The sequence below is a fragment of the Shouchella phoenicis genome (genome assembly GCF_047238345.1).
GTDB lineage: Bacteria > Bacillota > Bacilli > Bacillales > Bacillaceae_D > Shouchella.
The window spans coordinates 1947167-2062509 of record NZ_JBDFMQ010000001.1; the positions used below are offsets into that span (position 1 = coordinate 1947167).

127 protein-coding genes, 1 pseudogene, 4 riboswitches and 1 other annotated feature (2 of these 133 running past the window's edge) are annotated in these 115343 nt (G+C 40.2%); of the genes and pseudogenes, 17 read left to right on the forward strand and 111 right to left on the reverse strand.

The features are described from left to right. From ABC361_RS10490 to ABC361_RS10725, 48 genes are all read right to left on the reverse strand, one after another. A protein-coding gene (locus ABC361_RS10490; protein WP_413073935.1) for a prephenate dehydrogenase crosses the window boundary here: on the reverse strand, positions 1-854 show its 5' portion. The gene continues 238 nt to the left of window position 1, outside the view; 854 of the gene's 1092 nt are visible here — the first part of the coding sequence; it begins with the start codon at positions 852-854; its stop codon lies off the left edge, out of view. Positions 855-879: 25 nt separating this feature from the next. Continuing rightward, on the reverse strand, positions 880-1983 hold the full coding sequence (hisC, locus tag ABC361_RS10495; protein WP_413073936.1) for a histidinol-phosphate transaminase: 1104 nt from the start codon (positions 1981-1983) through the stop codon (positions 880-882). Positions 1984-2052: 69 nt separating this feature from the next. Beyond that, positions 2053-2862 carry a tryptophan synthase subunit alpha gene (gene trpA / locus ABC361_RS10500; protein ID WP_413073937.1) on the reverse strand — a complete coding sequence of 270 codons (810 nt, stop codon included), beginning with the start codon at positions 2860-2862 and terminating at the stop codon, positions 2053-2055. Next, positions 2859-4061, reverse strand: coding sequence for a tryptophan synthase subunit beta (trpB, locus tag ABC361_RS10505; protein WP_413073938.1), 1203 nt, complete (start codon positions 4059-4061; stop codon positions 2859-2861). The genes trpA and trpB overlap by 4 nt, the downstream gene beginning before the upstream one ends. Then, on the reverse strand, positions 4036-4689 hold the full coding sequence (locus ABC361_RS10510) for a phosphoribosylanthranilate isomerase (RefSeq protein ID WP_413073939.1): 654 nt from the start codon (positions 4687-4689) through the stop codon (positions 4036-4038). Before ABC361_RS10510 ends, trpB begins: the two co-directional genes overlap by 26 nt. Next, entirely contained in the window at positions 4686-5453 is a 768-nt protein-coding gene (gene trpC, locus ABC361_RS10515) for an indole-3-glycerol phosphate synthase TrpC (RefSeq protein ID WP_413073940.1), read from the reverse strand. Before trpC ends, ABC361_RS10510 begins: the two co-directional genes overlap by 4 nt. Beyond that, on the reverse strand, positions 5446-6471 hold the full coding sequence (gene trpD / locus ABC361_RS10520) for an anthranilate phosphoribosyltransferase (protein WP_413073941.1): 1026 nt from the start codon (positions 6469-6471) through the stop codon (positions 5446-5448). The genes trpC and trpD overlap by 8 nt, the downstream gene beginning before the upstream one ends. Continuing rightward, positions 6461-6646 carry a hypothetical protein gene (locus tag ABC361_RS10525; protein ID WP_413073942.1) on the reverse strand — a complete coding sequence of 62 codons (186 nt, stop codon included), beginning with the start codon at positions 6644-6646 and terminating at the stop codon, positions 6461-6463. The genes trpD and ABC361_RS10525 overlap by 11 nt, the downstream gene beginning before the upstream one ends. Before the next feature lie 211 nt (positions 6647-6857). Continuing rightward, positions 6858-7226, reverse strand: coding sequence for a chorismate mutase (gene aroH / locus ABC361_RS10530; RefSeq protein WP_413073943.1), 369 nt, complete (start codon positions 7224-7226; stop codon positions 6858-6860). 16 nt (positions 7227-7242) lie between these two features. Next, a complete protein-coding gene (gene aroB / locus ABC361_RS10535; protein WP_413073944.1) occupies positions 7243-8307 on the reverse strand; it encodes a 3-dehydroquinate synthase in 1065 nt (354 codons plus the stop codon). Position 8308: 1 nt separating this feature from the next. Further along, a complete protein-coding gene (gene aroC / locus ABC361_RS10540) occupies positions 8309-9481 on the reverse strand; it encodes a chorismate synthase (protein WP_413073945.1) in 1173 nt (390 codons plus the stop codon). A gap of 81 nt (positions 9482-9562) precedes the next feature. Next, a complete protein-coding gene (locus tag ABC361_RS10545) occupies positions 9563-10348 on the reverse strand; it encodes a CheR family methyltransferase (RefSeq protein WP_413073946.1) in 786 nt (261 codons plus the stop codon). A gap of 139 nt (positions 10349-10487) precedes the next feature. Further along, positions 10488-10931, reverse strand: coding sequence for a nucleoside-diphosphate kinase (gene ndk, locus ABC361_RS10550; RefSeq protein ID WP_413075754.1), 444 nt, complete (start codon positions 10929-10931; stop codon positions 10488-10490). 234 nt (positions 10932-11165) lie between these two features. Beyond that, positions 11166-12137 carry a heptaprenyl diphosphate synthase component II gene (hepT, locus tag ABC361_RS10555; RefSeq protein WP_413073947.1) on the reverse strand — a complete coding sequence of 324 codons (972 nt, stop codon included), beginning with the start codon at positions 12135-12137 and terminating at the stop codon, positions 11166-11168. A 222-nt stretch (positions 12138-12359) separates the two neighbouring features. Then, complete coding sequence (locus ABC361_RS10560; RefSeq protein ID WP_413073948.1) at positions 12360-13247, reverse strand: UbiA-like polyprenyltransferase; 888 nt, start codon at positions 13245-13247, stop codon at positions 12360-12362. Between the two features lie 20 nt (positions 13248-13267). Further along, a complete protein-coding gene (locus ABC361_RS10565; RefSeq protein WP_413073949.1) occupies positions 13268-13981 on the reverse strand; it encodes a demethylmenaquinone methyltransferase in 714 nt (237 codons plus the stop codon). Next, on the reverse strand, positions 13982-14698 hold the full coding sequence (locus tag ABC361_RS10570) for a heptaprenyl diphosphate synthase component 1 (RefSeq protein ID WP_413073950.1): 717 nt from the start codon (positions 14696-14698) through the stop codon (positions 13982-13984). It abuts the gene before it with no gap. Between the two features lie 89 nt (positions 14699-14787). After that, on the reverse strand, positions 14788-15009 hold the full coding sequence (gene mtrB, locus ABC361_RS10575; protein ID WP_413073951.1) for a trp RNA-binding attenuation protein MtrB: 222 nt from the start codon (positions 15007-15009) through the stop codon (positions 14788-14790). A gap of 15 nt (positions 15010-15024) precedes the next feature. Further along, on the reverse strand, positions 15025-15579 hold the full coding sequence (gene folE / locus ABC361_RS10580; RefSeq protein WP_413073952.1) for a GTP cyclohydrolase I FolE: 555 nt from the start codon (positions 15577-15579) through the stop codon (positions 15025-15027). A 108-nt stretch (positions 15580-15687) separates the two neighbouring features. Then, entirely contained in the window at positions 15688-17166 is a 1479-nt protein-coding gene (gene spoIVA / locus ABC361_RS10585; protein WP_413075755.1) for a stage IV sporulation protein A, read from the reverse strand. A gap of 204 nt (positions 17167-17370) precedes the next feature. Then, positions 17371-18099 carry a hypothetical protein gene (locus ABC361_RS10590; protein ID WP_413073953.1) on the reverse strand — a complete coding sequence of 243 codons (729 nt, stop codon included), beginning with the start codon at positions 18097-18099 and terminating at the stop codon, positions 17371-17373. 12 nt (positions 18100-18111) lie between these two features. Then, positions 18112-18321, reverse strand: coding sequence for a DUF2768 domain-containing protein (locus tag ABC361_RS10595; protein WP_099300870.1), 210 nt, complete (start codon positions 18319-18321; stop codon positions 18112-18114). Positions 18322-18518: 197 nt separating this feature from the next. After that, positions 18519-18785 (reverse strand): stage VI sporulation protein F, encoded by a 267-nt coding sequence (locus ABC361_RS10600; RefSeq protein ID WP_099300871.1) that lies wholly within the window; start codon positions 18783-18785, stop codon positions 18519-18521. A gap of 70 nt (positions 18786-18855) precedes the next feature. Further along, a complete protein-coding gene (locus tag ABC361_RS10605; RefSeq protein WP_413073954.1) occupies positions 18856-19884 on the reverse strand; it encodes an NAD(P)H-dependent glycerol-3-phosphate dehydrogenase in 1029 nt (342 codons plus the stop codon). A gap of 13 nt (positions 19885-19897) precedes the next feature. Beyond that, positions 19898-20515 carry a glycerol-3-phosphate 1-O-acyltransferase PlsY gene (gene plsY, locus ABC361_RS10610; RefSeq protein WP_413073955.1) on the reverse strand — a complete coding sequence of 206 codons (618 nt, stop codon included), beginning with the start codon at positions 20513-20515 and terminating at the stop codon, positions 19898-19900. Positions 20516-20537: 22 nt separating this feature from the next. Next, a complete protein-coding gene (gene der / locus ABC361_RS10615) occupies positions 20538-21851 on the reverse strand; it encodes a ribosome biogenesis GTPase Der (protein ID WP_413073956.1) in 1314 nt (437 codons plus the stop codon). 64 nt (positions 21852-21915) lie between these two features. Then, positions 21916-22536 (reverse strand): YphA family membrane protein, encoded by a 621-nt coding sequence (locus tag ABC361_RS10620; protein ID WP_413073957.1) that lies wholly within the window; start codon positions 22534-22536, stop codon positions 21916-21918. Positions 22537-22712: 176 nt separating this feature from the next. Next, positions 22713-23840 (reverse strand): 30S ribosomal protein S1, encoded by a 1128-nt coding sequence (rpsA, locus tag ABC361_RS10625; RefSeq protein WP_413073958.1) that lies wholly within the window; start codon positions 23838-23840, stop codon positions 22713-22715. Positions 23841-23909: 69 nt separating this feature from the next. Continuing rightward, positions 23910-24491 carry a lysophospholipid acyltransferase family protein gene (locus ABC361_RS10630; protein WP_413073959.1) on the reverse strand — a complete coding sequence of 194 codons (582 nt, stop codon included), beginning with the start codon at positions 24489-24491 and terminating at the stop codon, positions 23910-23912. Then, the gene (cmk, locus tag ABC361_RS10635) at positions 24491-25162 is read right to left on the reverse strand and encodes a (d)CMP kinase (protein ID WP_413073960.1); all 672 of its coding nucleotides are present in this window, start codon (positions 25160-25162) and stop codon (positions 24491-24493) included. The genes ABC361_RS10630 and cmk overlap by 1 nt, the downstream gene beginning before the upstream one ends. A 149-nt stretch (positions 25163-25311) precedes the next feature. After that, positions 25312-26658: a germination protein YpeB gene (gene ypeB / locus ABC361_RS10640; RefSeq protein ID WP_413073961.1), complete on the reverse strand. Its 1347-nt coding sequence runs from the start codon at positions 26656-26658 to the stop codon at positions 25312-25314. A gap of 19 nt (positions 26659-26677) precedes the next feature. After that, positions 26678-27514 carry a spore cortex-lytic enzyme gene (gene sleB / locus ABC361_RS10645; protein WP_413075756.1) on the reverse strand — a complete coding sequence of 279 codons (837 nt, stop codon included), beginning with the start codon at positions 27512-27514 and terminating at the stop codon, positions 26678-26680. A gap of 208 nt (positions 27515-27722) precedes the next feature. Further along, on the reverse strand, positions 27723-31172 hold the full coding sequence (metH, locus tag ABC361_RS10650) for a methionine synthase (protein ID WP_413073962.1): 3450 nt from the start codon (positions 31170-31172) through the stop codon (positions 27723-27725). Further along, a complete protein-coding gene (locus ABC361_RS10655; RefSeq protein WP_413073963.1) occupies positions 31169-33025 on the reverse strand; it encodes a bifunctional homocysteine S-methyltransferase/methylenetetrahydrofolate reductase in 1857 nt (618 codons plus the stop codon). The genes metH and ABC361_RS10655 overlap by 4 nt, the downstream gene beginning before the upstream one ends. A gap of 5 nt (positions 33026-33030) precedes the next feature. After that, entirely contained in the window at positions 33031-34143 is a 1113-nt protein-coding gene (locus tag ABC361_RS10660) for a methionine biosynthesis PLP-dependent protein (RefSeq protein ID WP_413073964.1), read from the reverse strand. Between the two features lie 81 nt (positions 34144-34224). After that, positions 34225-34324: riboswitch (SAM riboswitch) on the reverse strand. A gap of 126 nt (positions 34325-34450) precedes the next feature. Beyond that, entirely contained in the window at positions 34451-34615 is a 165-nt protein-coding gene (locus ABC361_RS10665) for a hypothetical protein (protein ID WP_413073965.1), read from the reverse strand. A gap of 14 nt (positions 34616-34629) precedes the next feature. Next, a complete protein-coding gene (gene prsW, locus ABC361_RS10670; RefSeq protein WP_413073966.1) occupies positions 34630-35298 on the reverse strand; it encodes a glutamic-type intramembrane protease PrsW in 669 nt (222 codons plus the stop codon). Positions 35299-35381: 83 nt separating this feature from the next. Further along, entirely contained in the window at positions 35382-36341 is a 960-nt protein-coding gene (locus ABC361_RS10675) for an asparaginase (RefSeq protein WP_413073967.1), read from the reverse strand. 17 nt (positions 36342-36358) lie between these two features. After that, positions 36359-37315 (reverse strand): YpdA family putative bacillithiol disulfide reductase, encoded by a 957-nt coding sequence (locus ABC361_RS10680; protein ID WP_413073968.1) that lies wholly within the window; start codon positions 37313-37315, stop codon positions 36359-36361. Positions 37316-37406: 91 nt separating this feature from the next. Next, positions 37407-38663 (reverse strand): Glu/Leu/Phe/Val family dehydrogenase, encoded by a 1257-nt coding sequence (locus ABC361_RS10685; protein ID WP_413073969.1) that lies wholly within the window; start codon positions 38661-38663, stop codon positions 37407-37409. 261 nt (positions 38664-38924) lie between these two features. Then, the gene (locus ABC361_RS10690; protein ID WP_413073970.1) at positions 38925-39557 is read right to left on the reverse strand and encodes a hypothetical protein; all 633 of its coding nucleotides are present in this window, start codon (positions 39555-39557) and stop codon (positions 38925-38927) included. Continuing rightward, a complete protein-coding gene (locus tag ABC361_RS10695) occupies positions 39554-40999 on the reverse strand; it encodes a sensor histidine kinase (RefSeq protein WP_413073971.1) in 1446 nt (481 codons plus the stop codon). Before ABC361_RS10695 ends, ABC361_RS10690 begins: the two co-directional genes overlap by 4 nt. Continuing rightward, positions 40996-41685 carry a response regulator transcription factor gene (locus tag ABC361_RS10700; RefSeq protein WP_413073972.1) on the reverse strand — a complete coding sequence of 230 codons (690 nt, stop codon included), beginning with the start codon at positions 41683-41685 and terminating at the stop codon, positions 40996-40998. Before ABC361_RS10700 ends, ABC361_RS10695 begins: the two co-directional genes overlap by 4 nt. Before the next feature lie 331 nt (positions 41686-42016). Then, the gene (locus ABC361_RS10705; protein ID WP_413073973.1) at positions 42017-42616 is read right to left on the reverse strand and encodes a genetic competence negative regulator; all 600 of its coding nucleotides are present in this window, start codon (positions 42614-42616) and stop codon (positions 42017-42019) included. Positions 42617-42717: 101 nt separating this feature from the next. After that, positions 42718-43614 (reverse strand): MerR family transcriptional regulator, encoded by an 897-nt coding sequence (locus ABC361_RS10710; RefSeq protein WP_413073974.1) that lies wholly within the window; start codon positions 43612-43614, stop codon positions 42718-42720. Between the two features lie 170 nt (positions 43615-43784). Beyond that, positions 43785-45008 carry a M20 family metallopeptidase gene (locus ABC361_RS10715; protein WP_413073975.1) on the reverse strand — a complete coding sequence of 408 codons (1224 nt, stop codon included), beginning with the start codon at positions 45006-45008 and terminating at the stop codon, positions 43785-43787. Between the two features lie 273 nt (positions 45009-45281). Next, positions 45282-46127, reverse strand: coding sequence for a helix-turn-helix domain-containing protein (locus ABC361_RS10720; protein ID WP_413073976.1), 846 nt, complete (start codon positions 46125-46127; stop codon positions 45282-45284). A 247-nt stretch (positions 46128-46374) separates the two neighbouring features. Further along, the gene (locus ABC361_RS10725; protein ID WP_413073977.1) at positions 46375-46581 is read right to left on the reverse strand and encodes a helix-turn-helix transcriptional regulator; all 207 of its coding nucleotides are present in this window, start codon (positions 46579-46581) and stop codon (positions 46375-46377) included. Positions 46582-46718: 137 nt separating this feature from the next. Between ABC361_RS10725 and ABC361_RS10730 the strand changes: the two genes are divergently transcribed. Further along, positions 46719-47036 carry a helix-turn-helix domain-containing protein gene (locus ABC361_RS10730; RefSeq protein ID WP_413073978.1) on the forward strand — a complete coding sequence of 106 codons (318 nt, stop codon included), beginning with the start codon at positions 46719-46721 and terminating at the stop codon, positions 47034-47036. Positions 47037-47041: 5 nt separating this feature from the next. On the opposite strand, the gene ABC361_RS10735 is transcribed toward ABC361_RS10730, so the two are convergent. Genes ABC361_RS10735 through ABC361_RS10750 form a run of 4 tightly spaced genes read right to left on the reverse strand, consistent with a single transcriptional unit; the run spans position 47042 to position 50244 of the window. Beyond that, the gene (locus ABC361_RS10735) at positions 47042-47452 is read right to left on the reverse strand and encodes a DUF2663 family protein (protein WP_413073979.1); all 411 of its coding nucleotides are present in this window, start codon (positions 47450-47452) and stop codon (positions 47042-47044) included. A gap of 48 nt (positions 47453-47500) precedes the next feature. After that, positions 47501-47695, reverse strand: coding sequence for a hypothetical protein (locus ABC361_RS10740; RefSeq protein ID WP_413073980.1), 195 nt, complete (start codon positions 47693-47695; stop codon positions 47501-47503). Continuing rightward, the gene (locus ABC361_RS10745; protein WP_413073981.1) at positions 47688-49208 is read right to left on the reverse strand and encodes a RecQ family ATP-dependent DNA helicase; all 1521 of its coding nucleotides are present in this window, start codon (positions 49206-49208) and stop codon (positions 47688-47690) included. The genes ABC361_RS10740 and ABC361_RS10745 overlap by 8 nt, the downstream gene beginning before the upstream one ends. Further along, a complete protein-coding gene (locus tag ABC361_RS10750; RefSeq protein WP_413073982.1) occupies positions 49195-50244 on the reverse strand; it encodes a YpbB family protein in 1050 nt (349 codons plus the stop codon). Before ABC361_RS10750 ends, ABC361_RS10745 begins: the two co-directional genes overlap by 14 nt. A gap of 116 nt (positions 50245-50360) precedes the next feature. Between ABC361_RS10750 and ABC361_RS10755 the strand changes: the two genes are divergently transcribed. Together ABC361_RS10755 and serA are read left to right on the forward strand one after the other, a co-directional pair. Next, complete coding sequence (locus ABC361_RS10755; RefSeq protein ID WP_413073983.1) at positions 50361-50615, forward strand: ferredoxin; 255 nt, start codon at positions 50361-50363, stop codon at positions 50613-50615. Between the two features lie 147 nt (positions 50616-50762). Beyond that, positions 50763-50966 (forward strand) — a binding site (T-box leader). 55 nt (positions 50967-51021) lie between these two features. Beyond that, positions 51022-52608 carry a phosphoglycerate dehydrogenase gene (gene serA / locus ABC361_RS10760; protein ID WP_413073984.1) on the forward strand — a complete coding sequence of 529 codons (1587 nt, stop codon included), beginning with the start codon at positions 51022-51024 and terminating at the stop codon, positions 52606-52608. Positions 52609-52721: 113 nt separating this feature from the next. Here serA and ABC361_RS10765 read toward each other — a convergent pair whose 3' ends face one another. The 17 genes from ABC361_RS10765 to ABC361_RS10845 form a co-directional block, all read right to left on the reverse strand. Next, positions 52722-52901 (reverse strand): hypothetical protein, encoded by a 180-nt coding sequence (locus ABC361_RS10765; RefSeq protein ID WP_413073985.1) that lies wholly within the window; start codon positions 52899-52901, stop codon positions 52722-52724. A 61-nt stretch (positions 52902-52962) separates the two neighbouring features. Beyond that, positions 52963-53508 carry a cob(I)yrinic acid a,c-diamide adenosyltransferase gene (locus ABC361_RS10770; protein ID WP_413073986.1) on the reverse strand — a complete coding sequence of 182 codons (546 nt, stop codon included), beginning with the start codon at positions 53506-53508 and terminating at the stop codon, positions 52963-52965. Continuing rightward, positions 53505-54311 (reverse strand): ABC transporter ATP-binding protein, encoded by an 807-nt coding sequence (locus ABC361_RS10775; protein ID WP_413073987.1) that lies wholly within the window; start codon positions 54309-54311, stop codon positions 53505-53507. Before ABC361_RS10775 ends, ABC361_RS10770 begins: the two co-directional genes overlap by 4 nt. Positions 54312-54314: 3 nt before the next feature. Beyond that, positions 54315-55361: a FecCD family ABC transporter permease gene (locus ABC361_RS10780; protein ID WP_413073988.1), complete on the reverse strand. Its 1047-nt coding sequence runs from the start codon at positions 55359-55361 to the stop codon at positions 54315-54317. 108 nt (positions 55362-55469) lie between these two features. After that, positions 55470-55602, reverse strand: a riboswitch (cobalamin riboswitch). 49 nt (positions 55603-55651) lie between these two features. After that, positions 55652-57427: an ATP-binding protein gene (locus tag ABC361_RS10785; RefSeq protein ID WP_413073989.1), complete on the reverse strand. Its 1776-nt coding sequence runs from the start codon at positions 57425-57427 to the stop codon at positions 55652-55654. Continuing rightward, positions 57427-58143 (reverse strand): response regulator transcription factor, encoded by a 717-nt coding sequence (locus ABC361_RS10790; protein WP_413073990.1) that lies wholly within the window; start codon positions 58141-58143, stop codon positions 57427-57429. Before ABC361_RS10790 ends, ABC361_RS10785 begins: the two co-directional genes overlap by 1 nt. A 179-nt stretch (positions 58144-58322) precedes the next feature. Then, complete coding sequence (gene ccsB / locus ABC361_RS10795) at positions 58323-59513, reverse strand: c-type cytochrome biogenesis protein CcsB (protein ID WP_413073991.1); 1191 nt, start codon at positions 59511-59513, stop codon at positions 58323-58325. Next, positions 59506-61164 (reverse strand): cytochrome c biogenesis protein ResB, encoded by a 1659-nt coding sequence (resB, locus tag ABC361_RS10800; protein WP_413073992.1) that lies wholly within the window; start codon positions 61162-61164, stop codon positions 59506-59508. Before resB ends, ccsB begins: the two co-directional genes overlap by 8 nt. A 15-nt stretch (positions 61165-61179) precedes the next feature. Further along, positions 61180-61707 (reverse strand): thiol-disulfide oxidoreductase ResA, encoded by a 528-nt coding sequence (resA, locus tag ABC361_RS10805; protein WP_375078462.1) that lies wholly within the window; start codon positions 61705-61707, stop codon positions 61180-61182. 79 nt (positions 61708-61786) lie between these two features. Further along, positions 61787-62515, reverse strand: a complete 729-nt coding sequence (locus ABC361_RS10810) for a pseudouridine synthase (RefSeq protein WP_413073993.1) — start codon at positions 62513-62515, stop codon at positions 61787-61789. A 150-nt stretch (positions 62516-62665) separates the two neighbouring features. Further along, complete coding sequence (locus tag ABC361_RS10815) at positions 62666-63199, reverse strand: spore maturation protein (RefSeq protein ID WP_413073994.1); 534 nt, start codon at positions 63197-63199, stop codon at positions 62666-62668. Then, positions 63199-63795, reverse strand: coding sequence for a nucleoside recognition domain-containing protein (locus tag ABC361_RS10820; RefSeq protein WP_413073995.1), 597 nt, complete (start codon positions 63793-63795; stop codon positions 63199-63201). The genes ABC361_RS10815 and ABC361_RS10820 overlap by 1 nt, the downstream gene beginning before the upstream one ends. After that, the gene (locus tag ABC361_RS10825; protein WP_413073996.1) at positions 63792-64937 is read right to left on the reverse strand and encodes a D-alanyl-D-alanine carboxypeptidase family protein; all 1146 of its coding nucleotides are present in this window, start codon (positions 64935-64937) and stop codon (positions 63792-63794) included. The genes ABC361_RS10820 and ABC361_RS10825 overlap by 4 nt, the downstream gene beginning before the upstream one ends. Before the next feature lie 173 nt (positions 64938-65110). Beyond that, the gene (spoVAE, locus tag ABC361_RS10830) at positions 65111-65461 is read right to left on the reverse strand and encodes a stage V sporulation protein AE (RefSeq protein WP_413073997.1); all 351 of its coding nucleotides are present in this window, start codon (positions 65459-65461) and stop codon (positions 65111-65113) included. After that, positions 65462-66478 (reverse strand): stage V sporulation protein AD, encoded by a 1017-nt coding sequence (gene spoVAD / locus ABC361_RS10835; RefSeq protein ID WP_413073998.1) that lies wholly within the window; start codon positions 66476-66478, stop codon positions 65462-65464. Then, a complete protein-coding gene (spoVAC, locus tag ABC361_RS10840) occupies positions 66478-66954 on the reverse strand; it encodes a stage V sporulation protein AC (protein WP_413073999.1) in 477 nt (158 codons plus the stop codon). Before spoVAC ends, spoVAD begins: the two co-directional genes overlap by 1 nt. 5 nt (positions 66955-66959) lie before the next feature. Beyond that, positions 66960-67388: a hypothetical protein gene (locus ABC361_RS10845; protein WP_413074000.1), complete on the reverse strand. Its 429-nt coding sequence runs from the start codon at positions 67386-67388 to the stop codon at positions 66960-66962. A 160-nt stretch (positions 67389-67548) separates the two neighbouring features. On the opposite strand from ABC361_RS10845, the gene ABC361_RS10850 reads away from it, so the two are divergent. The 4 genes from ABC361_RS10850 (at position 67549) to cls (ending at position 71870) form a co-directional block, all read left to right on the forward strand. Further along, the gene (locus ABC361_RS10850; protein ID WP_413074001.1) at positions 67549-68232 is read left to right on the forward strand and encodes a DUF421 domain-containing protein; all 684 of its coding nucleotides are present in this window, start codon (positions 67549-67551) and stop codon (positions 68230-68232) included. 124 nt (positions 68233-68356) lie between these two features. Then, on the forward strand, positions 68357-68686 hold the full coding sequence (locus ABC361_RS10855) for a phasin family protein (protein ID WP_413074002.1): 330 nt from the start codon (positions 68357-68359) through the stop codon (positions 68684-68686). Between the two features lie 25 nt (positions 68687-68711). Continuing rightward, positions 68712-70379 (forward strand): ABC1 kinase family protein, encoded by a 1668-nt coding sequence (locus ABC361_RS10860; protein ID WP_413074003.1) that lies wholly within the window; start codon positions 68712-68714, stop codon positions 70377-70379. A gap of 30 nt (positions 70380-70409) precedes the next feature. Beyond that, a complete protein-coding gene (gene cls, locus ABC361_RS10865; protein ID WP_413074004.1) occupies positions 70410-71870 on the forward strand; it encodes a cardiolipin synthase in 1461 nt (486 codons plus the stop codon). A 42-nt stretch (positions 71871-71912) separates the two neighbouring features. Here cls and ABC361_RS10870 read toward each other — a convergent pair whose 3' ends face one another. From ABC361_RS10870 to ABC361_RS10880, 3 genes are all read right to left on the reverse strand, one after another. Further along, positions 71913-72779, reverse strand: a complete 867-nt coding sequence (locus ABC361_RS10870) for a superoxide dismutase (protein WP_413074005.1) — start codon at positions 72777-72779, stop codon at positions 71913-71915. Between the two features lie 105 nt (positions 72780-72884). Next, positions 72885-73472 carry an SMC-Scp complex subunit ScpB gene (scpB, locus tag ABC361_RS10875; protein WP_413074006.1) on the reverse strand — a complete coding sequence of 196 codons (588 nt, stop codon included), beginning with the start codon at positions 73470-73472 and terminating at the stop codon, positions 72885-72887. Continuing rightward, the gene (locus ABC361_RS10880) at positions 73462-74223 is read right to left on the reverse strand and encodes a segregation/condensation protein A (RefSeq protein WP_413074007.1); all 762 of its coding nucleotides are present in this window, start codon (positions 74221-74223) and stop codon (positions 73462-73464) included. Before ABC361_RS10880 ends, scpB begins: the two co-directional genes overlap by 11 nt. 90 nt (positions 74224-74313) lie before the next feature. On the opposite strand from ABC361_RS10880, the gene ABC361_RS10885 reads away from it, so the two are divergent. Then, a complete protein-coding gene (locus tag ABC361_RS10885; protein WP_413074008.1) occupies positions 74314-74775 on the forward strand; it encodes a DUF309 domain-containing protein in 462 nt (153 codons plus the stop codon). Between the two features lie 36 nt (positions 74776-74811). Here ABC361_RS10885 and ABC361_RS10890 read toward each other — a convergent pair whose 3' ends face one another. From ABC361_RS10890 to ribE, 4 genes are all read right to left on the reverse strand, one after another. After that, entirely contained in the window at positions 74812-75609 is a 798-nt protein-coding gene (locus ABC361_RS10890; protein ID WP_413075757.1) for a formate/nitrite transporter family protein, read from the reverse strand. A gap of 150 nt (positions 75610-75759) precedes the next feature. Next, positions 75760-76230, reverse strand: coding sequence for a 6,7-dimethyl-8-ribityllumazine synthase (gene ribH, locus ABC361_RS10895; RefSeq protein ID WP_413074009.1), 471 nt, complete (start codon positions 76228-76230; stop codon positions 75760-75762). A gap of 12 nt (positions 76231-76242) precedes the next feature. Continuing rightward, on the reverse strand, positions 76243-77436 hold the full coding sequence (locus ABC361_RS10900; RefSeq protein WP_413074010.1) for a bifunctional 3,4-dihydroxy-2-butanone-4-phosphate synthase/GTP cyclohydrolase II: 1194 nt from the start codon (positions 77434-77436) through the stop codon (positions 76243-76245). A gap of 15 nt (positions 77437-77451) precedes the next feature. Then, on the reverse strand, positions 77452-78099 hold the full coding sequence (gene ribE / locus ABC361_RS10905) for a riboflavin synthase (RefSeq protein ID WP_413074011.1): 648 nt from the start codon (positions 78097-78099) through the stop codon (positions 77452-77454). A 122-nt stretch (positions 78100-78221) separates the two neighbouring features. Beyond that, positions 78222-78360: riboswitch (FMN riboswitch) on the reverse strand. 355 nt (positions 78361-78715) lie between these two features. Here ribE and ABC361_RS10910 point away from each other — a divergent pair. After that, positions 78716-79765: an enoyl-CoA hydratase/isomerase family protein gene (locus tag ABC361_RS10910; RefSeq protein ID WP_413074012.1), complete on the forward strand. Its 1050-nt coding sequence runs from the start codon at positions 78716-78718 to the stop codon at positions 79763-79765. Positions 79766-79829: 64 nt separating this feature from the next. Here ABC361_RS10910 and ABC361_RS10915 read toward each other — a convergent pair whose 3' ends face one another. From ABC361_RS10915 to ABC361_RS10925, 3 genes are all read right to left on the reverse strand, one after another. After that, positions 79830-80030, reverse strand: coding sequence for a DUF6501 family protein (locus tag ABC361_RS10915; RefSeq protein ID WP_413074013.1), 201 nt, complete (start codon positions 80028-80030; stop codon positions 79830-79832). A 68-nt stretch (positions 80031-80098) separates the two neighbouring features. After that, positions 80099-81355 carry a 2-oxoglutarate dehydrogenase complex dihydrolipoyllysine-residue succinyltransferase gene (odhB, locus tag ABC361_RS10920; protein WP_413074014.1) on the reverse strand — a complete coding sequence of 419 codons (1257 nt, stop codon included), beginning with the start codon at positions 81353-81355 and terminating at the stop codon, positions 80099-80101. Positions 81356-81369: 14 nt separating this feature from the next. Continuing rightward, positions 81370-84207 (reverse strand): 2-oxoglutarate dehydrogenase E1 component, encoded by a 2838-nt coding sequence (locus tag ABC361_RS10925; protein ID WP_413074015.1) that lies wholly within the window; start codon positions 84205-84207, stop codon positions 81370-81372. A 583-nt stretch (positions 84208-84790) separates the two neighbouring features. On the opposite strand from ABC361_RS10925, the gene ABC361_RS10930 reads away from it, so the two are divergent. Continuing rightward, entirely contained in the window at positions 84791-85024 is a 234-nt protein-coding gene (locus ABC361_RS10930) for a hypothetical protein (protein ID WP_413074016.1), read from the forward strand. Here ABC361_RS10930 and ABC361_RS10935 read toward each other — a convergent pair. Together ABC361_RS10935 and ABC361_RS10940 are read right to left on the reverse strand one after the other, a co-directional pair. Further along, on the reverse strand, positions 84999-85982 hold the full coding sequence (locus ABC361_RS10935; protein ID WP_413074017.1) for a class I SAM-dependent methyltransferase: 984 nt from the start codon (positions 85980-85982) through the stop codon (positions 84999-85001). The two genes, ABC361_RS10930 and ABC361_RS10935, sit on opposite strands and share 26 nt — an antisense overlap. A 5-nt stretch (positions 85983-85987) precedes the next feature. Next, positions 85988-87289, reverse strand: coding sequence for an FAD-dependent oxidoreductase (locus tag ABC361_RS10940; protein ID WP_413074018.1), 1302 nt, complete (start codon positions 87287-87289; stop codon positions 85988-85990). Positions 87290-87413: 124 nt separating this feature from the next. Between ABC361_RS10940 and ABC361_RS10945 the strand changes: the two genes are divergently transcribed. Next, positions 87414-88043 (forward strand): lytic transglycosylase domain-containing protein, encoded by a 630-nt coding sequence (locus ABC361_RS10945; RefSeq protein WP_413074019.1) that lies wholly within the window; start codon positions 87414-87416, stop codon positions 88041-88043. Positions 88044-88084: 41 nt separating this feature from the next. On the opposite strand, the gene ABC361_RS10950 is transcribed toward ABC361_RS10945, so the two are convergent. The 5 genes from ABC361_RS10950 to ABC361_RS10970 form a co-directional block, all read right to left on the reverse strand. Next, positions 88085-88264, reverse strand: coding sequence for a hypothetical protein (locus ABC361_RS10950; RefSeq protein ID WP_413074020.1), 180 nt, complete (start codon positions 88262-88264; stop codon positions 88085-88087). After that, positions 88248-88688 (reverse strand): SACOL1771 family peroxiredoxin, encoded by a 441-nt coding sequence (locus tag ABC361_RS10955; RefSeq protein WP_413074021.1) that lies wholly within the window; start codon positions 88686-88688, stop codon positions 88248-88250. The genes ABC361_RS10950 and ABC361_RS10955 overlap by 17 nt, the downstream gene beginning before the upstream one ends. An 82-nt stretch (positions 88689-88770) precedes the next feature. Beyond that, positions 88771-89613, reverse strand: coding sequence for a transglutaminase family protein (locus ABC361_RS10960; protein ID WP_413074022.1), 843 nt, complete (start codon positions 89611-89613; stop codon positions 88771-88773). Between the two features lie 22 nt (positions 89614-89635). Continuing rightward, entirely contained in the window at positions 89636-90547 is a 912-nt protein-coding gene (locus tag ABC361_RS10965; protein WP_413074023.1) for an alpha-E domain-containing protein, read from the reverse strand. A gap of 12 nt (positions 90548-90559) precedes the next feature. Beyond that, positions 90560-91954 (reverse strand): circularly permuted type 2 ATP-grasp protein, encoded by a 1395-nt coding sequence (locus ABC361_RS10970; RefSeq protein WP_413075758.1) that lies wholly within the window; start codon positions 91952-91954, stop codon positions 90560-90562. Between the two features lie 602 nt (positions 91955-92556). On the opposite strand from ABC361_RS10970, the gene sda reads away from it, so the two are divergent. Continuing rightward, entirely contained in the window at positions 92557-92688 is a 132-nt protein-coding gene (sda, locus tag ABC361_RS10975) for a sporulation histidine kinase inhibitor Sda (protein ID WP_413074024.1), read from the forward strand. Here sda and ABC361_RS10980 read toward each other — a convergent pair. The 5 genes from ABC361_RS10980 to queC form a co-directional block, all read right to left on the reverse strand. Beyond that, positions 92656-92793, reverse strand: coding sequence for a hypothetical protein (locus ABC361_RS10980; RefSeq protein ID WP_413075823.1), 138 nt, complete (start codon positions 92791-92793; stop codon positions 92656-92658). The genes sda and ABC361_RS10980 overlap by 33 nt on opposite strands. Before the next feature lie 344 nt (positions 92794-93137). Continuing rightward, complete coding sequence (gene queF, locus ABC361_RS10985) at positions 93138-93635, reverse strand: preQ(1) synthase (RefSeq protein ID WP_099300940.1); 498 nt, start codon at positions 93633-93635, stop codon at positions 93138-93140. A gap of 12 nt (positions 93636-93647) precedes the next feature. Beyond that, entirely contained in the window at positions 93648-94361 is a 714-nt protein-coding gene (gene queE, locus ABC361_RS10990; RefSeq protein WP_413074025.1) for a 7-carboxy-7-deazaguanine synthase QueE, read from the reverse strand. Continuing rightward, positions 94354-94779: a 6-carboxytetrahydropterin synthase QueD gene (queD, locus tag ABC361_RS10995; protein WP_413074026.1), complete on the reverse strand. Its 426-nt coding sequence runs from the start codon at positions 94777-94779 to the stop codon at positions 94354-94356. Before queD ends, queE begins: the two co-directional genes overlap by 8 nt. Next, complete coding sequence (gene queC / locus ABC361_RS11000) at positions 94776-95438, reverse strand: 7-cyano-7-deazaguanine synthase QueC (protein WP_413074027.1); 663 nt, start codon at positions 95436-95438, stop codon at positions 94776-94778. Before queC ends, queD begins: the two co-directional genes overlap by 4 nt. A gap of 45 nt (positions 95439-95483) precedes the next feature. Beyond that, positions 95484-95527: riboswitch (PreQ1 riboswitch) on the reverse strand. A gap of 113 nt (positions 95528-95640) precedes the next feature. On the opposite strand from queC, the gene ABC361_RS11005 reads away from it, so the two are divergent. After that, on the forward strand, positions 95641-96870 hold the full coding sequence (locus ABC361_RS11005; protein WP_413074028.1) for an aminopeptidase: 1230 nt from the start codon (positions 95641-95643) through the stop codon (positions 96868-96870). A 49-nt stretch (positions 96871-96919) separates the two neighbouring features. Here ABC361_RS11005 and ABC361_RS11010 read toward each other — a convergent pair whose 3' ends face one another. Continuing rightward, the gene (locus ABC361_RS11010) at positions 96920-97492 is read right to left on the reverse strand and encodes a TetR/AcrR family transcriptional regulator (RefSeq protein WP_413074029.1); all 573 of its coding nucleotides are present in this window, start codon (positions 97490-97492) and stop codon (positions 96920-96922) included. Positions 97493-97511: 19 nt separating this feature from the next. Further along, a complete protein-coding gene (locus ABC361_RS11015) occupies positions 97512-97784 on the reverse strand; it encodes an acylphosphatase (protein ID WP_413074030.1) in 273 nt (90 codons plus the stop codon). A 170-nt stretch (positions 97785-97954) separates the two neighbouring features. Between ABC361_RS11015 and ABC361_RS11020 the strand changes: the two genes are divergently transcribed. Then, a complete protein-coding gene (locus tag ABC361_RS11020) occupies positions 97955-98236 on the forward strand; it encodes a spore morphogenesis/germination protein YwcE (protein WP_413074031.1) in 282 nt (93 codons plus the stop codon). 42 nt (positions 98237-98278) lie between these two features. Here the strand turns inward: ABC361_RS11020 and qoxD are convergent, their stop codons facing one another. From qoxD to qoxA, 4 genes are read right to left on the reverse strand one after another with little or no spacing between them, the layout of a single operon-like run. Next, positions 98279-98593 carry a cytochrome aa3 quinol oxidase subunit IV gene (gene qoxD, locus ABC361_RS11025; protein ID WP_413074032.1) on the reverse strand — a complete coding sequence of 105 codons (315 nt, stop codon included), beginning with the start codon at positions 98591-98593 and terminating at the stop codon, positions 98279-98281. Next, positions 98594-99208, reverse strand: coding sequence for a cytochrome aa3 quinol oxidase subunit III (gene qoxC / locus ABC361_RS11030; protein WP_413074033.1), 615 nt, complete (start codon positions 99206-99208; stop codon positions 98594-98596). A gap of 3 nt (positions 99209-99211) precedes the next feature. Further along, entirely contained in the window at positions 99212-101161 is a 1950-nt protein-coding gene (qoxB, locus tag ABC361_RS11035; RefSeq protein WP_413075759.1) for a cytochrome aa3 quinol oxidase subunit I, read from the reverse strand. Between the two features lie 26 nt (positions 101162-101187). Continuing rightward, the gene (qoxA, locus tag ABC361_RS11040; RefSeq protein WP_413074034.1) at positions 101188-102162 is read right to left on the reverse strand and encodes a cytochrome aa3 quinol oxidase subunit II; all 975 of its coding nucleotides are present in this window, start codon (positions 102160-102162) and stop codon (positions 101188-101190) included. Between the two features lie 260 nt (positions 102163-102422). Here qoxA and ABC361_RS11045 point away from each other — a divergent pair, with 260 nt between their 5' ends. Continuing rightward, the gene (locus tag ABC361_RS11045) at positions 102423-102674 is read left to right on the forward strand and encodes a DNA alkylation repair protein (RefSeq protein WP_413074035.1); all 252 of its coding nucleotides are present in this window, start codon (positions 102423-102425) and stop codon (positions 102672-102674) included. A gap of 40 nt (positions 102675-102714) precedes the next feature. Here ABC361_RS11045 and ABC361_RS11050 read toward each other — a convergent pair whose 3' ends face one another. The 6 genes and pseudogenes from ABC361_RS11050 to ABC361_RS11075 all read right to left on the reverse strand — a co-directional run bounded on the left by ABC361_RS11050 (position 102715) and on the right by ABC361_RS11075 (position 107813). After that, positions 102715-103875 carry an alpha/beta hydrolase gene (locus ABC361_RS11050; RefSeq protein WP_413074036.1) on the reverse strand — a complete coding sequence of 387 codons (1161 nt, stop codon included), beginning with the start codon at positions 103873-103875 and terminating at the stop codon, positions 102715-102717. 32 nt (positions 103876-103907) lie between these two features. After that, the gene (msrA, locus tag ABC361_RS11055; RefSeq protein ID WP_413074037.1) at positions 103908-104435 is read right to left on the reverse strand and encodes a peptide-methionine (S)-S-oxide reductase MsrA; all 528 of its coding nucleotides are present in this window, start codon (positions 104433-104435) and stop codon (positions 103908-103910) included. Next, a pseudogene (gene uvsE / locus ABC361_RS11060) lies at positions 104436-105303 on the reverse strand (UV DNA damage repair endonuclease UvsE). Between the two features lie 24 nt (positions 105304-105327). After that, a complete protein-coding gene (locus ABC361_RS11065) occupies positions 105328-105624 on the reverse strand; it encodes a HesB/YadR/YfhF family protein (RefSeq protein WP_413074038.1) in 297 nt (98 codons plus the stop codon). 308 nt (positions 105625-105932) lie between these two features. Then, positions 105933-106808 (reverse strand): chemotaxis protein CheV, encoded by an 876-nt coding sequence (locus ABC361_RS11070; RefSeq protein ID WP_413074039.1) that lies wholly within the window; start codon positions 106806-106808, stop codon positions 105933-105935. A 51-nt stretch (positions 106809-106859) separates the two neighbouring features. After that, positions 106860-107813 (reverse strand): dipeptidase, encoded by a 954-nt coding sequence (locus ABC361_RS11075; protein ID WP_413074040.1) that lies wholly within the window; start codon positions 107811-107813, stop codon positions 106860-106862. 75 nt (positions 107814-107888) lie between these two features. Between ABC361_RS11075 and ABC361_RS11080 the strand changes: the two genes are divergently transcribed. Beyond that, positions 107889-108308 (forward strand): Hsp20/alpha crystallin family protein, encoded by a 420-nt coding sequence (locus tag ABC361_RS11080; protein WP_413074041.1) that lies wholly within the window; start codon positions 107889-107891, stop codon positions 108306-108308. Between the two features lie 14 nt (positions 108309-108322). After that, positions 108323-108628, forward strand: coding sequence for a YppG family protein (locus tag ABC361_RS11085; protein WP_413074042.1), 306 nt, complete (start codon positions 108323-108325; stop codon positions 108626-108628). A 46-nt stretch (positions 108629-108674) separates the two neighbouring features. Here the strand turns inward: ABC361_RS11085 and ABC361_RS11090 are convergent, their stop codons facing one another. The 8 genes from ABC361_RS11090 to ABC361_RS11125 form a co-directional block, all read right to left on the reverse strand. Then, the gene (locus tag ABC361_RS11090; RefSeq protein WP_413074043.1) at positions 108675-108983 is read right to left on the reverse strand and encodes an iron-sulfur cluster biosynthesis family protein; all 309 of its coding nucleotides are present in this window, start codon (positions 108981-108983) and stop codon (positions 108675-108677) included. A 13-nt stretch (positions 108984-108996) separates the two neighbouring features. After that, on the reverse strand, positions 108997-110226 hold the full coding sequence (locus ABC361_RS11095) for an EAL-associated domain-containing protein (RefSeq protein WP_413074044.1): 1230 nt from the start codon (positions 110224-110226) through the stop codon (positions 108997-108999). Between the two features lie 21 nt (positions 110227-110247). Beyond that, positions 110248-111102: an alpha/beta fold hydrolase gene (locus ABC361_RS11100; RefSeq protein WP_413074045.1), complete on the reverse strand. Its 855-nt coding sequence runs from the start codon at positions 111100-111102 to the stop codon at positions 110248-110250. A 48-nt stretch (positions 111103-111150) separates the two neighbouring features. Then, positions 111151-112068 carry a homoserine O-acetyltransferase MetA gene (gene metA / locus ABC361_RS11105; RefSeq protein ID WP_413074046.1) on the reverse strand — a complete coding sequence of 306 codons (918 nt, stop codon included), beginning with the start codon at positions 112066-112068 and terminating at the stop codon, positions 111151-111153. A 126-nt stretch (positions 112069-112194) separates the two neighbouring features. Beyond that, positions 112195-112662, reverse strand: a complete 468-nt coding sequence (locus ABC361_RS11110; RefSeq protein WP_413074047.1) for a DUF4352 domain-containing protein — start codon at positions 112660-112662, stop codon at positions 112195-112197. A gap of 102 nt (positions 112663-112764) precedes the next feature. After that, a complete protein-coding gene (nadE, locus tag ABC361_RS11115) occupies positions 112765-113592 on the reverse strand; it encodes an NAD(+) synthase (RefSeq protein ID WP_413075760.1) in 828 nt (275 codons plus the stop codon). A 314-nt stretch (positions 113593-113906) separates the two neighbouring features. Then, on the reverse strand, positions 113907-114332 hold the full coding sequence (locus ABC361_RS11120; protein WP_413074048.1) for an acyl-CoA thioesterase: 426 nt from the start codon (positions 114330-114332) through the stop codon (positions 113907-113909). Positions 114333-114489: 157 nt separating this feature from the next. After that, positions 114490-115343: the final stretch of an AAA family ATPase gene (locus ABC361_RS11125; protein ID WP_413074049.1), read on the reverse strand. It continues 1369 nt past the right edge of the window; only the last 854 of its 2223 coding nucleotides appear in the window; its start codon lies off the right edge, out of view — the gene reads right to left on this strand; its stop codon occupies positions 114490-114492.

Here is a 115343-nt window from a genome sequence, read left to right on the forward strand (position 1 = left end):
CGGGATTTTTGTGGTAGCCCTTCTCGAAACTGTCTTGCTCGAGCAAAAAAACGATAGATTTTTTCATGATCCTCATTTTCAACAAATTGGCGCACATCATTCATGTCTTGTTGCCAGTCATCAATTAAGCGAATCATTTCATTTTTATTATGTAATAAAATATCACGCCACATCACAGGACTTGCCGAAGCGATTCGTGTAATATCTTTAAATCCTCCTGCTGCAAGTGCGGTAACTTGTTCATCGTCTGCTTCCATTTTCTCTAACTGATGAACAAGACCAGCCGCCACGATGTGTGGAAAATGACTCACCACCCCAACTAGACGATCATGGCGCCGCGCGTCTAGTTCGATAAATTGAGCGTTTGTGGGCTTTAACATATTTTTCAACATAATCAATTGGTCTCTTGAAGCATTTATTGGCGTTAACAAATAAAATGCATTTTCAAATAAATGTGCTTGGGCTGCCGTTACCCCTGTTTTATGGGAACCGGCCATTGGATGGCCCCCTATAAAGCAATGATTTGGCAACAATGCGTGAGCTTTTTCTACAATCGTTTGCTTTGTTGAACCGACATCCGTAATCATTACGTTCTCTTTTAACGTAATCGTGCTTAACCGCTCAATTACTTCTGTAGTCACTCCTACCGGTGTCGCTAAAATAATGAGATCAGCCTGCTTTGCACCTTCTTCAATTGATTCCGCTTTTTGATCAATGACACCTAGCTGATGTGCCAAATTCAAATCTTGTTCAGAAATATCGAATCCAATTAGTTGAAACGATTCATCTTTCTTTAGTGCAAGCGATAAAGATCCACCAATAAGACCCATACCGACGATAAAGATGTTCTTCATGTTGTTTCCTTCCTAAGACGTTTTTCTATTTCGCTTGATTAAAAGAGGCAAAAATTTGCGGAGCCACTTCTAAAAGCGCATCGTTCTCTTCTTGACTACCTATTGAAATACGAATGCCAGTCGGATAGCCAAGTGCTTCACCAGAGCGAAGAATAAAGCCTTTTTCAAGAAATGCTTGAAATACTTTATTCCCAGGTATACCCGTTTCAATCATTAGGAAATTCGTTTCAGAAGGATAGACATAGAAACCCTGGCTTTCAAAAAAGTTTTCTAGTCGATTCATTTCAATCTTGTTTTTTTCTTTACAAGACTGAATAAATGCTTCATCTTCTAGTGCAGCAAGTGCAGCTTGATGACCAATAGAATTATTGTTGAACGGTGGACGAACAGGATCAATAGCTTGAGCAATGGCTTGACTTGTAATACCGTATCCAACCCGTAGTCCAGCTAGACCATATGCTTTTGAAAAAGTGCGCAAAACTACTAATTGCGGGTATTCTTCAAGAAGCGAGACGGTCTCTGGGAAATTTGTTGAAGTGACATATTCATAGTACGCTTCGTCTGACACAACGAGACAACCTTCGGGTACTTGTTTTAAAAATTTCCTAAAACGATTTTGATCGATTGCCACTCCATTTGGATTATTTGGATTACAGATCCAAACGATTCTTGTTTTTTCGTTAATCACTGCAAGCATTTGATCTAAATCATGGTCGCCACTATCAGTTACTGGCACTTCAATAATTTCTGCATCTTCTATTGTTGCATTCAATTTATATTGTGAGAAAGAAGGTGTTGCCATAACTGTGTTTGTATCTGCTGATAAAAAAGCTCGACATAAAAACTGGATGACTTCATCTGAGCCGTTCCCTAAAATAATCTGTTTTTCATCTACTTGGTGTTTAGTCGCTAACGCTGCTCTAAGCTCCGTTCCATATCCATCTGGGTAAATAGACGTTTCAGATGCTACACTTGCAATGCGATCTGCGACTTTTGAAGACGCTCCATAAGGGTTTTCATTCGAAGCCATTTTAATTACGCGATCTAACCCATACTCTCGTTTTACGTCTGCGATTGGTTTCCCAGGTGCATACGCAGGCAATCCTCTAATTTGTTTTTTTACGTACATATTTACACCTACTTTCGATAGTCTTACTAGTTATCCTACGAGAAAAGCAGCAGATGAGCAAGATTCTTTTTAAATGGAATGGACGTTTGTCCCACGTAATTCTTTCATATAGTCTTCAAACTCCATCAATGCTGCACTTTGTTCTTCCGGCTGTAACAAACGCTCTCCTTTTTGCTCAATCTGTTTTACAATCGCACTTCCGATGACAACTCCATCTGCATAGCGCTGAATCATTTCCACTTGCTCTCGTTTATGGATACCAAATCCGACTACACAGGGTACATGTGCATGTTGTTTTGCTGCTGCAATAAATTCATGCAAGTGTGCCGGAAGTTCATCTCGAACTCCTGTGACTCCAGTAGATGATACGCAGTATAAAAACCCACTAGCTGCAGAAGCGATTTTTTTAATTCGTTCATGAGACGTTGGCGCGATCATTGAGATAAACGAAAGATCTTTTGATTCACAAAGAGACGTCAATTCCTGTCCTTCCTCAAAAGGGAGATCTGGAACGAGAACACCATCGACTTCAAATGAAGCAGCTTCATCCACAAATCGTTGAAACCCATACTGATAAAGAGGATTGGCATACGTAAACAAAATAACTGGAATCGTCAATCCACGCTTACGGGCTTCAGGTACAATCTGTAAAATTTTTGGCAAAGTAGCCCCGCCTTTAATCGCTCGTAGAGAGGCCGCTTGAATGGTTGGACCATCTGCTAATGGATCAGAGTAAGGAACGCCTAATTCAATAACGTCAGCCCCACTCCTTTGTAAAGAAAGCATCAGCTCCATTGTAACAGCTAGTGAAGGATCACCAGCAGTAATAAAAGGAATAAACAATTGTTCTTTTTCTAATGCAGAACGTAGCCGATTCAATTGGTTTCGCCTCCCTCAAAATTTTTGTATAGCGTATGCATATCTTTATCTCCACGTCCAGAAAGACAAATTAAGATTGAACTTTTTTTACTGGCTTTACTCTCTTTAATCGCTTGCGCAACCGCATGGGCTGTTTCTAAGGCACAAATGATTCCTTCATGCTCTGCCAGCATACGAAGGGCCGCAAGCGCCTCTTCATCCGTCACGGCTTCATAGCGTACACGCTTTGAATCTGCTAAATAAGCGTGCTCTGGACCGACTCCTGGATAATCAAGGCCTGCAGAAATTGAATACGGCTCTGTAATCTGTCCTACCTCATCTTGAAGCAAATACGTTAAAGAGCCGTGAATAATTCCCTTTGTTCCTTTTGTAATTGTTGCAGCATGCTGATTCGTCTCTACGCCGTAACCTGCTGCTTCCACACCAATTAATTCAACGTCGTCATCAATAAAAGGATAAAACATGCCAATTGCATTGCTCCCGCCACCAACACAAGCAATAATTGTTTCCGGTAACGAACCGTATTCTGCTACCATCTGCTCCTTTGCTTCATCGCCAATAATGCGTTGAAAATTGCGCACCATCTTCGGATAAGGATGTGGACCTACAACAGATCCGATAATATAAAATGTATCCTCGGCATGAGTCACCCAATGACGAATGGCTTCATTCGTGGCGTCTTTTAACGTCCGACTTCCACTTACTGCTGGAATTACTTTTGCTCCTAACAATTCCATTCGAAATACATTGAGCTTTTGCCGTTCCATATCGGTTTCACCCATATAAATCAGGCATTCCATACCGAATTTTGCAGCTACAGTCGCGGTTGCAACACCATGCTGGCCAGCACCAGTTTCGGCAACTACTTTTGTTTTCCCCATCCGTTTTGCTAGAAGAGCTTGCCCGAGAGCATTATTTAATTTATGAGCCCCTGTATGCAGAAGATCCTCTCTTTTGAGGTAAACCTTTACGTCATCGCCAAGGGCTTTACTAAATTGATCCGCATAGGTAATGGGTGTTTTTCGACCAGCGAATTGTTGAAGAAGATGATCCAATTCTGCCTGGAACCGCTCATCTTCTAACGCCTCATCTAAAGCCGACTCTAACTCTTCAATCGCACTCATTAATGTTTCCGGAACATATTGCCCGCCGTATTCTCCAAATCGACCTTGTTTAGTAGGGTAAACGTCTGTTTTCATGTTGCTCCATCACCTCTTCTAGTTCTTCAATGGCGTGTTGATCTTTTTTTCCATTTCGCTCGATCCCACTCGAGAGATCTAGTCCGTGTACGTCATACTGCAACAGCGCTTGAACATTCGTATGATTAATTCCTCCCGCAATCAAAAGAGGTCTCTTGTAGGCTTTTAGTACATCTATAAAATCAGGAATTTTTTCCCATTCAAATGTTTTTCCAGTGCCTCCCCATGCGTGAGTTGTTTTTGTATCAAGCAAAAGCGCATCTACATAAGGAGCAAAAGCGTGAAGCTTTTTGTTTGTCTCTTCATCAACATGGACAGCTTTCCAAAGCTTTAAAGCAGGAAAAAGCGCTCGAATCTCTTTTACATCTTCTACTGTCTCATTTCCGTGAAGCTGCAGGATTGAAAAGACATTCGCCTCATAAAGCGCTTTTACGTCTTCTAACGTTGGATGTACAACTAACGCAACGATTTCTTGCTTGTATTCAACAGATTGAAGCCAGGAACTAACATCGCTTAGCTCGACACGCCGTTTGCTAGAAGCAAATACGAAGCCGATATACGCACAACCTGCATTTGCTACCACTTGTAGTTCTTCTTTTGAGCCAATTCCACAGTATTTTGTTTTCATCGAAATGCTTTCTCATTCGCAAACAGAGATTGTATCGCTTGTGCTTGATCGTCTGCTTTCATTAACGTTTCGCCCATTAACACGCCCTGTACCCCGAGCTCCGTTAAATAGGATAAATCTGCTCTCGTGCGAATACCGCTCTCAGAAATAACAAGCGACTGTTTTGGCAAATGCTTCAGAATGGTTTCTGTATGGGTGATGTCAGTTCGAAAGGTTTTTAAATCTCTATTATTCACTCCGATCATCTCAGGTTGTATATGGTCTAACAGCGATAAAGCTTCTTCGCTGTCATGAACTTCAACTAGACACTCCATTCCAAGGTCATAGGCTTGTTCATATAACGATTGAAGTTTTCCATTGCTTAATACTCCTGCAATTAATAAGATCGCATCTGCACCTAAGCGATATGATTCTTCTACTTGTTTTTCATCAATAATAAAATCTTTTCTTAAAACAGGTAGATGTACAAGGTCCTTCACTTGTTTGATATAGCGCTTTTCCCCTTTAAAGAAAGGAGAATCGGTTAACACGCTAATAGCTGATGCTCCAGCATTTTCATACGTTTGCGCAATTTTAGAAACATCCAAATCAGGAACGAGCAATCCTTTTGATGGAGATGCTTGCTTAATCTCGGCAATTAAGCCCAGATCAAATGAAGTAGACATCAACGCTTGTTTTAGACTTGTTCGATTCACGCTTTCACGTTCAGGCATTTGCAACGTTCGTACTTCTTCTTTTTTTGATGCGATGATTTCATCAAGCATGTTTTATCCCCCTGTTTTCATTTTGAATGGATGTTAAATAATTCAATGATTGTTTACTTAAAAGGGCTGCTTTCGTTTGATCTACTCCTGCTTGGATTGAATCAACATAATCACCAGCATATAAAGCGACACCTGCGTTAAACACGACGATATCAATCGCTTCACTTGGTGCTTCGTTAAGCAAAATTTGATTGATTAACTGTGCACTTTCATAGGGTGAATGAACCTGTAAAGCTGATAACGAACCTTGTTTCAAACCGTAGTCTTCAGGTTGTATCACATAAGATCGGGTCTCTCCCTGTTTTACATCAACGAGGTACGTCTCGCCGTGTATCGCACATTCATCAAGACCGTCGGCCCCACTCACAACAATTGAATGAGCTGTTCCTAATCGATTTAATACTTGACCGATTTGATCAGCTGTTGACCGGCTATTTACACCAAGCAACTGATGTTGCGCACCGGCAGGATTTGTTAACGGTCCAAGCAAATTAAAAATGCTTCGGAATCCTAATTCTTTTCTTGTCTTCATCACATGTTTCATCGATGGATGATAAAGGGGCGCAAACATGAAGCAAAGGGATTGTCGCCTTAACTTTTCTGCCGCTTCCGTAACTGTAGATTGAATCGTTATTCCGAGTGCTTCAAATACATCTGCACTGCCTGTCTTCGAAGATACAGAGCGATTGCCATGTTTCGTTACCGGTATATTCATTGACGCTAACACAATTGCGGTCGCAGTCGATATATTAAAAGTGGACAAGCCATCACCACCTGTTCCACACGTATCAATGGTTCGTTCCGTTTGCAGAGGGAATGGTTCTGCCATGTTCCGCATCGCACGGGCAAAGCCAACAAGCTCATCTACCGTTTCACCACGAAAGCGTAGCAATGTTATGAAACTAGCAATTTGGCTATCTGTTAATCGTCCGAGCATAATCTCAGACATTAATAATTCAGCATCATGCTCTGATAATGTCTCATGATTTAAACAACGGTTTAGCAATTCATTTATCATCGCGAGCACCTTCATTTCTATGGCAAGCATGATAAAAAACATCTTTATTTACATATGGTTTTTGTTTGGATTCATTTAAAGGTGAAGAGTGAAGTCGACTCGTTTGCAAACGAGCAATCAAAACAGACTTCTTCAATTTACGATTTGTTTTTTTTGTAGGGGAAATTACCTTCATTTATCACTCACTCCTTGTGATGTGAAAATGAAGAGCGGTTGGAGGTTGACGCTTCTCCGAAAGCATATATTCATATAGAAGGGGTTTTATTACTTCGTCTCTATTCGCTCCGCTCTACTCATTCTCAACTAGTCTCTACTCTAAACTCTACTCAACTATTCTTACTTGCACGTAGTCTAACGTAAAACAGGATCGGCGTCAACCATTTTCATTACCCGTTATTGACTAAATCTGGACGCAATACTGTCGCACCATTTAAAAAAGTATGTTGAATGTTTTCTTGCTCTTTTTCTGTTTGAGCGGTCATCATGATGCGAATACAAAGAGGCAAGCTACCCTTTACTGGGATTTCTCGTGCACACATGACGGGAACATAATCATATCCTTCTAAATTTCGTAATGCTTTTGCCGGAAAGCAATCATTGATATCTTCCGTCACCGTGATAAGCACTTGCGCAATATCGGGTGCACCGATGTCGTTCTCAGCGATCATCTTTCTTAAAAGACGTTCTGTTTCGACTTCAATTTCTTTTGCATCATTGTTTTTTACTGTTGTAGCTCCTCGAATCCCTCTAATCACAACAAATCGCCCCCCTTTAGTTTTGATCGAAAAACGTTTTAAGCTCGGTCGCGTCAATTGCCTCTATCGAAGCGTTCCCCACTGTTTCTAGCAGTACATAGTTTAACGTTCCATGACGTGCTTTTTTATCCTTCATCATTTGAGAGAGTAAATCATCTCCCTTTAACACTTCTGGTATCGCGAGGCGATAGCCGAGTGACACCAACCAATCGAGATAGACGGATGATGAAAAATCACGATCTTTTTTTTGTTCACTCACTTTTAGCGCAAAAGCCATTCCAATTGCAACAGCTTCTCCGTGTGTAAGGGCTCCATAGCCCATTTCACCTTCGATTGCGTGGCCTAGGGTATGACCAAAATTCAAGATGCCACGAATCCCCATTTCTTTCTCGTCTTGTTGAACAATGTCCGCTTTTAAAGCGACTGCTTTTCCGATCATATACTCAAGATTTTTCTCGTCTTGAATCGGTAACTGTGAAACTTCTGTTTTAAGCCATAGCAAAAAGTCTTTATCCGCTATAAACCCCATTTTTACAATTTCAGCAAAACCAGAACGCCACTCTTGATCTGGCAAGGTTTGTAAAAGATGTGGATCATATAGAACCAACTCCGGTTGATGGAACAATCCAACCATATTTTTTCCTTTTGCTAAATTAATCGCCACTTTCCCTCCAACGCTTGAATCGTGGGCAAGCAAAGTCGTTGGCACTTGGACAAAGCGAATGCCCCTCATATAAGTACCAGCAACAAACCCGGCAAGATCTCCCGTAACGCCACCCCCAAAAGCAATGATGACAGAGGATCGATCTAACCCAAACGCGTAGCAATCATTTAGTAGTTGTTCATACTGTTGAAAAGACTTAGATTGTTCTCCACTTGGCACGACTGAAACGTGCACATTCGCTGTATGAAATGTTTGTAAGAATGCCTCTAAATAGTATGAAACGACTTGTTGGTCAACAACCACAAGATAACGTGAAGCTGGAGCAATTTTTTCTATGTAATGGCCAGCCTGGTTCATTAGACCAGACTGTATCATTACTTCATAGGTTTTTTCACTCGTTTGGACAGAGATATTCATATTAAAAATCCTTTGCTTTCTCCATTTGACGGGAGATGGCTTGTTGCAGATCCTCTATTTGATCAGCTGGAAATGTATCTAGCACACTGCAAGCTACTTCCCACGCTACAACATTCTCACATACAACCGACGCTGCTGGAACTGCACAACTGTCGGATCGTTCAACCCCTGCATCAAATGCTTCTTTGCTTTCAATATCTACGCTTTTTAATGGTTTATAAAGGGTTGGTATTGGCTTCATGACACCTTTTACAATGACAGGCATACCATTGGTCATACCGCCTTCAAAGCCACCTAAGTTATTGGTACGACGTCGGTACCCTTCCTCTTGATTCCAAATAATTTCATCATGGACTTGACTACCTGGACGGTTCGCCGCTTCAAACCCTAAGCCAATTTCCACGCCTTTAAATGCATTAATGCTCATCACGGCACCTGCGATTTTGCCATCGAGCTTACGGTCATAGTGAACATGACTTCCTAACCCGATCGGAAGCCCTTCAACCACAACTTCAACGACCCCACCAATGCTGTCACCATCTTGTTTTGCTTGATCAATGGCTTCCATCATTCGAGCGCCAGCCTGTTCATCTAAACAGCGGACAGGCGATGCTTCTGAACGTTCTTGAATATCTTTAACCGAAAGATGTTCTTCAACATTTGCTTCGATCCCACCGATAATTCGAACGTGCCCTGCAACGTCAACGTTAATTGCTCGAAGTATTACTTTTGCAAGCGCACCACACGCTACCCGAACGGTTGTTTCTCGCGCCGATGAGCGCTCAAGAACATCCCTCATATCACGATGGCCATACTTAATTGCGCCATTTAAGTCGGCATGACCAGGACGGGGACGAGTTAAACGACGGCGCATTTTCTCCTCTTCTTCCTTTGAAATTGGGGCTGAGCCCATGATTTTAGTCCAGTTTTTCCAATCGTTGTTTTCAACGACAAATGTAATTGGCGCTCCAGTTGTATACCCGTGTCTGACCCCACTCAAAATTTTCACTTGGTCTTTTTCAATTTGCATGCGGCGACCTCGACCATAGCCACCTTGTCTTCGCACAAGTTCCTGATTAATATCGTCTTCCACAAGCCGTAATTGTGCAGGAACCCCTTCTATAATTGTTGTTAGCTGCGGCCCATGTGATTCTCCCGCTGTCAAAAACCTCATTCTTTCCACTCCTTCAACCATTCACTTTATCACTTTTACGCGCTAAATTATCTAGAATTATACCAACTATGAATCTATTTTTCAAACTGATTTTTTATAAAAAAAAGGAGCAACCGCTGTTAGGCCATATGTATGAGGGTGAAAAATCTGTTCTGTGCTCCCAACAAACAACAGCCCTCCCTGTCGTAACGCACTACTTAGTTTCTTAAAAATAACGTGCTTCGTTTCCTCCGTGAAATAAATGCAAACATTTCGACAGATGATGACGTCCATTTGTTGAGGGTATTCGTCATGAATGAGGTCAATGATCGAAAAAGACACCATCTTTTTAAGATCATCTGTCACGTGAAATCCATCGCTTTTTTTGCACACATACTGAGATTGAAGTTGCTGATCGAACGCAGGTGACGTTTGAAATGAGTAAACCCCTCTTTTTGCTTTCGTGACGATTGACTCGTCTAGGTCCGATGCAAACATGCGTTGATTCTCGAGTCGGAGATTGTTTGTTTTGCAAAGCATCGCCACAGTATAAGCTTCTTCTCCAGAAGAGCAAGCTGAACTCCAAACGCGCAAAGGTTGATTGTGCTGATCATAATGAGACTGTAACAATTGAACAAACATCTCCCATCGATCTGCATTACGAAAAAAAGAAGTTACATTTATCGTCATCTTTTCCTTGCATTCACGCAATAAATTCGGTCGCTCTTTTAACGCTTGTCCGAACGCAATCATATCTGGCATTTTATGCTTGACGCTTAATGATCGCAAGCGCCTTTCCATTTGTGAACGCTTATAGGCGTTGAGCTGAATCCCTGTTAGTTCTTCAAAAATCGTTGAAAACGCCAAATAGTCATCGTTAGCATGCATGACTGTACCTTCACTTTCATTTTATTTAACAGTGTAACACGAAACTCTGTTTAATCGGAATTGTTACGTAGTTATTCGTTAAGAAAACCGACAAAAAACCCTCATGGCTTTCACCATGAGGGCTGACAAAAACAATTATTTACACCCAAACGTCTGAATTTTTTTCATACGTCGATAATTCGTCTTCAGAGAAGAAAATTGACATTTCACGCTCTGAACTCTCTGTTGAATCAGAACCGTGGATAATATTCATCCCAACTTGTACAGCATAATCACCGCGGATCGAACCTGGAGCTGCTTCCGATGGGTTTGTTGCGCCAATTAGTTGACGAGAGATTTTTACAACTTGATCCCCTTCCCATACCATCGCGAAAACGGGGCCAGACGTAATAAAGCTTACAAGTTCGTTAAAGAACGGCTTTTCTCGATGTTCACCATAGTGTGTTTCTGCTGTTTCTTTGCTTAATGTGACGAGCTTTCCAGCGACTAGTTTAAATCCTTTTTGCTCAAAACGAGAAACAATCGCCCCAATTAAATTACGCTGAACTCCATCTGGTTTAATCATGATATATGTACGTTCCAACATTCCTACCCCACTTTATCTGTATTTGATATTCTTTTCACTCTCCTAGTATAGCAAAACAAGTAAGCGCTAACAATAAAAATAGCGAAAATATTCGTTTTTTCAATGATTTTAAAGCTTTTCCAAAAAATGAATCGTAGAATCGATTTTACAACTCGAATATGATGCGATTCACGTTCATTTACCTAGAAAAAAGCACTAAAGGTTTGTCTTCCTTTAGCGCGTTATTTGTTCCTAATATTTTCTGCGTCCTATATAAGCCGCAACTTGTTTTAATTGATTTTTCGCATCACAATCTGGAAACTCATTTAACAGTGCATACGCTTTATTTAAGTAGCGGTCGCTTAAATCTTGCGCATATTCGATCCCACCAGATTCTCTCACATCTTGAAGGAACGGTTCCATATCAATTGTCTTTGCTGTTTCTTTTGTTAATGCCGATCGAAGCGCTTCTTTAAACGTTTCATTTGTTTCCATCGCATAAAGTGCTGGGAGGGTTACGTTCCCTTGACGTAAATCCCCGCCTGCAGGTTTTCCAAGCTGCTCTTTCGTGCCAACAAAATCTAAGATATCATCCATAATTTGATAGGACATGCCAAGGAAATAGGCAAAATAATACATTTGCTGCTGTAGCTCTTTTTCTACGTTCGCCGCAATTGCACCAAGTTGAGAACTAACAGCAATAAGCAACGCAGTCTTTCGTTTAATTCGTCTAAAATACGTTCGAATCGTTTGGTCCCAATTATACTGATCGCGAATCTGTTCCACTTCACCAAGGCACATTTGATGCATCGCATCTGAAATAATGACATGGACTTGTTTTTCTTGAAACGCTTTCGTTGTTTCAATCGCATGTCCAAAAATGTAATCACCTGTATACATAGCGACTCGATTATCCCATCTTGCCATAACCGTTTCGTTCCCTCTGCGAAGAGATGCATTATCGATCACATCATCATGTACAAGAGAGCCCATATGAATCAGTTCAAGCGATACTGCAATATGTTTTAACTGTTCTAAATCATACGTACCAAACTTACCTGCCAAAAGGACTAGCACCGGCCTGATACGTTTTCCACCAGCTTTTAATAAGTCCGTGGAAGCTTCAGTTAAAACAGGGTGCTCAGCCGACAGCGTACGCTCTAATATGGATTCAATGTATTCAATATCTGATTGAAATTCTTTATATATATCTGCTAACTTCATGAACGCCACCCTTACGCAGCTAATAAGCCTGCTAATTTTAAATCTTATCTTACGTTCACCAATCTGGTGAATATGAGTACGGGATGTTCAATAAAGCCTTTCTTTTCTAGCGAAAATCATTGCTCCTCACACTCAAAACACGTTATTCTGTCTTCACTTCTTTTATCCATAACTTGTCTTTATTTTAACCGAAACCCTTTCGTGCTAATCACGATGAACGAATCAGCCAAAGCGTAAAAGCATCATATCAACAAATGCAAATGCAAAAAGGAGAACAGATAACGTTCCGTTCATAGGAAAAAATGCCAGTTGAACGCGCGACAAATCATCCTTTGTTACAATGGAATGCTGATAAATCATAATGATACCAGCAACAAGAACACCTATTAAATAAAACCAGCTAAGAGGCGAATTGAAAAACAATAAAACAAAAAAAAGAAAGCTTACAACATGAAATCCTCTTGCAATCACAAGCGCTTTCGCAACGCCAAATCGACTCGGTATGGAATACAACCCGTTTGCTGCATCATAGTCTGCATCTTGTGTCGCATACACGGTATCAAATCCAGCTAACCAGAAAAGAACAGCACCGAATAGTAAAAATGGCGTTAGTGAAAGCTCTCCGGTCACTGCTACCCAGCCGCCGAGAGGCGCAATGCCGATTGTAATTCCTAATACGACATGGCATAGCCAAGTAAAACGCTTTGTATAAGAATAGAATACGAGAAAAAATACGGCAATCGGTAATAAATAGACTGATAGTAAATTAAGATTAAATGCCGCTAGAAAGAGAAGCGCAAACGATGCAACGATAAAAATCCATACATCTGCTTTCGATAATAATCCAGCTGGAATCTCTCGTGTCGCAGTCCGCGGGTTATGCTTATCAATTTTCGCATCAATTACGCGGTTTAAGGACATAGCCGCACTTCTTGCTCCAATCATCGCAATCGTTACCCAAAACCATTGCCATAGCGTTGGAAACTGTCCATTCACAACGAGACTACCTAACAACATCGCAAAAAAAGCAAACGGAAGCGCAAAAATCGTATGTTCAATTTTTATCATTCGCATAAATGTTTTTGTTTTTGATCCTACTGCAGTTCCCATGATTTTGTCTTCCCCTCTTACTAGCTAGACTTCGGTTTCTCTCCTAAATGCATGGATGCGACACCACCTGTATAGCTCTTCACTTCAATTCCTGTCATGCCAGCTTCTTGAAACATCTTTGCCAGCTTCTCTCGGTCTGGAAATTGGAGTGTTGATTCATGTAACCATGCGTACTCATCATACTTCTTGACTAAAACCTTGCCAGCAAGAGGCATGACATGTTTGAAATAGAAGAAATAAAGCTGCTTAAACCCTGGAATAGTCGGTTGCGAAGTCTCTAAACAGACAACTTTTCCTCCTGGCTTTGTTACTCTAACCATTTCTTTTAATACTTGCATGTAATCTGGTACATTCCGTAAGCCAAATCCAATTGTTACATAATCAAATGTATCGTTTTCAAATGGAAGTTCCATTGCATTTCCTTGAATAAGTTCAACATTTTTTATGTTTTGCTGCTCGACTTTTTCTTTTCCTACTAGTAACATATTTTCACTAAAATCGAGTCCCACGACTTTGCCGCCATCTCCAACAGCCTCACTTAGTGAAATGGACCAATCCGCGGTTCCGCAGCAAACGTCCAGAGCCGAACTATTTTCTTTAACTGCCATTCGTGTCATCGTATCTTTGCGCCACGCTTTATGCCTTTGAAGGCTAATAACAGAATTCATCATGTCATATCTCTTGTGAATCGATTGAAAAACACGATGAACCCGTTCTTCTTTAGGGTGGTTCATTTAACGACCCTCCTCAGTCAAACGAAAAAAATCAGTCAAAAATTGGTCCAGTGTATCGTTGCGTTTAAAATTAATCGACTGCTTTAGCTTCTCTTCACAAGTTTGTTGTTTTTGTCGCAAGCGTGTCGTGTCATCAACTGATGCTTCACTTTTTAATAGCCTCGTTATTTTTTTGCTAAGAAAGTATAGATGAAGTCGTTCTACAAATGATTCCTCTTCTTCCTTCCCTAAAATTCTTAATAAGAGTAATGCATCAATCGCTGTTTTTCGGTGTAGTAATTCATCTTCCGTTAACGACTTGTCCATATAATGAGTCATTTTTAATTCATAAATATCCTGAAGTGTACTGCCAAACAGCTCTACCATATCCACTGCATTGACCCGGGCAAGGGATTGATAATAACGTGCACTATAAAAATCTCCAGCAAGCACATTTAGCTGTCTTCTCTTTTTTAACGTGTCGTTTTCATTATTATGTAAAGACACGAGGTCATGAATCATCACGCCAGCATGAACAAAGCCCCACGCCAATGAAATAGCTAGGGTTCGTTCTTGCTGCTCTACGTCACGAATCAATTGGTGCGCTAGCCAAAGCTCGTCCTGATCTGGCCTCGTATCATCAATATACTGTTGTAAATAGTCATGTCGAACAAGTTGGTCAAAATGCTGTTTCAGTTCAGTAGCATTTGAAATAACTACCGCCCCTTTTTCTCTCATACAAACTTTCCCTTCTTTCGCCTACTATACAGAATCTCTTTCCCAAGTATAGCACAGCGCTTCAATCATAAACACTATTACTCGTTAAATTAGTCTTCGTCTGTATCCATAGTTCCATGGCTCGTTTGTATAACAGCTTTCCCTCTAATTTTCACTGCTGATGTATGCTCCGTAAACTGACCAATCATAACTTCACCTTTGTCGAGTTTTTCAGAATGGTGAAAGCGTGTATCTGATCCACGAGTTAAGCCAATCACTTGTACCCCGTTGTCCTTTGCTTTAATTACAAAAAAATCATCACTTTTGCTCATACTTATCCTCCTTCTTTAAATGAGAGATAACACTTCTTGCCTTGCGACGGCATCTTCTTTAAATGTTCCTCGAACTGCCGATGTAACCGTTTTAGAGCCCGGTTTTTTAATTCCTCTCATAGACATGCACATATGCTCAGCTGATACAACGACCATGACCCCTTTTGCCCCTAACGTTTCTTCCAGCGCATCAGCAATTGTCTTTGTCATTCGTTCTTGTACTTGAGGCTGTCTTGCAATCCCGTCCAATGTCCGCGCTAACTTACTCAAACCAGTGACTTTTCCGTTATTTGGAATGTATGCAATATGTGCTTTCCCAAAAAAAGGAACCAAGTGATGTTCGCACATCGAGTAGAAAGTCATATCTTTTACAAGTACCAGCTCTTCATGATCCTCAGTAAAGACTGTTTGTAAATGAGTTTTTGGATCCTCATGTAATCCACTAAACATCTCTTCATACATTTTTGCTACTCTTCTTGGTGTGTCGAGGAGCCCTTCTCGCTCTGGATCTTCTCCAACTGCTTCTAAAATCATTTTTACTGCTGTTTGTATTTTATCTTGATCAACCATGATTGTCCCTCCATCGTCATGCTTCCCACTATTTATCTCTAGTAAAGATTAGCAAAACTATAGAGGAAAAGCAAAAAGAACTCACTCCAGTGGAGAGAGTTCTTTCATTTACAAAATAATGGCAATTAAACCGCCTGATCCTTCATTAATGATTCGCTCAAGAGTTTCTTGCAGTTTGTAGCGCGCGTTTTCAGGCATAAGCGATAACTTTGCTGAAATCCCTTCTCGAACAATTGAATTTAACGATCGTCCAAAAATGTCAGAGTTCCAAATAGAAAGCGGGTTCTCTTCAAAGTCTTGCATTAAATAACGAACCAATTCTTCACTTTGTTTCTCTGTTCCAATAATCGGGGCAAACTCAGACTCTACATCTACTTTTACCATATGAATGGATGGCGCTACCGCTCTTAATCGAACACCAAAGCGGGAGCCTTGGCGAATAATTTCAGGCTCATCCAAACTCATGTCAGTTAAAGAAGGTGCTGCAATTCCGTAGCCTGTTTGTTTGACCATTCGCAAGGCATCTGCTACTTGATCATACTCTGTTTTCGCATGAGCGAAGTCTTGCATAAGGGATAAAAGATGATCTTTGCCTCGAATTTCAACACCTACAACTTCTTTTAATACTTGATCATACAGTTCGTCTGGAGCGTACAGATCGATTTCTGCAATCCCTTGGCCCATTTCAATTCCAGCAAGTTTTGCTTGATCAATAAATTCGAGCTCTGTGAATTGGCTGACAACCCGATCCACGTCCCTAAGCCGTTTAATATCTTTCACCGTCTCACGAACTGACTCTTCATAGCTTTCACGAAGCCAGTGATCGTTTTTCAGAACCATCACCCAGCTAGGGAGATTAACGTTCACTTCATGAACAGGGAACTCAAACAAGACTTCTCTTAGCACACTGTTAATGTCATGCTCGTTCATTCCTTCAATGCTCATAGAAAGAACCGGTATATCATATTCTTCTGAAAGCGAAGACCGCAGATGTTCCGTGTCTGGATGGTGTGGCCTTACGCTGTTAACAATCATAATAAACGGTTTGCCAACTTCTTTTAGCTCTTCAACGACTCTCGCTTCTGATTCAACGTAGTCACTTCTTGGAATATCGCCAATCGTGCCATCTGTTGTGACCACAACTCCAAGCGTTGAGTGCTCTTGAATCACTTTCCTTGTCCCGATTTCAGCTGCTTCTTGAAATGGGATCGGCTCTTCATACCAAGGCGTGTGAATCATCCTCGGTCCATTCTCATCTTCATACCCTTTCGCACCAGGTACAGCATAACCAACGCAGTCCACTAAACGGATGTTCACATCCAAGCCTTCGTCAACATGTATGGACACTGCTTGATTCGGCACAAATTTCGGCTCCGTCGTCATGATTTGCTTACCTGCCGCAGACTGTGGAAGCTCATCTTGAGCTCGATTCTTATCTGCTTCGTTTTCAATGTTTGGAAGCACCACAAGTTCCATGAATTTTTTAATAAAGGTCGATTTTCCCGTGCGAACCGCTCCAACGACACCGAGATAAATGTCGCCACCTGTTCGCTCCGCGATATCTTTAAAGATATCTACTTTTTCCAACAAGATCATTCCCCTCCCGGTCAAGTAAAATATGATGCAGCCGAGTCTTATACCTCTAACCACTACCAATTCTATGACATTGTCCTATTAATATGACTGACTGCGGTGATTATTTTTCTGCATCGACTCTTGAAAGGGGAGACGATAAAGATAATGCCCCTTCCAATTCTATCTTACGACTGGAAGGGGCAAACTAGACCTACTTTATTCATTTTCATAGAATTTTGTATCGTATTGTATCCCATCATCATTGTCATACGTATAGGGAACAGAGAAAACCGGAACGAATGGCGCATCCTCGTACAAGTAGGATCGCAAGTCTGTATCTGTCTCATATGGCGTGTCCAAATCCGATTCTAGCTCCATCAGATCAACGCGGTAATCAATAATAATGTCTCCACTATTTGTGTAGAGTAGAGGCAGCCTTGTTTCATTGTAAGGACTATCAATATATGGATCCTCATCGTATCCTAAAGCACTAAAATCGAGCGCAAACAAGTTGTGATCGAGCGCTTCTTTAATCGGTGCATACGTATGTTCTCGTCGATAATCATTGATTCGTTGCGTTAATGTATTAATTTCATTCATGACACGGACATCGATCACTTTCACTTCTGGCTCTTCTTCGACATTAACCAATACATACTGATAGACACCACCATTCTCAAACGAAGAACCTGGTGCTTCTTGCATATATGTTGGAATCAGCTGCCGAAAGTCGATGACGTAGCGCTGATACAAATTCGTATCCTCGTCAAACGTATTAATTGGCAGTACGCCTGTATCTTCTTGAAATTGCTGAACTGCCGTTTGAACACTAGCCATTTGATCCGCGTAAGGAACTTGATTTTCTGCACGTTCTTGATCAGGCAGCATGCAACCGCTTAAAAAAAAGACGATACAAGCTACGCTAAGAAACGAAAACACCTTCATGCTATTACCCCTTTATCTCATAAAGTTTGACGTCGGCCCACCTAAAACGATATAAGCGACAATCAGACCAGCCACGACCATACAGATAAATGAAAACGATAAAACAATTTTAGACAAAATTCCACTTAATCGCGTTCTTGCTAAAAAAGCTGTTCCAGCGGAAACAAACATAAGAATAATTCCAGCAAACGATATGTACATATTTAACATTGCTAAGGACATTGCTACACCTCACTTATCTTTCCCATCCTATTAATTATAGCACAATCAAAACCGCCACAACAGATTAAAAAGCTAGACAGGAGTGGGGCTCTCCTCTCTAGCTTGACTAAATCCTTTTTTTCTTGCCCTGATAATAGTAGGTGTTCTATTGCAGTATATGCAGGCTTCGAAATTTTGTTTGGATGTTTGACTATTTTTTAATTTTTGTTGTTAAACATTTTTGTTAAAGACGACAAATCTGATGGCATATTATTATTCAAAATAGCAGCGACAATTTGGTCTTCTTTCTCTTTTGAAACAGGTTTGTTCGCCATTGCAGCTACACGGCTAATTAAGTCGCGTAAGGTTGCCTCATCTTTTAAATTCGATTGACTAACAGAATTCGCGAGCTTAAGTAACTCATCAGGTCGAACTTTCGTATTTTTTTGGACTTGATCGAAAAACGAATCATTTTTCTTAAACATCCAATCCCTCCTCATGCTTACGTTCCTTTTATCGTATGCAGGAGGCAGAAAAATTGTGCAAACGTGGAGTTTAATTCAAATGATACAGTTCTTCTACTTCATTTCGCTTCACTCGCCCCATTAAATCTTCTGCCGCTTTCACAGGATCAACGCCTTTAAACAAAACAGAATAAAGCGCCGCTGTTAAAGGCATATTAATGTCTTCTTTACTTGCGAGTTCGTAAGCTGCTTGCGTTGTACGTATTCCTTCTACAACCATGCCCATTTCTTCAAGGACTTGATCCATCGACATTCCTTTTCCTAACATATGTCCTGCGCGCCAATTTCGCGAATGGACGCTCGTACACGTCACAATTAAATCACCGAGACCTGTTAACCCTGAAAAAGTCAATGGTTGTGCCCCCATATGAACACCTAATCGAGCGATTTCCGTTAAGCCTCTTGTCATAATTGCCGCTTTCGTATTGTCCCCATAACCTAAGCCGTTTGTTACGCCACAAATTAACGCAATAATGTTTTTTAAAGCGCCACCAATTTCAACCCCGATTAAATCTGGATTGGTATACACTCTAAATTGTGGGTTCATAAATAAACCCTGCGCATATGCAGCAGCATCTTCTATGTGTGAAGCAACGGTTACGGTTGTTGGCTGTCGTAACGCCACTTCTTCCGCATGGCTTGGACCAGATATTACGGTAATAGAAGCAATTTTTTCTGAGTCTCCCGCTTCTTCTTCAATGACTTCCGATACCCGTTTATATGTAGAAGGTTCAATTCCTTTACTTGCGTGAATAACAGGCACAGCTTTCTCCAACACGGCTACTAATTCTTGAACCGTCTCTCGCATTGCTTTTGAAGGCACGGCAAGTAGAACCGCATCAACACCCTTTACCGCATCTTTCATTTGGAGATAAGCGCGAAGCTGTTTAGGTAGCTGAACATTACGTAAATACTTTTCATTCGTATGATATTCATTCATTTCTTCTACTTGTTCTTGCCTTCTCGCCACTAAGCGAACATCATGACCATTATCAGCAAGAACAATAGCTAGGGCTGTGCCCCAGCTTCCTGCTCCGACTACGGCAATCGTTTGTTTCAACTTGAATCACTCCTTAAGCATGCTTTCTTCCAATTTTATTTTCAGTCCCTGACATCAGACGACTCACGTTTGTACGGTGCCGCCAAAGCGACATTAGTGCTAAAATAACTGTAAACAAGCTGTATTCAATCGGATAGGTGAAACTTGGGATAAGTAAAAGAATTCCTAATACAACGGGTGTTAAAATAGCAAATAATAGAGATCCGAGTGACACATACCTCGTAATAAAAATGCTTGCAATAGCAATCACGCCAGCAAGAAGTGACGGGAGAAAAACAAGGGTTGCCAATACGCCAATCGATGTAGCAACACCTTTCCCGCCTCGAAAACCAAAATAAATTGGCCAATTATGCCCTAGGATGGCGGCTAAACCTGCCAAGACATGAACAAGCGCAACATCCGTAATGAGCATCGCAACGATAACGGGTAAGATCCCTTTTCCCACATCAAGTAAAAGGACCGAAATAGCTGGGCCCACACCGAGCACTCTCAGTGTGTTGGTGGCGCCAGCGTTTCCGCTTCCTTCTTTACGAATATCAATTTTCTTGATCTTCTTGGCAATCAAGTAGCTAAAGCTAACCGAACCAAGTAAATAACTTAAACCTACAATTAAAACCGTCGTGATAATCATGTGTTTCCCCCTCTACACATCATTAATCATTTTTTTTACGTGAAATAATATGAATCGGCGTACCTTCAAAATCAAATGTTGCGCGTAATCGATTTTCGAGAAAACGACGATATGAGAAGTGCATTAACTCAGGTTCATTAACAAAAAATACAAACGTTGGTGGCTGCACTGCTACTTGTGTCACATAGTTAATCTTGAGTCGTTTCCCTTTATCCGTTGGTGTCGGATTCATGGCCACCGCATCCATAATCATATCGTTTAACACATGTGTTGGCACACGAAGATGATGATTTTCTGACACTCTTTTCACTTCAGGTAACAATAAATGGAGACGTTGCGTTGTTTTCGCAGACAAGAAAACAATAGGTGCATACGAAAGAAACTGAAACTCTTGACGAATGTCTTCCACAAAATTCTGCATCGTCTTATGATCTTTTTCAATGGCATCCCATTTGTTTACAACAATCACAACAGCTCGACCAGCTTCATGTCCATAACCTGCAATTTTTTTATCTTGTTCAATAATGCCTTCTTCACCATTAATTACGACCAAGACCACATCGGATCGCTCAATCGCTTTTAACGAACGCATTACGCTGTACTTCTCTGTCGCTTCGTACACTTTGCCTCGTTTGCGCATGCCGGCCGTATCGATGACCACATATTCTTGCTCATCTTTCGTAAACGTAGTATCAATCGCATCTCGTGTTGTGCCTGGAATTTGGCTCACGATCACACGTTCTTCACCAAGAAGTGCATTTACAAGTGAAGATTTCCCGACATTTGGTCGTCCAATTAACGCCATTTTTATTGCGTCTTCTCCGTATGGTACTTCTAAATCCGTAGGGAAATGTTGCACAACTTCATCGAGTAGATCGCCTAACCCTAATCCGTGTGCCCCTGAAATTGGGAACGGCTCCCCGATGCCTAACGCATAAAATTCATACAATTGATCTCTCATTTCAGGATTGTCCACTTTATTGACGCCTAGAACAACAGGCTTCTTTGAACGAAACAGCATATTAACCACTTCTTGATCGGCTGCTGTAATTCCTTCTTTTGCGCTTACTAAGAAAATAATGACATGAGCCTCTTCTATTGCAATCTCTGCTTGATGACGCATTTGCATAAGCAACGGTTCGTCTCCAAGTTCAATTCCACCTGTATCAATTATATTAAATTCATGGTTTAACCATTCCGCATTATTATAAAGACGATCTCGAGTCACACCTGGCATATCTTCAACAATGGCAACTCGTTCCCCGACAATTCGGTTAAAGATCGTTGACTTTCCTACGTTTGGTCTTCCAACGATTGCAACGACTGGTTTTGTCACAATCTCACACCCTTCCTACATCGTACATCAAAAATTTTTGTCTAACTCAATTAGTTTACTAAACTCATGCATGCTTGTCTATCCTATTTACAATCGGTTTAGGACGGAAGTAACGTTGAATTGTGCGTTTTTCAACCCATTGAATGCTGTACATCATGGCAGAAACCCCGATGCTCAAAGCACATGCGAGAGCAAGTAGATCCCAAAAAACAAATGACCCGATTGATACTGGCCAGTCACTTGCTTGACGAATTTGATTCATAACCTCTCCATGAATCATCCCGATTCCAAGTACAACCGTGCGAATTGAACGTCGAATAAGCAACACAGCTAAGATGAATGAAGGCACTACTTGTACAAGAGACGGACCGACTGATAAAATAATCGGATCCATTCGAATAAACGCTTGAATGCACACGTGAACCGTTGCAATTAGCAGTGACACAAATATAGCATACGCTAATTTTTTTATCGGCAATCGACCGACTACAGCATAGAAACAAATAAGTAAAAAGAAGAGACCAAAACTAACGGTATAAGAACCAAACGTCCAATTTAACGGGGCAAAAATAAGTATAGTTAATAAGATGACACTCGTAATCGCTCGCGGAGCTGTCTTTGGCATAAAAAACGTCACAATGCCCCAGAAAATCCATCCGAGCCAGTAAAAATAAAACCCTTCCATCGTTAATCACCTCTACCATGATTATGGACGGAAATCTACTAAAATAGACGTCTATTTTCACGATCATGCAAATTGGTGAGGTAGATAGACGACCGGACCGTGTGTTAACTCTAAACAAAAGCAAAAAAACTCCATGTATGGTTCATATACATGGAGTTCTCGTTCGTTCAAATCTACTAACGATATTTTTTCAGTTGATCGCCAATCATATCTGCTAAAGAAAAACCTGAAGACTCTTCCTGGTGTTCTTTCTCATATGCCTTTGTTTGGCTGCGGGTTTCGTCCTCTTGTGCTTCTCGAATACTAAGCGAAATCCGGTTATCGACTTCGTTCACTTCAAGAATTTTCACTTTTACCGTTTCGCCTACTTCTAAAACTTCAGCAGGGTTCCCAATATGACGCGTTGAAATTTGTGAAATGTGCACAAGGCCTTCAACACCAGGTAATACCTCAACAAAAGCACCAAAGTTAACAAGTCGCTTTACTTTTCCAGATACCACTTCATTCACGTTTAATGTTGAACCAACATTTGCCCAAGGTCCTGGTAATGTTTCTTTAATAGAAAGGGAGATTCGCTCGTTATCGATATCCACTGAAAGCACTTTTACGGTTACTGTATCGCCTTCACTTAAAACATCCTGAGGGTTTTCGACTCTTTCATGGGCAATTTGTGATATGTGAACCAAGCCATCAACACCGCCAATATCTACAAATGCTCCAAATGTCGCTAAGCGTTGTACCGTTCCAGATAACGTGGAGCCAACTTCAATCGACTGTAACGTTTGCTTTTTCTTGTGTTCGACTTCGTCTTCTTGCACAGCACGTTGAGATAGAATCAGCTTATTATTGCCTTTATCTAATTCAATTACTTTTACTTGAAGTGTTTCCCCTTCATAACTTGAGAAATCTTCAACAAAGTGTCTCTCTACATGTGAAGCAGGCACAAATCCTCTTACACCTAAATCAACAACGAGTCCACCTTTTACAATTTCAGCGACTACGGCTTCAATGACTGCATCTTTTCGCTGTACGTCTTCGAGCATTAGCCAAGCTTTTTCTGCTTGAACTGCTTTTTTTGATAGAATTAACTCATCATCTTCCACTTTCGTAACTTGAAGCTCTACTTCATCATTTACCGCAATCACATCGCCAGCTTTTTCAATATGCAACGTAGCCAGTTCACTAATTGGAACAATTCCATCCACTTTAAATCCAACATCTACAAAAACTTGCTTATCTTCCACTTTTGTGACCGTACCTTTAACAAGATCTCCTACTGAAAATACATTCATTTCTTCAGCCATTATGTTCTCCTCCTTTTATCATTTACACGTAACACGTTCAACGCTTCGTCTGAATGAGAGCATCACGTATTATTGATGCGTATCTTTAAGCTGCTGGATTTCTGTCATGATTTTTTCGGTAATATCTTTCGCTGAAACACGCTCTTTTCGGTAGGCTTCCATATCAATTGGTTTTCCATAGACCAATATCACGCGCTTGCGAAATTTATACGGTCCAATAATGACGCACGGTACAACATAAGCATCGCTTTTCCCCGCAAAAAATCCAGCTCCTGCTAGTCCATTCCCGATTTCACCTGTTTTAGAACGTGTTCCTTCAGGAAATAACCCAACCATGTCGCCCTGTTTTAAAATCTTAAGCGCCGTTCGTAATGATTCACGATCACTACCTCCACGCTTTACAGGAAACGCACCTAAACCCTTTAACAATTTCCCTATACCTAGCTTATCAAACAATTCTTTTTTTGCCATGTATCGGACTTGCCTGTTAATAAAGGCACCTAAAAGAGGCGGATCAAAATTGCTAATATGATTGGAACAAAGAAGCACGCCACCTTCTTCAGGAATGTTTTCTCTTCCTCTAATCTCTACTTTAAAAAACAATCGTAGTACGAACCGACATACTGCTTGTCCAAACCGATACAGCTTCATTAAACAGAGTGCTCCTTTACAAAATCGAGAATTGCATCCGTTACTTGGTTTATATCCATTTTCGTCGTATCTAAAACACGGGCATCATCTGCTTTTTTTAATGGCGCGAATGCACGGCTTGAATCGAGCTCATCTCTTTTTTCAATATCTCGCTTAATGTCTTCTAAATCAGACTGAAGTCCTTTATTTACTTGTTCCGTATGTCGACGTTTTGCGCGCTCTTCAACAGATGCGGTTAGAAAAATTTTCACATTTGCTTTTGGCAGAACATGGGTGCCAATATCGCGTCCATCAAGCACAGCATGTTTTTCACTAGCTAGCTTTTGTTGTTTTTCCATCATATTTAAACGCACTTGCTTATAGCTTGATACAAGTGACACGTTTTGATTTACTTTATTTGAACGAATTTCTTCGGTTATGTCTTCTCCATTCCAAAAAACGGTTGTGCCAGTTGACGATGGTGAAAGTTCTAATTCACTCTCCATTAAAAGGTTGTTTAACGCCTTTTCATCGTGTAAATCAACATTTGTAGCTAGAGCAGCTTGCGTTAATGCTCGATACATCGCTCCTGTATCAATATACAAAAATCCTAGTTTCTCAGCCACTTTTTTTGCTACTGTACTTTTTCCTGCGCCTGCAGGACCATCAATTGCTACATTAAAACTCGTCATTCTCTCTTCACACACTTTCTTTTAAAACTTGTCAATTCAGGCGCCAATTTTGGCTAAAAGCGCTGCTCCTATTATCTCATACTTTCAAAAGATGGCAAGCATCGGTTCACTGAAAAAACCCTCGCATGACTAAGCGAGGGTCCCTACAATTAAACACCGTAATCAGGTTCTGTATCTTTCATTCGTTCTACTTTTTCTTCATCACCGTTTTGCGCATTAATAAAGATGCGATACGTATCGTTGTCTTTTGTTCCATAAAATTCATAAACAAGTACGTCTTCATTGATATCATTTTCAATAATCGCGATGTGATCCTCCATCACGTCAATATGAGGGTTAATCATCGCCTGCGCTTCTTCTTTTGTCACCGACGGCGATTGAATGTTCCAATTGTCTTGATGATGAATAATATGACCTCTACCTACATAAGAGACGATATCCCCATCATCTAGCGCCACTTCAATGGTAATAGAGTCTGGATAGATGCGAATTCCTTCTTCAACATAAGCAAATTCAAGAACGGCCATATTGTTGTACTGCGTACTATCAACCAGCTCCATATTCAACTTATTCGCTCGCTCAAGGAAAGCTTCTGCTTCTTTTACCGCATCATTTAAACCAATTGTTTGCTTATCAATTTTTCGACTTTGCATGAACCAAATTGGTTCTCCACCTTCAACACTCATATCCATGTTGTAGTTTGCTTTATTTTCAGGATCATCCACTACAAGTGAATAAGCTGGGTATTCGATCGCGTCACTTGCATCGTCCACTTGAACCGTTGCCCCTTTTCCTAACTGGAGAAGGTCTAGCGCTTTTTGTTTCGCATCTTCTTTTGAAATCTTTTCACGACCACTTAGCGCTTCTTTTAATTCCCCATTTAAATTGCGAATGGATGAATCTGTTGCGCCCCATTCCACTTCACTAAACCCTTGAACAGATTTATTCATTCGTTCAAAATGTCCTGCAAACGAATATTCAGCTGGTTCCTCTTCATCTCTTTCTCGCTCAGCTAACCAAGGCATATCCGCGTTCATCATCATCGCTTGTGTCTCGCGCATCGATTGTCGGATAGAAGCTGATTGATCGTACAATTGCTCAAGCGTCGCATACTCTTTATCGGTTAAAGGGTCTTCGTTTAAATCTCTAACAGAAGTACGGTACGTGAAATCTGCAATTTTGTATAGGTATTTTTCCGTGTCTTCCATATTCAGCCCTTGCACCGGCAGTTCTGCTAAGCTTTTTTCAGCCAGGCTCGTGACACGCCATACATCCGCTAAAGCTGGCGATAATTGTCTTTGACTATTCATCGCTAATGTTTTCCCTAATTCATCTTCAATTTGATCAATATGGAAACTTAAATCATGGTACGCTCGTTCGTACATGTTTTCCGCCGTTTGGGCTAATTGATCTTTTTCATTTTTTTGTTGATAGCCCCAAATACCTGTGCCAACAACTGCAACAGCAAGGGCCCCAATCATGACATTCCGAATCACTTATTCCACCTCCAACAGTTTAATAACAGAATATATGTTTCCCGATACGTTTAATTTGTGGACGTGTCCAAATCCATGCAGACGTTGCTGTATCAGGATTGAAATAATACAGTGCATTGTTCGATGGATCTTGACCGTTCAGTGCATCAAGCACAGCATTACGAGCTGATTCGTCTGCCCCTAAATTGATTTGACCGTCTGCTACAGCAGTAAATGCCCGTTCTTCATAAATCACTCCAGCCACCGTATCAGGAAATGTTGCTGAATTTAAGCGATTGACAATGACTGCTGCAACTGCAACTTGTCCTTCGTATGGTTCGCCTCGCGCTTCTCCATAAACCGCTTGTGCCATTAGCTGAATATCGTTACTTGAATAGCCTGAAGGAACATTTTGTGCTTTTTCAATAATAGGCTCTCCATCATCGCCAGATGCGTCGTCTCCAGCTGATTGAGGATCTTCTGACCCATTGTCAGACTGACCGTTTTGTGGTGCTTGACCTTTTTGATTTTCTTTAGAAGTACCGCCATAGTGCGGAACAGATCGACCTTCATTTAACGCATTGGTTACATATTGTTGATCAAAACTGGTTGTCTCAACTAGCTTTCCTTTCATCTCTTGCCCAACTAAGCCATCAATATCAATGCCATATTCGTATTGATAGTTTCGAACAGCCCAGTATGTACCCCAGCCGAACACACCATCAATGTTTCCATTGTAATAGCCTACATATTGTAGCCTTGCTTGAAGCTCAACTACATCATCTCCAGTAGCACCTTTTTGAATGACCTGTTCTGAAAATGCCTCTGCCTCAGACTCAAAAAATAAGAATGAAAGTAGTCCTACAGCAATGACCATACCGTATTTTAGAAACGTATTCTTGCGGATAAACAAGGGTTTTCCTCCTTCATGTTTGACGATTTTGATCTAGCTAACGGTAGTCTTTGTTATTCCAATTTTTTTATACAACTCAAATCTAGTGGGTTCATTTAACGGATGTAAACGGAAAACCCTCGAGCATGATTGCTCGAGGGTAGCCGCTTTTATTTGCATGAATCCAGTAGGATTACGTTACATTAAAATAACGAGCTTCAGGATGAGAAAACACTAGAGCTGTTACACTTGCTTCAGGCTCCATCATAAACTCTTCGGTTAGGTCAATTCCGATTTTTTCAGGGTGTAATAGATCAAATAATTTTTTCTGGTCTTCTAAATTGGGACAAGCTGGGTAGCCGAACGAAACACGAATGCCTTGGTATTTCGCCGCAAAACGATCATTCATCGTGAAATCAGCAGCATCAGGAAAGCCCCATCGATCGCGCATTTGTTCATGAAGACGTTCTGCTAACCCTTCTGCTGTTTCTAACGCCGCTGCTTGCACAAGATGACTTTGTAAAAACTCTCCGCTCTCCTTTGCTTTTTCAGCCAAGGCGCGTACTCCTTTTCCTGCAGTGACAGCTAAAAAGCCAACATAATCCATTTCAGAGCCAACTGGACGGACATAATCTGCTAAACATAAAAAAGGTTTTACCCGTTGACGCGGAAAAGTAAAGCGCTCAAGCTCTTTTTTTGGATTGGAAGGATCGTAAATGATTAAATCATTTCCATCTGACTGGGCTGGAAAGAATTGATACATCGCATTCGCTTGTAACGTCTTTAATTGATTGGCATCAGAGAATAATTTATCTACTTTTTCTTTTAATTCAACCGTCTTTTCATGTCCTTCGTGTAATAAACGATCAACTTTCCCTTGAACGCCTAGATGACGACCAAGCAGCATTTGCATATTCACATAAGGGTAAATATGTTCCACATTATAATTTTTGACAATATGTGGACTACAATCTGCAGGCTGTATCACATCATGGTGATGTGCAATGGTTGATTTTTCTTCTTCACTTGTTTTCTGAGCAGAGGCTGTAGGTGTCACCCGCTTTGCTAAGTGCTCTGCTTTTAGCTTGCGCTGTTCACTTAATTCTGCAGCTAACACATCTCGCTTTTCTTGACTCGTTATACGATTGGCTAACTCTAATCCATTCATCGCATCCTTGGCGTAAATAACGAGACCTTCATATTCTGGCGCAATACGCGTATCAACAAATTTCCGCGTTAAGGCTGCTCCTCCAACAAGGACAGGAATCGAAATCGCTTGTTGCTTCAAGTCTTGAGCCGTTAGCACCATTTGTTGAGCCGACTTTACTAATAGCCCTGATAAGCCAATTGCCGTTGGCTGTTCTTTTTTAATGGCATCAATTAACTCATTCGATGTCACTTTAATCCCTAAATTAACAATTTCAAATCCATTATTGCTAAGAATAATATCGACCAAGTTTTTTCCAATGTCGTGAACATCACCTTTTACTGTTGCTAGTAAGATTTTTCCTTTTCTAGATTCATGATCACTTTTCTCCATATGCGGTTCAAGAAAAGATACAGCTGCTTTCATTACTTCGGCACTTTGCAAAACTTCCGCCACAATTAATTCATTATTATTAAACAACCGACCGACCTCATCCATTCCGTCCATCAGCGGCCCATTAATAATATCAAGAGGGGAAGGATACGCTTGCAATGCAAGGGTTAAATCAACGTCTAAACGCTGTTTCGTCCCCTCGACCACATATAAAGCTAATCGTTCTGCTAGCGATAACCCTTCATACTCAATCGTTTGTTTTGAACTTTTCCCACGGTAATGAGCGGTGAAGTCAGCAAGAGTTCGGTCATCGGTTTCAAAAAGCAATTGATTCGCTAATGCTTTCTCTTCATCTGAGATACTAGCGAACCGTTCAAGTTTCTCTGTATTCACGATCGCATAATCAAGACCAGCCTGTGTACAGTGGTACAAATAAACCGAATTTAACACTTCTCTTCCTACAGGCGGCAAACCGAATGATACGTTACTCACACCTAGAATCGTTAAACACTGCGGCAACTGCTCTTTAATGAGCTTAATTCCTTCTACAGTCGCAGAAGCTGATCCTAAATATTGAGCATCGCCCGTTCCAACAGGAAAAACAAGTGGATCAAAAATAATATCATGAGCTGGAATACCGTGCTTTTCGGTTAATAACTTGAAGGAGCGCTTCGCAATTTCAAGCTTTCGTTCTGCCGTGACAGCCATTCCTGTCTCGTCAATGGTTCCTACGACAAGCGCCGCACCAAATTGTTTTACAAGAGGGAGAATCGCTTCAAACCGCTCTTCGCCATCTTCAAGATTTATTGAATTAATAATGGCTTTTCCTTGGGAATACGTAAGTGCTTCTTTAATGACGTTTTCGTCAGTAGAATCAATCATGAGCGGCACCTTTACTTTATTTGTTACATGAGATAGAAAAGCAGCCATATCATCTGCCTCCTCACGATCGGGATCCGCTAAGCAAATATCCACAACATGTGCGCCTTTTTTTACTTGTGCACGTGCAATTTCCGATGCTTCTTCGTATTTCCCTTCTTCTATTAACCGTTTAAATTTCCGCGAACCAATAACATTTGTTCGCTCACCAACAAAAAGGGGACGCATCGAATCATCATAAATGAGTGCTTCTAAGCCTGAAACAGCGTGTTGATGCCTGGTGTTTTCTGTTCGTGGTGGATAGTTTTGCACCATGTCTTTTAGTGCACGAATGTGGGCAGGCGTTGTGCCACAACAACCACCCACTACGTTAAGCCACCCTTTTTCTGCGAAACCTTCAAGCTTTTTGGCTAACGACTGCGGCGTCTCGTGGTAGCGTCCGTCTTCATCCGGCAAACCAGCATTCGGGTAGCAGCTAACATAACTTTCCGCCAGCTCTGATAGCGAGCGAATGTGATCTCGCATGAATTCTGGTCCTGTTGCACAATTTAACCCAACGACAAGTGGCTGAAGGTGTTCAACAGATAAGGAAAATGCTTCCACCGTTTGTCCAGCTAAAGTTGTTCCCATCGGTTCAATTGTTCCTGAAATAAAAAGAGGCAACGTGACGTTTGTTTTTTGATACGCTTGCTGAATACCGATGGAAGCAGCCTTAACATTACGCATATCCTGGCTTGTTTCTAAAAGCAACAGGTCAACACCACCGTCAATTAAGCCAATAGCTTGTTCCTCGTAGGTAGCAATTAATTCATTAAACGTTGTTCCCCCTGTGACAGAAAGGGATTTTGTTGTTGGCCCCATAGCGCCTGCCACAAAACGAGGTTCTAAAACGGTGTGCCATTTACTCGCTTCTTCTACTGCTAATTCAGCGGCTTTGCGGCTAATTTTATAAGCAAGGTGACCAAGGTCATAGTCATCCAACACAATGCTAGATGAGCCAAACGTATTCGTACAAATAATATCCGCGCCTGCTTCTAAATACGCTTGATGAATACCGGAAATAACGTGGGGAGCTGTAAGGTTTAAATACTCGTTGCACCCATCATAAGCAGCGCCACCGAAATGCGCCTCTTCCAAATCCGCGTCTTGAATCATCGTGCCCATTGCACCATCTAAAACGACAATTTTATTCTTAAGCTGTTCAACAATCTGATTATGTCTCATTGTAACTCCCTTTCTTTATGCAACGGTGCGGTTGTCTGTTTACGTAGGTATGTGGCCAGTTCAACGGTTAAGTGATAACGCAAAAATGGCGTAATTAAATAAATTCCATTAAAATAAGTTGCAGCCTCTCGTGCTAACGATTTTGCAATCGCAAGTCCTTCTTGCTCCGCTTTAGCAACGTCTTCTCCAGCTCGCGCCATTCGTGCTCTCGTCTCATCAGAAAGCGAAATACCAGGCACTTCATTATGAAGAAACTCTGCATTCCTACTACTCGTTAACGGCATAATGCCAACAAAGATGGGCACGTTTAAATGCTTCGTCGCCTCATAGATCTGTTTAAACTGGCTCTCATCAAAAATCGGCTGAGTGAGAAAATAGTCAGCTCCAGCTTCAATCTTTTTTTCTAATCGTTTCACAGCTTTATCAAGATGTTTCACGTTCGGATTAAACGCTGCAGCTGTTGTAAACGTTGTTTTTTTCCCTAAAGTTTTACCAGAAAATGAAATCCCTTCGTTCATCTGTTTAATGAGCGGTAACAATTTTGTTGACGATACATCGTACACAGAGGTCGCTCCAGGAAAATCACCAATTTTACTTGGATCGCCTGTAATGAGCAACAAATCAGATAAGCCAGCTAAATCAAGTCCCATTAAATGGGATTGTAAGCCAATTAAATTACGGTCCCGACACGTTAAATGGACAAGGCTTTGAAGACCCACTTCTTCTTTCACAATCATCGCCAACGTTTGATTATCGACTCTTGGACTTGCTAATGAATTATCCGCTAATGTTAATGCGTCAATCCCGGCAGCTTTTAACGCTTTTGCCCCTTCTATAAATTTGTCAATATTTAATTTTTTAGGCGGGTCAAGCTCTACAATAATGGTTTGTTTTTGCTCCACGACATCTTTAATTGACTGTTTTGTCTCAGACGGCGGCACCAATTCTGTTTGCTTTGCATGTTTTCGAATGTTTCGCGTAACAGGCGACCGACCACTTGCCGCCTGTTTGATCGCTTCGATGTGAGCTGGCGTCGTGCCGCAGCAACCGCCTATCACATGCACTCCTTCATTGATAAATCGTTCTGACATTGATGTAAAATAGTCCGTATTCGATGCATAGACAAAGCGTCCATCTCGATAGCCTGGTAAACTCGCATTCGGGTAACACGCTAATGGTATATCATACGGTAGTTCAAGTTCTTCAATGGATCGTAGCATATGATAAGGACCCATGCGGCAATTCAACCCTGTTACATCCGCTCCTGCTTCATACAGCTCTGTTAAAGCTTGACTGAGAGGAATACCTCCTTTTAACACACTAATGTCACCAAGTGATACGTTTGCAATGATCGGCAAATCCGTTTTTTTGCGTGTTGCGATAACCAATTCTTTTATTTCAAAAAAATCATAAAACGTTTCGAACAATAAGCCATCTACATCCGCTTTTAAAAGCACATCTACCTGCTGATTCAGGGATTCTACACAGTCATTTCGATCCATTTGTTCAAATTGAAACCCTTGAATCCCACCTACTGTTCCAACGACAAACGCTTGCTTTTTCTCACTTGTCTGCACCGCTTGTTTGGCAAGCTTAACCGCTGCTTCATTAATGGCTTTCATGTCTTCTTGTAGTCCATAACGTGCTAACTTATGGGCATTTGCTGCATACGTATTCGTTTGAATTACAGTTGCTCCTGCGTTCAAATACGCTTGATGAATGGAAACGACTTCGTTTGGTTTAGAAAGATTTAATTCTTCAAAACATAAGTCATAGCCCGCCTCATATAAAACCGTTCCCATTGCGCCATCAGCAACAACCACAGAAGACGTAACAGTTTCTCTCAAGTTCATGGATCTCACCTCCCTTGATTCGTTGCTTGTTCAAATGCTTGTTTTAAATCAGAGATTAAATCTTCGCAATGTTCAATTCCTACTGACAGCCGTAGTAACGTCTGATCGATGCCTTTTTCGATTCGAAGTGCTTCAGGAATATCGGCGTGGGTTTGCGTAGCTGGATACGTCATTAAACTCTCCACTCCGCCTAAGCTTTCTGCAAAAGAAATAAGCTGAAGTGCTTTGAGTATGGGATTAATATAAGATTCATCTGTCACACGAAATGACAACATTCCACCTTTTCCCGGATATAAAACGTCACGCACGAGGGACTCTTCCTCTAACATCGAAACGATTCGTTTTGCATTAATTTCATGTTGCTTCATTCGTAGTGCCAATGTTTTCATGCCTCTCATTAATAACCATGAGTCAAACGCACCGAGTATGAAGCCTGCTCCATTGTGAAAGTAGCCTAATTGTTCGCTTAATTCCGCCGATTTCGCGACAACAAGCCCAGCCACAACGTCATTATGTCCACCTAAATATTTTGTCGCTGAATGGATGACGATATCTGCCCCGTCTACTAACGGTTTTTGCAGCAACGGTGTTAAAAACGTGTTGTCAACGATCAGGAGTACATCTGCTTTTTGAGCGATAATGGCCAATTCCTGTATCGAGGCTTCTTTCATTAATGGATTTGTAGGTGTTTCCACAAAAATGGCCTTTGTTTCGGCTTTCAACTTATCTTTAACAGCATTTAAGTCCGCCATATCTACATAGTCAAAGTGAAGCCCCCACTTTGTCCATCCTCCTTCGAACAGTCGGTATGTACCACCGTACAAATCATCTGAACATAAAATATGATCACCTTGCCCAAATAGTGAAAAAACGAGTTGAATGGCAGACATTCCAGAGCTTGTCGCAAACCCTTGCTCTCCATGTTCTAAATTTGCAATGGCTTGTTCAAGCACTTCTCGAGTGGGATTTCCAGTACGAGCATAATCGTACCCTGTTGATTCTTGAATCCCTGCGTGACGATAGGCTGTAGAGAAATAGACAGGTGCATTTACAGCGCCTGTTGCATCATTTCGGCGATTTCCGATTTGCGCAAGAATGGATTCATCATGTGTTGTCATTGTTTATCCTCCTTTTTAAAAAAACGGTACAATCATAAAAAACCTTTCTTCAAGATATAAGAAGAAAGGTTGCGAACAATTCTCTTATCTTGCAGATTTCTGCTGGATTTAGCACCTTGCCAATAAAGGCTGGTTGCTGAGACTTCTTCGGGCCATGTCCCTCCGTCTCTCTTGATAAGATCTATTAAGTTTATTTGCTATTGTCACAACTTTAACGCAAAACGAATGATTCTGCAACCCGTAGCATGAAAAATGCATAAAAAACGCACAGCTTGTCTTACATAGCTGTACGTTCTTTGCACATTCATTATTCAGGTGACGCTTCAATGATTAATTGATCTTCATTTCCGCATACACACTGTTTAAAGCCTGTTTCATATTCTCCGTTTTCATTTCGTTTTCCACGTAAAATATATTTCTCTCCACATAAAGGGCAACGAATGACAATTCGATAACGATTCGCTGTTGTCACGCTATCCTCCTCCTTTAGTTCAGATTGCACTTTTCATCTTCATCTAGTTTGTTCGCCTTTTTTATTTTCCATATTGCTAATAACCAAAGCGCAACCATAAATGGAATCATTAAATATAAGAAATAATGTCCAAAATCCATTAGAATGTAGTCGTAACTTCCGTGCAAAATCATTGGTAGTACAGCCGCTAAAAAAAGAAATAGTTGTTTTTTTGAAGGCTGGTATTTGGCTCTTCCAACGTAATAACCCATAATAATTCCATAAACAGCATGGGCGGTGGTTGGTAATAACGTTCTCGGGAGCACGTGATCAAACCCATACGCAATCATATATAAACTATTTTCAACGGAGGCAAAGCCAAGCGATAACGCTACACCAAAAACGATTCCATCAATTGGTTGCTTTAGTTGACCATGTTGATAAGCAAATATGAACAACATCAGCCATTTTAAACCCTCTTCTATCAATCCGTAAAGCAAAAAAGCTTTTGACAACGAATGTGATAGGATCGCTTCTTCTGTGAAAGCAAATTGAATGACTGAAATTGGTAAGACGAGCAAGGCGCCAATAATAAAGATTCTTAGGACTAAAAACATGGCACCTCGACTAAAGGAATCACGTAAATACACATAAGAGAACAATGCCATGGCCGGAGCCAGAGCCGCAAGAATAAAAGAAATCAACGCTTGTCGACCCTCTCTCTAAAAGGACGTCCGCTACATAGTCCAGTATACGCCTCACGCTAATGAGACTCAAGTTTCACCGCTTATGAAAACCCCAGGGTAAGATCTTGTTGAGCAGCCGTCAAAACGAGCGCTTTAATTCTTGCTTTTTTGCTATCATAATCAGACCCTAAAATAACGCCAAGTTGTTCTAAGTGGTGTGCACTCCCTTTATAATCATACGTTGGATACACTTTCCCTTCCTCAGATGACGTTGTTAAAATAATTGGCTTTTTCTTTTGCAATGCCTCTTTAATAGGGGCAACTAATTGTGGCGGCACTTGACCTCGACCAACGGCTTCAATGACCAGCCCGTCCACTGTATCAAGAATAGCACGGAGCGTTTGTTCAGACATCCCTAAATAAATTTTTGCAATACCGATCTCAAGAAATGTGGGTTCCTTTACCATATACATTTCCCGTCGGATTGGCTTTTGATACGTAAAAATAACATCATTGTCAATAATTCCTAGATAACCAAATCCAAAAGCATTAAAACCTTGAATATTTGAAGCATGTTCCTTTTTTACATAGCGTGCGGAAAAAATACGTTCATTGAATACAACCACACAGCCTGTGCCTTTTAAATCTGGTTCACATGCCGCATATATCGCATGCCTTAAGTTCATAAATGCGTCACTACCTGTTTCCTCTGGCCCTCGTTGTGACCCTGTTACAACAACAGGTCTTTCATCTACATTTGTTAAATCTAAATAGTAGGCCGTTTCCTCTAATGTATCTGTACCGTGGGTAACGACAACCCCGTTTACATCATTTGCTTGAAAAGCTTTTTTTACTTCATTAGCTAGCGTAGCCCAATCTTCCGAAGTTAAGTGGACGCTTGGCTTCTGCAAGACTGACTGCACCGTCACGTTAATATCCGTGGGTAAGCCACATAAATCAGCTAATTCTTCCCCTGTTAATTCACCAGCAACTAATTTTCCGTTATCACCTGTAGTACTTGCGATTGTTCCACCTGTAGTTAAAAGTACGACGTGCCTCAATGTTTTTCCTCCATTTTCTACTTTTGCGTGATCGTTTCTGCGATGAATTTCCCATGCTCTCTTCCATTTTCAATGAAAATTTCGTTTGCATGATTACCAGCGGCAATGACACCGGCAATATAGAGATTCGCTACATTCGTTTCCATAGTAATTGGGTTAAACGTTGGTCGACCAGACGCATCGTCTACTTCGACTCCCATGTTTCGTAAAAATGAATGGTCAGGATGATAGCCTGTCATCGCAAAAACAAAATCAGCTTTCGCCTTTGACTCTTCTCCATTTTCTGTATAGTAAACCGCTTTTTCCGTAATTTGATTAATATGTGCGTTAAAAGCAAGACTAATGCGTTTATTTTTTACCAAGGACACGAGTTCAGGTAAGATCCATGGCTTTACACTAGCAGAATAATCGGAGCCACGATACAGCATGGTGACGTGAGCGCCTGCTTTTTCGAGCTCAATGGCAGCATCAACAGCCGAGTTTTTACCGCCGATCACAACAACATGATGATTGAAGTACGGGTGCGCTTCTTTGAAGTAATGCATGACATGACTGTTTGTTTCACCAGGAATATTCATCAGATTCGGCGAATCATAATAGCCTGTTGCAACCACTACATTTCGCGCCTGATACGTACGTTTTGATGTTTCAACTTGGAACGTACCATCTGTCTGCTTATGAACAGTTTGAACCATTTCATACGCATGTACATTTATTTGTTTGCGCTCTGTCACCATTCGATAATAAACAAGCGCTTGATTTCGCTTCGGCTTTCGCTCTTCCGTTATAAACGGTACGCCACCAATTTCTAGCCGTTCACTCGTACTAAAAAACGTTTGATGTGTTGGGTAGCGGTAAATGGCGTTCACAATATTTTCTTTTTCAATGACAAGAGTCGATAACCCTTTCTCGTCACATTCTATTGCGGCTGATAATCCGCACGGCCCTCCACCAATAATAATTACATCATACATCTGTTGATCATCCTCTTCTTCATGCTAATTCATCGGCAAAACCCTTGTGCATAGCGCTATACACAAGGGTTTTCTTTAACTGTATATCAAGTTAGACCCAGCCTCGAAAACGAGAAGCTTCTGCCATTCTACGAACACCAACCATATAAGCAGCTAAACGCATGTCCACTTTTCGACGCTTAGCTAATTGATAGATATGGTCAAATGCTTCTACAAGCACAGATTGTAGCTTGCCTTCGACTTCATCCGCAGACCAGTAAAACCCTTGATTATTTTGGACCCACTCAAAATACGAAACCGTTACGCCTCCAGCACTCGCTAGAACATCCGGGACGAGCAAGATTCCTCGTTCAGACAAAATCTTTGTGGCCTCTAGTGTTGTCGGGCCATTTGCCGCCTCAACCACAATAGATGCTTTAATGTTCCCAGCATTATGGGCTGTAATTTGATTTTCAATTGCCGCTGGCACTAAAATATCGCATTCCATTTCCAGCAATTCTTCATTTGTTATAGTGTCTTTAAAAAGTTTCGTTACGGTTCCAAAACTATCACGTCGATCTAGTAAATAGTCTATGTCCAGTCCCTCTTCATCGTATAAAGCACCATAAGCATCTGCAATACCTACAACTGTTGCGCCTGCGTCGGACATAAATTTGGCCAAGAAACTTCCAGCGTTTCCGAATCCTTGGATAATCACTTTTGCGCCATCCATATCTACGCCTTGTCTTTTCGCTGCCTCATTCACACAAATGGTTACTCCTTTTGCGGTAGCAGATTCTCTGCCATGGGAACCACCTAAAACAAGTGGTTTTCCCGTAATAAAACCTGGAGAGTCAAATTCACGAATACGACTATACTCATCAAGCATCCACGCCATTATTTGTGAATTAGTAAACACGTCTGGTGCAGGGATATCTTTCGTCGGTCCGACAATTTGACTAATTGCGCGAACGTACCCCCGGCTTAGTCGCTCGACTTCGCGGAATGACATCGTTCGAGGATCGCAAATAATCCCCCCTTTTCCACCGCCATATGGAAGGTTAACAATCCCAGCTTTAAGACTCATCCAGATGGAAAGCGCCTTAACTTCCTTTTCTGTCACATCTGGATGAAACCGCACGCCGCCTTTAGTCGGTCCTACAGAATCATTATGCTGTGCACGATAGCCAGTAAAGATTTTCGTTGATCCATCATCCATTCTTACAGGAATTCGAACCGTCATCATTCGCATTGGTTCCTTTAATAATTCGTACATTTCTTCCGGGTAGCCTAATTTACTTAATGCAGTATGTATAATGGATTGAGTTGACGCTAGAACATCGTTCGTTCGATCCGCGCTTTCGTCCATTTTATGTCACCTCACGGAATTATCCTTTTTTCGTTGAACACTTCTTATGATAATGAAACATGACAGGGAATGCTACCCTTATTTTTATTAATAACCTTCAATTCATTGTCTTATAGCGTCTTACTTCTTCTATGTATTCCACATTCGCGCCATTCCAGACGTCTTTTTTAAAAATTTTTTAAACAAAAGCCGAGCCACGGACCAACTATTCCTTATTAGATGATTCGCAGTCACGCTTCAGTATTACACCCGTTAGAGCAATCATTTTCCCGTTTCAATTTGAACGATTGTATCGTGGTGCTCGTTAAGGTGAAATAGTTCTTCAGGAAATTCAGGCTTCAATTTAAAGTAAGAAGCTTCCATTTCCCACGTTTCACCGTTCACATGCGCAATTTGTTTTAATACAACAAGTGAGTGTTTATCGACCCAAAATTCGTAATCTAACTGGTCATTTTGATAAAATTCAATATGAAAAACTTTACGATTAAGCCATTTGTTTTTTTTACTTGCGACATATTTAATTTCATGAGTGGCTGCTAAAAAATCAATTTCATTCACTAAATAATTTCGCCCAGTTGAAATCTTGCCGTCTCGCTCAAACTGCATCACTTCATTCGTTTCGTAATCAATTTCATAAATACGATGACCATCATATAGTTCTGTATAGCGTAACGAGTCTTGTATATGATAGTCAATTCGCTGCGTGGTTTCACTAGCTGCAAAAACATGTGTTTTCCAACCTTGACTATCTTCTAATATAAGTTCGAACGGAATAAACTCACTTTCTGTGTTAAACGCATCTTCTAAAAGTGTGTGTGCATCCATGGAAGGAAGCATACAACCTCCTAATAAAATGATAGTTGCTGCACTGAAGAGCATTAAAAAAGTTTTCACGTAATCCCCTCATTTTGTTCGGTAGTGACGATAGGAAGCGAAAAGAAAAATGTACTCCCTTTCCCTAAGACAGAATGAACGCCCATTATGCCCCCATGCTTTTGAACTAATTCTCGACATATTGCTAAACCTAAACCTACCCCTGTTTCGTTTGATTGATTTCTCGCTTTTTCTACTTGATAAAACGAGTCAAATACGTGTGCTTGTTCTTCTTTTGAAATACCTGCACCCGTGTCTGCAACAAGGAAATAATAATAACCAGCCATTCGCTTAACGCCGTATTCATTCAACACAGACATATCGTCAGTAGCAACGAGGGTGATCGCACCATGCTTAGGAGTATAACGAATTGCATTAACAACTAGATTATCTACGACTTGAATAAGTCGATCAACGTCAACAAGAAGTTCTACATTTGCATGATCAAGTTGAATATGAAATTGATGCTCTGTCCATTCATCTTTATAGCCGTCATAAAGTGTATCTGCCAATTCTTCCGCATCTACTTGCTGTAAATCGAGCAGGAAGCTGGTAGCCTGTATATGTGAATACATAAGTAAATCTTCTATAAGTCTTTGCATATACCTTGTTTTTGATAAAATAACTGAAGCGTATTCATCACGCTTTCCAGCATTCGCTACCATCCCCTCGGCATACGCACGGATAGACGTTAGCGGGGTTCGCAAATCATGTGAAATGGACGCTATAAGCTTTTGACGATTTCCTTCCACTCGACGTTTTTCCTGCTCGATCTCATTAAGTTGAGCAGTCATAATCGCAAAATCATCTAGCAGCATGCCGACTTCCGTACGCTTATGCTTAGAACCATGCAATTTCACATCATGTTTTCCATCGCCGATATTTTGCATTTGTTCTTTCATCCATGTAAATGGAATAAGCATATTCTTTTTGAACCAATGTTGAACGATATAAAACGTAATCCCACTACTACAGATGAAAAATAGAAATGTTAGTGTATAGATAAATAAAGCATCCCGTTGAATGTCGCCTTGAGCGAACCGAACTTCATAAAATCCTTCCAGACCATCTCCTTGAAAGACCGGCTCTTTGTAAATAAATACACCCTCTCTCGCTTGCAGTTCGTATAAATTGCTTAGTATATCTGCAGGCATCAAATAAGTCGGAAATGAACCACGTTCGGTTTGTGTAAGAAGCTGACGGTTTGAGGAGTAAAACCCAACCTCAACATCATCACCGTAATAAGGTAAGGTTTCAATCATCTCATCAGTTGGCTCTCTCATTTGATCAATTTGTTTAACGACGCTACTACCAATCACCTTAGCTTTCGTCATCGCTTCAACATAGAGCTCAGATTGATCTTGAACCGCATATTGAACTTGGATACTAAATAAACTTGTCGTAATAAACGGAACAATGGCTGTTACGAGAAGGAGTAGATTTAATTGTCCACGAAGTTTCATTGCGTCGGTGCTGCAATAAATTTATAACCTGTTCCCCAAACCGTTTCGATAAAACGTGGCGTTTTTTTTCGGTCATTTAATTTATCTCTTAAATTTTTTATGTGGACCGTCACCGTACGACTGTCAAAACTTTCACCGTTCCATATTCGTTTGTATAACTCTTCTTTTGTAAACACAATGCCTCTGTTCTCAGCAAGAAACAAAAAAAGTTGATATTCTTTCGCGGTTAAAACCACAGGCGTATCGTTTATAGATAGCTGCATGCCTCGCTTGTCGATCGTCACGTCTTGAAACCGTAAATGCTGACCGGAGTACGACCCATGGGAAGCATAATGCCGCCTTATCTGAACTTTTACACGAGCAACTAATTCTGACGGACTAAATGGCTTTGTAACATAGTCATCTGCGCCAATTTCTAGACTTTCAATTTTGTCTACATCAGCTTGCTTGGCGCTCACAACGATAATGGGAATATCTGAGAATGTTCGCACCGCTTTACACAATGAAAAACCATCGCGCTTAGGCATCATCAAGTCAATGATTGCGACTTTAAAGTGATATTTTTGTAAATATTCAAACCCTTCTTCTCCATCTTCACACCATGTAATATGTAAACCTTCTTTCATGATAAAATCAATGATAATTTGTGCAATTGCTTGATCATCTTCAACTAAAAGCACATCCATAGACCCACCCCATGTGCGTTTTTTATTTTATTTTACCAAAATTCTGTAACTAAATATAGAAACTTTCCGTTTCAATGCAATTTTTTTAATAGCTGCATGAATTTGAATTAAGTAGGAGTAGTCATTTTCATGAATGACAATCCCAATATTGTCTATAACATTCGTCTTACTAAATGCGACGACTCCCTTCGCAGACCAAGCCGATGTCTCCCTTGTGCCTGTGGTGAAAGCGATCGCGATTTTAAATAGAACGTACGTCTTTGTTCGGCTATGCATAAACGTTAAAAAAGCTCGCAGACATTCATGTCAACAAGCTTTACGAATTTCATAGTCAGTTTGTATAAAACGTTTCATATAAATAGTGAATCGTGTTGCGTTCAATTAATTTTTTACCGTACTCAGCAATGCGGTAAAACGAAATTGTCGCTGGACTACCAAATTCAGATAGAATAGCAACTAAGGACTCTTCATGTACATGTTCTAAGTCTTCATCAGACAACTTTAGAAAGAAACGATTTTGATAAGAATAAAGTTCTCCACCATCTAGATCAATGGCTTTCAAACGTGGAATGAGACCTACTACATCTTCAAAACTTTTAAATTCGTAAAACACTTCATCAATCTCATCAAGGGTCAATTGCATTTCAATAAAGCCGTCATCAAAATCATCCGTATCATAATCATCTGACTGAGACCCTTTTGTTACAATGAAAACCATTCCTTGTGCTGGCATAGCAAATACTTCGACTGCAATGGGGCCATCCACTTTAAATCCTAGCTCATCATCTGCTTCCAACATCATATCCCGAAACAAGTCATGCACTTTAGGTACATCCTGCCATAAATCCTCTTTCGTTATTCCTCGCTCTTCCATATCATCAAAGGTCAGAAAAACCTTAAACTTATCAACAGCCAAACGCTCTAATCGCATTCCTATACCTCCTTATGACCAGGCTATCCCATCTCAACATTTATACGATACCTTATGTCTGAACACATTAGATGGTTCAACGTTTTTAGCTGAATTCAAACTTAATTCAAATGCTCAAGCCATAATTCCCAGTCAGCTCTTGATTTCCCAATATAGAAATCGGCATAAAGTTTTTTATTTCCGTCAGAGAGATGATTAAATGCATCTCCAATAATACCTACATGATTTAACGGTTCATGCTCAAGAACCGCTTTTTTTGCATGCTCTACAGCTTGATTAAAAAAGAGTGGATCCGTTGCAGAAATAATGAGTAGATTAGGCTTTATACTCTTAAGTAGTAGTTCCACATCCTGCTCGGAAATCCCTCCATCCATACAAATGACTTGTACACCTTTTCGTTTAAGATAAAATGAAAATACACGTAAAAGAATCGAATACGCATCACCATTATAGGAGAGTAACAAAGCTTTTGGCATGCTGGCGCTAAAAGGCAAACTTAAGGATACATTCTTCACCTTTGCTCCAAGCATCTGGAACATAAATTGTGTATGAAGATTAAGCATCGACGAGTTGTCCAGTTCCTTTAATCGTTTTTCAACTTGTAAAAATAAATCAATCGTCACTCGATCTAATGAATACATGCTATAAGCTTGATTTAAAATCGTTTGCGCCTTATCTTCATCGAATGAGATAAGTGCATCCGTCAATTCTTTTGCCGTCTGTCCTATATAATGATTCGTCTCTTGATGCGGCGATTCGCTTGTCCCTTTTAATTCTAAGGATTCCACCGCTTGTTTCACCGTAAAACCTTCATTTATTTTCTCTATAATCGTTTGAAGTTTTAAGACTTGTTCTTCACTATATAATCGATGCCCACTGTCGTTACGAGAAGGTGCCACAACGTGATACCGACGCTCCCAGGCTCTCAATGTACCTGGTCTAATTCCGAGCTTTTTTGAGACAGCCTTTATATTATAATTCCCTTCTTTAAAGGTCATATCCATTTCGCTCCTTAGACAGTTCAACCGTTTCAACTTAAGATGTAATTAATCGTTCTTATATCCTTTTTTCCTATTATTTAACCATTTTTTACATAAAAAAATACTGCTAAACAAAAAGTATAGCAGTATCATAACATATTCAATGGACAGAACCCACAAAAGCGATTTTAACCTTCGTTCGAACCGGATGACTTCACGACAGAAGGTGTTCCGTTATGTTGAGTTAACGCATAAAGTGCAGCTGCACCTAAATGGTTTGCTGCAATCAACATAGCCTTTTCATCAATTGTAAATTTAGGATGGTGATGAGGGTAGATGGCCGCTTCATTCTCATTTCCTGCACCCGTAAAAAAGAATGCACCAGGAACTTTTTGCAAATAGTACGAAAAGTCTTCCCCACCCATAACAGGCGCAACCTCAACCATCTTCGCTGAGTTTTTCAGCCCTTCCGCAGCTTGGGTCAGCCATTCCGTTTGTTTTTGATGATTGACAACAGCTGGATAGCCTTTTATATACGTAAACTCATATGTTGCACCATGGGCTTCACAAACCCCTTTTATTACTTCTTCCATTCGCTTGATAACTTGATCTTGTACAGCTGTACTAAACGTTCGCGCTGTGCCTTCTAGCTGCGCTACATCGCTCACAACATTAAATGCTCCGCCTGCGTGGAAAGAAGCCACGGTAACAACAGCCGGCTCGAGTGGATCAACGTTTCGACTCACGACTTGTTGAAGTGCAAGTGAAACAGCTGAACCTACAAGAACGGCATCAACTGTTTGATGCGGCATTGCACCGTGACCTCCAGATCCATTAATTTTAATTTCAAACCGATCCGCTGCTGCCATTAAACGATCGTAAGAGAACCCTACTTCTCCTGTTTTAATCGGCGTCCATAGATGAGTGCCAAAAATCATATCAACACCATCTAAACAACCGTCTTCGATCATCGCAATCGCGCCTCCAGGAGCAAGTTCTTCCGCAAATTGAAAAATAAAGACAATCGTTCCTTCAAGTTCTTCTTTTCGTTCAGATAGCACTTTAGCTAGAACGAGCAAGGTTGCTGTATGACCGTCATGACCACAAGCATGCATTTTTCCAGGGTGCTTTGACGCAAACGGAAGGCCTGTTTCTTCTTGAATTGGCAAAGCATCAAAATCAGCTCGAAGCGCGACTGTTTTTCCTGGTTGCCCTCCAACGAGTGTCGCAACTACTCCACGTCCCCCAACTTCCGTCCGCACGTTTAAATCAATATTCTGTAAATATTCCGCAATTTTTTTCGGCGTATGTATCTCTTCGTAAGATAACTCTGGCTCTGCGTGAAATTCCCGTCTTAACTGAACCATCTCTGGAAAAAGCGCTTCTAATCGATCACAGATTGCATGCAGCATGTCCATTTCCTCCTTAGATGAAATAAAAAGGTATCCCACTGAGGAATACCGCTCTTTTTATCTATTCGATTCGTACTCAATCTGAATTCTGAGACATTTTTAATAACAATAGCGCCATGACAATCGCTAATACAACAGCTGTTAGACCGATTCCTAAGATTGCAATTAATTGACCCGCACTCATGCTCATTCCTTCTTTCACTCCTTGAAAGCATTTTCTTCACACGTTTAGTATAGCACAAGACCAATTCGTTTCAAAGGTTCTGTCCGTACTTATGCATTTTGACAGACGGTTAACAACGCCTCCATTCTAGCCACTTCTTCTTGCTTTTTTTCAATTGCGTATACATCCCTAGCTTTACTTATGTACGTGTATGCCTTGGTATACTCACCACGCTTGAGCAAACTCTTACCGTGAAGATCGAACAATTCACTTAATCCTGCTAAAATCTTGTAGTCTATACATAAACGCTCTCCTACTAAACAGCATTCCTCTGCTTCACCATATTGATGTGTTGAAAATAAGACATGCGCTTTTCCTAAGTTAGCACAAATTAATAAACGTTTGTAATCAATGCCTCCATTCTGCATGTTCAGTTCTTGACTTAATGTGTCAAAACAGAAAAAAGCTTCTTCAAAGAGGTTCAATTGCACGTACATAAATCCTAAATCCGATAACATGTTTAATTGGTATCGTCTCGCAATTGTCCCGTTTTCATAGGCATCACATAATTGTTCAATCGCTTTTTCATAAAGGCCATCCAGGTAATAATGACACAGCGCTTCATGCCATAAAGCAAATGGGTCCTTTCCTGTATCGTGCGACGAGTTTAATTGATCGCGAATTGCTTGGAAATCTTCCTTTAAAGCAAGAAGCCGCAAATTGTTCTGAAATAATTGCGAGTGAGTTGGGTAATCAAGCTGTTGATAAAAAAAATAATTCATATCAACTTTAAGGCGCTGGGCAATGTGGAATAGCGTGAGACTAGAGGGGTTTAAAACTCCTTTTTCAATATTACTAATTTGCGCTTGCGTACAAATTCCTTTAGACAGTTCTGCTTGCGTTAACGATTCTCTTTTCCTCAGGAATTGAACTTTACGAGCAATTTCCCCTTTCATATGAGAAAAACCTCCAGACATAAGGTAAAAAAGCGGTTATAATGTTTAATTTTGGAAAAAGTTCTTTCTTCCTGATTATAAAGCCTCTTGTCTAGAATTCCTATCTTTTTTTTATAAAAAATATAAAACGTATTTTTCAGTCCTGAACGTAACGCCATATCATAAAGGACGGCTTCTTTATCCGTAATTTTTCTTTTTTTTTAGAGCGAATGAATCAAAAAAAACCTTTAAAAAAGGTCATCTAGTTCTAGTCTTTAGTTAATTCATCTAAAAATAATGCGTCAGGGGTTGTAGAAAAGACGTTCGCAATTTTAACTGCTAGCTCATAGGATAAGCCTCTTTTCCCATTTTCTATTTGCCAATAAAACGGCGTACTAACATGGATTTGTTTTGCTACTTGTTCCAGAGTCATATGATGTTCTAACCGCACTTGTTTTAATTTAGTCCGCTGCATATGCTCACCTCAATATTTAATTAACCATAAGTTAACTCGATTATACTATCTATTGGTAAATTTGTAAATCATAAGTTTCTATTTAGTTAACAATCATTTTCGTTAGCGATTTGTTAACTTATAATAAGAGGACAAATATGGAAAGGAAGTGTGCTATGGCGATTGTGTCAAAACGACTTAAACACTTACGTACAGAACAAAAACTAACTCAAGAGCAACTTGGTCGATTAATCAATGTAACGAAAGTGTCCATTTCCGGCTATGAAAACGGAAACCGAACGCCTGATACGGATACAATTAATCGCATTGCCGATGTATTTGATGTTTCGACTGATTATTTATTTGGGCGAACTGACCGTAAAAAACCACCCTTTCTTTATGAAACGGATTTAACAGAAAAAGAAGAACAGTTGTTACGAGAACACTTACGAGACCTTAGAAAAAAGCCATTTTAAAATCGCTAACAGCGGTAGTATAGATTAATGTCATAGCGTTGGTTCATTTCTTTTAAATATGCATCTTTTTCGGATTGAGATAGTTTTTCAGGCCACAATTCTTCATGCCGATCAATAAACTCTTGTCTTAAATCCTCAAACTCTCCTTCTTTCTTGTCTGCATGCCTCTTACTAGCAATCATTTGTACTGTGAACACAAAGATTGCCGCTGCGAGGGCCATTTGAAGGGGTGCGGCAGTAAACGATGACAATGAAAGAGAGTCTGTTCGAACAAGCGGGCTCAACATAACCGCAAATACAACGCTCGTGCCTAACGTTAATTGAGCGTAGCGTTTTTCTTTTTTCTCGGTTTGAGCCATTTTTTGCTTCCGTTTGATTAACTCTTTCGTTATGGTCGCAAACGTTTCTGATTTCACTTGTACACTCCCCCTCTCTCCTAAAAGGGTATGTCTAATTAAAAAGAATTAGAATAAGAAGAGGAATGCTAGTACTAATAGGGAACCTACCAGACCAAAAAATAGCGTAAACAATACGTGTGGAAGAAAAATCGTTGTCTTTTTTTTCGTTTTAACTCGTTTGCGCTTATGAACATTCGTACGAGAAGGCAGCGATTGATCTGCACGAGCCTCATGGATTTCTTCTACTTTTAGTTCATTCACTTTTGTCGCCCTCTTTCCGATTTTCGGTTTGATGAAATAATAGAGCAAGCTCTTTTTTCCAATGCAAGCTTTTACCGTGTGAAACCTCTTCCCTTTTTTTATAGTGCGAAAGGGTTGCCCCGCAACGATCACAACAATGTGCTTGAACAGCTACCGATTCATTAAACGAGCGCAGCAGAAGCGCGCGTCTACAAAATTCGTCGTTGTCAATATAGGTCATCATGGTTCCTAAACGGTGCTGACGCTTACGTTCTTGCTGTTCAAAGTAAACTTTTAATTTCTTAATAATCGATGTTCCTATTGATGATCTTCCTTTATCATCTACGATTACTCCCCATTTTTCAAGTAAAAACAAGATGGTTTGACCTTGTTCTCCATAACTTGACTCCAATCGTTCTTTACGCGCCTTTTCAGAATCATATGGTTCTGCTAACAGTTGTGGCAGCATATCTAAACTCATATGCTCTTCGATTTGATTGCGAATTAATCGCGTTGCTTGATAGCGATCTTCAGGAGAAACCAACACAAGGGCAAAACTTGGCGAACCGTCTCGTCCAGCTCTACCAATCTCTTGTACATAGGAAGCAATATCAAGAGGTTGCTGCAAATGAATAATAAAATGAATATCTGGTTTATTGACGCCCATCCCAAACGCATTTGTTGCGCAAATGACGTCTAATTGGTTATTTATAAATTGTTCTTGGACGAGCATACGGTCCATACTGTCCATACCACCGTGATAAAAGCCAATTTTTAAACCTGGATGATGGTGCTGTAATTGTTCACTGTACCACTCTGCTTGAGCTCTCGTTTGCGTATATAGTAATCCGGGCAGCTGATAGCGAGTGAACAGCTCTCTTACCCTTGTTACCTTTTCATGTTCAGTCTCAACCTTTTCTACAAACAAGCCAATATTACTTCGGTTTATTTCATCAAGAACGTGGATCGGATCACGAAGTTGAAGTTGCTTTATCACATCCTTCCTAACGTTTTCATCTGCTGTTGCGGTAATCGCTAAAGCAGGTGGATCTCCTAAAGACACCTTTACATCTCGCAATCGTAAATAATCAGCTCGGAAATCATGTCCCCAGTATGATACACAATGCGCTTCATCGATAATGAAATAAGAAATTGTTTGAGCTGCTAATGCTGCAAATACTTCATTCGATTGAAGCATTTCTGGCGATAAATAGATGAGTTTGAAGGAATGCAGAGATTGTAAAATGGCTTGTCGCTCTTGTCTTGAAGAAAAGCTGTTCATTGCCACAGCCTCTTTTCGACCCGCTTTTTTCAATTGCGCAACTTGGTCCTCCATTAGAGAAAGCAAAGGAGAAACGACAATTGTTAAACCTGGGGAAAGAAAAGCCGGTAGTTGATAACATAAGGATTTGCCTCTACCTGTTGGCAACATGGCAAACACATCCTGTCCAGCCATTAACGGTTCAATAATTTCTTTTTGTCCTTTTTTAAAATTTGTAAATCCAAATAATCTGTGTAAATCACGCTCTAACATGTTTATCACCTTCTCTCTTTGCTAGGATTAAGCGAATTTGAAAATAACTTACACCATCATCTAATTGATCCCGGATTGCCTTCAACCTCACTTGCTGATTCGCAACAATTACTCCAACTTGCGCTTGTAATGATTCATCAACAAACGGCGCAATTGAAAAAGTCCGATCCATCATTGCCATTTCCACAATGTGATCTTCAATTGTTGATCGTTTTAATCTTCGTATTTTGGCGATCACATCAAGATTTTGATGCTGTTTATATAAATTCGCTGTCTTACTAGCAGTCAATGTTAACAAATTGATTTCTTCAGAATCAAAGCATGTGGCTAACACTGGATAACGGTGAGGTTCTTGATAACCAGATTGACAAAACAGATGAATCAAACCTTTTGTACGTAGCTGAACCTCTCTTTTGTCCAACCCCATCTCTTTAGATATTTGGGCTTTCGTTAAACCAATTTTCCCTGGGCGTGATAACTGCTGGACAAATAAATTGGCATCGAGATCCTCTACTTCGGTTAACAGCGACTCACATTCTTGATAAAGCTGTTGACGTAACGCCGCTAAATCGTGAAGATGACGTTTCAGGATGTTACGAACCCATTGCTGACTCCAGATATTAAACGTTGTCGGCGCAAACGATTGTTGATCGTGTAAATAACTAATGGATTGCACGAGCAAAGCAAATCGTTCCCAAAAATGACGCTCTACTTTCCCATATTGCCAACCTTTCAAGCTATAAAGATAAGGATGTTTAGCTAAAAATGCCTCGGTTTCGCGCTTGGCTTTCTCTGTCTGTAGACATAAGCGGTCTTTTTCATAAATTAATTGCTCGTGTTTAAGGTTTTCGAGCGACTGCTCAAACTGCTCAACCGTAAGCTGTGGTAACGTACCAAACAAAAATAAATTGTTAAAAAAAGTTCCATCTTGCACAGTTTGAATGGTTCGCTTCCCATTTAATAGATGAAACGAAGCTTTTGCTGAGCGCTCGCCTCGAAAAGAAGTGAGCGCGGCTAAGATCAAGGATTGTTTCATGCTTACCTCCACATCATTCATTTATTTAGTTTAGCAAACGTCGAATGCTTTTTCATTGTTAACCGCTCATTTTCTGCTACAATAAAAAGCAACCTAGTATTTGAGGAGTTCCAAATATGACTGAGAAATGCTATACCATCGTGGATATGGATACATGTATTGCCTGTGGCGCTTGCGGGGCTGTAGCACCTGATGTATACGACTATAACGATGAAGGATTAGCTTACGTTTATTTAGATAACAATAAAGGCATCACCCTCATACCTGACGTTTTTGTTGATGATGTCATCGATGCAAAAAATGGTTGTCCGACTGATTCCATTAAAATAGCTGAAGAACCATTTGATGGAGACCCATTAAAATACGAATAATCAAAGCATCAGATAATCTTAGCCTTCGTTTTTCCATTAAATTTTAACGACTGATTCCATTATAGATAAAAAAAACTGTAGATTTACGAACCATTTTGTATTGACGCAAACAACTTTTATATGGTACAGTACTAAAAACTAAATAGTTCAAATACAATGATGAAGACACGACAAGAATCCGGTGAATCCAGAGAGCTGATGGTTGGTGAAAATCAGTGAAACCCTCTTGAATAGCACTTCTAAGTAGGCTTATTGAATGTTAGTAGATAAGTTCCGGTTTTCCGTTATAAATGAGTATGTAAATGTTTTTTACATAAAATGAGGGTGGTACCGCGCTAAATCGCCCCTCACAGCTTTCTTGGAGAGCTGTGTTTTTTTTATTTTTTTTAAGGGAGAGAAGCAGAAAATGAACAGAGAGAAACCGTTGTATGTCTTAGTGGCAGATTCTATGAGTGAAGAAGGATTAGCACCTCTATTAAATGCGCCGAATGTTGTCGTGGAGCAGAAAAGTATTCATGAAGGAGATGCTCTCGAGCACTATGACGCCCTCCTCATCCGCAGTGGCACAACCGTAACTGAAGAATTGATTTCAAGAATGCCGAATGTCAAAATCATTGCCAGAGCCGGTGTTGGTGTTGATAACGTCGATATTCCTGCGGCAACAAAACATGGCGTTGTTGTTATTAATGCCCCTGACGGAAATACGATTTCTACAGCAGAGCATACGTTTGCGATGATGTGTTCCTTATTACGAAACATTCCGCAAGCAAATGCATCTTTAAAGGAGGGGAGATGGGAACGAAAACGATATCAAGGCGCTGAATTAAATCAAAAGCAGTTAGGAATTATTGGTTTTGGACGGATTGGTACCCAGCTAGCAAAACGGGCAAAAGCTTTTGACATGCAAGTGATCGTTTACGATCCGTTTCTAACCGTGGAAAGATCTGAAAAATTAGGGATTAAAAAAGCAGAGCTACCAGATGTTTTACGCCAAGCTGACATTATCACCGTCCATACCCCTTTAACAAAGGAAACAACTGGCTTGTTAAATATGGACACCATTCCACAAACAAAACCAGGGGTATACCTGATTAACTGTGCCCGTGGTGGTATTATCGATGAAAAAGCGCTTTTTTATTACTTAGAAAGTGGACATATTGCAGGCGCGGCACTCGATGTCTTTACTGAAGAACCAGTAACAGATGCTCGTTTAATTGAACATCCAAACGTTGTGGCTACCCCTCATATTGCCGCTTCAACGAAAGAAGCTCAATTAAACGTAGCCGCTCAAGTCTCTGAGGAAGTGCTAGCGTTTTTGCAAGGAGAACCAGCACGGAACTCCATCAACTTGCCAACTTTATCAAAAGAAGTTTATGAAAAAATCAAACCTCAATATGATTTAGCAAAAACAATGGGCTCCCTATTATCACAATTGATGCGCGTCCCTGTTCAAGAAATCAATGTCTATTATAGTGGCTCCACTACGCAAACAGACACAAGTATATTAACGAGAAGTTTATTATCTGGCTTTTTACAACCTAGAGTCGATGCAGCGGTGAACGATGTCAATGCATCGCTAATAGCTCGTGAACGCGGGATTAACTATGGGGAAAAGCAACTAACTGATCATTTCGGCTATGAAAACTTAATTCATGCAGTTGCGATAGGCGAAGAAAAATCGTTCGAAATCAAAGCGACGTATATAAAGGATTATGGCCCTCGAATCGTCTCATTAAATGAATTTTCTGTGGACATCGTTGCTCAAGGTCATATTCTTTACATTCAACACTATGACCGCCCCGGCGTTATTGGCAAAATGGGTCAGCTTCTTGCACAACATGAAGTGAATATTGCAACGATGCAAGTGGGACGGAAATCTGTTGGAGGCGAAGCCATCATGCTAGTAAACGTTGATAAGCACGTGGAAGAAGCGATTGTTCATGAATTAATGCAGTTCGAGGAAATTAAACTTGTCAATGTCATCGATTTATAATGGAGTCAATAGCGAAGATTTTTAATGCAAGTTTTTCTTTTTGAACCATCTTGAATTATGATAGTCAATAATGCAAAAGGTGGATCACAAGCAAAAAAGTGATCCACCTTTTGTTACATTTGCGGAATTTCAATTGATTTTTCCAATACACCCTGATTTCCTACACCTTGTTTTAGGTGCACGAACCGATCTTCTTCCACAATCAGTTTTACACTGAAAAATAGTAACCCAATAACAAATGTTAACACGAATACGATACTTAACCGTTTAACAAAATCAACAATTGCCGTCATGACAGCCTCCCATATCTTTTTACTCCATGGGAACTATATGATAAAAACAATCGCTTTATGATTATAGCTGCTTTTCTCCCTCGTAAGCGACATCGTCTACTCCTGTTCGTTTGTTTGCTAATCGCGCTAGCGTAAACAAGTAGTCTGATAATCGATTCATATATGTTTTTAATTCTGACGAAGCCGCTGGCTCCATTTCGTTCAAACGACGTTCTGCTTTTCTTGCTTCTGTTCGACAAGTATGAAGGGAACACGACGTTAAGCATCCTCCAGGTAAAACAAATTGTGTAAGTGGCCCGACAATTTCCGTGTACGCATCAATTTTTTCTTCAAGACGCGTTGTATGTTGTAACGAGATCTTAAATGGGATCTCTTCTTTTACATTCGCTAAGTCTGCGCCATAGTCAAACAACTGGTGAGAGATAACGGTTAAATCCGTCACAATTTCTGCTAGCTGCTCCTGCTTTGCATGATAAATCGCTAGGCCGATTACACTGTTCAATTCGTCAATTGATCCTATCGCTTCAATTCGTTTGTCTGTCTTTTCCACCCTTGCACCTAAAACACTTGTTCTTCCTTTATCTCCGCCACGAGTATAAATCTTCATCTTGAATCCTCCTTAAAATGATTTGTGAAATAAGGTAAGACTGTAAACTGTCTACATCCGGTTTGCGCATCAATGGTTTCAGAAAATCTTGTTCCAAAAAGCGTTGTTAATTGTTCACTTGTTAGCCAATCTGTTGTTTGACCAACCCCTTGGATCTGTCCGTCTTTTAACAATAACACTTTATCACAATACAAACTTGCTAAATTCACATCATGCAAAATACACATAACTGTTAGCTTTTTCCTTTTCACAAGCTTATGTAAATGGTCCATCAGCGAAACTTGATGCGCCAAATCCAAGTGGTTTGTCGGTTCATCTAGCAAAAGTAAATCTGGATTTTGTGCTAATGCGCGCGCTAACCACACTCGTTGACGCTCCCCGCCACTTAATGTGCCCATAGCTCGATCAGCAAAGCCCGCAACACCGGTTTCGTTCATGGCCTCATTAATAATTGCATCGTCAGCTGCTGTCAGCTGCGGTAGTAATCCTGTTAAATAGGGATAGCGCCCTAGCTCAATCACACTGCGTACCGTTGTTTGAAACGTATTCGTGCGATCTTGAGACAATACAGCCATTTTTTGCGCACGAACTCGATTTTTCATCTTGGAAACGTGTTGACCTTCATAATAAACGGCTCCAGATTGATAGGGCACTACCCCTGTTATGCTATGAAGTAACGTTGTTTTCCCACTTCCGTTTTCACCAATTACACCGAGCAGCTCTCCTTTTTGAACCGAAAAGGAGACATCGGTTAGAATGGTGCGCTTATTGATTGCGACATTTACATTTTGAACTTCCAGCATTCTTTATGCCCCTTTCCGTCTTCGATTCTGTCGATAGAGCAACCATGCAAATAATGGGGAGCCGACAAGCGCTGTAATGACACCAATTGGCAGTTCTGCTGGTGAAACGATGGTCCGTGCCGCTAAATCGGCAAGGATTAAAAATCCACCACCTGTTAATCCTGCCAAAGGTAATAAGCGTTGATGACCCGGTCCCCAAATCAAACGAACCATATGCGGGATGACGAGACCGACAAATCCAATTGTTCCTGAAACGGCTACAGCACTTCCAGTTAACAACGTTGCCGCAACAAGAATGGTGAACTTTTTTCGTTTGACCGATACACCTAAGTGATGGGCACTTGTTTCACCATACATGAGGGCATCAAGCTCCATTCGACAGATCCACACGAGAACCGCACCGACAACTAAAAAAGGGAGAATTAAGTAGACATAGGACCACCCGCGCATGCCGACGCTTCCCATTAGCCAATTAATAATATGGCGCAGTTCTTCTTGGGACAATGCGACGATTAAGGATAGCCAAGCGCCAAGAAACGAGCTAGCGATAATCCCTGTTAATATAATCGTCTCTGTTGCAAAAGAACGTTGTACAAGGCGTGTAAACGTAAGAACGATTATTAATGTAGCCAGCCCAGATAGAATAGAGACAACGGGCAACGTCCATATGCCTATGAAGGAAAATTGAAAAAAAATAACCGTAACAGCACCTAAAGCAGAACCTGATGATACCCCAATCGTAAAAGGATCTGCTAACGGATTTCGTAATAAACCTTGAAACGCCGCTCCAGCCATCCCAAGCGAGGCACCTACAAGAAAAGCCAACAACACACGGGGCAATCGGATTTGCATGATAATTTGTGTATGTGCGTCATTTAACGAGACATCAAAAGGAATGTGCAGCCCTTGTTGTAAAATCGTTAAAAATACTGTCCTTAACGGTATTTGAACACTCCCATAACTAATGGATAATAAAAAAATAAACACGACAATTGCACTGGTAATAAGATAAGGTCCTACTTTCCTTATCCATGTTACAGGTTGACTCATTCTTTACTCCTTACCCTTCCTTGAAGGACAGAAAAAGCTGCACATGTGAACTCATGTGCAGCACGACATTGCTCTTTTAAACAATGGTTTCTTTAGTCCACGAAAGAAAATCCGCTTACTTATATGGCAGGTCCTCTGACTTTTACACATGTGTAATTACAGTGGCGGGTCCGTGCTAGATTTTCACTAGCTTCCCCTGTTAAACAGCCTACAGACTGCATCCATACAAGCTAATCTTTGTAGATAAGCTTACCATTCTTTTGTTTCTTATGGAACAATAAATATCGCCTTTATTCGTCAGCGCCCTCAATTTTTCGCGGAATTGTAAAGCGGAATGTTGTTCCCTCTCCTAACTTGCTTTGGGCCGTAATGGTTCCACCATGCGCTTCTACAATGTTCTTCGCAATCGCGAGTCCAAGACCTGTCCCACCTCGTTGTCTCGTTCTCGCTTTATCAGCTTTATAAAACCGTTCAAAGACGTATGGTAAGTCTTCTTCCGGTATGCCCGAACCAGAGTCTTGCACCGAAAATAAATGCGAGTGGGCATCCTTTTCATAATTTAAGTGGACAAATCCACCTTTTTCCGTATGACGAATGGCGTTATGAATTAAGTTTGTTAACACTTGCTCAATTCGATCTGGATCAAACGATGCGGTAGGGTTCCCTTCATTTTGGAACAACTGGATCTCAATTTCTTCTGTTTTTACATAGCTAGAAAATTTCCGTACAATTCGCTCCAAATAGTCATGTAGCTCCAGTTCATCAAGGTTTAATTCAATATAACCTGCTTCCATGCGGGCCAAATCAAGCAGCTCATTTACTAAGCGTCCCATCCGTAGAGATTCATCGTAAATGATTTGCGCTACTTCTTTTTGCTCCGCTTCTGTTGACGTTACACCATCGACAATCGCTTCACTGTATCCTTGCAACATCGAAATTGGCGTTCGTAGTTCGTGGGATACATTTGCAATAAAGTCTTTACGTAACTTGTCATGTCTGCGTTCTTCAGTGACATCACGAACAACGGCAACCGCACCACGAATGTATTGACCTTCATAGAGCGGCGCCATTAAAATCGCCATGCTTCGCCCTTGAACGGTCTTTTCTTGTAGTTCTTCATGCTCTTGTTCTACGACTCGTTCAAACAAAGGCTGCAACAGTGCAGGCACTTTCATTTTAACCGTTGTATCCGTTTCCCCTTCTTCAAATAACATCATTTGCATCATTTGATCGGCTTGTGGATTTGTCAATCGAACGAGGCCATGCTTATCAAAGGTAATGACCCCATCAGCCATACTAAGTAAAATGCGTGAGAGTTGTTCTTTTTCCTGATTCAGTTCGGAAATATTGCGATTCAGCTCTCGACGCATACGATTAAACGCAATTGCCAGTTGTCCAATCTCGTCTTGCGTTAAAATCGGCACTTTCGTATGAAATTTCCCTTGCGCCACTTCAAGTGCTGCTTGCCTCATTTTTCGTAAAGGTGCGGTGATACGAGACGAGAGAAAGAACGCAAAAATGGTGGTTAAAACGAGCGCAATACCAGCAGACAAGTAAATTAAACTACGTGTTTCGGAAGCTGCTTCTTCAATTGCTGATAAAGGCTGGTATAAAAAAATCATTGCATCAGACTCACCTGCTTCTATAGGTGCGCCTAATATAATCATTTCTGTTTTTTCATCCTCAGACCCTGCCAATGAGTAGCTATCGGTTTCAATGACTCGCTCATCAAACGTTGACCAATTTTGAATCAGTTCAGCAGCAATTTGCTCTCCTTCTCGTCCATCAGCAGTACTCCACACACCAGTTTGCGGGTCAACTAATAAAAGATTAACCGAAAATTCTCGGCTAATCGTTTCTAAATATTCATACGTACCGTCAAGCTCTTCATGACCCTCTAACGTGGATATGGCCATGTTGGCATAACTATTCAATCTCGTTTCCGCTTCTTCTATCGAATTATTTTCTGTAAATCGAAGCATCATGACCATAAGAACGGTCAAAACAACTGTGACAAGAAGTAAAATCGTTAACCATAGTTTTCCAACGACACTTTGCCAAAGCATCAGCCGCTAACAGCCTCAAACTTATAGCCTACACCCCAGACCGTTGAAATAATTGATGATACTTCCGGCGACACACGATTTAATTTTTCACGTAGACGTTTAATATGCGTATCAACCGTTCGTAAGTCCCCAAAGAATTCATAATTCCATACATCTTTTAATAATTGTTCACGAGAAAATACTTTATCTGGTGATTGCGCTAAATAAAACAGCAGCTCATATTCTTTCGGCGTTAAGTTAATTTCCTGTTGATTCACACTAACACGATGGGCATCATTATCAATTGTAAGCGGACCAAATACAAGCATATCTTTTGTATGCGTATCCGTTTGAACAAATTGTGTGGCGGATGCACGTCTTAACATCGCTTTAACCCGTAAAACAACTTCTCTTGGGCTAAATGGTTTTACAATATAATCATCTGCGCCTACTTCGAAGCCTTGGACACGATTTGCTTCTTCGCCTTTAGCGGTTAACATCATAACTGGCGTCGCTTTTGACTTACGTAGTTCCTGACACATTTCAATTCCATCCATGCCAGGCATCATAACGTCAAGCAATATTAAATCGTAATCGACTTCTAACGCTTTAAACAACGCTTCTTCTCCATTTGTTGCTTCATCTATCTGATACTCTTCCCTTTCAAGGTACATCTTTAATAAACGACGAATACGGTCTTCATCATCAACGATAAGAATACTTGGTTGATAATCCATTAGTAACCTCCTATAGTGCACTTCTCTTTTCATTATAAACATGCTTGAGCGGTTTTATTTATTGCGGTCCATTTTAGTCTATCATGGTTGAAAAACAATACGCCAATCATGGAACACGGATCGGAGAAAAAAAAGAATTGCTACAATACTATTGTAACAATTCCGTCATAGTTGCTGCATTATGAAGCGTAGGAATGCAAACCTGCAATGACTAAGTTTACAAACACCAGGTTAAACATAATAATGGCGAAGCCTATCACACATAGCCAAGCCGACTTTTCGCCGTGCCAACCTTTGTTTAAACGTAAGTGTAAGTATGCGGCGTAAAACAAAAATGTAATAAGCGCCCATACTTCTTTAGGATCCCAGCCCCAAAATCTTGACCAAGCAATTTGCGCCCAAATCATCGCGAAGATCAATCCACCTAGCGCGAAAACAGGAAAACCAATCGCAATTGCACGATAGCTAAATTCATCAAGGGTTGCTGGCTTCGACACTTTAAGAAGCGGCTGAATGGCAAGGCCAATTCTTTTACGAAGCAGCAAACGAATGAGCCAGTAAAGAACAATTCCCACTCCAAAAGCCCAAATTAGCGTGTTAAGATCACTCGCTTCAATGTTTCCTGGTACAGAAAATAATGGTTCCATCGCTCCTTCTGTTTGAAGCTCTCCTTCATTCGGACCAATTAGAGGCGGCACCTCATACACCATCATTGCTTCTTGCTCATTTTCATCAATGTAGCTAAACGTTGCTTCATAGTTCGCTGCAGAGAATCCGTGTGCGACAAGGGCATGAGCCACGACGCAGAGCAACCCGTACATCATCAATTCAATGATACGCGGCTTCCAACTTTTTTGCTTTAAATCAAGAGTTCGTAATAAATAGGCAAGACCCGCGGCAAAACCGATTGCGAGCAAACCTTGTCCAATTGCTGTTGTAATGATATGTAATTTCAACATAAGCGGCATTTGTAGCGAAGGCACGAGAGGTGCAACCGCTGTCGAAAACGTCGATGCATACACGATAAGCAGCATGACCGTTGGCATCGTAAATAAGCCAACAACATCTGCTCGGTTTGGGTAAATAAAATAAATAATGCAAAACGCAAGGGCAATTGCAATTGCTAAAGCAGTCATGTATTCAAACATATTACTAACTGGTGCATGACCGGAAACAGACCACCTTGCAAAGAAATAACCGAGGGAAAGCGCAAGTCCAATAATTGAAAACGCGATCCCCCACTTGCTTGCTTTTGTTTGCGTATGCGTCTGCGCTTTTCTTTGCTTCGATAAAGAAAAAGCAAAGAAAATGGTTGCCGTTAAAAACGCAAAAAACGCAACAAGCAGTAAATTAAAACTTAAACTAAGCATGTTTATCTCCTCTTTTCCCCGAATCATCATTCGAGCTTTCCGAATCTTTCAGTTCTTCTTGGTCAATCGGAGTGTTTACATTCGTGTCCTGAAGGCTTTCATTCATTTCCTTTTGGAACGACATCCAATTTCGATTTGTATGACCTGCTACCCAAATTTTATCGTTTGTCTGTTGAATCCAAATCCGTCGATGGGCCCAATAAGAGCCTTGTACAAGACCAATGATAAAAATACTCCCTCCGGCAATTAACATTGGCAACGTTTCATCTTTTCGTACCGTTAAGATACTTACATTTGCCAAATCAACATCGACAAACGTCATCTTATACTCATTATCTTCTAACGGTTCAAGATTTTGCTGGATGCCGACGACACTTGTTTCTCCTTCAGGGGTTTCTGGTGTTGTCATCTCAAAAATAAAATAAGGATTATCCGGAATATTGTTCAAGGTTGATGGCTCGTTGTTAGAATTCATATAAAAATTCGGGAAATAATTCACTAGCCTTACAGCATAGCCATCACCTAAATCATAATCTGCTTCTGGATTAATCAAATTAATTGTTAATTCGCCAAAGGTTTCAGCTGATTCTTTATGCTCTAGCGTAAATGTCATCTCATGAAGTTCATTTTCGCGAAAATCGGTTTGATAGAGGGAAAAAGAATCAAACTGTAACGGATCATTAACGAGAATGTTTTTTTCTTTTACTTGTTCAATCGAATCGTCACCTAAGATACCTGAGCGCTTATAGAGAACAGCATCGGTTTCAAAGGACTCGGTTACAACTGAATTGCCTTGCTCAAACGATTCTTGAAAGCGCTCGTCCTCTTCATCGTAATAGCTGATAGAAAAACCACGGTTCTCAACAAGATATTCGGAAGCTTCGGGCACTGGCGCCCGCTCTCCCTCTCGTACCCACATCGTTGCGTCTACATACATCCCTGGCAGGTAGCGCATGAGGCAGCCAGCTAAAAAGAGAATTAACCCGACGTGATTTACGTAAGGACCCCAACGAGCAAAACGGTTTTTTTCTGCTAAAAGATTGCCATTTTCTTCACGAACCTTGTAGCGCTTTTTTATTAAGTTTTGCTTTACTTTTTCTAAGTCAGCAGATGCTACTTGCGTTGCTTCAGTTGTCGCAAATAGTCTTTGCCTTGTCATAAAGTGCGGATGTCTTGTAACCCGCTGTGCTTTTAATGCCTTATAAAGCGGAATCCCACGATCAAAACTTGCTACAATAATGGATACTGCTAACATAATGATAAGCGTTATGTACCACCAAGAACTATAGAGCTCATTTAAGCCAAGGTTATAATAAAGCAATCCAAGCGACCCATATTCTCGTTCGTAAAACGTTGCTGCTTCTTCAAGACCAGGTCGAAGGTTTTCTTGTGGAAATAACGTACCAACTGCCGAGGCGACTAATAAAATGACAATAAGCCATATCCCAACTTTTACCGATGAAAAAAATGCCCAAATCCGATCTAATATCGTGCGCTTTTGCTTCTTTGAACGGATCGCAGCTCCCTCATAACGCATATTGACGCCTTCGGTTTTTGCCTCTTCCGTTAGAGGCTTTCCACATGCCGCGCACATGTCCGTTCCCGTTTTGTTGACATGACCACATTCACACGTCACGCGCTCTTCTTTCATCTTCTCACCCCCGTCTTACCCCTCGGGTACTACCTTTTCAAATAAGTCCCTTACCATTGCTTCTGTCATTTCCCCTTGATAATAATGCTGGACTTCTCCATGTTCATCAATAACAAGTGTTGCCGGTAATGGACGAATTCCATAAGCCCGGGTTACTTCTTGTCTACTATCGATTGCGATGGGGAACGTTAAATTGTGACGAGAAACGAACGAATCGACCGTTAACTCAGACTCGTCCACATTAATGGCAATCATTTCTACATCGTCTTCATATTCCTTATAGATTGATTCAATATGCGGCATTTCGCGCTCACACGGTTCACAATACGTGGCCCAAAAATTTACGAAGACCCCTTTGCCCTCTTGTTGCGCCATTTCAAAACGATTATCATTTAAATCTCGCAAAGCAAAGTTTTCAGCTTGATCCCCTGCACGAACAACACCATCATTTGATTGAGAATTGGCATAAAACGTATAGCCAATTGCACCCGCAATAACTAGCAAGATCGCTAGACGAGTAATGGTACGTTTTTTTTTGCTCAACGGATGCGCCCCCCTTCTTTTTGTGAACGTTTTCGTACACTTCCATTATAACGTGGGAAAGAAGTGAATTTTATCTTTTTTATGACGGTTTCGTGACAGCCAATTCTTTTAGTTGCTTAATCTCAATCGCTTTAATTGCACGGTACTCACCTGGATTTAAGTTACCTAACGTTAAAAAACTAAACCGCTCACGCTTTAGCTTTTCTACTTGGTAGCCAAACGCTTCCATCATTCGACGAACTTGACGGTTTTTCCCTTCATGAATAATAATTCGAATAATCGATGTGTTTTTCTTCCGATCGCTTGAGAGCAACTTCACTTTCGCTGGAGCTGTTACACCATCATCAAGCTTCACACCTGTTTCAAGTTGTTTTAGCTCCTTGCGATCAGGTATGCCCTTTATCTTTACAACGTATTCTTTTTCAATCTTAAATTTTGGATGCATCAACAAATTGGCAAATTCACCATCGTTTGTTAATAACATTAAACCTGATGTATCGTAGTCAAGACGGCCTACAGGATAAATTCGCTGTGGGACATCGATCAGATCGGTTACTTTTTTTCGCCCTTTTTCATCATTTGATGTTGAAATGACACCTGTAGGTTTATAAAGTAAGTAATAGACTGGTTCTTCTTTATCTAAAGGGACGCCATCCACTTCTACTTCATCTTTATTAGGGTTCACCTTTACGCCTAGTTCTGTTACACGTTTTCCGTTTACCTTCACTCGCCCAGCTGTAATATATTCTTCTGCTTTTCGTCTTGATGCCACGCCTGCTTGAGCGATGACTTTCTGTAATCGTTCCATCTTTCTCACCTCTTGCATCATCATAACGAGTTTTCGATTGTGTTACAAGTGTCCGTTATAAGTTTCCTACTAGTTCAGCCCGTTGACTAGCGTTTTAAAAACGAAAAAAGCCTCCCTTATCAACATGTGATAATAAGATGGCTCTTTCGTTTATGAACCGAATATTAAGCTAACAATAAAAATCGCGGCAATAATTCCGACCAAATCAGCAAGCAGCCCAACCTTTAAAGCATCCCCCATTTTCTTAATCCCGACCGCTCCAAAATAAACGGTTAAGATGTAAAACGTCGTGTCCGTACTTCCTTGTAGCGTTGCCGCTAGTCGACCGATATAAGAATCTGGCCCATGGACAGCTGTTAAATCCGTCATTAAGCCGAGCGCACCTGTACCTGAAATCGGTCTTAGTAGAGCAAGCGGAACAATATCAGCTGGCACTCCGATCCAAGAAAGAACGGGTGCCATTGCCGACACAAGGGCTTCCATCGCTCCAGACGCACGGAACACATAAATCGCTACAAGCATGCCGACAAGATAAGGGATAATTGAGATGGACATTCCGAACCCTTCTTTCGCGCCAGACACAAATACCTCGTAAGTGGGGACTTTACGGATGGTGGCAATGAGGATTACCGTCCCAATCAGTAGTGGAATCATCCAAACTGATAGTGCCGTTAACCATTCCATTAAGACGACCTCCCTTTTCGACTACGCAAAAAATGAAAAAAGCGGTCAATACAAATGGCACCGATCATCGCGCAACCAGATGCAAAAATCGTTGTACTTACGATATCCGTTGGCGCTTCAGAGCCATATGACATTCGAATTGAGATCACTGTGGTGGGGACAAGGGTCAAGCATGCTGTGTTGAGCGCAAGCAATGTAATCATAGAACGGCTCGCTTCATCTTTACCCCCATTTAAGTTCTTCAATTCTTCCATTGCCTTAATCCCCATTGGCGTAGCCGCATTTCCTAACCCAAAAACATTTGCCGTTAAGTTTGATAAAATATAGCCCATTGCCGGATGGTCTTTCGGAACGTCTGGAAACACTTTTCTAGCAATCGGATGAACCATTTTTGCTAATTGGGTTAAAAGACCTGCTTTTTCTGCGACTTTCATCAAGCCTAACCAAAACGTCAGAACGCTAATAAGACCGATACAAATGGCAACCGCCTCTTTTGCCCCGTTAAATACACCTTCAGTCACTTCACTCATCGTTCCATTAACCGCTGCGTACACCAATCCTACGAGTAGCATCCCGGCCCAAATATAATTAATCATCTTGAACCAGCTCCAACGACAATGGAAAATAGCTGCCTAATTTTCTCCCAAAACGATCGTTCTTTCTCCTCCTCGCCTTCTTCATAATAAAGCGGTGTGCTCTCCATCTCTTCACCATTTGCGATGAAACTTAATGTCCCTACTGGCTTAGCCTTCTCTTCGTTAGTTAGCGGCTGCGTAGGAGGGTGTACGAATTCAAGTTTTGGCTGAATCGCGCTTCTTTCTTCAGTCGTTAATGGGTAAATAACTGGGTGTTTAATGATTAAATGATTAGCATAAGCATCATCTGTATCTACTTGCACCGGGCCAGCTTCAATTAATGTATGAAGCTGAAAATGACGAAAACCCCAATTAAATAAATTCATATGGTCGTCCCAATCATTAGGATCATTTAATGTCACTGTTATTAAATCCAGCCCGTCCTTACTTGCCGTTGAAACGAGCGTTCGTTTTGCTAATTTTGTATAGCCTGTTTTCCCACCGGTTGAATAATCATACTTTTCAGTAAGCAACCGATTTTTGTTGTGAAACACACGAACGTTCTCTCCTTGTGAACGGTATTTTTTTGTTGAGGAAATCGTTTGATACGATTCATTTTCCATTGCGTACTGGGTTAAAAGCGCCATATCATACGCACTTGATAAATGATCTTCATGTGTATCTAACCCATGTGGATTCCGAAAAAGTGTATGAGACATCCCAATCTCTTCAGCTTTTTCATTCATCATATACACGAATCCTTCTACACTTCCCCCAACATGTTCAGCAATAGCCATCGCTGCATCATTTCCGCTTCTCATCATTAGGCCGTAGACTAAGTCCTCTAGTTTCATTTTCTCGCCTGACACTAAATAAAGAGAAGACCCTTCTGTTCCTTCAGCATTTTTTGATATAAGGACTGTTTCATCTAATTTGCCAGATTCAATCGCTAGAATGGCTGTCATAATCTTTGTAATACTAGCGATTTTTAAAGGCTGGTGTTCATTTTTCCCAAAAAGAACACGACCAGATTCTTGCTCCATTAAAACAGCAGCCTGTCCGGATATTGGAAAAGTCACTTGCTCTTTTGCATACACACTGCTGGCTAGTACTTGTAATAAGAAGCAACAGATAATGATGCTAATCATGCCTTTTTTTATCATGGATCGGCTCAACTCCCGCACAGTTTATATAAAAATTTATGCGAACAAGCCCTAAATATGACAAGCTTCTTTAAATTCATGATCGAAAGGACGGTTAAATATGACGTTCTTTCCTACACAACAAAAAAAGACCGCTGTGCTTCGACTAAATGTCAAGCGCACGGTCTTTTGTTTTATCCTTTTGGTTTAAATACAAGTGCAGCGATAAATCCAAAGATAATGGCAGCGGATATTCCGGCACTTGTGATTTCAAAAATACCCGTTATAATGCCAATTAGTCCCACTTGGTCTGCTTCTTCCATCGCTCCTTGTACAAGGGAGTTCCCAAAGCTCGTAATTGGAACTGTTGCACCTGCACCAGCAAAGTCGACGAGCGGTTCATATAAACCAAATCCCGCTAATACAGCTCCGCTTACAACTAAAGTAGACATCGTATGTGCTGGCGTTAATTTACACACATCCATTAATAATTGTCCGATGACACAAATCGCCCCACCAATTAAAAAGGCCCATAAGAAAATCATTTAATGCGCCCCCTTTTGCGACTCAATGACGACTGCATGAGCGATGCACGGAATGGATTCTTTTTGTTGGAAAGAGAGAGGAGATAGTAGCGCACCTGTCGCCACAACAAGTAAGCGATTAAGTTGACCCGATTTCACTTGATTTAACAAGTGCCCGTATGTGACAACCGCTGAACAACCTGGTCCACTTGCACCCGCAATGACAGGTTGATTTTCTTTGTAAAGCATTAATCCACAGTCTTGGAAGCGGTCATGACCTAATTCATATCTTTTTTGCTTAAGTAAGTCACGGCAGATCGGCAAACCAATCTGACCTAAATCTCCTGTAACAATTAGATCATAGTCATCTGGTCCACGATTAAACTCCTTAAAATGGGCTTCAATTGTATCTGCCGCCGCTGGAGCCATTGCGCCACCCATATTAAACGGGTCCGATAATCCCATATCAATGACCTTGCCCATTGTCGCTCCGGTTACGATCGGACCATCACCTGTTTTTGCTACTAAAGCCGCACCTGCCGCTGTTGCAGTCCATTGAGCGGTTGGCGGTTTTTGGCCACCATATTCGGTTGGATAGCGGAACTGCTTTTCAGTAGCAGCATTATGACTAGAAGCCACGCTCACAACTTGATGTGCGCCACCAGCATTCACTAAAAAAGACCCTAGCGCTAAACCTTCCATTGATGTTGAACATGCCCCAAACATTCCTAAGTAAGGAATGGCAAGCGAACGTCCAGCAAAACTTGAAGGTGTCAGCTGATTCACTAGATCTCCTGCAAGCAGGAAATTAACATCTTCTTTTTTTACTGAGGCTTTTTTTAATGCGGTCGTGACGGCACCTTCAACAAGCATTGTTTGTGCTTTCTCAAATGATTTCTCACCAATCCACATGTCATCATGGAGTAAATCAAATGCTTCTGGAATCGCTCCATTTCCTTCAAACGGTCCTCCAACTGTACCTGTTGATACAATGACGGGATGAGAATCAAACCGCCAGCTTTGTTTTCCTACTAACATCACATCACCCCTGCTTTTATTAAGAGTGTTTTAACAAGAGCAATGACAAAAGCAGCCACCGTTCCAAAAACGATAACAGAACCTGCCAATTTAAACATATTTCCACCTACACCTAACACATAGCCTTCGGTCCGGTGTTCAATCGCCGCTGAAGCAATGGAATTTGCAAACCCCGTAACAGGAACCGCTGTACCTGCACCAGCAAATTGCGCAATACGATCATAAAATCCTAAGCCAGTAATAAGTGTAGCAACGAAAATTAACGTGGCCACGGTTGGGTTACTCGCAGTCTTTTCTGTAAAGTCAAAGAACGTGTAATAAAACACTTGTAAACATTGGCCAATAAAACAAATCGAGCCACCAATTAAAAAAGCAATGATGCTATTCTTCAATACTGGGCGCTTTTTCTCGTATTGCTTTGCCAACGTTTGATACTGTTGTTGTTCCTCAGTGAGTTTTTTCTTAGCCACGGTCATCCCTCCTATTCTTTAACATGGGCCTCGACTTTTTTTAATTCCTTTTCAACTTCGTCATTTGATAAATGATCTGTTTTAATCTTTTCCTCGGCTTCAGCTAATTCTTTATAAATTTTCTTATCCGTTGAAATATGAATGGTTGAATCTGGATAAAGTGATTTAACTGAATCAAATGCTTGTTTGCGCACATCTTTTAAATGAAAACGATCTTTCTGTTTAACATGTAGGGCCATAATCATGACATCACGATGCTGAATCCCTCTCACGCTTAATACTTCGTCCATTTTAATTAATTCTTCCTTTGCTCGATCGGACGCTTCTTGTCCTTTTCCTGCTGACTCTTGCAGCATAAATGCTTGCCCTTGCTCATCTTCATAAGCCGTACATGCAGTTAAGAAAATGATAAGTATAAGTGCTAGTCCTTTTTTAAACATTTGTTCACCCCCGTTAAGTAGAAGTTGCATGCTAGTTAGGGTGTATCAGATAAAGGACTTTACACATGAAATTATTGACATTCATTTGCCAGAATAGCTCAGCCATTGAAACAGAAACTAGTGAGATAAAGATACCTCAAACAAATCAGGTGACGACATGATGCAAAGCTATATATCCTTAACAACCGAGTTGATTATAGGTTTTTTTGCGCTTTTAATCTTATCGAAAGTGCTTGGAAAAAACCAAATTACCCAGCTCACCCCATTTGATTTCATTTCCGCTCTCGTAGTCGGGGAACTCTTAGGAAATGCGATTTATGATGAAAGCATTAATCTTGTTTATGTGCTATACGCCATTTTTATCTGGGGCTCTTTAATTTATTCAATTGAAATGATTACCCAAAAATTTCGTTTCACGCGGGGATTACTTGAAGGATCTCCCTCCATTATTATTGCAAAAGGACGTATTCAGTATGATGAATTGCGGAAGAATAAATTAGACTTAAATCAGCTACAGCACCTTATGAGAGAAAAAGGGGTCTTTTCCATTCGAGAAGTTCAGTACGGCATTTTAGAAACAAACGGAACGGTAAACATCCAGCGCAAACAGGCTTATAATACGCCGATAAATCAACAACTCGAGATTCATGAAGAAGAGCCTAGTCTCCCTGTTCCGCTAATTATGGATGGCGAAATTATTTATGATGGGTTGAAACAAATTAATCGCACAGAAGAATGGTTAAAAAAACAAATTGAGGACCGTGGCTTTTTAAGTCATCGCGCAATTTTTTACGCAGAGTGGCTGGACGATCAGCCAGTTTATATGCAGAACTATTCGCCATAAGAAACTAGTGAAACTTTTGATTAACAAATGCGTAAAAAGGGTATAAAACGATAATATAATTGTGTTCATCTCCTTTCTTTGTATACAATAGAAAAAGATGACACGAATTGAAGGAGGAAACATCATGGCAATGAGAGATGTATTAAATAATGTTTATTCTTTAGGGGTCGGAGCAGCGTCAGCAAGTAAAGAACAAATTGAAAGAACGGTTAACGACCTTGTGCAAAGAGGAGAAGTAAAGCGTTCTGAATCAAACCAGCTTGTTGATGATTTAATGGAAAAAGGAAGAAAAGCGCAAAATGAAATTGAATCGATGATTAGTGAACGGGTGAAACAATATTTAGTATCTATGGATGTGGCAACTCAAGCTGAAGTTGACGCCTTAAAAGCGAGAGTCGCGATTTTAGAGAAAACGATGAATGAAAAAGAGCTAACCGAATCAAAAAATGATTAACATGTAAGAAAGGACAATTCACCCAATGCTGAAAAAAAGAATGCGGTACCTTTCAAGGTATCAAGACATTATAACAGCGCTCTATCACTATGGCTTTGGTCAAATTGTCCGAGACATGGGTTTACTTGAACGTCGAAAGCGAACACGTTCAAAAAATAAAACGAAAAAAGACTCTGATCTCACAGTAGCGAAACGAATTCGTCTATTGTTAGAAGAGTTAGGGCCGACATTTATTAAGCTTGGTCAACTAGCGAGTACACGTGCTGATCTTTTCCCTCAGCACGTGCTTAATGAGTTAGAAGAACTTCAAGATAATGTTCCAAGCTTTTCATACCGTGAAGCGAAAGAGATTTTAGAAGAAGAACTAGATGCTCCAATTGAGCAACTTTTTCGCTCTTTTAACCCTGAACCCCTTGCAGCCGCATCAATTGGGCAAGTGCATGAAGCAGAACTGCCTACGGGTGAATCGGTGGTTGTCAAAATTCGTCGACCTCATATTCAACATACAATTGAAACCGACTTAGCAATTATTGAAGATTTATTAGAATTAGCGGAAGACCGCATAGCCTGGGTGAAAAAATTTCGCTTAATTGATTTGTTTCACGAGTTTGCTAGCGCGTTAAAACAAGAAATTAATTATAAAAACGAAGCACAAAACGCAGAGCGAATTAAACGTCAGTCTAAAAATGAAACCACTATGTACTCTCCCATTATCTATTCTGCTTACTCATCAATGAAAGTGTTGACGATGTCAAAAGTAGAGGGAACCAAAATTACAGAAGCTACATACGAAAAAGGATATGATCAAGAAGTAGTCGCTGAACGCTTTGCTACAGGTATGTTTGAGCAAATTTTTGTTCACGGTTTTTTCCATGGAGATCCGCATCCAGGAAACATTTTTGTAACAAAGAACAACGATATTATCTTAATTGATTTTGGCATGGTTGGCCGCTTATCAGACGAGATGCGTCATAGCCTAGCGCTGTTAGTTCAAGGGTTAAAAAGTCGACACACCGACCGCGTGATGGAAGCATTATTTGCAATGGATATTGTCCATGAAGATGTAGATCGACCCCGTTTGCATGATGACTTGGATTACTTGCGCTTAAAGTATTATGATGTGCCGATGGCTGAGATTTCAATTGGTGAAGCGGTGCAAGACTTGTTCGCTGTTGCGAACCAGCATGATTGTTTGATTCCTCCTGATTTAACCATGCTTGGAAAAGCGCTTTTAGCAGTAGAATCCATTGTTTCCCACCTTGCACCATCGATTGCAATTATTGATATTGTTGAGCCCTTTGGTCGAATTTTAATAAAAGAACGCTATGATCCTCGTCGATTTGCTCGGAAGATCCAAAAAGAAACGCAGGATAGCTTTCATACGATTCGTTTATTACCTAAGGACGTCAGCAATACGCTTAAGGATATTCGTGATGGGAAATTAAAAGTGTCCATATCAATTGGTGAAATAAAAGATTTAATTAGAAAAGTAGACCGTATTAGCAACAAACTTGCTTTTTCCGTCGTGCTACTGTCTTTTAGTATAATAATGGCTGGCGTCATTATTGGTGGATCACTCACTGCTGAACCAACCATCTTATTGCAAATTCCGGCAATTGAAATTGGTTTAACCATTACATCGCTCATGTTCTTATGGATTATATGGGCAATATTTCGTTCAGGCAGGTTTTAGAAACAGAAAGAAAGTTGTAGGTTGATACTTATGTTTATTGAATTTGCAATGCCCACGTACCTTATAGCTGCACTTTTGGTTATTAATATTTTATTTGCAGCCATTTTAATTTTTATTGAGCGAAAAGATGCACAAGCAACTTGGGCATGGCTACTCATTTTGTTTTTCATCCCCCTCGTTGGATTTATCATTTATATCTTGCTTGGACAGACGTTGACCCGTAGAAAGATGTTCCAGTGGGAAGGGATAAAAAAAGTTGGGCTCGATCATCTAATTGATCAACAAAAGGAAGAAATTCTCAACCCAGACTTTCGTTTTAATAGCACGACCGTTGACCATAATCGTGATTTAATCTATATGCATTTAATGAATAACGATGCGGTTTTAACAAAAGAAAATCACGTTACCATTTATTCAGACGGTGAAAAAAAATTCTCACAATTACTTGCAGACATTCGTCGTGCAGAGACATTTATTCACATCCAATATTATATCTTTCGCTATGATGGACTTGGAAAAGAAATCATTGATGCGTTAACAGAAAAAGCAAGAGAAGGCGTTAAAGTCCGATTGCTCTACGATGATTTAGGTTCAAGATCAATGAGAAAAAAATTTTTAAAAGCCTTTCGAGAAGCTGGCGGCGAGGTAGGAATCTTCTTTCCGTCCAAATTTACCATCGTTAACCTCCGTCTTAATTTTCGAAACCACCGAAAACTCGTGAACATTGATGGCAAATGCGGATATGTAGGCGGCTTTAATGTTGGAGATGAATACTTAGGGAAGAAAAAAAAGTTCGGTTACTGGCGTGATACACACCTGCGAATTGAAGGTCCTGCTTTAGCCGCCATTCAAACGCGCTTTATTTTAGACTGGAATCAAGCGGCTAAAGACTATCACATCTCTTATCATAATCGGTACTTCCCAGAAGTTGAGTCAAAGGGAAATACGCCAATGCAAATTGTTTCAAGCGGCCCTGATTCAGAGTTCGAACAAATTAAAAATGGCTACTTAAAAATGATTATGGATGCAAGAAAATCGATTATCATTCAGACACCGTACTTCATCCCAGACAAAACCTTACTTGATGCACTACAAGTAGCATCACAAACAGGGATTGAAGTGAAAATCATGATTCCAAACAAACCCGACCATATGTTTGTTTATTGGGCAACCACTTCCCATATCGGGGAAATGTTAAAAGCAGGCGCAAAAATTTATATCTATGAAAATGGCTTTATTCATAACAAAGTACTGATCGTAGATGAAAAAGTTAGCTCAGTTGGGACAGCAAACATTGACCAACGAAGCTTTAAATTAAACTTTGAAGTGAACGCTTTTATCTATGACCCTATAATCGCGAAACAATTGATTCAAGATTTTGCAGAAGACGTAAACGTATCCACGCTTTTAACGAATGAGTTATATGAAGCAAGAGGCAAACGAATTCGCTTCAAAGAGTCGATCTCTCGCTTACTCTCACCTATTCTTTAAACTGCAAAAAAGGGGCTAATGCACAATCAGTGTGCGTTAGCCCTAACTTTTTTTCCACTTTACTTGATTCGCTACACGATACCGTTCTTGAACCGCTTTCCAATTTACAACATGCCACCAAGCGTCCACATACGCCTTTCGATCATTTTGATGCTTTAAGTAATAGGCATGTTCCCACACATCGATCGCAAGCAAAGGAATTTGATCTTGCTGTGAAAGTTGTTGATGCTTTTCTGCTTGTAATATTTCTAGTTGGTGTCCTCTTGGCGACCACACAAGTAGTGCCCATCCTGACCCTTCCACTTTATCGGCTGCCATCGTAAATTGTTGCTTCATTTTTTCAAACGAACCGAAGCAGCGCTCAATTTCTCTCAATAAAGGTCCCATCGGCTTTCCGCCGCCGTTAGGCGCCAAGATTTCCCAAAATAACGTATGCAAATAATGGCCTGCCCCATGAAAAGCTAGCTCACGTTCCCAATGTTTAATTAATTCAAATTGGTCCGTTTGTCTTGCCTTTTCCAGCTCTTTCTCTGCTTTATTCAACCCATCCACATAACTTTTATGATGAATCGAATGGTGGATACGCATCGTTTTTTCATCGATATGTGGCTCTAAGCCGTTATATGGGTACGGCAAACTTGGCAATATGTGTGTTCCAACCTGTCTTGTTTGGCGATGTTGACTTTGTTCATTCATCCCTTGCCATAGATGATAAATATGCGCCGCCGCCTCATCAACGTCCATTGATTCATACGCTAATGCGTGCTGCAATCGCTCCCGTGCATGAAAGAACTGCTCCACTGTACTTGAATCCACTTGTTTAATTAGATGTTCTTGTTGTTCTTGCCATAATTGTTCTAACTGCTGACACCATTCCCGAACCGAACGTATATGTGTATCGATGGTCATCACCTCGCCTCTCCTAAAAAACAATATGCAACTACTCTTGTTTCCGTGATAAAAGCCTGCACAAAAAAAGATAAATCCTTTTTAAAAGGCATTTATCTTTTTCGTTTACTCTTCTTCGAGCTGATTAAACTGTTCAAAGAACAAATCAGTATCTTCTTCAAGACCATCATTCGTTAAATCTAACTCAGACAGACTAGGCAAATCTTCTAATGTTTCCAAATTAAAATGATCAAGAAAATATTGAGTCGTTCCAAATAAAATGGCTCGCCCCGTTCCTACCACGCGTCCCTGCTCTTCAATTAATAATTTTGATGAAAGAGATTGAATGGCTTTATCCGATTTCACACCGCGAATATCATCAATTTCCACCCTTGTAATTGGTTGTTTATAAGCAATGATCGCCAATGTTTCCAGGGCGGCTCTTGAGAGACCTCCTTGAATCGGTGAAGCTGCTAATTTTTTGTATAAGGGTGCGTGCTCAACTTTTGTCGTTAAACGAAATCGATTCCCTAATCTCGCAATTCGAATGCCACGGTTTGTTTGATCCATATCTTGCTTTAAACGTTCTAAACCAGTTTCAATGATTTCTTCATCTTCAAGCTCGATTAAATCTTTTAGTTCCGATATTGAGATGCCTTCGTCTCCAACTACAAATAACAGTCCTTCAATTTTTGCCAATGTTTCAGCGTCCATTTATTTCTCCGTCCCGTATAAAAATCATAATTTCTTCAAAACTTTGATCTTGAACACAATAGATTGTTGATGTTTTAATTAACTCAAGGATGGCTAAAAACGACACAATCATAGAGGAACGATCGTCCCGCTCAACCAATTTAGAAAAATGCGTTGGTCCGTTCATTCGTTCAATCTGATTTAACAGCTCAACAATTCGTTGTTCAACTGATTGCTCTTCGGAATGGACCACTTTTGTTTTAGGTCGATTCCAAGCATTTCGTTGAAGCATTTTTTGAAAGGCCCCAAGCATGTCCACCAAGGTTACAGATTGAATTTGTAGCTGCCGTTCTTCCTCATCTGTTAAAAAATGCTGTAATTCTTCTGGTTTTCTCGTATGTAAAGAATGGCGTACTTCTTCTTGATCTTTTAAATGTTTGGCTGCTTCTTTATAGGTTTTATACTCAATTAATTGTTCAACCAGTTCATCTCGAGGGTCTTCTTCTAACCATTGCTCATTTTCATCAAACAACTCTTCTTGTTTCGGAAGCAACATTTGACTCTTAATTTGAAGCAACGTTGCAGCCATGACAAGGTATTCACTGGCAAGGTCTAACTCGAGCTCTTGCATTGTATGGATATAGTCTAAATATTGATCTGTTATCGTCGCAACCGGGATATCATAAATATCTACTTCAGCTTGTGAGATTAAATGCAATAATAAATCAAGTGGCCCCTCGAATAACGGTGTTTTTACGTTATAGATCGTCATTTTATTCTCACCAATCATTTTTTGTTAAGTATACCATAATCGATTAGCAGGACCTTTTTCAAGAAATAACTCGAAAGGAGTCGAAAAGAATTGTATTCTAACAATTATTTGGCGTTTCTCCATTATTTTCATGTCGATCGTGATTATTTTGAATGCCACGAAGTCTTGGAAGATGAATGGAAGAAGCACCCTGACCCAGATCGATTATCACCTTATGTCATTCTCATTCAAACCGCTGTTGCGCTTTACCATGAAAGAAGAGGAAATGAAAAAGGTGCTAAAATTCTCTTCCATCGCATTCTAAATCGTTTACGAACACGTTCGTTTCAGCTCCATCAGCTAGGGATTGATGAACAACGGCTCAAAGCTGACTTACAAGAACACTTTGCAAAAGTGGGAACTGGACCTTTTGTTGATTACGACCTTCCGCTCATTGATAAGCAGCTTCTTGCGAGATGTAAGCATCATGCAAAAGGAGAATGGGGAAGAGAAAGTCCATTAAACGAAGACGAGCTTGTCCATAAGCATCTTCTCCGCACTAGAAAAACGTAAAAAGGAAGGAACCAGAGCTGGTTCACTTCCTAGCGTTTATTTCGGTTCATTTACCTGTAACTCACTTTTTTTCGAAATATAATAGTAAACCATACCGACAAACACACTTCCACCAATGATGTTTCCAAGTGTAACAGGAATCATATTCGCTGCATAGCCTGCAAGGGAAATCGCTTCAACACCAGGATTATGAAGAAGAGCTAAGTGAAATAATCCCATATTGGCAATGCTATGCTCATAACCAGATGCGAAGAATGCAAAGATAATAATAAAAACAACAAACAATTTCGCCATCTCGTTCTTTAACCGCATCGGTGTCCAAATCGCTAAGCAGACAAGCCAGTTACAAAAGATGCCTCTAAAAAATAACTCCATTGTGTCAGTCGTCATTTTTTTCTCCGTCACTTGTAACAGATAATGATCTTCTGTTATACCAGCAAAAATGCCGGTCATATAAATGAGTCCTGCTATAAAGAAGGCACCTAATAAATTCCCGCCATATGTCCAAATCCAGTTCGTTAACGTATCTTTAATTGATGTTTTTTTCTGCAGTGTGGATACTGTATAGTACAGCACGCTACCTGTAAATAAATCAGATCCAGCATAAATAACGAGCAATAGTGCTACACCAAAGGCTAGTCCCATTACAAGTGGTGTGAAGGCTGGAAAGCTTTGTACAATCGGATCACCGATGATGTATACAAGTACAACAGCAATCGCAACGTAGCCACCTGCAAGCATGGCAGATAATAGAAACGCAAGCTTACTATTTGCAAGCAGTGCCTTTTTCTTAATCGCTAACGTAATCAGTTCATTTAATGTTTCTTTGTAAATCGTTCTCCCCTACTTTCTCTAAGTTGACCATTCTTAATTGTAGCTTATGAATATCCTTAATGAGAACGATTATATGACAATTTTCGCAAACCATTAAATGGAAAACTCCTACCACATACTGAAGTAAGCGATAGGAGCACCTGTAAAAGGTTACTTATTAAATTGTTTTGCTAAATTCGCCATTTCAATGGCCGCCGTTGCAGCCTCCCATCCTTTATTTCCAGCTTTTGTACCTGCTCGCTCAACTGCTTGCTCAATTGTATCTGTTGTTAATACACCAAAAATAACAGGAATACCACTTGTCATATTTAAGTTTGATACGCCCTTTGCCGTTTCTCCACATACATAATCAAAGTGAGGGGTTGAGCCTCGTATCACTGTTCCTAATGTCACGATCGCATCGTATTTGCCCGAGTCTGCCATTTGTTTTGCTGCAAAAGAGATCTCAAATGCCCCTGGCACCCAAGCAACATCCACATTACGCTCCTCTGCTCCGTGACGGACAAACGCATCTTGTGCACCACTTAAAAGTTTACTCGTTATAAAATCGTTAAATCGCCCAACAACAATCCCAATCTTCAAATCCGTTGCAACTAAATGTCCTTCATAAACAGTTCCCATATTTATTTCCTCCTAAAGGTGCAGCATGTGCCCTAACTTATCTTTTTTTGTTTTTAAATAACGCTCGTTTTCTGCAAATCCTTCAAGTTGAAGTGGCACGCGCTCCACAACCTTTAAGTCGTACCCTTCCAGTCCTGCAATTTTACGCGGGTTATTTGTTAGAATTTTCATTTCTTTAACCCCTAAATCTTTAAGAATCTGAGCACCAACGCCATAATCTCTTAAATCTGCAGGAAATCCTAATTTTTCATTTGCCTCAACTGTATCGAAACCTTTTTCTTGAAGCTCATATGCTTTTAACTTGTTGATTAAACCAATTCCTCTTCCTTCTTGCTTCATATAAAGCAATATTCCGCTACCGGCCTCCTCAATCTGCTTCAAAGCAGCGTGGAGCTGAGGCCCACAGTCACATCGCTTCGAGCCAAACACATCACCTGTTAAACATTCAGAATGCACACGCACAAGAACCGGTTCTCCTTCTTCAATTGTCCCTTTCACAAGTGCGACACTTTCTTTATCATCTAAAGTATTCGTGTAGCCAATTGCTCGAAAATCCCCAAATTCCGTTGGTAATTGAATCTCCGCTTCACGATGAATGACCGATTCTGTTTTACGGCGATACGCAATTAAATCTTTAATCGTCACCATTGGTAAATCATGTTCATTTGCGATCTCACGTAATTCCGGTACCCGTGCCATTGTCCCGTCTTCATTCATAATTTCGCAAATAACACCTACAGGATCCGCCCCACATAATGTGGCGAAGTCAATTGCCGCCTCCGTATGCCCGGTTCGTCTTAAAACACCGCCATCTTTTGCTACAAGTGGAAAAATATGTCCAGGACGTTTAAAATCACTTGCTACCGCATCTTTAGAGACTAGTCCTTGAACCGTGTCTGCACGCTCTTGAGCAGAAATTCCAGTTGTCGTGTTCATATGGTCAATGCTTACAGTAAAGGCTGTTTCATGAGAATCTGTATTGTGTGTCACCATCTGATTAAGCTGAAGGCTTTGTGCTTTTTCTTTGGTAATTGGTGTACAAATAAGGCCTCTTCCATGAGTAGCCATGAAATTAATTGTCTGTGCCGTCGTTTTTTCTCCCAGGGCTAAGAAGTCACCTTCATTTTCACGATCTTCGTCATCACAAACAATAATCATTCCTCCTGCCTTTAAAGCAGCAAGCGCATTTTCTATTGAGTCAAACACGGAGCCATCCCCTCTCTACAAATACCCGTTTTCTTGTAAGACTTCTGTTAAATTTCCTTTTGGTGTCGACGTATCGTTAGCTGTTAATAATCGTTCAACATACTTTCCGATGACATCACATTCAATGTTCACTTCATCACCGACTTGTTTGCTACCGATAATCGTCTCATCTAGCGTGTGTGGAATAATGGAAATGGTTAATTGATTATCTTTAACTGAAAATACCGTTAGGCTAATGCCGTCTACAGCAACAGAGCCTTTTTGAACAATGTACTTTGTTCGTTCAGGCTGTACCCGAATATCAAAATAAACGGCGTTTTCAACACGTCGTCTCGAAACAATGGTTCCCTTCCCGTCAACGTGGCCGGAAACAATATGACCACCGAACCGTGACATCGGCGACATCGCCCGTTCTAAATTCACAGCAGAATGTGTCTTTAACTGGTTTAATGTCGTTGCTTGAAAGGTCTCTGGCATAACATCAACAGAAAAAGTGTGATCCGTAAATGCTGTAACCGTTAAGCAAACGCCGTTAACAGCTATACTATCCCCTAACGCAACATCAGATAGAACCTTATTCCCTCTGACGACAATTTGCATCGCTTGATCCTGTTTTTTTATTTCTGTTACCGTACCTTTTTCCTCAATAATTCCCGTAAACATCTTAGCCCTCCTACATACAAAAAACCCCTGAAGCGTTCTTCAGGGGTTCATTAAATAACATCATGCCTTTACGCATTAGAAAAAACCATACGCAAATAAACATCACATTCCTCATGTTTTACAATAAACTTCTCCCATCCAGACTTTCACTGTCGGCTCTGGAGTTACACCAGATCCACCGTATTTGCATACGGGTCACGGACTAAAAGGCTAAGCCTTATCACCGCCGGTAGGGAATTCCACCCTGCCCCGAAGTTAAGATATTAAGTTAGTGTTGTTACAATTGTTCGTCACGGTCGCATAAACGTTGATTTTTCAACTGTTTCCGCGATTTTTTCTTTCGTTTCAGAGTGTATCTTTCTGTCATAGACTTCCGTTTTTATTAGATTTCCCTGCCAAAACCCTACCAGTTTTGATCATTCAGACCAGGAACAAGAATGTTCGAACTTGTCATGATAATAGCATCGTCAATTTAAAATTGCAAGACATATGCCTCTAGTAAACTGTGTAAATCAGGACATTCTTTACTCTTTTCTCGCTTTTATTGCTTTTCTTGAAGAAATACGTCAAAATAAAGAAGTAAACGATTTCATTCATGCGAGGTGAGCACAGAAAAATGACTGAACATATCGTGTTTTCTAAAACCGAGAATGGTGTTGGCATTGTTACGCTTTCAAGAGAAAAAGCATTGCACTCCTTAACATTTGAGATGGTTGCTTCATTATTCGAGCAGCTAAAACAATGGGATCAAGATGAGGCGGTAAAACTAGTACTATTAGAAAGTACTGGAGAAAAAGCGTTCTGTGCTGGAGGAGATATTAAAGCACTTTATCAAGCAAAAGAAGATAAAAAGGCATTTGATCAAGCAAATGAATTTTTTAAACTGGAGTATGAACTCGATCTGTTCATTTCTACCTATACCAAGCCAATCGTTGTTCTTATGGACGGTATTGTTATGGGCGGTGGCGTTGGTTTGTCTTATGGGGCGAGTCACCGCATTGTAACCGAACGAACAAAATGGGCGATGCCTGAAGTAAATATAAGTTTCTTCCCCGATGTCGGTGCATGCTACTTCCTGAGCCAAACACCTGATTATACAGGTCGTTACGCTGCCTTAACAGGATCAATTTTAACTGGCTCTGATGCCATTTCAATTGGTTGTGCCGATTATTATATTGACAGCGAAGCACTTACAGCCTGTAAACAAGAGATGATCAACCATCAATGGCTTGACTATGAAGAAATGAGCCAACAAACGGTTCATTTATTTTTACAATCCTTCATAAAGGAACCACCACAAAGTAAATTAATGACGTTGAACGACAAAATCCTTAAACATTTCTCCTACAAAACGATTGAAGACATTTTAAACTCTTTACGTGAGGATGCAAGTGAGTTTGCCCAAGCTACATATAAACACCTTCATGCAAAATCACCCATCTCATTAAAAGTAACACTTGCTCATCTTAAACAATCAAAATCATCTTCATTGGAAGAAACATATGAAACAGACAAAACGCTGGCGAAACACTTTCTCCAGTGCAATGACTTTTACGAAGGTGTTTATTCCGTATTAATTGACAAGTCTCACGTTCCAAATTATAAGTACCGGACAGTTGATGAAGTCCCAGATGAGCTTGCGCTTTCGTTTTTTCGCGAACATTAAGTGTGACGATAAACAAACCGGTAAGCATGAGCTTACCGGTTTTTGTCTATTGTCGTCGCTCCATTTAGCCTTCAAAATACTCTTTATAGAATCCAGCCATTCTTCCCGTGTTATCAATAACAAAATAAAACTCATCAGTTTCATTTTTCAATTCATATTGTTTCCCTACAGTTAGCACTTCATTGACCACATACTTTTTGGCGTCAGTATGAACACAAGTTAGCGTGCGAAGCGTTGGTGTCTCCGTCCATGTATGGTGAATCATTTAAAACATTCCTCCTTTATCGCTTTTATTGTACAAGAAAGAAGGCTAGCATGCTAGCCTTCTTCATATTACCCTTCTAACAGCAATTGTTCTGGATCTTCAATTAGATCTTTTATTTTCACTAAGAAACTAACCGCTTCTTTGCCATCTACGATTCTATGATCATATGAAAGGGCTAAGTACATCATTGGACGATTTTCAAAACGCTCGTTGTCAATTGCAACTGGACGCATCTGAATCTTGTGCATACCTAGAATCCCAACTTGTGGAGCATTTAAAATTGGCGTTGACCAAAGTGATCCAAACACGCCACCATTGGTAATCGTAAATGTGCCACCTTGCATGTCATTCAGTTGAAGCTTGTTATCACGCGCTTTTTTACCTAATTCCCCAATACCACTCTCAATGCCTGCGAATCCAAGACGATCTGCATCTCTCAATACTGGAACGACTAGTCCAGTATCCGTTGATACCGCGATACCGATATCGTAGTATTTTTTAATTAAAAGCTCATCGCCTTGAATTTCTGCATTTAATAGCGGAAATTCTTTTAATGCGCCAACAACCGCTTTTGTAAAGAAGCTCATAAATCCAAGCTTCACACCATTTTTATCTAGAAAAGCATCTTTACGACGTTTACGTAAGTCCATAACAGCTGACATATCCACTTCATTAAACGTCGTTAACATCGCTGACGTTTGTTGAACTTCTACTAAGCGTTTAGCAATCGTCTGACGTCTACGTGACATTTTCTCGCGCTCAGTTGGCTTTGTTGGATCCTCTGATTGCGCTGGTGCAGAAGCTGCTTTTTGTGAAGACCCGCTAGACGCTTTTGCTGGCTTCTCTTGATACGCTTCTACATCTTGGCGACGAATTTTTCCAGTTGGATCTGTCGGCGTTATCGAATCGAGAGAGATTCCCTTTTCACGGGCTAATTTACGAGCCGCAGGTGAAGCAAGCGGACGATTCGTTGATTGTGTCTCTTCCTGCTCAGCTGGCTTTTCTGCCGATTTTGGCTCCTCTTGTTTTTTTGGAGCTTGTTCAGCAGATGTTGATTCTGAGCTTTCTGATGAAGACCCACCAGCTTGACCACTCTCATCAATAACGGCAATGACTTCTCCAATTTCAACAGTATCACCTGGCTCACGCTTAAATTCCTTGATTACACCTGATGTTTCTACTGGAATTTCTGCATTTACTTTATCTGTTTCAAGCTCTGCAATAAATTCTCCTTGTTCAACATAATCGCCGACTTGCTTTAACCACTGCGAAATCGTTCCTTCTGTAATTGATTCACCTAGCTCTGGTACTTTTACGTCAGTCAATGTAAAATGCCTCCTTAATTTTTGCGCGTCACGGATTCAGTGATAATACGTTTTTGTTCAACTTTATGTGCATTCGATACACCTTCTGCTGGACTAGAACGGAATGTTCGGCCGATGTAGCTTAATGGAACATCTTTCGGTAAAATTTCTAGAATTCGTGGTTCCATAAAGGACCACGCTCCCATATTTTTCGGTTCTTCTTGAACCCATTTTACTTCTTCTAAATGAGGAAACTCTTTTAATCGTTCACGAATGGCACGACGTGGAAACGGATAAAGTTCTTCTACACGGATAATGTGTAGCCAGCTCCAGTCTTCATCATGTTTTTTAATATGGTCTTGTAATTCAATCGCTAGCTTCCCACTCGTCAACACGATGCGCTTAACTGCCTCAGGATCTTTTCCTAACAGTGGATCTTCTAGAATCGGTTGGAATTCACCGTTTGTAAAAGTCTCTGTTGTTGAAGCAATTGCTTGGTTACGCAGCAAACTTTTTGGCGTCATAATAATTAATGGACGAACCGTATTTTTTTGCAAAATCTTTGCTTGACGACGTAGAATATGGAAATACTGCGCTGCAGATGTGCAGTTTGCAATTGTCCAGTTGTTTTCAGCAGCTGAGTTTAAGAAACGTTCGACACGTCCACTTGAGTGCTCAGGACCTGCGCCTTCATATCCGTGTGGTAAAAGAATCACTAAACCGGATTTTTGCCCCCATTTTGCACGACCTGCTGATACCCACTGGTCAAATATAACTTGTGCACCGTTCACGAAATCACCGAACTGCGCCTCCCACAAGACTAACGTTTCTTTTGAGAACACATTATAACCGTATTCAAAACCTACACAAGCTTGTTCAGATAACGGGCTATTGTAAACCGCAAACGAAGCATTTGCATCATCAAATGACTGTAGCGGTGTATACGTCTCGTTGCTTTCGCGATCGTGTAAAACAAGATGACGATGAGCAAAGGTTCCACGCTCTGTATCTTGCCCGCTTAAACGAATTGGTGTGCCATCATGAATAATTGATGCAAACGCAAGCACTTCTGCTAAGCCCCAATCTACACTTCCATCACCATCAAACGCATTCGCTCTACGTTGAAGAATTTTCTTAAGTTTTTCATTTGGGTTAAAATGTTCTGGCCAGTCAAGCATTTGCTCGTTATATGACTGCAGTTTTTCTTTTTCAATGCTTGTTTTCACTTTAGGTAAGCCGTCCACAATGAAATCAGGTGGGCTTAACTCGTATTTTCTTTCTGATTTATCTGCGTTTACTTTGTTATACTCTTCTAGCAGAAAATCGTACATGTCTGTATCAAGCTTCTTCGCTTCATCTGCGCTCACAACTTGCTCTTGCTGTAATTGATCCGCATAAAGGGCTCTAGCTGTAGGGTGCTTCCGAATGATCGTGTAAAGATCTGGCTGCGTAACAGCAGGCTCATCTCCTTCATTGTGACCAAAGCGACGATAGCCAATTAAATCAACCAGAAAATCTTTTTTAAATTGACGTCTGTATTCAACCGCAAACTGAATTGCTTTTACACACGCTTCAGGATCGTCAGCATTCACATGAACGATCGGAATTTCGAATCCCTTCGCAGGATCACTTGCGTATGTAGTAGAACGAGAGTCATAAGTTTCCGTTGTATAACCAATATTGTTGTTGGCAATAATATGAAGAGAACCACCAACTTGATAGCCATTTAAGCGACTTAAGTTCAATGTTTCTGTTACAATTCCTTGCCCTGGAAAAGCAGCATCTCCATGAATCAAAATGGAGTAAGCTCTGCTAGCATCTTGCACTGGCTCGCCACTCTTGCTTCGATCCTCTTGAGCTGCACGTGCATACCCTTCTACAATCGGCGAAACGAATTCTAAATGACTAGGGTTATTCGCTAATGACACGATCGTTTCAGAACGCTCATCATCAACAATTTGACGATCCGCACCTAAGTGATACTTCACATCTCCTGTCCACCCAGAATACGTCTCCCCTAATCCTTCTGAAGGTGCAATTAATTTATGTGGCGCTTGCAAGAATTCTGCAAAAATCGCTCTAAACGGCTTTCCTAATGTATGAGCAAGCACATTTAATCGACCACGATGCGCCATACCAATCATAACATGATCCGTTTTTTCTTCTCGCACTTCGTTTATGGCCATATCTAACATTGGCACAAGTGTATCTACACCTTCAATCGAAAAACGCTTTTGACCGACAAAAGTACGGTGGATGAATTTCTCAAATCCTTCCACAGATGTTAAACGCTCAAGTAAACCTCTTTTTTCGTCAGACGATAAAGACTTCGCGAATGTCTCCGACTCCACTTTTTCTCTTAACCATTTTCGTTCATCTTCATCCTGCACATGACCAAATTCAAATGCCATCGTATTTGAGTACACATTACGTAAATGTTCAATGGCTTGTAGACCATTTTTTACATGGGAAGGTGCTTGTGGACAAATATAATCCACAGGAACATGCTTAAGCTGCTCCTCTGTTACATTAAAACGATCATAACTAATAAGGTCATCATTTTTATGACTTTTCCATATTGGTTGAATGTCAGATGCTAAGTGACCTTTGGCTCGAATAAAATCCGCCAGCTTCACGGCACCCACAACTGTGTTTATCATGTCCGAGTCAATCTCATTACTTCCACTGCCTACAGATGAATGAACGGTTTCATCTAAAGAAGGTGGCCCCCATTTTTCAAAATGTGCTCGTGTTTCTTCATCAACGGAGTTTGGGTCTTCCGCATATTGCTCATACAGCTCTATTACAACGCCAATGTTCGGACCATAGAATCCTTGCCATGGCTTTTCCGGGCTGTTTTCCTTGCTGGACATGTGTGATAGACCTCCTAAGACAATAGTTTGCATCAAATCGCGCAAACGTCTATTTTCAAGCGCTTACAGAAATATAGTACCATTTCCTACTGGTATACTCAAAAAATTCGCTTTCGCGTCTTTTGTCATCCAATAAAAACGGTCACCTAAATTTTAGCGCTTTTGCGCAATAAAATCTAGCCTTTTTAACGATGATTCTCGCAATTTCGCCAAAAAGCGCTTTCTTTTTTTACTTTGTTTGGAACGAAAATTCGTTGAATAGATGTTTTTGCTACTGATATGGCAACACGGTGGGACTCGTTCGACCATATTTCTATATTGCGTTCTTTTGATCTTAAAAAGCATTTCGGAATATGGTAGCTCTCCGACTATCATCCAGTACAATTGTGCTAGTTAAATTTTGACAACGTTTACGTACACAAGAAAGACGCAAAGGCAACATAGCCATGCTGGTGTCGCCAATGCATTTGTATTGATCGAGTTTGTCGCCAGTGGAAGGTAGCGAATACGATTAACCCGTTCGTTTCCATTGTCGCTGAATAGATCACATGGATTTGTCCATTCTAAGAAAGAGGTGATCAACATGTATGAATTTGAATTGGAATCAATCCATAGCCGTATTCCTTGTTACCTTGTCGCTGACGAGGTGTCCAACCGATTTGCTGTTCGCACATTTGATACGAGCGGTGAAGTATTTCAAAACCTTGACCAACTTCTACAGTGGGTCGAACAAGAATGGCATGCCAACGACTTTGTGAGCCATAATGATTTTAATACGATGATAAACCAACTTAAGTCATCCGCTTTAAGCGAATAAGATACCATCCACCTTCTTTAATTAACGCACGTTCTTCCACTACTTTTAGATTGGCTTGTTTAGCTAAATACTGGATTTCTTTTTTCGTGGGCAGTGCATTCATATCTTTATGTGCGGTCATAAAACTATTAAATGCACTAGCAAAACGTCTTCCATGCTTGCCATCTGCTAAAGGCGTTATAATCATTAATTCTCCCTTTCGTTTAAGAACATCCGCTGCTTTTTTTATTAACGCAATTCGTTCCACAAGCGTAAAATAATATAAAATGTTATTCATCATGACCGTTTCATATGGCTGTTGAAATGGCATATCTTTAAAGTCACCTTGCTCAATGGTGACATTGTTATAGCCATTTCCATCATTTGCACGTTGGCACACGTCTTGATCAATTTCAATTCCATGAAACTGAATCGATGGGAATTGTTCAGCTAATTTTTTGATGTACCCTCCTAAACCACACCCTACATCAAGAACGCGTTTACTTTTCTGTTTGTTTAACCTGCTTGCCACTTTGGGGAGTGTTACCGCTTCTAACAAGGTTGATGTTTCGGCCACCATATTCGCCACTGGCGTTTTTTCATGGTCGCCTTTTGGCAACTCATGTTTATACGTGAGTAATGTCGGTATATGGAGCTCAAACATTTCTTCTAGCAAGATGCCGACAGAACGTTTGCTATTTTTCGTGAGGTACATCACCATTTGTCTACTGCTTTTTACCTTATTACGCCGCTTTTCTTTAAGATGACCAACGGTTAAACCAACGTCAACCCATCGTTTTAACAGCACTTCGTCTAACTGATATTTAGAAGCAACCTCTTCAACTGTCGCCGGTTTTTTAAAATAGCTAAATAAATTCAAGCTATAGCCCAAGTGAGCATGCCACGTCATTAGAAAAGGTTCTGTTTGTTTCATCCATTTTCTCGCATGCCACATTTTTCTTAAATCGTTTACAGCCATTCCCTTCACCTCATCTGTTGTTTCCACGGATAATCTTGATTTTCACCGTACGTATGCTGTTGCATTTGTTGCTGAAGACTGTCTGTATCGCTTTGTTTCATAAGCGCTACACTATCTTTAACGGAAAATGGCCAAGAACCTAAACCTGAAATATTAAAAATATATTTTGTCAAAAGACGCTCATTATTTAAAAGTTGTTTCAATGCAAGTGTTCGGCTTTTTTGCCAAGCTTTGCCTTCTTTCTCGTACACCAATCCACCTACATGTGATAAATTCATGATCGTCTTTACTCTTTTTCGATGCACGCGCTCATAATAGTCGAGCCAATTCTCTTCGTGCTGCCGTCCAGCTTGATAGACATCTTTTAACAGCTCTCCTAAAACATCTGCACCTTGAATAGCCAAATTCATCCCTTCCCCAGCCATCGGATGCACGCTGTGAGCAGCATCTCCAATTAACGCATAGCGACCTTTGACATATTGATCGGCATGTTGACGAATTGGGACCATGAGCTGGATATCCTTCCAGTCTGTAATAGCTTGCACATAGCCATCTAGTTTCGGACAGAGGGATGTATAATGCTCGTAAAAATGAGTTAACGACCCTTTACGCCACTCTTTAAATTCTCCTTTACGTATTAAATAAACAGTTCGCACACGATTTTCTGGTAAAGGAAACAAGCCTAAAAAGCGATCTTTTGTCGCAAGAAGTTGTCCATCCTTCATTTCAGGAGGAGCTGGGAACGATACAGTTAAAAAATCATGCTGATACAAACGACGCTTTGCTGAAACATTCATGTGTTCACGCACTCTTGATGTAATGCCTTCAGCTCCAATGATGTATGTGGCTTCAACGTCAATCAATGTTTTCTTCTGCTTTATTCTCGCTCGATTTTCTGAAATCATTTCTTCAAAACGAGCGGGCTGAAGAATTGTAAAAGCTGGGTAGGATTTTGCTTCGTTTAACAATAGTTGTTTGATTTCACTATGAGGTAACATAGCCGCATAGTTATAAGGAGAAGGCAACTGCTCATAGCTCATAGAAGATCGAAACATAGGTGAAAGCGCCTTATTTAATTCTGTGGTATTGATCGTTGAAAATGGGTTCCATTTTTCCGAAAATGTTTCATAGATACCTAAGCGCTCTAATAACTGAATGGTTTTTGGCTGAATTAACTCTCCTTTATAAACATGCCCAAGATGCGGGCTTTTTTCTACGACAATCACTTCAATTCCATGCTGGACTAATTTTAATGCCAATGTGAGACCCGCGACCCCTCCACCAACAATTAATACATCTGTTTTCATGAACCCACCTCTTTTACTGTCTTCCTCATTCCCTTAATTTCTCAAAACCAAACGATAGACATTGTTACAGTTCTCCCACTCGTGGTAAGATGGACAAGAACTTTCCAGTGGAAGAGGTTAGACGATGAAAAAATGGCTCTATTCCTTTATAATTTTGTTTGTAGTCCTTATTGGGGTAGCGGTTCTATTGTTTGAACAAAATGATCGTTTTCGACAAGGGTTATACACAGCAATGATTGCTGAAGACCAAATTCCTGAAAGCTATATTCCGGTTTATCAAGAAGCCGGACAAACGTATGAGATTCCATGGGAACTTCTTGCATCGGTCCACCGTGTTGAAACCATTTTTTCTACTATGGACCCGATGGAAAGTCCAGTCGGTGCACTCGGTCACTTTCAGTTTATGCCGCGAACATGGATTGGATGGACTTATCCAGGTGTGGACGATATTGGTAATGTAGATGATCACGTTGATATTACAGATGTTGCGTTAATTGAAGAGCACAACGGCTATGGAACAGACGCCACTGGCAATGGAGAGGCAGATCCATTTGATTTGCACGATTCAGCCCACGCAGCTGCTCGCTTTTTATCGGAACATGGGGCAATAGATGGCGAATATGAAGAGGCGCTTTTCTCTTACAATCGAAGCGATGCATATGTTGAAGAAGTCATGCATTATTTTGAAACGTTTAAAGAAAGTTTCGAACCCATCGAATTAAATGGCAATCAAGAATCACATGAAGCAAATTAAAAAGGTTGTCCTCTCTGTCTTAGCAGAAAGGACAACCTTTTTTATTGAATCATAACCGGTTCTTCTTCAACAAATTCAATTGGCGATGAAGGAACGTAACTTGCTGGTTTTTCTCTAGAAGTGGTTGAATCTGTTTCTTCTTCACAAGCACTTAAAAACAGAAGCGTACCTATTAAAGGGATCCATAACAAATACAGTCTGCTTTTACTTTTTTTGTTCATCAATACTTGGCTCCACAGTAATTGTGACGTTTCCATGTAACGCTTTTGAAATCATACATGATTGTTCTGCTGCGTACGCAAGCTTTAATGCCTGAGCTCGATCATGTTCGTTGACGATTGTTAACACCGGTCTATGAATGATTTCCTTAAACGTAAACACTTGTTTGCTTACGTCAACTTTTGCTTCTGAAGAAAGTGTTAATGAAGCTTTCTCAATTTGGGCACGCTCCAACATTGCCGCATAGGTAATGACAAAGCATGTCGCCGCCGCTCCGAGCAACATTTCATCAGGATTTGTCCCTTCTCCAGGTCCATTCATTTCTTTCGGAATTGAAATAGTCGATTGAAGAGAACCTGTTTTAATTTCACCAGTACTGTTCCGTCCACCATTCCATGTGCATTCAAGAAAAAACTGATGCAGCATATTTACACATCCTAACATGCGGTACGTTCTCTCCATAGCATAGCACGCACATGATGAAATAAACAATTGATAATCTTTATACTTATAAAGCTTCGACCTTAACGGAAACCGTAATCGTATTCCCACTTCCTTTATATGTTCCTTTTAGTGGCGAAACATCTAAATAGTCTCGACCACATGCTACACGGATATGATGGTTTAACACCCGTTCCCCATTTGTAGGATCAAACCCTACCCAACCATATCCAGGTACATAACCTTCTACCCACGCATGACTTTCATCCGTGTCCAAAACAGACTCTCGGTCAGACGAGTATACATATCCACTAACATACCGTGCTGGTATACCTAATGCTCGCAGAAAGCCAATCATCATGTGAGCTTTATCTTGGCAAACACCACTTTTTAAATCAAACGATTGCTCTGCACTCGTATTCACATTCGTGCTGCTTTTATTGTAATCAATCTGCCCGTATACCCAGGCTAACGTTTCGTTTACAATTGTGAAGACATCATTTGTCACATTGATCGCGTTCGTCATCGTTTTCACTTGATCCGAACGCAGTTGCGTCAAATAAGATTGTTGTAAAAATGGACTCACACTCAATCGTAGCGACTCGTCCAGCGGTAAAAAAGAGTTTTCAGGAATTTCGTTCCCCTCGTTAAATTTGCTTTTGTTCACAGTGACAATTGATTCCGCACGCACCGTTAGAGATTGATGTGGTTCCGACACATAAAATTCGGTAACGCTATTGTCCCAAATATCTTGATAATGGGTTTGACGAAACACTGGATCGATAAATAAATGAAACGAGTTTAGCTGCTGCCCTTCGTCTTCCTTAGGTTTAAGCCTTGCATAATTATGACTTGCGCTTGATAGAGATTGATAATGAAACAAACTTATATGATTAACTCGAAATATCACTAACGGATACCTACCTTTTCTACTAACTCACTTGCAGCTTTTCATAATGACGATTAAACGTATGAATGCAAGAAGATAACTCCATTTCCATATCCTCAAGTTCTTTTAAACCATCTGTAATATCTTTAATTTGTTGAGTCAGAAAATATGAATAGCTTGTTCCGTTATCCTTATCAATTCGTTTAATCGATATAAGTAATTTTTCAACACAATAAAGAATCGAGCAAGGAAAGTTCGACTTGTTTAATATAAACTCAATGACATAGGAAGGATTCATAATTGGCTGATGTTCACGAAGATATGCAGCCGAACCATTCACAAATTGTAACGCCTGCGTCATGTAATACCCTGCTAACTCTGGATGATCCTTAGATTTTTTGCAAAGAGCCAGCAAAATTCGCACGGTAAAATCCGCGCGTTCAATCCACTTACCAATTTTAATCATTCGATAATCATTTCCCCGTGTGACCGTTGACTCAATAATGCCTTGAGCGGATAAAGAAGTCATTTTCACTTGGTGCAACAGATGTTGAATGTCAGGAGCTGAAATATTGAGGTGTTTTTTTTCATTCATTAATAGATGAAAGCCATTGATAATCATCCAAAAATCATCACTTAAATGATCTCGCGTTGTGCGCGCATTTTCACGGGCAATTCGTACGCAGTTGTAGATCGAATTTGGGTTTTTTTCTGAAAAAAGAAGGAAATTTGTTACATCAGCTACATTTAGCTGATCTCTCTCTGCAACAAGGCGTGCATCTTCTTCAGATGCCGAAATCGATACAATGGTTTCAAGTTCGCTTTTAATCATCTCTTCTTGATTAGACGTTTCTAAGACGGTTGTTAGTTCAGTAGCAAGCAACCCAGCAATTTTTTCCGATCGTTCTATATTTCTAGACATCCAGTATAAGGAATCAGCCGTTCTTGTTAACATTGAAAACGCCTCCTAAGATTTTAAAACCCACGTGTCTTTTCCACCGCCACCTTGAGATGAGTTAACGACGAGCGAGCCTTTTTTTAACGCAACTCGAGAAAGCCCTCCAGGTATTACATGGGTTTTCTTACCATTAATAACGAATACGCGTAAATCAATATGTGCAGGGTAAAATTCCTTTTGCTGAAAAACTGGCGCCCGCGATAATTGAATGGTTGGTTGTGCAATATATTGAGAGGGTGTTGCACGTATTTTCGCTTTAAATTGTTCTTTTTCATCCTCTGATGCATGTGGACCAATTAACATGTCGTAGCCACCTGAAGCACCTACATTTTTAATTACAAGCTCTGACAGGTGTTTAAGTACCCAGTCTCTTTGGGAATCGTCATCTAGTAGATACGTATCCACGTTCGGAATAATCGGTTCTTCGCCTAAGTAGTAAGAAATCAATTTGGGTACGTATGCATACATTGCTTTATTATCAGCTAACCCGTTCCCAATCCCGTTAAGAATCGCTACATTTCCTTCTTTATAAACATCAATTAATCCTGGCACACCTAGCATTGACTCTTTTAAAAAGACAGTTGGATCTAAATATTCATCATCCGTTCTTCGATAAATAACGTCTACCTTTTTTAGTCCATAAATTGTTCGCATGTACACATGTTGATCTTCTACAAGTAAATCCGGTGCCTCTACTAAATCTATGCCCATTTGTTGAGCTAAAAAGACATGATCATAGTAAGCTGAATTATACACTCCTGGTGTTAAAAGGACGGCAACCGCTTTGCCCTCTTTTTTTCGCGGTGAATAGTCTAAGAGTGCGTCACGTAAATGATTTAGCTGATCTTCGAGGGTATATAAGTGGTAATTTTCGAAAAATTCAGGGTAGACTTGACGCATAACAAATCGGTTTTGATAGACATAAGACAATCCAGAAGGATTTCTTAAGTTATCTTCGAGCACGCGATACGTCCCATATTGATCGCGTATTAAATCAATTCCAGCTAAAAAAATACGCTGTTTTAACGGCACCTCTGTTTTGTGTAACGTGTTTAAAAAAGTTAGATTATCGGTTAACAATGAAGAAGGTACAATGTTATCTTTTATAATTCTCTGGTCATTAAATAAATCTTCCAAAAATAGATTAAGTGCTTCAACACGTTGCTTCATGCCTTTTTCAATCGTTTCCCATTCATCATTTGGCATGATAATAGGAATGAAGTCAAACGGCATCGTTCGTTCTGTTCCTTCAGTATCTTTATAAACAGTAAATGTAATTCCCTGCCTGAGAAATGAAGCCTGTGCTTGCTCGCTCTTTTCTTGAAGTTGTTCCAAATCAAAGTCTGCAAGAATGTTGTGAAAGTCTTTATAATGTTTTTTTACAGCTCCGCTCTCCCCAAACATTTCATCGAAATAGTTTGTTTCATTGTTGTACTCGAGCTTAGTCAATGCATATACTCCTCCACTACACTTTTTTTATTTCTAGTTTCTTATTCCTTATAACAAAGAAAATAAAACCTTTTTTTGTAAAAAAGTAAAGATCCTTCTTATTTATGTCGATAAGTGTATAAAAAGCTTGTAAATAAATGAAGGTTCAGATACGAACTGGTTTGAAAACGGTCATTTAGGACGGCAAACATTTTATTCGGCACGGTTTAGGCTTAAGCTATGATTCTATTTTCACGAATGATAATAGCAATATCGTTTGTAACATTCGTCTTATTAAATGGCTACAACTCCTAGGGAACAGTACGTGTCCGAAAGACAATGGAGCGTTTTTTTTGTGGAATGGCTGAGTCAATACTTGTGGGAAGCGTTCGACATTTTAAACCAATCATACGTCTTTTTCGCATCAATTTGAAGATATGATATTGACTCACTCAAAAGAAAAAATGCGTTCTTTATAAGCGAAAAATATTTTTAGAAATTTTCTTGTATATAGGTTTAAAGATTAAGAAATCGGGAAGAAGGATATATAGTAAAATTGCTTAAAGCGAGGGATAAACATGCTACAACAATTAAATGATCAACTGTTAATAGAGGCTTGTGAACGTGCCGAAGAAAAGAAACTCAACCATGACTTTGTAGAGTTGTTAAGAGATGAATTAGAGCGTAGAGGTTTGGGAGTCTCTAGCTAATGTGAAAATAATTTCTTTTTCTTTTCCGGATAATTCACGGTTTAATTTTTCTTTGAATTCAACAACTAGAATTTTATACGCTTGATCTGTATCTAACTTCATCATCATCACGTCCTTCTATCCATTCAATCGACAACTACAGACAATATTCCCAATTATTCTACATTTAAACTTTTTTCTATATTAGGACTGATAAAGTCCTTTTTATTTTTATTCTTTCGCTCCGCGTGCGTTATTTGAACCTTACCTTGTATAGTATTCTATCTTAATAAGTGATTCAAAGATGAAAGCCTCCCTTTTAAACCGGTTTCCGCCTCGTGCTCAGGTTACCTTCCCCACCATTTCAACAATAAAATAAATTGCACGCAAGACGAAAAAAGCCTTCAACAATGGAAGGCTTTTTGCTAGTAAAACTTGCGTGCATGAATTCACTCCACGCTACAATCTTATTAACGATTTGTGATGGTCTCTGGGTTCATGTCGTGATTCATTAAACGATAGTTCGCCATTTCTTCAAACTTCGTCCCTGCTTTCCCATAATTACAGTAAGGATCAATGGAAATGCCCCCTCTTGGAGTGAATTTCCCCCAAACCTCAATGTATCGTGGATCCATCAATTTAATTAAGTCATTCATAATTGTATTTACGGAATCTTCGTGGAAGTCGCCGTGATTACGAAAACTAAATAGATAAAGTTTTAGCGATTTGCTTTCAACCATTTTCACATCTGGTATATAACTTATATAGATCGTAGCGAAATCTGGCTGATGCGTTTTTGGACACAATGTCGTAAATTCAGGACAGTTAAACTTCACCATATAGTCTCGGTTTGGATGCTGATTATCGAAGGTTTCTAATACATCTGGATGATATGTGAATGAGTACGCTGTCCCTTGATTACCGAGAAGCGTCACATCATTTAATGTTTCTTCGTTTCTTCCTGCCATCTGTTCTTCCTCCTATACGCCTCGTTTATTTCCCCATAAAAATGTGTGAAGTTGGGGTAAGACACGCACATGCTTCATATCTTGATCTTGCATCGTCCAATCAATGAGTTGTTCGTATTGTTGCAATAATGTTTGTAAAAGTTCTTGATCATCTAGTAAATGGGGATCTTCATTTCCAACTTGCAAATAAAAATCATACTGAGGAAATTGGGCGTGAACGTGCTTAGCATACGTATAGTCTTCGCGATTAAACACAACCACTTTCAAACTCACTTGACGTGTATGTAAGTTTGCTAAGTGTTTTTCAAGCTGTTGCCAATTTGTCTCCATGCCGGAACTAGGCGGTTTAGGGCTAATCGTTACCGCATCAATCTCTTTTAACCAGTCTTGCCAAATCGACCCTTGGGTTTCGACGGCTGTTTGAATACCACGGCTCTTTAAAAGAGAAACGAGATCACCTAACCCTTTATGCAGAGCTGGATTCCCTCCTGAAATGGTCACATGACCAAAGGCATTAGGGGCAAGACTTTCTAACCGATCCAAAATTTGTTCTGGTGTTAATGCTTCGCTCTTACCTGTCCCGTCCCATGTAAAAGCAGAGTCACACCATGAACAACGGTAATCACAACCCCCGGTCCGCACAAACATTGTTTTTTGACCAATGACCGCACCTTCTCCTTGAATGGTTGGACCAAACACTTCTAGTACAGGAATAAGCTTACTCATGAGACGCTCTTTTCGGTCGGTACACAACATAGCTTGTTGGTGTTTCACGAACAAATACTTGTATGCATGTTGGACGATTTTCTAGTTGTTGTAATTTCAATTCAATGAGTTCATAAATCGTTTTGGCCACATATTCAGTTGATGGTGGCGTATCTTGAAAATGACGATCATTATTCAATAATTGATGATCAAATCGGTCATGAATCGTCTCTTTTAATTGTTTAAAGTCAACGAGAAAACCAGCTTCGTCTAATTGATCTCCTGCGATGGTTACGTTTATCATGTACGTATGTCCATGGACGTGCTGGCACTTCCCTGCATCTTTATGATTAATGAAATGTGCAGCGGCCACGTGCATATCTTTATTTAATTCAAATATATAGGAATGCGGTGTACTAGGATAAATTTGTTGAATCATACGTGCGCCTCCTTATTTTGTAAATAAGACTCGAGACCACGGCGTCTTAATTTACAAGAAGGACATGCGCCACACCCGTCACCTACTATCCCTTCATAACAGGTCAGCGTCTGGTTACGTACATACGCTAGCTTCCCTAATTGATCAGCAAGTGCCCACGTTTCTTCTTTATTGAGCCACATTAAGGGCGTATGAATGACAAACTGATCATCCATGGCAAGATTCAAGGTCACATTGAGTGATTTAATGAACATATCACGACAATCTGGATAGCCACTAAAATCTGTTTCGCAAACACCTGTAATAATATGTTTTGCACTTAGTTCTTTTGCAACAATCGCTGCAAAGGAAAGGAAAAGATGATTTCGACCAGGAACAAATGTGTTCGGTAACGCTCCATCTTCTCCTTCTTCAATGCTCATTTCTGGATTCGTTAAGGCATTAGCATTCAACTGTGAGAGTAATTGCAAATCAATGACTCTTGCCTGAACACCCGCATCAGCTGCAATCGCTTTGGCAACATCAATTTCTTTTTTATGGCGCTGACCATAGTCAAAGATTAGTACTGAAACGTCGCTAAACTGTTCGAGTGCCCAAAAAAGACACGTCGTACTATCTTGTCCACCACTAAAAACAACAATCGCTTTTTCATTTTTCATGCTTCATTTCTCCTTTTTGAGAACGAGCATTCGATCACTCCTGAAACTTGTTTAGTTTTTTATAGAGGGAGTTCGCGAACCTCTTTCAATTTTTGATGAACGTTCATTGTACCATCTAACAAAAGTGATTTGTTTGCAAAACCTGAATTTGTTCGTTATTCTACAAAGGTATCGTCACGAATTTGACAATGAGGTGATTTTAGTGGATTTTGAAACAAAATTAGCAAACTATGCAGATTTAGCTGTTCGTGTTGGCGTTAATATTCAAAAAGATCAAACTCTATACATTCGAACTCCGATGCATGCAGCTCCGTTTGTTCGCGAAGTTGCGAAAAAAGCGTATCAAGCAGGCGCAAAACATGTTCGAGTGGAATGGAGCGACGAAGAATTAACAAAGATTAAATATCAATATGCACCTGAAGAAGCATTTAGCGACTTTCCACAGTGGCAAGCGGATGTTCTCGTAAAAGAAGCAGAGCATAATGCAGCGTTTTTAAACATTGCAGGTTCTGATCCTGACCTACTTAAAGGAGTCGATCCAGAGCGAATCGCAACTGCGAATAAAGCCTCTGGTCAAGCTAACAGCACATTCAGACGGTACATCCAGTCTGATAAAGTTAGTTGGTCTATTGTTGCAGTCCCTTCAGAAAAATGGGCAGAAAAAGTATTTCCAGATAAACAAGGTGAAGATGCAATCCATTCGCTTTGGGAAGCTATTTTTGCCGCAACGCGTATCCATGAAGAAGATCCAGTAACTGCGTGGCAAGCACATTTAGCCACACTAGACGAAAAAATGGTTGCTTTAAACGACAAACGTTTCCATGCCCTCCACTATACGTCTGATAAGACTGACCTTACCATTGAATTACCACCGACTCATATTTGGGCTTCTGGAGGTTCTACAAGTAAAGCTGGGGTTGATTTTGTTGCGAATATGCCAACAGAAGAAGTCTTTACCGCCGCTAAGAAAGATGGTGTCAATGGTACGGTTGTTAGTACAAAACCGTTGAATTATGGTGGAACCCTCATTACAAACTTTTCGCTTACGTTTAAAGATGGAGATGTTGTTGATTTTTCAGCCGAGGAAGGCGAAGAAACCTTACAACGGTTATTGGATACTGATGAGGGGTCACGTTCGATTGGAGAAGTTGCGCTCGTTCCGCACCGCTCCCCTATTTCAAATACAAACCTTATTTTCTACAACACATTATTTGATGAAAATGCATCGAATCACCTTGCTCTTGGAAGCGCCTATGCGTTTAATATTGAAGGTGGAAAAGAGATGGATGAGGCTGCTTTAAAAGAGTCAGGCATTAATCAAAGTATCACACACGTTGACTTTATGATGGGTTCAGCAGAAATGAACATTGACGGGATTCATGCTGATGGTTCAAAAGAACCGATCTTCAGAAACGGTGAATGGGCATTTTAACCAACTTAAAAAGGAGTAAAGGCCGCTAGTGCGTCGCTTTACTCCTTTTTTATTGAGGGCGTATTCCTTTTAAAATAAGGTCACTAATTGCAGCAGCCCATTGATCTTTCGTCTCTTCTTTTCTCGCTTTGTTTAACGAAATAGATTGGAAAATTAATGTTTCAATTAAATGAGCCGGCAAATCTTTTCGAATTTCACCTACTTGTATGCCGTTTTCCACCAACGTATGAATGTAGTGAAAGACTTCTCTATGGTGTTTCCAAAGTTGCTTTAACACAAGTTGAACTTGCTCATTGCCTCTTTTCTCTACATGCGGAGTTAGATCGATCGCAAGTAAAATCCGATCATGCTTCATAAATAAGTAGATGAGTTGCTCTAATTGTGTACATACTGGGGCGTCTAAAGGGATTTCTTGCTGATCTCTAAGAAAAGCCTCCATAATATGGGACATATACGCGACAAGCAAATCTTCTTTGTTTGGATAATATTCATAAATCGTACTTCTTCCCACTTCTAACATCGAAGCTAATGGCTTAAAGTGAAAGCCTTCATAACCTGATTCATGTAATAAAGTATCGGTTGCTGCAAAGATATCTTCTTTATTTAGCTTCCTTCTCGCCATCTAAACGTTTTCCTCTCCTTTAATACACTGTGCGAAAATCTTGCTCATTTCTTTCAGTGTCAATTTCTGTATAAGAAAGCTCCTCTACAGAAGAAAAACGATTTCCTTGTTTTATTGTTTCTAAAAACGAGTGTAATTCGGTTTCCTTCCCTTGAACCTGAATGGCGACCTGTCCATTGTCTTCGTTTCGAACGTTTCCTGTTACATTATAATGGGACGCTTCCGTTTCAACAAATGATCGAAAGCCCACTCCTTGAACATGACCTTTTACCATTACACTAAATCGTTTCATCTCCATCACCTCAACAGTTCCATTTCCCTCTTCAACAAAAAAGAAAACATCAAAAATTAAAAATGAAACGCTTTCAATTATGAATTTTTTGTGATAATATAATAAAAAGACACAAAACAGACACAATACAAATTGTACGACCATACACTTTATAAAAAGAGGTGTCATTTATGGATATGTTTTTTGCTTATATGTTTGTTGCGAGCGCCACTCCTTTGTTCCTATGGCTTGAACACAGAAAAATAGCCATTAGCAGTATTCCGTTTATTCTAATTATGTGGACACTTGCGATAGCCTTTTTATTCGATGGCTTCTTATTCCACATTACTGAATCCACTTTTGTTGTCGCTGTATTAATAAATGTTGTGATTGCACATGCAGCTGCTTTCATTTTATACGCTTCCCCATATGTTGCAAATAAAGCGAAACGTGTTACCGAAACGTCTGAATAAAAAAAGCGTATCTCGCTAACCGAGATACGCTTTTTTTGTTTTTTATAGGTGACCTGTCATTAAGACAAAGTAAGAACCTACAACAATAATGACCGCGATCGCAATGGCAAAAACCGTATGTCCAATTTGCCATTTCCCATCTTTTCCTTCACCTATATGCATGAACATAAATAGCTGTACACCCATTTGGATAAAAGCGAAAGCAAAGATGATAATCACTCGAATACTCCAAGCGAGATTCGTTTGTGACATTACCCAAACCGCAAGAAGTGTTAACACAATCGATAAAGCAAATCCAACAACGTGCTTCCATGGAAATCCGTGGTCGTGCGATGACGCTTCATTTTGATTAGCCATTTACATCCACTCCATTCCGAGCAAGTATATACCTGTAAAAATGATCACCCAAATAACATCAAGGAAGTGCCAGTACAAGCTTGCGATAAAGAACTTCGACGTCGTTCGCTTCGTTAAACCACGCTGTTTAATTTGAATCATTAGAAGAATCATCCAACCAATACCAATAGCAACGTGAAGACCATGCGTTCCTAATAAGACAAAGAATGCTGACCAATGTGCACTTGCTGATAAAGTTGCTCCTTCATGAGCATAATGAACGAACTCATAAATCTCAAATCCTAAGAATCCAAGTCCAAGCAATAGCGTTAACCCAACCCAGATGAGCATTCGATTTACACGACCTGCACGCATTTCATGAATCGCTATGCCTGCGGTAAATGAACTTGTTAAAAGTAAGAACGTCATCGCTAGGACGAGATTAAGATCAAACAACTCACCTGACGTAATCGCTGATGCATTTCGGTCAACTAATACAAAGTAAGCAGCGAAAAGCGTTGAAAACAAGGCGAATTCAGCGCCGATGAAAATCCAAAACCCAAGAATATTATTTTTACCTTCAGCTGATTGATACTCTAACGGCTGATTCGGATCAATTGATTCATTTGCTGCCATCGGTTACGCCTCCTTCGCTTTTTTTTCGGTTTCTTCAATTTCTTCAACACTTACATAATATCCATCGTTGTAATCAAACGAACGGAAAATCATACAAACAAAGATCGCAACACCACTTAAGATTGCTGGAATCCACCAGCTAAATACGAGGGCAAACGATGCCGTAAACATGAAGAACGCCATCACAGGTCCTAGCCATGTATTGTTTGGCATATGAATTTTCTCGTAATCCGTAGAAGCATTTAAATCAATGCCTTTTTCTTTCATATCCCAGAATGCATCTCTTTCAAATACTTCTGGCTGATGCGCGAAATTATAATGAGGAGGAATCGCTGATGATGTTGCCCACTCGAGCGTACGACCATCCCACGGGTCTCCTGTTGTATCGCGCTTTTCATAGCGCCAGCTGTAGTAAATATTATAGACAAACAGTGCGAAGGCAGCTGCCATCATAAATGCACCAATGGTTGAGATAAAGTTTAACGTAAACCAGCCATCGCCTTCTAAATACGTGTAAATACGACGCGGCATCCCGTCTAATCCTAAGAAGTATTGTGGGAAGAAACATACGTTAAATCCAATCATGAATATCCAGAATACCCATTTCCCAATACGTTCGTTCATACGGTGACCAAACATTTTTGGATACCAGTAGATTAAACCAGCAAAACATGAAAACACAGTCGCAGCAATTAATACGTAGTGGAAGTGAGACACTAAGAAATACGTATTATGATACTGATAATCGGCCGCAGCCATTGCTAACATTACGCCTGTTACACCACCGACAACAAAATTCGGAATAAATCCTAATGACCAAAGCATTGGTGATGTAAAGCGAATCTTTCCTTTGTGTAGCGTAAACAACCAGTTAAATATTTTTACCCCAGTTGGTACAGAAATCGCCATCGTTGTAATGGAGAAAAATGAGTTCACTGCTGCACTATTCCCCATTGTAAAGAAGTGGTGAACCCACACAAGGAAGCTTAAACCTGAGATAACGACAATGGATGCCACCATCGCATTGTAACCAAACAGTTTTTTCCGAGCAAACGTCGAAATAATCTCAGAGAATATCCCGAACGCTGGTAGGGCGACAATATATACTTCAGGGTGTCCCCATATCCAGAACAAGTTCGCCCAGAGCATATCGAGCCCTTCACCTTGCAAGGTGAAGAAATGTGTCCCAAACAGTAAATCAAACGTCATCATCGCTAGAGCAACGGTCAATACCGGGAATGCTAGCACGATAATTAATGATGTAATGAAAACAGTCCACGTAAACATCGGCATCTTCATTAGCGACATGCCTTTTGTACGCATGCGTAAAATCGTTACAATAAAGTTAATTCCTGTTGCAAGCGTACCAATACCTGATAACTGAATTCCTAGTGCGTAATAGTTTTGCCCTACGCCTGGACTAAAATCGTTCGACGCAAGTGGGAAATAAGACGTCCAACCTGCTGACGGTGATCCGCCAATAATAAATGAAATATTAAAGAGTGCCATCCCGAAAAAGAACGTCCAAAAACTTAAGTTATTCAAGAATGGAAAGGCTAAGTCACGTGCTCCAATTTGTAAAGGAACAACCACGTTCATTAAACCGATCAAAAATGGCATTGCCATGAAGATGATCATAATGGTTCCATGAGTAGTGAAAATTTCGTTATAGTGTTGACCACTTAAAAAATCTAGTTCTGGTGCAGCTAATTGGGTACGCATCATCATCGCATCCACGCCACCTCTAAAGAGCATTAGAAGCGCACAGGCAATGTACATAATCCCAATTTTTTTATGGTCAACTGTCGTAACCCAGTTATTCCATACGTACTTCCATTTTTTAAAATATGTGAGGGCAACTACAGCGATTATACTAGTAAGCGCAATTGAGATCTGCGCAACTAGGATAAACGGGTCACCCGTTACAATAAATTCATCCCACCTCAACGGTATATCCCCTCTCTTGCGCTTGATTCATCTTACTCATCATCCAAATCCACTTCGTATGTTTTATCTGTGTCAATTGGTTGAGTTAAGAGTGGCAGGTCAAACGCTTTTCCCTCTCTTGAATGAGGGCTATGCGCTTCATAACCAAGCTCTGCTCGTTTTTCCAACGAGTATGTTGCGTCATATGCATGATTAACGAATTCAAGGTGTGTCGATGAAAATGTCATTTCCTCTGAATGACCAGGTACCATTAAATGCATGTACTCCTCTTCAGATAATGACGGTGCATTCTCTTGAGTTTCTTCAACCCACTCATCAAACGCTTCATCGGTTTGAGCTGTTACCGTAAACCGCTGTTCAGCAAACCCTTCACCTGTAAAGTTTGCATTTCGACCTTCATATTGCCCAACTTCAGTCGCAGCGAGGTACAACTCTGTTTCCATACCTGACATAGCATATTTCTGTCCACCCAGCTGAGGCACCCAGAATGAGGCCATGGCATCGGCAGAGGTCAATTTAAATAAAATCGGTCGATCTTCAGGAATGTTAATGTAGTTCACAGTTTCGATCCCTTGTTCTGGATAGCTAAAAATCCACTTCCAGTTTGCACTTGTTGCGTGAATCACAAGTGGCTCCTGCTGTGCGTCGACTTCTTCAATTTCAGGAGCTTCTTCCAGACTGTAAATCGTAATAACAGTTGGAATGGATAAGATTGTTACAATGACAATAGGGATAATTGTCCAAATAAACTCGAGCTTATGACTACCTTCAATAGTAGGATCATAGTTGTCGTTATTTCCGCGATCACGATATTTAACAAGCATGATCGTTAATAGAACAAATACAACTAATACAATAAAAATCATAAACCATATTGATAGCCAGATTAAATCACTTTGCTGTTCAGCGACTGGCCCTTGTGGATCAAGTACCGTTAAACTTCCACAGCCACTCAGAAAGACAGCGACCATCGCTAACGAAATCCATTTAAAAAAAGAGGATGGCATACCCAATAATATCACCTTTCTTTTGGCATAATAAATTCATTGCGCGTTAACTATGTGAAACAATGAACGTGCAACTTAGATGCTTCCATCCTACCACTTTCTTTAAGAAAATGGGGGAAATAACTTCTTGTGAACATAAATTATCATAAATTAGACAAAAAAAAGTTACGAAGCAGACACATCTTTACCAAGACTTTCTTGTTAACGCAATCATGAAATACCCTTATTTGGCGAATAGTAAACGTAAGGAGGTGTATTCAATGACAGAAGCGTACCTATGTCCGAAATGCAAAACAAACCGTACTCGTTTCCATCAAATTAACCAAGCTGCTTTACCGGTTAAATTAGATCCGCGAAGTGGTGAAATCGTAGAAACGTTTGAAGAAGAATCTTTAACACCTATCCATATGCACTACAACGGGCCGACTATTCGCATCCAGTGCGGCGCTTGTGGACTTAATGAAGCAGAAGAAACATTTATTGCTTTTGCGAAAAATAGTCCCCTTTCATAACAAAAAGAAGACTTCGCACATAATGCGAAGTCTTCATTATTTAAGTGGTAACCATGCGCGTCAACTTTTGCCACAAAAGATACATTCCCATGCCGTAAGCTTCTATTTCGTCTTGAAGGGTATCACCCTCCTCCACTTCAACAACTTGGAACGGCTGAGATAGAAAAGCTCTTGAATCATTAAATGAGGCATTTAAAAAATCGCTCACGTACCGCAGCGCATAATCTGCTCTGCCCATTACTTCATAAAAAGAAATAAATCCATGCATGGTACCATTAAATCGGACCGCTTCGACGTTGTTCCCTGCGTCATGCAATCGTTCAGCAAATGCTTCACCCTCATCTCGAAGGGGATCAAATTCAGCTGTAGCAACAAGAGAATCAGGAAACCCACGTAAATCATCTACTAACAATGGCGAGACAAGAGGGTTTAGCCAGTCTTCTTCATTGGGCGTATATGCTGCACGCGCTTTTTCCATGACAGATCGGGACAGAAAATAGTAGCCACTCGAGTAGAGGTCCCTTGAAGCAAATGGAAGATCTTCAAACGTTGTTAATGGATAGAGAAACACACCGCTATCCACGGAAAGATTGCTTTCTTTTGCTTTTAATATAACGGAGGCAGCTAAGTTGCCTCCTGCACTATCCCCCACAACAGCAACTTGATCAATATTTGCATCGATCTCTGATGCATGGTCCATGACCCACTCTAATGTCTCAAAACTGTCATTTAATGCAGTTGGAAAATGATAGCTTGGTGCAACCCGATAATTCGGTGCCACGATAATGGCATTTGTTCGATTTGCGAGGGCCCGAAGAATATTATCATGGGTTTGAATGTTTCCGTATCCTTCCATAAACGCACCACCGTGATAATAGACAATTACTGGATGTGGCCCACTTTGGATAGGGGTATACATACGCACTGCAATTTCCTCTCCATCACTTGTTTCCATTAATCGATCTTGCCGTTCAATGGTAGGTGCAACAGGCCGAACAAAAAAGGACGGTGTTGACAAGCCTTCAGGCAGCAGTTGTTCGTTGACTGCATGCAAGATTACGCCCGTTTTTAAAGGAACCTTCCCCGCTTCTGTATAGCGCCATGATTGAATAACAACCATGGCAATAAGCAAACTAACAATTAGAACTAAGCTAAGAGAGCCGATAAAGAACAAAACACGCTGCTTTTTCGAACTGTTCATAACCTTAATCCCCTTATCCTGTTAGCGTGACGTTACACTTGCTTCCAATGTGAATGAATAAACGTATCGCGACCACTTTCTTCTCGGTCTTTTTTGTAGTGTTTTGGTTGTTTTTTATAAAAATCTTGATGTTCTGGCTCAGCCTCATAAAAAGTCATCTCAGGTAAAATCGCTGTGACAATAGGTGCTTTAAAACGCCCGCTTTCACTCAGTTGAAGCTTCATCGCCTCTGCCCGCTCTTTTTGCGCATGATTTGCATAAAAAATAGCGGTTCGATACTGACTTCCGCGATCGTGAAATTGTCCGCCGTCATCTGTTGGATCGATTTGAGGCCAATACAACTCTAGCAGTTGATCGTATGAAAAACGTGTAGGGTCAAACGTAATTTGAACAACTTCATAATGACCAGTCTGTCCGGTTTTCACTTGTTCGTACGTAGGATGATCCGTTGTCCCACCCATATAGCCGGAGACGATCGATTTAATTCCTGGCAGTTCGTCAAATGGTTGGACCATACACCAAAAACAGCCTCCAGCAAATGTTGCTTTTTCTAGCGCCATTTACAATTCCCCTTCTCTTTCATCTTTTAATGCTAATAGTGCCTTCTCTTTCGCTTTCGCTTCAATCATAACATCGACATCGACACCGTCAAGAACCCTTAATAAAAGATCAAGATCTTCTTTTCGCAAATAATCAGTATGCCTAGGATCGGCAGAGTGATCACGACCTGAACTAATATGAACTTTTGGCTTGTCTGTCCATGTAGCATGCACAGCTTGAAATAACGACTTTAACTCATCTTCCTCTGTGTGAAAGCAGCGCTCATGGTGAATATCAAAGCATACCGTTACCCCACATTGATCATGAATGTCTAAAACGTCTTTTGTGCAGTACGTCTTATCATCATTTTCTAATCGAATGGTCGACTGCAGCTCAGGCGAACGTTTTGACAAAGCTTGCTTTTGCCTTTTCTTTATCGCCGTAAGCGCCTCCTGTGTGAATAATAATATCCGTACCACCGACCATGTTTAAAAAAGCGTGATGATACTCGAGATCTTTTATTGCATTCTCAACCACTTGTTTACGAGGAGAATTTAATATGGTGAACTGCGCCGGGTGCATAGAAAAGCGCATGTTCGCTTCACGACCGATACGTTTGATATCGGTAAAAAGAGCCAGCACATCTTCATCGGTTTGCCAATCCCAATTCATTTCACGATGGGTTGCGAAAGGGATAATTTCACTTGATAAGCGAAAAAACAAGATTTGGTTCGCTCGATTCCATTCGACCATGTCGCGCACAAGATGTAAATTATGCAACGTTAATTCTTTTATCTTTGCCATTCCTTCGTTTCTCATCGTCTGCAAGCGACAGGTTCGCATTTTCACTCCAAGCGTTACATTCAAACATGCGTATCCAAATCTCATTCTAGCTGCTCCTCGGAAGTTTATTTAAACGTCATCGTAAACAAATTCAATTTCGTCATATTTTCTACTATATTTAATTTTTACCGAATGATCATTAAAATACCATCCATCTTGTTGTTCTACAAAAAATAGAAAGCCATCGATTTCTTTTTTCAGCAGTGGTTCCACCGGTTCAATTTGACTAATTCCAAGAGAGAACCCACTTTGTAAAGAGCCACAACCACCATATCGACCATACAATCGAATTGGGATAACCGATTCCTCTTCGCCAAATTCTTCTTTAAACCATGAAATTGCTGGTTTGGTTACTTCAACATTCATCTTCTCCACTCCTTTATTGATATTATTTTATCAGTAAACGATGAATTCGCACAAATGTAATGTTTATTGTTTCTTTAATGCAACTTTGTTTCCTATATGCATATTCTATATAAAAAAGGAGCAAACACGATGTTTAAAAATCATACGACGGCATATGTGCATCTTTTTTGCAAATTGAAATTACTATCAAAAAAACAACTCGAGATTTATAAAAATCACTCATCAAAAAACGAACTTTGAAACAACTGACTAGTTAAAAAGACTTATCAATCATATGAGGGGGTCCCCCAGATGCTGATAAGTCTTTTTTACACCGTTAAGAGCAATGAGTCAATGGTTTGCAAAAGCTCCTTAATATTTGGCTTTTCAACGTGTGCATCTACGCCAACTTGTTTTCCTTTTCGTTCCATCACAGATGCATGTAATGAAGAATAAGAAATAATGGGCAAACGATTCGTTGTTTCTCGTTCTCGTATTTTTTTTGTAAAATCAAGACCATTTAAAATTGGCATATCAATATCCGTTATGCACAAGTCAATACGGTTAGAAGACTCATGAAGTGCGCGCAACGCTTCTTCTCCATTTGCGAAAATAGAAACGTTGTTGTAGCCAGCATCACGCAATGCCTCTGAGGTAATGACTTGCATTGTAGGTGAATCCTCAATCATCATGATCGAATATGCTTTTCGCTCAGGGCGTTGCTCTTGCGAAAAATCGTCTTCAAAATGGGTAGGATGAATCCCGTGAATGACTCGTTCCACATCGAACAAATAAAGGATATCGTCGTCTTTAAACGTCACGACACTTGAAACAAACGCATCTTTGTCTTGAGAGAGCTCGGCAGGTACATTCATGTCTTTCGCTTGGATCTGTTCAATTTTTGATACATCTGTCGCTTTTAACGCAAAGGTTTTTTTTCCATGCTCAACCACAATAAAATAATTTGCCTTCTCTTCGTCTACTTGTAAAAGCTTGTACGTATTTAAGACCGGAATCCCTTGTTCTCGCAACCGAATGATGCCTTCAACAATCGTATGCTGATTCGGTGATGGATGAATGGGCACTGGTCGAATAATTTCTTTAATTTTTAATACATTTAACCCATACCACTGTTGATTTAAAGTAAAGACAAGAATCTCTTGACTGAACACTTCCTCTGGCGTCGCAAAAATTGATAGGGACACATTATTCAACTCCCGTACAAACATTAATGATAGCTTCTTTTACTATATCGGTTAAAGGATGTACGTTTTATATAGTTCAGGCTTTATTTTCGCAACGACCTTCTGTTTGAAATTATCGCTACAAAATCCGTTCAATTCTTGATCGCTATAATAGCGGCTTAATTGTTCCACTAAATGAGGAAATTTACTTGCGTTTTCTAAGCCTTCTATATGTTGATTGATTCCGTCAAAATCTGATCCGAACCCAATGTGTTGAATCCCGCCTAGACTGCCAATATAGTCTATATGTGTAACCAAATCTTTAATCGTTGCTCCGGTTTCATCTTTTGTAAATTTCGGAAAAAAAACAATACCGATAAATGCATCTTTTTTTATTAAAGCCTTAATTTGTTCATCACGCAAATTTCGATCGTGTGGACATACTGTATAGCTATTTGAATGACTGGCAATCGTAAGACGAGAGTGTGGTAACACATCCCAAAAAGCTGCTATGCTTAAATGAGAGACATCGTTGAGAATTTGACGCTCATTGTTTAACGCAAGTACTTCTTCGCCGAATGCCGTTAACCCAGCTCCTCTTTTTTCACCGATCCCATCTGCACAGGCATTTGTTCCGTTCCACGTTAAGCCAATTGATAGCACGCCTTGTTCATATAACCACTGCAGCTTACCTAAATCGTGACCAACTGCATCCATTCCCTCTAGTGTTAAAACTGCTCCGATTTCATTTTCTTTTAAATGATTGATCTCTGCTAATGAACGTAGATGGACCATTTGTGGATGGCTTAAAACGCGGTCATAAAATCGATTCACTTGTTGCTGCACAACTGAAAATTTATCTTCCATCGGTACAGTATCCGGTACCCAAATAGCGAACAACTGCACCTGGACCTGTCCTTTTTTCAGGTTTTTCACATTGGTGTCGAGTGCTCCATCCTCAAAAGAGAGCGATGGCTGTTTCCACAATTTTAACAATGCGTCACAATGCGTATCAATTACTCTCATCGTATCACCTTTCTATTATCTGTACATATGATAAACCAATTGTACCTGTTGTTAGCCTAGAAGGAGGTTTCTATTTTGAAAAATCCGTTTTCAAAAGAAAGTGGTCAAGTCAATTTATTAGGCTCCATCGACCACTTTTTTCAACAAACGTTCAAACACCTTCCGCGTGCGTTTGCGCAAGGGATTATTCCTGTAAAAGTTGACGAAACCAAAGACGCGCTAGTCATCACTGCAGATCTACCTGGAATTGATAAGCGAGCCATTCATTTACGCTGTCGGTACCAATCACTTGTCTTAACAGTAGAGCAAACAGACCAGTTATCAACCCTGGACGAATCGGGACAAACGGTCTCTGAGCAGCAGTCTATTTCAATTCGTGAACGAGAGATCCCCGTACCGTTTTTGTTCTCTGAAGAAGATATTCGTGCCCATTATGCTAATGGACAGCTAACGGTCACGATTGAAAATAAACAAAAGCAAATTTTGATTGATTAAAGGAGCTGATAAGAATGTTTCAACAACCTAGACGCCACCAACATCCTGGAATGATGCAGCGACCGCATGAGCAACAAAGACGAGGTAGACCGCCTCATCCTCAGCAAAGGTACCATGGTGTGCAACAGTTCCATCCTCAACAAATGCCTCAACAGTACCAACAACAACCTAAAAGAAAAAAAGCGTGGTCCGCTCCTTTTACAAACGACGATGGACGATTTGACTTATCTAGAACCGCTTCTTCCGTCGATCAGTTCGTGAAGACATTCCAACAAGTAACCCCTTACGTTTCAAAAGTGAGTCGCTTTTTTAAACCATAGAGTCAGGTTTGTGCCTGGCTCCATGGCTTAACGATACGCGTATTGATTAGCTGTCTGCTGATTTTACTTTTTGCGCATAAGCGAGCGTACCTCTAGGTGCTAGCAATTTAAGACCTTGAGCATGAACAAAATCAATTTTTATCGCTTCGCCTATGTCTTCTTCCGCTTTTTCATCATATAAAAATGAGATGTCACGAATTACGACTTCTTGATCTTCATCTGTCTTCTTGCCAACTTGCAAATAAAACTCCACCATCGTACTACATTCAAATGTATCTCTTGCGACAATCCGAATACTAGATAGTTGTTTTTCTTTAAAATGGTCAAACGCTTGATCGGTTACGTCAATTTTCATAAATATAAACTCCTTATAATAGATCATCTTGGTCAAATAAATACTCGTAAGGAATATCGATAAATACATAGAGCGCTTGCGACAAAGGATAAGAGTACGTCCGGATTTGTTCATCTTTATCAATATCCGTATACAAATCCGATAGAATTCCTTTTTTCTCTACGTTCATACGAACAATATTTTCTAAAAAGTACGGTCGCCAGCTCCAATTCTTGGCTTTGCTCTCAGGACGTAAATACCATTTTCCACACTCATTTTTTTCACCATTACTTGATTCTTGATACCCGTTTTCGTTGCAAATATAAACACGGAACGTATAATTCGTTAACGCATCGGCAATCGTCAAAACAATGTCATCTAGTGATTCACTATTTGCGACTGTTTTTAACACTTGTTTTAACGAAGCCGTTAGTTGATTTGAAAGATGCAGTTGGGCTTCGACTTTTTTTCGTTCGTACTGGATAAAGTGATTCATATCTTTTACGAGCTGAGGCTCTTGGTTTTTTTCATCTACATAAAAAGGATTGGGCTTATGTAAATACCGCCCTTGATAATAGCGTCCTCCATTCCGCCATGCATAATTTAATTGCGAAAAAGAGTGGATGCCGTTAAACAAAAGCGTAGAGCCAATTTTTCGAGCAAGTGAAGATAACGAATGATGAATATCCCGATACATACTTGGCAACGAATGATCTTGTAAGAACGAACAGCTTACTCGAATAACGTTTGGACGAATTTGACTAATAAATTCTAATTGAGAAGTTGTTGTATCTTCCGCATCAAGGGCAATCTGGATGCCTAGACTTTGTATATACATTAACGCATGCTTCATCTCAATCACTTCTTCTAAAGATTGATCAAAACCAATAATGATGACAATTTGTTTGTACGACATACCTTGTTCTACCATTTGTGCTAATCTTGCTGTTAACGTTTCTCCATTATCGACTTGCAACAACTTTACATTATAATGAAAAAATAGCAATAAATGATTTTCCATCCTGTCATCTTCTTTTTGAAGACTTTCAAATGCTTTCGCTTGCAGATGATCTTCTATTTCAATCCGATATTCCCTTGGGATATCATGATCCCCGAAAAACCAGTTTATATTTATCGGCTTATGATGCTCTGCCCAGTATGCTTCCACTTCATAACCGATTATCTTCTGCGTGTCGGCACTAATAATAGGAGAAAAATATGGAACAACATGGTCTTTATTCATCATAATATCAAGAGGGTCCACTACCTCGCCTCCTTTATGAAGTTACAACATGATCTCTTGTAAAAAATGGTTTATATGCTGATGTACTTGCTTCGGCTTCTCCTCTAACAGCAAATGACCACAATGTTTAATGACATGCATGCGACTATTGGATAAATCACGATGAAGTGCATAACTTGTCTCCACCGAAATTAATGGATCATTCACACCAGAGAGAATGAGCGTTGGCTGCTGAATTTGCCTTAACTGTTCTTTTGATAAATCCCCTTCTCGCTGTCTCGTTAATTGAATGAGCCCGTTAATAAATAAAGGGTCGGTCAGCGGTCGTTCATACTGGGTAATCATATCCTTTGTTAAACAACGTTGATTGTAAACCGCATCACGCAACATTTGCTTTACTCTAGGCTTTTTATAATGCATAAACCACGTCAAGCTTTGCTCCAAGTAAGGAAGGTATGTAGCGAACTGAAGCTGCTTTTTCACCGGTTTCAAATACCCCGAGCTTGCTAATAGAGAAATGCTCCTGACTTTATCTGGGTAGCGTAAAGCTAAATATAGTGCAATCTGTCCTCCCATTGAATGACCAATTACATGGTAGGATGGAATGTTAAACTGCGCCATCAGTTCAACGAGTTGCTGCGCATAAGATGTGAATGAATAGACTGAACCATTCCCTTTTGAACTGCGCCCAAACCCCGGTAAATCACAGCAAATTACATCGTAATGTTGACGTAATGCTGGAATTACACGGTAAAAACAATGAACCGAAGCAAAAATACCGTGCACTAATAAAAGCGTGCCTTTTTTAGGTTGCTGGCTTTTAAACCATTCATAATAAATACTAGCTGAGCGAATATGCAAATATGATGCATCATTCGGTTTACATTTTCTAGACATTTACATCACTCCATCCTTATAGGATGTACGAGAAATGCGAAAACATAACTACTCGGATACGTCTAAATGGTAAGGCGTTTCTTGATAGACGTAATAATTTAGCCAGTTTGAAAAAAGTAAATTCGAATGGGCTCGCCACTGAAGAGGTGGCAAAGCGGTTGGGTTTTCATCAGGGAAATAGTTCGCCGGAAGTTGAGGCTCTGCCCCTTGATGAAGATCACGCTCATATTCTTTTTTTAGTGTATGAGCGTCATATTCCGCATGGCCCATCACAAAAATTCGTCGTCCATCTCTTGAAGAAGCGATGTACACACCGGCTTCTTCAGAAGAGCTAAGCACGTCTAACTCTTCAATGTTCTCAATGTCTTCCCGATGAATCGTAGTGTGGCGTGAATGGGGTGCTAAAAAAAAGTCATCGAACCCGCGAAGCAGATTGACATTTGGTACATTCACAGTGTGGTTATAAATCCCAAACAACTTTGTATTAAGCGGGCGTTTTCGAATGTTGTAATGATGATACAAAGCAGCTTGAGCCCCCCAGCAAATATGCAGCGTTGACGTCACATTTGTTGTCGTCCAATCTAAAATAGACTTCATTTCATCCCAGTAGCGCACATCATGAAATGGAAGTGTTTCCACAGGTGCGCCAGTTATAATCATCCCATCAAATTTTAATGATTTTATTTCGCTAATGGTTTTATAAAATTGTTGAAGATGTTCTTTAGACGTATTTTTCGGTTGATGTGTACTAGGATGAAGCAATGAGACATCTATTTGTAACGGTGTATTCCCTAATAAGCGAATTAATTGTGTCTCGGTCTCTTGTTTTGTTGGCATCAAATTTAAGATACATATTTTCAATGGGCGGATATCTTGTTGGTAAGCACGAGATTCATCCATTACAAAAATATTCTCTTCTAATAGCTTTTTCTTTGCTGGTAAATGATCGGGAATTTTTATTGGCATATCGTCTCTCTCCTAAGGGAAACTCCTTGTTTTGATTTTTCCTTCATCTTACCGTATGAATTTTCTAATTTCAACAAAAGAGGAATGCTTTTCGCATTCCTCTTCTTGACGTAATCGTGAAAGCTCTTACGGCAGATCTAACGGAAAAACAATTTGTCCACCTCGAAAATGATCACTATAAACCAGTTCGAATGTATCTTCTTTAGGAACGATAAAAGCAATTTCCCCTGAAACCGAACGTCCACTATTTAATTGCCCACCAATAATGCCTTTCGTATCTACTTGATCGGTATGGCTATACGCATAATGATCATCATCCATTAACGTAAGATTTACTGGTAAAAAACTAATATTCGAGTCTCTTGTATTTTCAGCGGTTAAATCCACTCTTACGACTTGTTCATCGTCATTATGTTCCGTAACCGTTACACCGTTTACTGTTACGAATACGCCATTTAGCTCCTGCGTCTCAAGCTCAACAGGTTGTTCTGAGACTGTTGGTGTTGATGATTGATTCGTTGATTCTAGAGCAAAAACCATGACAATCAATAAGCACGCTAGCAAGCTTAATAAAACGAGAATTTTGCTTTTCATTACGTTCCCTCTCCTTAACATATGTACAAGTCTACATTCTCTACCCTATGTTTGGAACTGGTTAATCATACATATGTTTCGTAAAAGAGTAAATCAGACGAATTACTCCCACCAATGATCATAAATTGTAACAGGCGTTTGTCGCTTATGTTCCGTCCGTTCGTAACGTTCTTCAATCTTTTTCGCAATGCTTTCGTCTACCTTTTTGCCTTCTAGATAATCATCAATTTGATCATAAGAGATGCCAAGCGCTTCTTCATCTGGTAAACCTGGCTTATCGTCTTCTAAATCGGCAGTCGGTACTTTTGTGTATAGTGACTCAGGAGCTGATAACTCTTGGAGCAAGTGTTTTCCTTGACGCTTTGTTAATCCAAATAAAGGAGCGACATCACAAGCACCATCACCAAATTTTGTAAAGAAGCCTGTTACCGCTTCTGCTGCATGATCGGTACCAATAACTAGTGCTTGATAATGAGCGGCTAAATCAAACTGGACTTTCATGCGTTCTCTTGCTTTTGTGTTTCCTTTTAGAAAGGACGATAGTTCTTCATTTGTTGCGTCCTTAAATGCTTGAACAGACGCATCGACTGCTTGTTTAATGTTAACTGTGAGAACCATATCCGCTTCAATAAATGAAAGAGCTAACTGCGCATCCTCTTCATCATGCTGTTCACCATAAGGTAATCGAACAGCATAAAAGCGATACGCTTCGTCTTGCTCTTCCTCTCTCAGTTCCTTCACGGCCATTTGTGCGAGTTTAGCGGCTAAAGATGAGTCTTGACCGCCAGAAATCCCTAACACATAGCCTTTTGTATTTGTTTTCTTTGCATACGTTTTTAGAAATTCCACACGCTCGCGAATTTCTTGATCTGCTTGTATCGTCCCTTTAGAAAATAAGTCTTCTCGAATTGTATTTTGATTGACGTTCATCTGTGAACACTCCATCCGTTTATTGAATTGAGAAAGTTGCGATGCTAACCCTTCATTCTGCAGAATCGTTTTTTGCGTTTCTCCCAATAAATCAAAATGAGATAATTCATCTCGTTGATGTATCCATTCTTTTTTTAAGCCGTACTGCTTTCCCCATCGTACTAATTTTTCTTTGTCTTCACACGCTACTTTTGTCACTGTCGTAGCATGTGGGAATCGAGGATCATACCAATAGTGCGTGATAAATGCAAGTTTACCATTTCTTGCATCTTGTTTCCACTTTGCCAAATCACGTCGATTAATTCCAAATGCCATTAATGGTTCTCCATTAAACGATTATACGTTTTATACCATTCAGGAAATGCTCGTTTAAACGGGACTGGTTTAAACGAGTCTTTTTTTACGATCACATGGGTCGTATAGCCGGTTACACACACGTCACCTGTTTGATTTGTTAGTTCATATTGATAGACCGTCTTAATACCATCATTTAAGGAAAGCCATGTCGAGATCGTTGCCTCATCTCCATAAACAAGTGGTCTTTTATACGTGGCATACACATCATAAACTGGTGCGTAATATCCTGCTTGTTCCATTTCAACGTAACTATAGCCAGCTTCATGAATAAAAGCGGTTCTACCTAATTCAAAAAATTTTATGTAGTTCGCATGGTAAACAACACCCATCATGTCAGTATCCGCATATTGCGGAATAAGTTCTTTTTTCACTATGTAAGGCAATGCTCACCCTCCTCATTATCGTTATACCTCATCCTAACACTTGGTAATCACTTCAATTATAGCATAAGCGAATGTAACAATCGAAATACCCGCTTATGCTAAACATTTTCTTTTAGAACGTGATACAAAGTGCCACAGCTGTTTCATATCACAGCCATCACTCGTTATGCCTCGACTCGGCTTTTTCTATCTGAATGACGGCTTGCACATCCGCTTGGTCAATCGTAAACTGTGCAGATGTAAACTCATCAAATTCATCCAAACGCAAAGCATGAGCTTGGATCAATTCTTCAAAAAACCAGTCCACATACCGACCATTACCAGACGTTTTTTCATTTTGCAAATGTTCTTTTATAGCAACACCAGCATCTTTTGACCAATTGTACCCGTAAGAGTGGGCTTTTTGCTGCAGCATAGCGAACAATTCTTCGTTTGTGTATGCTTCAAATTCAATCTCCTTACGAATTCTTGAACGCAAACCAGGATTGCTTTTTATCAATGTATCAATTTCACTTTTATAGCCTGCAAAAATAACGACGAGATTTTCTTCGTGTTCGGTCATTGCTTGTGTAATGGCCGTAATTGCTTCTTTTCCAAAATCATTCTCGCCACCTTGAGAAAGGGCATAGGCCTCATCAATAAATAACACGCCGCCGAGCGCATCTTGAATGATATGATCGGTTTTTATTGCTGTTTGTCCCACGTAACCACCGACTAAATCACTTCTAGACACCGTCACAAGATGGCCTCTTTTTAAAAGACCAATTTCATTTAATGCTTCTGCATACAGCTTTGCAACCGTTGTTTTTCCTGTTCCAGGTGGCCCAACAAACACAGTATGGAGAGGCATAGGGGGAACAGGTAAATCCAATCGCTGTCTAGACTCTTTGACTTTGGCAAACGAGGTCAATTTATTTAACTCCACTTTTACTTTATCTAAGCCAATTAAATCTTGTAATCGGTGAAGTGCTTCCCCATTTTTAAACGAATGTTTCGTTTGGATATGCTTTT

Bases quoted from the DNA above. Each gene is read 5' to 3' on its own strand.
- hisC (WP_413073936.1), bottom strand. From the start codon at position 1,983: ATGTACGTAAAAAAACAAATTAGAGGATTGCCTGCGTATGCACCTGGG.
- trpB (WP_413073938.1), bottom strand. From the start codon at position 4,061: ATGAAAACAGACGTTTACCCTACTAAACAAGGTCGATTTGGAGAATAC.
- ABC361_RS10510 (WP_413073939.1), bottom strand. From the start codon at position 4,689: ATGAAAACAAAATACTGTGGAATTGGCTCAAAAGAAGAACTACAAGTG.
- trpC (WP_413073940.1), bottom strand. From the start codon at position 5,453: ATGCTTGATGAAATCATCGCATCAAAAAAAGAAGAAGTACGAACGTTG.
- trpD (WP_413073941.1), bottom strand. From the start codon at position 6,471: ATGATAAATGAATTGCTAAACCGTTGTTTAAATCATGAGACATTATCA.
- ABC361_RS10525 (WP_413073942.1), bottom strand. From the start codon at position 6,646: ATGAAGGTAATTTCCCCTACAAAAAAAACAAATCGTAAATTGAAGAAG.
- aroB (WP_413073944.1), bottom strand. From the start codon at position 8,307: ATGAATATCTCTGTCCAAACGAGTGAAAAAACCTATGAAGTAATGATA.
- aroC (WP_413073945.1), bottom strand. From the start codon at position 9,481: ATGAGGTTTTTGACAGCGGGAGAATCACATGGGCCGCAGCTAACAACA.
- ABC361_RS10545 (WP_413073946.1), bottom strand. From the start codon at position 10,348: ATGCATGCTAACGATGACTATTTGGCGTTTTCAACGATTTTTGAAGAA.
- hepT (WP_413073947.1), bottom strand. From the start codon at position 12,137: ATGAAGTTAGCAGATATATATAAAGAATTTCAATCAGATATTGAATAC.
- ABC361_RS10560 (WP_413073948.1), bottom strand. From the start codon at position 13,247: ATGGGAACTGCAGTAGGATCAAAAACAAAAACATTTATGCGAATGATA.
- ABC361_RS10565 (WP_413073949.1), bottom strand. From the start codon at position 13,981: ATGAACCACCCTAAAGAAGAACGGGTTCATCGTGTTTTTCAATCGATT.
- ABC361_RS10570 (WP_413073950.1), bottom strand. From the start codon at position 14,698: ATGAGAGAAAAAGGGGCGGTAGTTATTTCAAATGCTACTGAACTGAAA.
- mtrB (WP_413073951.1), bottom strand. From the start codon at position 15,009: ATGAGCAAAAGTGATGATTTTTTTGTAATTAAAGCAAAGGACAACGGG.
- folE (WP_413073952.1), bottom strand. From the start codon at position 15,579: ATGGTTGATCAAGATAAAATACAAACAGCAGTAAAAATGATTTTAGAA.
- ABC361_RS10590 (WP_413073953.1), bottom strand. From the start codon at position 18,099: ATGAAGGTGTTTTCGTTTCTTAGCGTAGCTTGTATCGTCTTTTTTTTA.
- ABC361_RS10595 (WP_099300870.1), bottom strand. From the start codon at position 18,321: ATGTCCTTAGCAATGTTAAATATGTACATATCGTTTGCTGGAATTATT.
- ABC361_RS10600 (WP_099300871.1), bottom strand. From the start codon at position 18,785: ATGTTTAAGAAAAATGATTCGTTTTTCGATCAAGTCCAAAAAAATACG.
- plsY (WP_413073955.1), bottom strand. From the start codon at position 20,515: ATGATTATCACGACGGTTTTAATTGTAGGTTTAAGTTATTTACTTGGT.
- ABC361_RS10620 (WP_413073957.1), bottom strand. From the start codon at position 22,536: ATGGAAGGGTTTTATTTTTACTGGCTCGGATGGATTTTCTGGGGCATT.
- rpsA (WP_413073958.1), bottom strand. From the start codon at position 23,840: ATGGCTGAAGAAATGAATGTATTTTCAGTAGGAGATCTTGTTAAAGGT.
- ABC361_RS10630 (WP_413073959.1), bottom strand. From the start codon at position 24,491: ATGAAGCTGTATCGGTTTGGACAAGCAGTATGTCGGTTCGTACTACGA.
- cmk (WP_413073960.1), bottom strand. From the start codon at position 25,162: ATGACGAGTTTTAATGTAGCAATTGATGGTCCTGCAGGCGCAGGAAAA.
- sleB (WP_413075756.1), bottom strand. From the start codon at position 27,514: ATGGTCATTGCTGTAGGACTACTTTCATTCTTATTTTTTGAGTCTGAG.
- metH (WP_413073962.1), bottom strand. From the start codon at position 31,172: ATGAGACATAATCAGATTGTTGAACAGCTTAAGAATAAAATTGTCGTT.
- ABC361_RS10655 (WP_413073963.1), bottom strand. From the start codon at position 33,025: ATGAACTTGAGAGAAACTGTTACGTCTTCTGTGGTTGTTGCTGATGGC.
- ABC361_RS10660 (WP_413073964.1), bottom strand. From the start codon at position 34,143: ATGACAACACATGATGAATCCATTCTTGCGCAAATCGGAAATCGCCGA.
- ABC361_RS10680 (WP_413073968.1), bottom strand. From the start codon at position 37,315: ATGTATGATGTAATTATTATTGGTGGAGGGCCGTGCGGATTATCAGCC.
- ABC361_RS10685 (WP_413073969.1), bottom strand. From the start codon at position 38,663: ATGGACGAAAGCGCGGATCGAACGAACGATGTTCTAGCGTCAACTCAA.
- ABC361_RS10695 (WP_413073971.1), bottom strand. From the start codon at position 40,999: ATGAAACTTCGTGGACAATTAAATCTACTCCTTCTCGTAACAGCCATT.
- ABC361_RS10700 (WP_413073972.1), bottom strand. From the start codon at position 41,685: ATGGATGTGCTTTTAGTTGAAGATGATCAAGCAATTGCACAAATTATC.
- ABC361_RS10705 (WP_413073973.1), bottom strand. From the start codon at position 42,616: ATGCGATTAGAGCGTTTGGCTGTTGATAAGTTTAAGGTTTTTCTGACC.
- ABC361_RS10710 (WP_413073974.1), bottom strand. From the start codon at position 43,614: ATGACCTTTAAAGAAGGGAATTATAATATAAAGGCTGTCTCAAAAAAG.
- ABC361_RS10715 (WP_413073975.1), bottom strand. From the start codon at position 45,008: ATGCTGCATGCAATCTGTGATCGATTAGAAGCGCTTTTTCCAGAGATG.
- ABC361_RS10720 (WP_413073976.1), bottom strand. From the start codon at position 46,127: ATGAAAGGGGAAATTGCTCGTAAAGTTCAATTCCTGAGGAAAAGAGAA.
- ABC361_RS10725 (WP_413073977.1), bottom strand. From the start codon at position 46,581: ATGCAGCGGACTAAATTAAAACAAGTGCGGTTAGAACATCATATGACT.
- ABC361_RS10730 (WP_413073978.1), top strand. From the start codon at position 46,719: ATGGAAAGGAAGTGTGCTATGGCGATTGTGTCAAAACGACTTAAACAC.
- ABC361_RS10745 (WP_413073981.1), bottom strand. From the start codon at position 49,208: ATGTTAGAGCGTGATTTACACAGATTATTTGGATTTACAAATTTTAAA.
- ABC361_RS10750 (WP_413073982.1), bottom strand. From the start codon at position 50,244: ATGAAACAATCCTTGATCTTAGCCGCGCTCACTTCTTTTCGAGGCGAG.
- ABC361_RS10755 (WP_413073983.1), top strand. From the start codon at position 50,361: ATGACTGAGAAATGCTATACCATCGTGGATATGGATACATGTATTGCC.
- serA (WP_413073984.1), top strand. From the start codon at position 51,022: ATGAACAGAGAGAAACCGTTGTATGTCTTAGTGGCAGATTCTATGAGT.
- ABC361_RS10765 (WP_413073985.1), bottom strand. From the start codon at position 52,901: ATGACGGCAATTGTTGATTTTGTTAAACGGTTAAGTATCGTATTCGTG.
- ABC361_RS10770 (WP_413073986.1), bottom strand. From the start codon at position 53,508: ATGAAGATTTATACTCGTGGCGGAGATAAAGGAAGAACAAGTGTTTTA.
- ABC361_RS10775 (WP_413073987.1), bottom strand. From the start codon at position 54,311: ATGCTGGAAGTTCAAAATGTAAATGTCGCAATCAATAAGCGCACCATT.
- ABC361_RS10780 (WP_413073988.1), bottom strand. From the start codon at position 55,361: ATGAGTCAACCTGTAACATGGATAAGGAAAGTAGGACCTTATCTTATT.
- ABC361_RS10785 (WP_413073989.1), bottom strand. From the start codon at position 57,427: ATGCTTTGGCAAAGTGTCGTTGGAAAACTATGGTTAACGATTTTACTT.
- ABC361_RS10790 (WP_413073990.1), bottom strand. From the start codon at position 58,143: ATGGATTATCAACCAAGTATTCTTATCGTTGATGATGAAGACCGTATT.
- ccsB (WP_413073991.1), bottom strand. From the start codon at position 59,513: ATGCTTAGTTTAAGTTTTAATTTACTGCTTGTTGCGTTTTTTGCGTTT.
- resB (WP_413073992.1), bottom strand. From the start codon at position 61,164: ATGAAAGAAGAGCGCGTGACGTGTGAATGTGGTCATGTCAACAAAACG.
- ABC361_RS10810 (WP_413073993.1), bottom strand. From the start codon at position 62,515: ATGGAACGATTACAGAAAGTCATCGCTCAAGCAGGCGTGGCATCAAGA.
- ABC361_RS10815 (WP_413073994.1), bottom strand. From the start codon at position 63,199: ATGGAATGGTTAACGGCACTATCAGTTTGGATGATTCCACTACTGATT.
- ABC361_RS10820 (WP_413073995.1), bottom strand. From the start codon at position 63,795: ATGATTAATTATATTTGGGCCGGGATGCTACTCGTAGGATTGGTGTAC.
- ABC361_RS10825 (WP_413073996.1), bottom strand. From the start codon at position 64,937: ATGATAAAAAAAGGCATGATTAGCATCATTATCTGTTGCTTCTTATTA.
- spoVAE (WP_413073997.1), bottom strand. From the start codon at position 65,461: ATGATTTTCTTATGGGCCTTTTTAATTGGTGGGGCGATTTGTGTCATC.
- spoVAD (WP_413073998.1), bottom strand. From the start codon at position 66,478: ATGTTAGTAGGAAAACAAAGCTGGCGGTTTGATTCTCATCCCGTCATT.
- spoVAC (WP_413073999.1), bottom strand. From the start codon at position 66,954: ATGACCGTGGCTAAGAAAAAACTCACTGAGGAACAACAACAGTATCAA.
- ABC361_RS10845 (WP_413074000.1), bottom strand. From the start codon at position 67,388: ATGTTTAAAAAAGGACTAGCACTTATACTTATCATTTTCTTAACTGCA.
- ABC361_RS10850 (WP_413074001.1), top strand. From the start codon at position 67,549: ATGCAAAGCTATATATCCTTAACAACCGAGTTGATTATAGGTTTTTTT.
- ABC361_RS10855 (WP_413074002.1), top strand. From the start codon at position 68,357: ATGGCAATGAGAGATGTATTAAATAATGTTTATTCTTTAGGGGTCGGA.
- ABC361_RS10860 (WP_413074003.1), top strand. From the start codon at position 68,712: ATGCTGAAAAAAAGAATGCGGTACCTTTCAAGGTATCAAGACATTATA.
- cls (WP_413074004.1), top strand. From the start codon at position 70,410: ATGTTTATTGAATTTGCAATGCCCACGTACCTTATAGCTGCACTTTTG.
- ABC361_RS10870 (WP_413074005.1), bottom strand. From the start codon at position 72,779: ATGACCATCGATACACATATACGTTCGGTTCGGGAATGGTGTCAGCAG.
- scpB (WP_413074006.1), bottom strand. From the start codon at position 73,472: ATGGACGCTGAAACATTGGCAAAAATTGAAGGACTGTTATTTGTAGTT.
- ABC361_RS10880 (WP_413074007.1), bottom strand. From the start codon at position 74,223: ATGACGATCTATAACGTAAAAACACCGTTATTCGAGGGGCCACTTGAT.
- ribH (WP_413074009.1), bottom strand. From the start codon at position 76,230: ATGGGAACTGTTTATGAAGGACATTTAGTTGCAACGGATTTGAAGATT.
- ribE (WP_413074011.1), bottom strand. From the start codon at position 78,099: ATGTTTACGGGAATTATTGAGGAAAAAGGTACGGTAACAGAAATAAAA.
- ABC361_RS10910 (WP_413074012.1), top strand. From the start codon at position 78,716: ATGACTGAACATATCGTGTTTTCTAAAACCGAGAATGGTGTTGGCATT.
- ABC361_RS10915 (WP_413074013.1), bottom strand. From the start codon at position 80,030: ATGATTCACCATACATGGACGGAGACACCAACGCTTCGCACGCTAACT.
- ABC361_RS10925 (WP_413074015.1), bottom strand. From the start codon at position 84,207: ATGTCCAGCAAGGAAAACAGCCCGGAAAAGCCATGGCAAGGATTCTAT.
- ABC361_RS10930 (WP_413074016.1), top strand. From the start codon at position 84,791: ATGTATGAATTTGAATTGGAATCAATCCATAGCCGTATTCCTTGTTAC.
- ABC361_RS10935 (WP_413074017.1), bottom strand. From the start codon at position 85,982: ATGGCTGTAAACGATTTAAGAAAAATGTGGCATGCGAGAAAATGGATG.
- ABC361_RS10940 (WP_413074018.1), bottom strand. From the start codon at position 87,289: ATGAAAACAGATGTATTAATTGTTGGTGGAGGGGTCGCGGGTCTCACA.
- ABC361_RS10945 (WP_413074019.1), top strand. From the start codon at position 87,414: ATGAAAAAATGGCTCTATTCCTTTATAATTTTGTTTGTAGTCCTTATT.
- ABC361_RS10950 (WP_413074020.1), bottom strand. From the start codon at position 88,264: ATGAACAAAAAAAGTAAAAGCAGACTGTATTTGTTATGGATCCCTTTA.
- ABC361_RS10955 (WP_413074021.1), bottom strand. From the start codon at position 88,688: ATGCTGCATCAGTTTTTTCTTGAATGCACATGGAATGGTGGACGGAAC.
- ABC361_RS10965 (WP_413074023.1), bottom strand. From the start codon at position 90,547: ATGTTAACAAGAACGGCTGATTCCTTATACTGGATGTCTAGAAATATA.
- ABC361_RS10970 (WP_413075758.1), bottom strand. From the start codon at position 91,954: ATGTTTGGGGAGAGCGGAGCTGTAAAAAAACATTATAAAGACTTTCAC.
- sda (WP_413074024.1), top strand. From the start codon at position 92,557: ATGCTACAACAATTAAATGATCAACTGTTAATAGAGGCTTGTGAACGT.
- ABC361_RS10980 (WP_413075823.1), bottom strand. From the start codon at position 92,793: ATGATGAAGTTAGATACAGATCAAGCGTATAAAATTCTAGTTGTTGAA.
- queF (WP_099300940.1), bottom strand. From the start codon at position 93,635: ATGGCAGGAAGAAACGAAGAAACATTAAATGATGTGACGCTTCTCGGT.
- queE (WP_413074025.1), bottom strand. From the start codon at position 94,361: ATGAGTAAGCTTATTCCTGTACTAGAAGTGTTTGGTCCAACCATTCAA.
- queD (WP_413074026.1), bottom strand. From the start codon at position 94,779: ATGATTCAACAAATTTATCCTAGTACACCGCATTCCTATATATTTGAA.
- queC (WP_413074027.1), bottom strand. From the start codon at position 95,438: ATGAAAAATGAAAAAGCGATTGTTGTTTTTAGTGGTGGACAAGATAGT.
- ABC361_RS11010 (WP_413074029.1), bottom strand. From the start codon at position 97,492: ATGGCGAGAAGGAAGCTAAATAAAGAAGATATCTTTGCAGCAACCGAT.
- ABC361_RS11015 (WP_413074030.1), bottom strand. From the start codon at position 97,784: ATGAAACGATTTAGTGTAATGGTAAAAGGTCATGTTCAAGGAGTGGGC.
- ABC361_RS11020 (WP_413074031.1), top strand. From the start codon at position 97,955: ATGGATATGTTTTTTGCTTATATGTTTGTTGCGAGCGCCACTCCTTTG.
- qoxD (WP_413074032.1), bottom strand. From the start codon at position 98,593: ATGGCTAATCAAAATGAAGCGTCATCGCACGACCACGGATTTCCATGG.
- qoxC (WP_413074033.1), bottom strand. From the start codon at position 99,208: ATGGCAGCAAATGAATCAATTGATCCGAATCAGCCGTTAGAGTATCAA.
- qoxA (WP_413074034.1), bottom strand. From the start codon at position 102,162: ATGCCATCCTCTTTTTTTAAATGGATTTCGTTAGCGATGGTCGCTGTC.
- ABC361_RS11045 (WP_413074035.1), top strand. From the start codon at position 102,423: ATGACAGAAGCGTACCTATGTCCGAAATGCAAAACAAACCGTACTCGT.
- ABC361_RS11050 (WP_413074036.1), bottom strand. From the start codon at position 103,875: ATGAACAGTTCGAAAAAGCAGCGTGTTTTGTTCTTTATCGGCTCTCTT.
- msrA (WP_413074037.1), bottom strand. From the start codon at position 104,435: ATGGCGCTAGAAAAAGCAACATTTGCTGGAGGCTGTTTTTGGTGTATG.
- ABC361_RS11065 (WP_413074038.1), bottom strand. From the start codon at position 105,624: ATGAATGTTGAAGTAACCAAACCAGCAATTTCATGGTTTAAAGAAGAA.
- ABC361_RS11075 (WP_413074040.1), bottom strand. From the start codon at position 107,813: ATGAGAGTAATTGATACGCATTGTGACGCATTGTTAAAATTGTGGAAA.
- ABC361_RS11085 (WP_413074042.1), top strand. From the start codon at position 108,323: ATGTTTCAACAACCTAGACGCCACCAACATCCTGGAATGATGCAGCGA.
- ABC361_RS11090 (WP_413074043.1), bottom strand. From the start codon at position 108,983: ATGAAAATTGACGTAACCGATCAAGCGTTTGACCATTTTAAAGAAAAA.
- ABC361_RS11100 (WP_413074045.1), bottom strand. From the start codon at position 111,102: ATGTCTAGAAAATGTAAACCGAATGATGCATCATATTTGCATATTCGC.
- metA (WP_413074046.1), bottom strand. From the start codon at position 112,068: ATGCCAATAAAAATTCCCGATCATTTACCAGCAAAGAAAAAGCTATTA.
- ABC361_RS11110 (WP_413074047.1), bottom strand. From the start codon at position 112,662: ATGAAAAGCAAAATTCTCGTTTTATTAAGCTTGCTAGCGTGCTTATTG.
- nadE (WP_413075760.1), bottom strand. From the start codon at position 113,592: ATGAACGTCAATCAAAATACAATTCGAGAAGACTTATTTTCTAAAGGG.